This is a genomic window from Amycolatopsis sp. CA-161197 (assembly GCF_050942255.1).
Taxonomy (GTDB): domain Bacteria; phylum Actinomycetota; class Actinomycetes; order Mycobacteriales; family Pseudonocardiaceae; genus Amycolatopsis.
Genome location: NZ_CP192059.1, coordinates 842,359 through 956,135, shown reverse-complemented (window position 1 = coordinate 956,135; position 113,777 = coordinate 842,359). Strand labels below are relative to the sequence as shown.

Below are 113,777 nucleotides of genomic sequence, written 5' to 3'. Positions count from 1 at the left end.
CGGCCGGCCGCCGCGGACTTCGCGCGCAGCTCGCCGAGGTAGGGCAGGAAGGCGGCCATGAAGCGCTCCTTCTCGTCCTGGCGCTCGGTGCCGACGTCGCCGCTCGGCAGGTACAGGCTCGCCACGACGACGCCCGGCAGGTGCATCTCGAGGTAGCGCCCGCTGTCCTCGAACTCCGGCTCGCCGAAGCCGACGCGCACCTCGTCGGGCTCGACGCGGCTGTAGAGCGAGACGCCGTTGCGCCCCTTCGCGGCCGAGGGCGCGTGGGCGGCGAACCAACCCTCGGGTTCGACGACGTGCGCGGGCAGCTGCGCGGCCTCGGCCCGCACCTCCTGGCAGGCGACGACGTCGGCCTTCGTGGTGGCGAGCCACTCGACGAAGCCCTTCTTCACGGCGGCCCGCAGGCCGTTGACATTCACGGTGGAGACGGTCAGCACCCCGCGCACGCTACCCGCCGGGCGTGACAATCCTGTGCCAGACTGCGCGCATGGCGCGACTCACCGTGCTCGGCAGCTGCGGCGCCTGGCCCGAACCCGGCCGCGCGTGCGCGGGATTTCTTCTCTCACAAGGAAATCACCACGTCGTGCTCGATCTCGGGTACGGCGCGGCGAGCCGGCTCTTCACGCACGTCGCCGCGAAAGACCTCGACGCCGCCGTGATCACCCACGAGCACCTCGACCACATGGCGGACCTCACGGCGCTCAGCCGAGCCTGGCACTACACTGTCGACGGCCGGCGCCTGCCGCTGCACTGCACCCCCGGCGTGCTGCACCGCCTCGAAGCCGCCGAGCCGCGCCCGCACCCGGCGACGATCTTCGACGTCCGCCTCTTCGCGCAGCCCGAAACCGTCGGTCCCTGGCAGCTCACCTCCACACCGCTCCCCCACCACGTGCCCAGCCACGGCGTGCGACTGAGCTCGCCGCACGGCACCGTCGCGTACTCCGGCGACACCGGCCCGTCGCGGCTGCTCGTCGAGCTGGCGCGAGACGCCGACCTCCTCATCTGCGAAGCCACCCTCCAAGGCGAGCAGCCGGACGAGCCACGCCACCTGCTCACGGCCGCGGAAGCCGGGCGGACGGCGGCCGAAGCGGGCGTCCGGACCTTGCTGCTGACGCACTTCTGGCCCGGCGCCGACCGTTCCGCGTCCGCCGCGGAAGCCCGCCGTGAGTTCGACGGCGACGTGGTCGTCGCGGACGAAGGCCTGACCATCGAGGTTGACGACCGCTAGCTAACGCCATTAGCTTTTAAGCTATGACAGTTAGCCAGCCCGATGTCCCCTAGAGCCGGCCTCACGCCGGACGCCGTCGTCACCCTCGCGCTCGAGGTGGTGGACGCCGACGGCGCCGATGCGCTCAGCCTCGCCAAGGTCGCCGAGCGCGCGGGTGTCGCCACGCCCTCGCTGTACAAGCACGTCGGCGGGCTCGCCGCCCTGCGCCGGCTGGTCGACCTGCGCGTGGTCGCCGAGATGACCGAAGCGTTGCGCGGTGCCGCGACCGGCCGTTCCGGTGACGACGCGATCGAGGGTCTCGCCGACGCCTACCGTGCGTACCTGCGCAGCCATCCCCACCGCGTCGCCGCGCTGGAAACCGCGCCCGACGAGGGCGACGAGGAGCTCGCGAAAGCCACCCACGGCGTCGCCGAAGTCGCCTTCGCCGTGCTGCGCCCGTACGGCTTCGACCAGGCGAAAACCGTGCACGCGACGCGGTGCCTGCGCGCGGCCGTCCACGGCTTCGCGAGCCTCGAAGCGTCCGGCGGCTTCGGCCGGCCCGAAGACGTCGACGCCAGCTTCACGCTCCTGAAAACGATGCTCGTCCGCGGTATCACCGACTACGCCAGCTGAGGAGAACCATGTCCTTCGTCCTCGCCGTTCTGCTGTTCACCGTCGCGCTCGGGATCCCCGACGCGCGTTTCCCCTGGCACACCAACGCCAAGCCGGCCGAGAGCGAGGCAGCCAGATGATCGCCGGGCACTTCGGCCTCGCCGCTGCCGTGAAAGCCGGCCGGCCCGCCATTCCCGTGTGGACACTGATGCTGGCCACCGCGTGGCTCGACATCGTGTTCACCCCGCTCTACCTGACCGGCATCGAAACCATCGACCAGTCGGGCGGCACGGGCTACGGCGAGGGCGTGATCCACGCCGACTACACCCACTCGCTCGTCGGCGCGCTCGTGCTCTCGGCGCTGTTCGGCCTGGTCGCGGCGCGGTGGCTGGGCCGCAGCGCCGGCGTCACACTCGGCGCGGTGGCGTTTTCGCACTGGCTGCTCGACCTCGTCGTGCACCGCGCCGACCTGCCGATCCTGCCCGGCAACGCGGGCGATCTGCCGACCTTCGGCTTCGGCCTGTGGCGGCTGCCGGCGGTGTCGATGACCGTGGAGGTCCTGCTGCTCGTGGCCGGGATCGGCCTCTACTGGCGGGCCGCGGCGACGCGCGACCGGCGCAAGGCACGCACGCTGGCTCTGATCGCGGCGCTTTCCGGCGTGGTCACGGTGGCGCTGGACTTCGCGGGCGTCTAACCGCGCTGACGTGAACCACTCAGCACTTGGAACCCTCGAGCGGCTTCACGAAGCTGCTCGCCACCCACTTGTCCTTGGCGACCTCGCGGAATCCGTTCTGCTGCACCGGCATCGCGTCGAACTCGGCGCCGTTGAGGTACTTGCCGACGATCTTGCCGTTGCCGTCCGGCGTTTCGCGGGCGTTGAGGACGTCGGCGGTCACCGTGACCTTGCACCCGGTCGGGGAACCCTGGGCGTCGGCCTGGCCCTTCTGGTTCAGGACGTAGATCACGATCACGGCAACGATCACACCGATGATGATCAGGGTCTTCTTCGGTATCAACCCCAGGATCACGGCCGCTCCTCAGTCGTGAAAAAACTCGGTCGCAAGAAATTGGGCTCTACCAGGGTAGACACGGAGTAGGTCCGCCCGACAGGTCCGGCCGGGCAGACCACCCGGAGGCGCCAACAGCGTCACCCTCCGGTGACAACCGGTAGTCACGACGAAGGGGCACCTCGGAAGACTCCTCCGAGGTGCCCCTTCGCGGTGGTGGGAAAGGCAGTTCAGCCGGTGGCTGGTGCGGCCTTCGATCAGCCCTGGGCGATCTTCTTGGCCAGGTTCTCGTCGAGCGTGCCGAGGAACTCCTCGGTGGTCTGCCACGCCTGGTCCTTGCCGACCAGCAGCGCCAGGTCCTTCGTCATCTTGCCGCCTTCGACGGTGTCGATGACCACGCGCTCGAGGGTGTTCGAGAAGCCGATGAGCTCGGCGTTGCCGTCGAGCTTGCCGCGGTGCTCCAGGCCCCGGGTCCACGCGTAGATCGACGCGATCGGGTTCGTGGAGGTCGGCTTGCCCTGCTGGTGCTGGCGGTAGTGGCGCGTGACCGTGCCGTGGGCGGCCTCTGCCTCGACGGTCTTGCCGTCCGGCGTGCGCAGCACCGACGTCATGAGGCCGAGCGAGCCGAAGCCCTGGGCCACGGTGTCGGACTGCACGTCACCGTCGTAGTTCTTGGTGGCCCAGACGTAGCCACCCTCCCACTTGAGCGCCGCGGCGACCATGTCGTCGATGAGGCGGTGCTCGTAGGTGAGGCCCTTGGCGTCGAAGTCGGCCTTGTACTCCGCCTCGAAGATCTCCTGGAACACGTCCTTGAACATGCCGTCGTAGGCCTTGAGGATCGTGTTCTTGGTGGAGAGGTAGACCGGGTAGCCGCGGTCGAGGCCGTACTGCAGCGACGCGCGCGCGAAGTCCTCGATCGACTTGCGGTAGTTGTACATCCCCATGGCGACGCCGCCGCCCTCGGGGAAGTTGGTGACCTCGAACTCCATCGGCTCGGAGCCGTCGGCCGGGGTGTAGGTCATGGTGACCTTGCCGGGGCCGGGGACCTTGAAGTCGGTGGCCTTGTACTGGTCGCCGTGGGCGTGGCGGCCGATGATGATCGGCTTGGTCCAGCCCGGTACCAGGCGCGGCACGTTCTGCATGATGATCGGCTCGCGGAAGACCACGCCGCCGAGGATGTTGCGGATGGTGCCGTTGGGGCTCCGCCACATCTTCTTGAGGCCGAACTCCTCCACGCGCGCCTCGTCGGGCGTGATCGTGGCGCACTTGACGCCGACGCCGTGCTTCTTGATGGCGTTGGCGGAGTCGATGGTGATCTGGTCGTCGGTGCGGTCCCGCTCCTCGATGCCCAGGTCGTAGTAGTCCAGGTTGACGTCCAGGTACGGGTGGATCAGCTTGTCCTTGATGAACTGCCAGATGATGCGGGTCATCTCATCGCCGTCGAGCTCGACGACGGTGCCCTGGACCTTGATCTTGGCCATGAGCAGCGGTGCTCCTTCCGCGGATCTTCGCGTTACTTCTTCGACTCGTCGGTAGCGGTACAAGCGTACTGCTTGCCGGAGCTGGATGGTTCCAGAAGTGGTCGGTATCAAGTCTCCACCTCTTGCTCGCGGCTCCGACGAGCGGGCACACACCACGCGTTCGCCGGTCGCGGAACCGGGTGAGGTCGGCAACCATCCCATCGGGGAACCAGCCACTCGGGAGGTCACGCTATGTCGTACTCCGACCCGTACACCACCTTTCAACCGCCCGCCTACCAGGCACCGCCACCCAGCCGGGCGTTGGCGCGGGTGTTCAGCGGGCTGCTGGGCCTCGTGCTCACGCCTGTGGCCTTGGGCCTGCTCGCGGCCGGGGGCTACCGACAGCAGGTGATCGTGATGGAGGCCTTCGCCGCCCGCCGCGACGCGCTCGGCATCGCCTTGATGGCGGCCGGCGCGATCCTGTTACTGGGCGTCGCGGCGCTGGGCGCGTGGTCGTCCTCGGGACCGCTGCTCGGCGGGGTCGTGTGGGGCGTGCTGCCGGGCGTGATCGCGCTGGCGATGCCGGAATGGGGCCTCGACCTGCTGAACGTCCTCCCGCACGGCGGGCTTTCCTTCGGCCTGACGTCGTGGCTGTTCTCCGGCGCGCTGCTCGCCGCCGGGTTCCTGCTGGTCGGCACGGGTCTGGCGACGACGGTGGCGCGGCGGCGACCTGGGCGGTGAGGGCGTCCGGACCGCAGTGAGAACATCGTCACATGGGTCTGTTCACCGTGGCCGAGGCGCGCGCCGAGCTCTCCCGGCTGCTCCCGGTCCTCGCCGAACTCGTCCGCGTGCGCGCCGACGCGGCCGAGCTCGCCGCGTCGCTGCGCCCGGGCGGCCGCGACACCGACCTCGGCGGCCTGCCGGAGTGGAAGGCCGCACAGGCCCGCCTCGACGAGCTGATGACCACCGTCCAACGCACCGGCGCCGAGCTGAAGGGCTTCGCTCCCCTCCTGGTCGACTTCCCCGCGTCCCTCGACGGCGACGACGTCCTGCTCTGCTGGCTCGAAGGCGACCCCGAGCTGGCCTGGTACCACCGCGCCGACCTCGGCTTCGCGGGGCGCCGGCGGCTGAGCTGAAATTCGCTGGTCAGCGCCACTACGTTGGGCTTCGTGAGCTCTGTTTTCGACGAAATGGCCGCCGAGTACGACGACGATCTCTTCCACCCGCTGGTGGCGGACACTTTGATCTCTTTCTTGCCTCCCCGCCCCGGCCTGCTGCTCGACGTGGCCACCGGGACGGGCGCCGCAGCGTTCGCCGCGCTGCGGCTGTCGCCCGCTTCGGTGCTGGGCGGGGACATCTCCGAAGGCATGCTGGCCCTGGCCCGCGCGAAGGCCCCCTCGTTGGACCCGGCCGGGGTGATCTCCTGGCAAGTGGGGCCCGCCGTGCCGATGCCTTGCGCCGACGGCGCCGCCGATGCCGTCGTGTGCGCTTCTGCCCTGCACTTCCTGGGCGCCACCGCCCTGACCGACTGGGCGCGCGTCCTACGCCCGGGCGGGGTCCTGGCCTTCAGCATCTCCTCGTCGGCCCGCTTCAACCCGTGCGGCTCGATGTCTGAGGTGATGGCTCACGACCTGCGCATCCCCGGCTCGGAGACGGAGGCCGCAGCCCTGGCGACCGACGCGGGCTTCCACTCCGCGACGGCGCAGACGGTGCGAGCCGACATCGGGGGCCGGGATCGGTTGGTTTTCGCGGTACGGGCGGTCCGCTAGCCGGATCGGCGGTGGCTGATCGGCGTCGCTTCGCAATGGGGGCAGGGCCACGAGCGCCGAAGGGCTCGCGCTCTTCCGACGACCTAAGCGACGGCGGAGCGGTGCATCAGCGACCTGCGAACGCCGTGCGGCCCGCTGCGGCGCGGCGTTTGCAGGTCGCCGGGCGCCGGATCGACTGAACACCGCCCGAACCGCCGAGGTCCCGGCCGCCGAGATCGGTGGCCGGGACTGCTCGCGTCAGGCGTCAGTGGTGGAAATGGACCGCACCAGTCGTGGCGGGGCCGGTGGGGCCGGAGCAGTGCAGGGTGAAGATCGTGTCGAGGTCGGTGATGGTGCCGTCGGCGGCGCGGGAGAGCTGGGTGACGGTGAAGTCGGCGGTGGCGTCGTCCGCGGGGTCTGTGCAGGCCTGGGTGCCGTCCGCCTGGGTGCCGCGGAAGGCGGCGAAGCCCGCGGTGTCGAGTTGCGGCGCGGACTGGCCCCGGAACCGCGCGCCGGTGTAGGTGCCTTCCTGCAGTTGCCGACCGGCGGGCGCGCTGAGTTCCAGGCGGGCCCAGTCCCAGCCGCCGTCGGCGTCGACCTTCACGGCTCCGTCGTACTCCGATGCGGTCAACTGGTCCGCGCCCCACGAGTAGCTGCCCACGAACGCGTGCGCACCGGCCTCGGACGTGTAGGTGAAGGCGTCCTGCGGATCCGCCTGAGCCACCGCGACGCCCGCCGTACCGACCACAACCGCCGCAGCCGCAACGATCAGCACCCGGCTCGAAATCACGGAATTCCCCTCCCCTGACATGCTGCACCTGCAGCACCGACGAAGATCCTTCCAACGCCGGAGCCACCGGGGATAGCCGCCGTTGGGCGGACAACCGCTCAGCGGGGCATGGGATCGGCCACGCGGCCGGGTCGGTGCGGCGCTACTTCTTCGCCGCCGCCTTCTGTTCCTTCTTGAACGCGCGGACCTCCGCCAGTGTTTTGGCGTTCACCACGTCCGCGATGGAGCGGCGGGACCCGCGGTCACCGTAGGCACCGGCGGCTTCGCGCCATCCCTTCGGCTGCACGCCGTACTGCTTCCCCAGCAACGCGAGAAAAATCTTGGCCTTCTGCTCCCCGTAACCAGGCAGGGCCTTGAGCCGTTTCAACACCTCAGCGCCATCAGGCTTGGGCCGGCCCTCGGTCCAGATGGCCTCGGCGTTGCCGTCGTAGTGCTCCACGAGGAACTGGCACAGCGCCTGCACCCGACGCGCCATCGAACCGCCATACCGGTGGATGGCAGGCGGCGTCACGCACATCTCGACGAACTCCTCCGTGTCGGCCTCCGCGATGCGCCGCACGTCGAAGCCGCCCATGCGGTCGGCGATCTTGCGCGGGCCGAGGAAGGCGACCTCCATGGAGATCTGCTGGTCGAGGAGCATGCCGACGAGCAGGGCGACCGGGTCCTCGCTCAGCAGCTTGTCGGCCTCGGCGTCGCCGCTCAGGTGCACTTCACGCGTCATGCGGTCCATTTTGGCAGGTCGCAACCCAGACGCGCAGCTCCCCGAGTGGGGTGGCGCCGTAGGCCAGCGCGGAGGCCAGCTCGTCGCCGCGTTCGTAGCCGACGATCGGCAGACCCGGGAACGCGGCGGCGGCGCCGGCGACCGCGCCGGCCCAGTCGTCGCCGGTGAAGTTCCACAGGCCGACCGCGGCCGGCCCGCGGTGGGCGACGGTCGGGCCGCGGAGGTGGACGAACGAAGGGTCCGGTGACGCCGACGAGGGCCATCCCGACGACGATCGCACCGGGAAGTGCAGCCAGGTCGCCGAGAACAGCACCTCGAAGCCCGGCAGGTCGAGGGACGCGAAGCTGTCCTTCACGGAGCAGCCGGCCGAAGCGTCCACGAAGGGCAAGATGTCGGCGGCGATGGCGTCCGGCGACAAGGTCACCGCGTCGGGAAAGAGCTCCGGTGTGCGCGCGGGCGCGGTCCAGGCGTGCGGGCCGAAGGCGCCGGAAACGCCTGAGATGCGGCAGAAAACGTCGCACCAAGCCGCGTTCGCCGAGACGGCCGCGGTCAGCGGCGGGCGAACCACAGCACGTCCGGTTCTCCGCGCGGCACCGGGACCGGCACCACGCGCACGTCGGCGAAGCGCTCCCGCAACCGGTCCGTGAACGCGGGAGAAGCGCCGGCACTCCAGACCGCCAGGACGCCGCCCGGGCGCAGCAGGCGGCCCAGACCGTCCACTCCGGACTCGCCGTACAACGAGGCGTTGCCTTCCGTCACCGTCCACTCGGGACCGTTGTCGATGTCGAGGCAGAGAGCGTCGAAGGTTTCACCCGCGGAACGCAGCCACGACACCAGATCCGCCTCCACCAGCGACACCCGGTGATCCTCCAGCGCCGCACCGTGCACGTCGCGCAGCGGGCCCGTGCGGTTCCACGCGATCACCGCCGGCTCGCGCTCCACCACCACAACCGAGCCGACATGCGGGTGATCCAGCGCCGCCCGCAATGAAAAACCCACGCCCAGGCCGCCGATGAGCACGCGGGCGCCCGGTGCGAGCAGGTCGGCGGCCCCGGTCACGAGAAGCCGTTCCGATTCCCCGTTCCGGGTGTCCATCAGGAACACACCGTTCTCGATCACCTCGAGCGCCGCGCCGTCACGGCGGAGCACGAGCTCACCGCCCAACCCGTGGGCCACGTCCAGAACCTCAGCCACCGGGCCAGCTTTTCACAACTGCCCTGTACGCGGCCGCGAGGCGCTCCTACCCTGAATGGCGGAGGTGAAACCCCATGCACGCGACGGTAGGAGACGAGATCCAGGTCCACGGCCGCACGGTGGGGGCCGCCGAGCAGCGCGCCGAGATCCTCGAGGTGCGCGGCCCGGACGGCTCACCGCCGTACGTCGTGCGGTTCGCCGACGGGCACGAAGCACTGCTGTACCCCGGGCCCGACTGCGAGGTTGTCACCGACTAGCCGACGGCCACTTCTTCCCGGGCCGCCACGCGACGAGTGCGGCGGGTCTCCCAGAAGAACACCATCACCGCGATCGCGACGGCGCTGAGCACCGCGGCGATCTCCGGCAGCACCGTCGGCCCGGCCGACGTCAGCACCGCGCCGCCGACGATGCCGGAGAGCCCGACGCCGAGGTAGATCGCCGACGCGTTGAGCGAGAGGGCCAGACCGGCGTGCCCGGGTGACAGCTCGATGAGCCGGTGCTGCATCGGCGGGTTGATCGCCCACGTGATCGTGCCCCACACGAAGAACGTCACGCCCGCGCCGGCCACGGTCACCGACGTGAACGGCAGCAGCGCCAGCACGACGGTCATCGCGCCCAGCACCAGGAGCACCGGCACGCGTGCGCCCCACCGGTCGGCTGCGCGGCCGCCGAGGTAGTTGCCCAGGGCGCCGCCGATGCCGTAGCAGAACAACAGCACCGTGACGGTGCCACCGGTGACGCCGGCCGTCGCGGCGAGCAGCGGCGACGAGAGCGTGTAGACCATGAACGCGCCGAGGCACGCGAGCACCGTCGTGACGAGCAGCGCGACCACGCGCTTGTCGCGCGCCACCGCGAAACGCTCGGCCAGCCGCACCGCGGGCGGCGGTGCGACCCGCGGCAGCACGACTCGCACCGCGACCGCGCCGGCCAGCGACAGCACACCGACGAGCAGGAACGCGGCCTGGTAGTCCCACTGCTGGGAGACCAGGCTGCCCAGCGGCACCCCGAAGATCAACGCGACCGTGAGCCCGCCGAACACCATCGCGACCGCGCGGCCGCGGCGCTCCGGCGTGGTCAGCTCCGCGGCCACGGCACTGGCAGCCGGGGTGAAGACGGCGGCGCCGACGGCCGTGACAACCCGCGCGAGAAGCAGCGTCGTGTACCCCGGCGCGACGGCGGCGAACAGGTTGCCGAGACCGGTGACGACGAGCGCGGCCACCAGGAGCGTCCGGCGCTCCCAGCGCCCGGTGACGGCGGCGAACAGCGGCGAGCCGATCGCGTACGCGATGGCGAACGACGTGACGAGCTGCGCGGCAGCGGTGGCCGACACGTGCAGCTCCGAGACGAGCGACGGCAGCAGCCCGGCGACGATGTAGCCGCTGGTGCCGACCCCGAAGGCCCCGAACGCCAGCACGGCGTTCCGCGAGCTCCCGGTGGTGGAGACGCTGGACATGGTGGTGCCCCCAAGAGGTGAACGGGATTGGTTCGACGAACGTCGTAGTTCGATGACGACCGTACACCGCGGGCCTGACAATTTCGAGGAACGTCGTACTATGGACGCATGCCCGCCACCGCGCACCTGACTCCGCTCGTCCACCCCGAGCGCGACGAGATGACCGTCGAGGCCGTGCTGCGCGCCCTCGCCGACCCGGTGCGCCTGGCGATCGTGCGCCAGCTGGCCCGGACCGAGGCCGAGGTGTCGTGCGGCGGGCTCGAGGTGCCGGTGACCAAGTCCACACTCACGCACCACCTCGGCATCCTGCGCGCCGCGGGCGTGATCGCCGGCCGGCAGGAAGGCACGACGCGGTTCAACTCCTTGCGCCGCAACGATCTTGACGAGCTGGCCCCGGGCCTTCTCGACGGAGTGCTCGCCGCGCGCCGCTGACGGTCGCGCTACGTGAAGAGCCTCACCCGGATACCGGGATGACAAACCCCCACCCCATCGGTTGAACTGGGTTGCAGACAGCACGACGGCGTCGGGGCCGCACACGGCTGTCTTGTTTTTTGCCCTTCGTCTAAAGCGCTTCAGAACGGGGCCTCCCCGGGCTGAGTAATCGATTTCTCAAGGAAGGAGAGCCGTGCCCGTCGCGTTGCTCGCGCTCGCCATCGGTGCCTTCGGCATCGGGACCACCGAGTTCGTGATGATGGGTGTGCTGCCCCAGGCCGCCGCGGACTTCCACATCGACATCCCCACCGCCGGCTACTTCATCTCCGCCTACGCGCTCGGCGTCGTGATCGGCGCCCCGCTGCTGACCGCGGTGGCCGTGCGGCTGCCGCGCAAGACCATGCTGCTCGCGATGATGGGCCTGTTCACGCTGGGCAACGCCCTGTTCGCGCTGTCGCCGAACCAGGGTTTCGGCATCGCGTTCCGCTTCCTCGCCGGCCTGCCGCACGGCGCGTTCTTCGGCGCCGGCGCGGTGGTCGCCTCGAGCCTGGTGAAGCCGGGTGACCGCGCGAAGGCCGTGTCGATGATGTTCATGGGGCTGACGCTGGCGAACGTCGTCGGCGTGCCGCTCGGGACGTTGCTGGGCCAGCAGGTGGGCTGGCGGACGACGTTCGGGGTGGTCGCGGTGATCGGCCTGTTCGCCGCAGCCGCGATCGCCAAGCTGGTGCCGCACCAGGGGCGGCCGGCCGAAGCTTCGCTACGCGGTGAGCTGGACGCGTTCCGCCGGCCGCAGGTGTGGCTGGCGCTGGCGATCGTGACGTTCGGGCTCGGCGGGGTGTTCGCGTGCATGTCCTACATCGCGCCGATGCTCACCGACGTCGCCGGCTACTCGCCCGCGGACGTGACGCTGCTGCTGTCGCTGGCCGGGGTCGGCATGACCGTCGGCAACTACCTCGGCGGCCGGCTCGCGGACCGCGCGCTGATGCCTTCGCTGTACGCGGCGATGCTGTCGCTGGCCGTGGTGCTGGGGATCTTCACGCTCACGGCCCAGTCGAAGGTCGGCGCGGCCATCACGATCTTCTTCGTCGGGGTCGCGGGCTTCATGATCGGCCCGATGATGCAGACGCGGATCATGCAGAAGGCCGGCGGCACTCCGTCGCTGGTGTCGGCGGCCGTGCAGTCGGCGTTCAACATCGCGAACTCGATCGGCGCGTACCTCGGCGGTCTCGTGATCGCCGGTGGTCTGGGCCTCGTGGCGCCCAACTGGGTCGGCGCGACGCTGGCCGTGCTCGGGCTGTCGATCGCCGCCGTCTCCGGCTCGCTCGACCGGCGCGACGCCCGCGCGGCCGAGCAACGGGAGCTCGCTCTGGCTTCGTGACCCGGACCAGAGCAGAAATGAACAGCGGCCCCGCACCTACCCGGTGCGGGGCCGCTGTCGTACGGAACGTCAGGACGTGGAGTCGAACGGACCGCCGGTGATCGTGAAGGCGATGTACAACACGGCAGCGCACAGCGCCGCGTAGGTGACGATGTCCACGACCTTGCCGCGGATCGCCAGCAAGCCGACGCGGTCCTCCGGCAGCAGCAGCCGCAGCAGCCCGCCCACGAGCAGCGCCGCGCCGACCAGCACCGCGCCCTCGCGCCAGTGGTATTGCAGGATCCGCAGCGCCGCGGCGAGCAGCAGCAGCATGACCAGCCCGAATGGCACGTGGACGGTCCACGACCGTTTCGTGCGGGGCCGGTCGGCGGTCATGGTCACCGGCTCGCGACCGCGCGCTCGGCGGCTTCGACGACGTTCGACACGAGCATCGCGCGGGTCATCGGGCCGACGCCGCCCGGGTTCGGGGACAGCCAGCCCGCGACCTCGGCCACGCCCGGGTCCACGTCGCCGGTGAGCTTGCCGTCGACGTGGGAGACGCCGACGTCCAGCACGGCCGCGCCGGGGGCCACCATGTCGGGCTTGATGATGCCGGGGACACCGGCGGCGGCGATGACGATGTCGGCGCGGCGGACCTCGGCGGCGAGGTCGCGGGTGCCGGTGTGGCAGAGCGTCACGGTGGAGTTCTCGCTGCGGCGCGTGAGCAGCAGGCCCATGGTGCGGCCGACGGTGATGCCGCGGCCGACCACCGTCACGCGCGCGCCGTTGAGCTCGACGCCGTGGCGGCGGAGCAGCTCGACGATCCCGTACGGCGTGCACGGCAGCGGACCGCGCTGGCCGAGGACGAGGCGGCCGAGGCTCGTGGGCGCGAGGCCGTCGGCGTCCTTGTCGGGGTCGATGCGCTCGAGGACGCGGTTGGCGTCGAGGTGCTTGGGCAGGGGCAGCTGCACGATGTAGCCGTGGCAGGTCGGGTCGGCGTTGAGGTCGTCGATGACGGCCTCGAGCTTCTCCTGCGAGATGTCGGCGGGCAGGTCGCGGCGGATCGAGTTGATGCCGATCTTCGCGCTGTCCGCGTGCTTCATCTTCACGTACGAGTGCGAGCCCGGGTCGTCGCCGACCAGCACCGTGCCCAGCCCGGGGACGACGCCCCGCTCAGCGAGGGCGGCCACCCGCGGGCGCAGCTCCGCGAAAATGGCGTCCTTGGTGGCCTTGCCGTCCAGAATCTTCGCCGTCACGGTGACCATTCTCGCAAAGCACCGCCCGCGCCCGGACCTCGCCCGGGGCGCACACGCAGCGTGGTCACCGCACCACCCGATCGGCGCTGCGCGTCGCGAGCGGACGCGCAGCGCCACCGGACGTAGACTCGTGGTCACCCCAACGCCGGAGCCCAGTCCCAGCCCGCACGGGTGTGTGATCTTGAGCATCGTGCGTCGACCGAGGTCAGACCGTCCCTGAGTGGCAAAAGACCTATGCGGGGTGCGTTCGCGCGCGCGAACAGTCAAAATGTTCCCGTGGCACAACCGACGACGCAGCTGAACGCGACCGAGCAGGACACACTGGTCAAGCAGATCGGGCTCGCCCTGCTGCGCGCAGCACCGCGCGACTGGCGAAAGGTCACGGTCGAGTACCGGGCCGTCGGCAGGTACCACGAGCTGACGGGCGAGATCCGCACCGAAGACGGCACCGGGCAGGAGTGGGTCGCCACCCACGACATCGCGACGCTCTTCGGCCGGCTGCGCGCGGGTATGTACCGCGACGGCCGCGGCACGTGGTTCAACGCGCGCTACCAGCTCGACCACCCGTCCAGCTACAACCTCGAGTACAACCGCGAGGAGCCCACCTGGCACCTCGCGCCGCCGCCCCAGGCGTACCAGGACGAGCTGCGCATGTTCCCCCGTACGGAGGAGAACGTGCCGGAGTGGCTGATCCGGCGCCTGTCCGGCCTCGGCCCCGAGCAGCCCGGCCCGCACTTCCGCATCGCGCGGATCTTCGACACGATCGGCCCCGCCGGGCGCCCGGTCATCAACCGGCCCGACCTCGACGTCTCCGAGCAGGACCGCCTGCTCGACTACCTCGACCACGCGCCCGTGGTGGTGCAGGATCGCGGCTACGACATCGACCGACTCGCGCAGACGCCCGAGGCGACCGTGCCCGTGGCCTTCCACAGCGACGGGCAGTGGATCTGGCCCGCGGCCGTGAACTTCTACCTGCGCCAGTACGGCGTCTCGCCCGAGCCCGACCTGGTGGAGCACATCCGGTCCAACGGCTTCCAGCTGCCGCAGGTCGACGAAGGCGCGCTGCAGGGTGCCGCCGCATACCTCACGCGGGGCAGCCAGCAGCAGCGGCCGGGTCCGCCGCCGCAACAGCAGCAGCCGCCACAGCCGCCCATGCCGCCCGCTCCCCCGGTGGCCCAGGCGCCGCCGGCCCCGGCGCCCGAAGCCGCCCCGCCGGCGCCGGTCGACGTGCCGCTGGCCGTGCACACGCCGCCCGCCGAGCCGGAGGCGCCGGCCGAACCGCCGTTCGAGCAGGTCTTCGACGGGTCCGGCCCGCAGCACGACGACGGTCCGGGCTTCGAGAACGAGCAGTACCAGGACGAGCACTACGACGAGTTCGGCGACCGCTTCGCCGGTGAAGACCACTTCGAGGACCAGCAGCACCCGGACTTCGAACCCGCCCACGACCAGGCGTCCAACGGTGCCGGGTCGAACGCGGGCACACCGCCGAACGGGGCCGGGGCCGGGGGCGACAACCCGACGCCGGTGGCCGAGCGGACCGCGATGTACGCGCCGGTGGACCCGAACTCGCCACCGCCCGCGCACGAGGAACAGCAGCGCACGGCGATGTACGCGCCCGTCGACCCCAACGCCGCCCCCCCCGCAGCGCGAGGAGCAGCGGACGGCCCTGTACGCGCCGGTCGATCCGCACTCTGCCCCGCCGGAGGAGGACGCCGAGCAGACCGCGCTGTACGCGCCCGTCGACGCCGCGGGAACCGAGCAGCCGCTCGAGGAAGAGCCGGTGCTGTTCACCCACACCGACGAACCTTCGCGGCACGAACCTTCCCGCCACGAAGAGCCGGCCGAGCAGCACACCGCGCTGTACGCCCCGGCTGACCGCGGCTCCGAGCAGTACGAAAGCGCTGAACAGTACGAGAACGCCGAGCAGTACGAGGACGCCCAGTCGTTCGAGGGTGGCCAGCCGCTCGAGAACACGCAGACGTTCGAGAACGGCCCGCACTTCGAAGACGGCCAGTACGACCAGTCCGGCCAGTACCAGGACGAGCAGTACGAGGACGACGAGCACTACGGCGAGCAGCCGTACGGCGAAGGCCAGTACGGCGACCAGCCCCACGACGGTGGCGCCGCCGCCGGCCGGGAGCCGGACTTCGACTCGGGCCCGCCGACGGCGATGATCACGCCCGACGAGGGTGTACCGGGTGTCCTGCCCGTGCCCGAGCTGCCCGTGTCCCCGCGCGCCGGCGCCCGGCCGGAGCCGGCCGCCGAACCGCAGGCCCCGCAGCGGCAGCCGCAGCAGCCGCCGAGGCGGCCGCGTCGCGAGCTGCCGGCCGAACCCGCGCTGGCGAAGCTGCAGACGCGCCTCGACGAGCTCGACGTGCCGGACGCCGCCTACCAGCTGGGTACGCCGACCGAGCGCGGCTGGACCGTGGAGCAGGTGGACGAGGGCTGGCGCGTCGGCTGGTACGACGGCGAGCTGATCAACCCCGCCGTGTTCGGCGACTCCGACGACGCCGCCGCGTTCATGCTCGGCAAGGTCCTGCTGCACCCCGACGGCCACGAGCCCGCCGAGGAGCAGCCGCCCCCGCCGCCGCCGGAGCCCGTCGCCGAGGCCCCGAAGCCGCCGGTGGTGGCGACGCTTTCGCCGGAGGTCGCGACGGGGTCGTTCCCGGTGCGTCCGCGCGAGGCCGTGCCGCCGCAGGAGCAGACGGCGTTCACGCCGGCCGAGGAGCTGCTGGGTGACGAGCCGGAGGCCGAGGAGCCGCCGCAGCGGCAGGCCCCGCCGCCCCCGCCGGTTCAGCCGCCGACGCAGGTGACCCCGCCGGTCCAGCCGATGCAGCAGCGCCGGGAGCCCCCGATGCCGCCCGCGCCCCCGGTGGGTGGCGGGCTGGGTCTGCCGACCGGGCCCGGTGTGCCGCCGGGTGCTCACGTCGGCGGACCGGGTGGACCCGGTGGGCCCGCTGGTCCTGGTGGGCCTGCTGGTCCTGGTGGACCCGGCGGTCCTGGTGGCCCTGGCGGTCCCGGGCTCGGTGGCCCGGCCGGTCCCGGCGGGCCGGGTGGGCCTGGTGCGCCCGTCGCACCGCCGCGCCGGGAGGAGCCGGCACGGGCCAACGGGTCGTCGCGCGCCGCCGCCGGTGGTGGCGGCAACAACCAGTGGCCGATCGGTCCGCTCTCGGGCGAGCCGCCGCTGACGTTGTTCCGCGGCAAGGAAATGCGGGAGCTGCCCGCGGGCAGCGAGCTCGACCGCTTCGGCGGCCCGAACGGCAACCTGACCTACGCCGCGGGCACGCCGTTCGAGGAGCGTTCGCTGGTGCCGGAGTGGGTGAACCGGCCCTACCACGTGTACCGCGTGCAGCGTCCGCTCGAGACGCTCGCCGGCGTCGCGATCCCGTGGTTCAACCAGCCCGGCGGCGGTTCGGCCTACCTGCTGCCCGCGTCGATCGAGGAACTTCTCGCCGAGGGCGACCTGCTCGAACTCGAGCCGGGCGAACCGCCGATCGACTGAGTCGCTTGTGGACTGAGTTGCTTGCGAAAAGGGGCGGGGCCTTCGGGTCCCGCCCCTTTCACGTGCCGCGGGCGTAGCGGCGCTTGACGCCGACCGGGAAGTACTTCGGGGTCCACCCCGGGACGCCGCTCGCCGGCGAAGAACGCCTGGTAGGCGCTGATCACGTCGTCCGGGGGCATCGGCCCATCACGTCTCGGCGGGCGGTGCCCGGTTTCACTTGACGATGAGGCCGTGGGCGGCGGCGAACCCGATGGCAGTCTCGACGTCGACGTAGGCGCCGCGCAGGTCGGCCTGCACGAGGGCGTTGGCGTCGAGGCGGGTGCCGCGCAGGTCGGCGCCGGGGAGCTTGGCGCCGAGGAGGCGGGCGCCGGTGAGGTCGGAGTCGCGCAGGTCGGTGTCGGTGAGGTCGGCCTCGGTGAGGTTGACCTCGCGCATGCGCAGGCCGGACAGGTGCAGCTTGCGCAGGCGGCCGCGGGCGAGCGAGGCCAGCGACAGGTCGCACTCCGTGAGCGCGATGCCGAGGAACCGGCAGTCCACAAAGGACGATCCGAGCAGCGAGCACGAAGCCCACCGGCTGTCGGCGAGCACTGCGCGGTCGAACGTGCAGCTGCGGAAGGCCGAGGCATCGTGGCGTGAGCCGGCGAGGTCGGCCTTGGTGAAGTCGCAGTTGTCGAACGTGCAGCCGCGCGTGCGCAGGTCACGCAGGTCGGCCTCGGTGAAGTCGCAGCCCGTGAACTGACGCTTTTCCCACCACTGCCCGGAAAGCACGGCGTCGCGGTAGTCCTCACCGGTCTCGATCACCTCGACAGGATGTCACACGGCTTCCGCGGGCCTGGCTCAGCGCCCTGCTCACCGGAAGTCGCGCGACTTCGCCGTGATCCGCAGGGGCAGGGGCTCCAGCTTCTGAGCCCGCACGCTCGCCACGCCGTCCGCCTTCTCGACGACGCCGCGGACCAGCAGGGCGGTGCTGGTGCGCGCGACGCGGTGGAAGCGTTGCCAGAGGCCGAGGGTGCAGACGACGTTGACCATGCCCGTCTCGTCCTCGAGGTTGATGAACGTGACGCCGCCGGCGGTGGCGGGGCGTTGGCGGTGCGTGACGGCACCGCCGACGAGGACGCGGGCACCGTCGGGCTGGTCGAGCAGGCGCGACGCCGGGACGACGCCGAGGGTGTCGAGGTGGTCGCGCACGAACTCCGTCGGGTAGCTGTCCGGCGAGAGGCCCGTGGCCCACACGTCGGCGGCGGCGAGGTCGAGCTCGTCCATGCCGGGCAGCGTCGGCGCGTCGACGCCGGGAGCCGTGCCCGGCAGCTTCTCCGGACGGTCCTGCGCGACGGCTCCCGCGGACCACAGCGCCTGCCGGCGGTCGCCGCCGAAGCAGCTGAACGCGCCGGCCGTGGCGAGGGCCTCCAGCTGCGGCGCGGTGAGCCGCACGCGGCGGGCGAGGTCGGACATGCTCGCGAACTCCCCGCGAGACCGTTCGGCGACGATCTTCTCCGCCAGCTCGTCACCGATCAGCCGCACGGTGCCGAGTCCGCCGCGCACCGCGTGGAGCTTTCCCTCGTCTGGCAACGGTTCCAGCGTCGCGTGCGGCAGGCTGCGGTTGATGTCGGGGCCGAGCACCGTGACGCCGTGGCGCCGCGCGTCGGCCACCAGCGACTGCGGCGAGTAGAACCCCATCGGCTGCGCGCGCAGCAGCCCCGCGCAGAACGCGTCCGGGTGGTAGTACTTGAAGTACGCGCTCGCGAACACCAGGTACGCGAAGCTCAGCGCGTGGCTCTCCGGGAAGCCGAAGTTCGCGAACGCCTTGAGCTTCAGGAAGATCTTCTCCGCGAGCTCCGGTTCCAGGCCGTTGGCGGTGGCGCCGTCGAGGAACCGCCGGCGCAGCAGCTCCATCTTCCGCTCGGACCGCTTCGACCCCATCGCGTGGCGCAGCTGGTCGGCCTCCGCGGCGGTGAAGTTCGCGACGTCGAGCGCGATCTGCATCAGCTGTTCCTGGAACAGCGGCACGCCCTTGGTCTTGTGCAACGCGTTCGCGAGCAGCGGGTGGTCGTAATCCCACTCCTCGCGCCCCTGCTTGCGCCGGATGTACGGGTGCACCGAGCCGCCCTGGATCGGCCCGGGCCGGATGAGCGCGACCTCCACGGCCAGGTCGTAGAACTCCTCCGGCCGCAGCCGCGGCAGCGTGGCCAGCTGCGCGCGGCTCTCCACCTGGAACACGCCGATCGCGTCGGCGCGGCACAGCATTTTGTAGATGTTGGCGTCTTTGAGGTCGAGGTCGGCCAGGTCGATCTTCTCGGCCTTGTAGTCCTGGACGAGGTCGAGCATGTAGTGCAGCGCCGACAACATGCCCAGGCCCAGCAGGTCGAACTTCACCAGCCCGGCCGCCGCGCAGTCTTCCTTCTCCCACTGCACCACGCTGCGGTTCTCCATCCGCGCCCACTCCACGGGCACGACCTGGCTCACCGGCTCCTGGCAGATCACCATGCCGCCGGAGTGGATCCCGAGGTGGCGCGGAAAGTCTTCCAGCGCGAACGCGAGCTGCACGACGTCGTCGGGGATGTCGTGGTCGTGGTCCTTTTCGGTGCTGCGCAACGCTCCCCAGCGGTCGATCTGCTTGCTCCACGCGTCCTGCTGGCCGGGTGAGTAGCCGAGCGCGCGGGCGGCGTCGCGGATCGCGGAGCGGGCGCGGTAGGTGATCACGTTGGCGACCTGCGCGGTGTTGAGGCGGCCGTGTTTGGCGAAGACGTACTGGATGGCCTCTTCACGGCGGTCGGACTCGATGTCGAGGTCGATGTCGGGGTAACCGTCGCGGTCGGGGGCGAGGAAGCGTTCGAAGAGCAGCTTGTACTTCACCGGGTCGACCTTGGTGATGCCCAGTGCGTAGCAGACGGCGGAGTTGGCGGCCGAACCGCGACCTTGGCAGAGGATGGTGTTGTCGTGGCAGAAGCGCACGATGTCCCAGACGATCAGGAAGTAACCGGGGAAGCCGAGGTCTTCGATGATCTTCAGCTCGTGCTCGATCTGGGCGTACCCGGCGGCTTCGTCCTCCTTGCCGAGGTAACGCTCTTCGGCACCCTTCATCGTGAGCTCGCGCAGGTACGTCGTCTCGGTGTGGCCCTCGGGCACGTCGAACGGTGGCAGCTCGGGCGCGAGGAGCTCCAGCTTGAACGAGCATTCGACGCCCAGCAGCGCCGAGCGTTGGACGGCGCCGGGGTATCGCCGGAAGCGCTCGGCCATTTCGGTGCCGGAGCGCAGGAAGGCGGCGCCGTCGCTGGGCAGCCAGCCTTCGAGGTCGTCGATGCTGCGGCGCGCGCGGATCGCGGCGACGGCGTCGGCGAGCCGGCCGCGTTCGGGGCGGGCGTAGTGCGCGGCGGTGGTGGCGACGGCGGGCAGGCCGAAGTCGTTCGCCAGCTCGGCGAGGAGGTCGTTGTGGGTGCTGTCGAGGGGCTGGCCGTGGTCGAAGAGCTCGACGTAGACGTTGTCGCGACCGAAGAGCTCCACGAGTTTTCGCAGCTGCGTGGCCGCGGCGGCCGGTCCTTCGCTCAGCAGCGCCTGCCGGACGGAGCCTTTGCGACAACCGGTGAGGACGGCGCACTGGCCGGTGACTTCCTCGGCGACGGCCCGCAGGTCGTAGATGGGGCGGCCTTTTTCGGCGTGCTCTTGGTCTGAGGTGTCGGTGCTGTCGTAGCCGCGCAGCTGGCCCGCGGTGATGGCGCGGCACAGGCTTCGATAGCCGTCGTCGCCGCGCGCGAGCAGGAGCAGGTGCTCGCCTTCGGGGTCGGCGACGCCGTTCTGCGGCGCGGAGAGGCCGAAGCTCAGCTCGGTGCCGAAGACCGTGGCGACGCCCAGCTCCTTCGCGGCTTCGGCGAAGCGGACGACGCCGTACATGCCGTCGTGGTCGGTGAGCGCGATGGCGTCGAGGCCGAGCCGCGCGGCTTCCTCCACGAGCTCCTCGGGGTGGCTGGCGCCGTCGAGGAAGCTGAAGTTGGAGTGGCAGTGCAGCTCGGCGTACGGCACGCGCGGCCCCGACTCGACCTCGCTGCGCGGCGGCAGCACGTCGGCGGGGCGGCGGTAGACGTCGCGTTTGCGGCCCCACGCCGGGCTGTCGCCGTGGTCGCCGGGCGGCACTTCGCTGTCACCGCTCAGCGCGCGGGCGAGGTCCTGCCAGGGGACGGGCGGGTTGTTCCAGCCCATCTAGTCGTTTTCGGGCGACTTGCGGGGGCTCGGGATGAGCAGGCTGGTGTTCTCTTCCATCAGTCGTAGATTCCTTCCACTGTCCACACAGGATTTTCGGTGCCGGAGCACAGGACGAGCACGGCTTCGTCGGCGTCGTCGCGGCCGGTGGCGGCCAGGAGCAGCTGCAGGCGGGCCTGTTGCGGCGTGGCCGCGCGTCGGCTGGCCGCGACGGGCCACGGCCCGGCCCAGTCGAGGACCGTCCGCGGCGGCCCGCCCGCCACGCTCAGCCGGCACGGCGGCGCCGTGAGCTGCTTGCGGCTGGTGATGCCGACGGGCACACCCTGCTCGTCGACGACCTGCACCGGCACGGGTTGTTCGAGCACCGTCGCGGGTGACGGCGCCGGCAGGCGGCCCGGCCACGTGGCGTCCGGCGGCGAGACGGGCTCGCGCGGGTCGCCCCACGGGATGAGGCGGACGCGGCCGGCGGGGTCGCGACCGCCGTCGAGGATCGGGGTGACGACGCCTTCGGGGCCGAGCAGGCCCTGCACGCGCACGAAGGCGCGGGCGGCGCGTTCGGTGGTGAGCTCGTCGTCCTCGCTGCGGTTGCCGCCGTGCCAGAGGCCGAGCTGCAAGGACTTGCCCTCGACCGTTTCCTCCGGCTCCAGCCGCAGCCGCGCGACGCCCGAGGTGGGCCGGTTGCCCTTCAGCCAGCCCTCGAACTGCCAGCGCACGCGGTCGGCGACCCCTTGGGGCGTCAGGGGTTCCGCGCAGCGCCAGACCCGGCCGAGCTGCTCGCCGTCCTCGGTGGTGGCGTAGATGCCGAGGCGCGTGCACGCCAGGCCGCGGTCGGCGAGGGCCGCGTGGAACCGCGCGCCGAGGTTCTTGGCGAGGAACGCCGCGACGTCGATGCGCTCCAGCACCGGGTCGAACTCCTCGGTGAGCGTGAGGTCGGCCGGCGGTTTGCGGCGCAGCGGCGGGCGCTCCGACAGCCCGCGCGCCAGGCGGTGAGCGAGCACGCCGTCGAGGGCGAAGCGGGACATCACGTCGCGTTCGGTCAGCTCCGCGAACGCCCCGAGCGTCTTGAGGCCCAGGCGCGTGAGCAGGTCGACGAGCTCCTTGCGCTCGACGTCGGGCTGGTCCAGCTCGGCGACACGCAGGGGCGCGAGGAACTGCGCGGTTTCCCCGGGCGGCACGAACTCACCGTGCCGGGCCGCGATCGTGGCCCCGAACAGCCCTTCCGCCACCCCGACCTGGCATTCGACGCCCGCCACCGCGGCCACCTGGTCCAGCAGCTTCTCCGCGAGCGGGTGCTCGCCGCCGAAGTAGCCCGCCGCGCCCGCCACGGGCACCGCGATCAGCCCCGGCCGCACCACCTCCAGCCCGACGACCAGCTCCTCCACGGCCCGCGCGACGTTCTCGAACAGCCGCGCGTCCCGCCCGTCGTCCACGCCGAACACACCCAGCTCGGGACACTTCGACTCCGCCTCCCGCCGCCGCATCCCCCTCCGCACGCCGTTCCTGCGCGCCACCGCCGTACACGCCACGACCCGGTTGGCGAGAAACACCGCCGCCGGCCTGGTGAGCGGCGCACCCACCGCGGCCACCGCCGCGACGGCAGGCCAGTCGGGGCACCACAGGACGAGCATCCGGATGGGGAGGTTGGCGGTTCTGGGTGGTTCCCGGGTGATGGTCATCCGGCCACCTCGATTTGTCCGATGTGGACGGATGTCACGCGAGTTCCCCGGCTCTGCACCTGACCTGCTGCGGCGGACCACGCCTCGAATCCCCGCGCCCCGCCTCCCGCGGTCGCTGCGGCCCCACGGCCGTCGCCCGGCGCACGCCGTCGCCGAGGGGCCGACCCACGTGGCACAACGGCGAAACTCTCGCGGGCGGTCATCTCCGGCTCGACGCCACGGCCGTTGCCGGCTCTCGCGCGCCCATCCCACGCGAAGCCCGGAACGGAACCGGCGCTGCGACCAAGCCGCTGCCCCAGCGATCCGCGTGGCGAAGCACAAGCGGCACTCCCCAGACCGCCGCCGACCTTCGCGCGACCATCCCACGCGAAACCCGGAACGGAACCGGCGCTGCGACCAAGCCGCTGCCCCGGCAATCCACGTGGCGAAGCACAGGCGGCGCTCCCCCGTCCGCCGCCAACCCTCGCACGACCATCCCACGCGAAGCCCGGAGCAAAAACGACACCATGACCAAGCCGCTGCCCCAGCGATCCACGTAGCGCACAAGCGGCACTCCCCAGACCGCCGCCAACCCTCGCACGACCATCCCACGCCAAGCCCGGAGCGAAACCGGCACCGCGGCCAAGTCGCTGTCTCATCCCACCGCCTCCTCGTCGAGGCGCTGCAGCGGGAGCCCCACCGGCGTCGCGAGGGGCTCCATCGGGAGCGCACGGCCGTCGGGGCCGGGTAGAGCGACCGAAACCGACCGGGGCCGGGCGGCGGAACCCCGCCCGCGTGCGTGTACCTCGGCGGGCCGGGAGCGCAGGAAACCCGCCCCGGAGCCGAGGAGGCCGGTCCACTCGCCTGGGGTGCAGTGGAGTTCCACGTCGGCCGCGGGCCAGGGGCCGAGGGTGAGCAGGACGGTGCCGCGGTGGCGGGCGCGGGCGGAGAGGCGCCGGGCGACCGCGGGGGTGACGGAGCGGGGCTCGGTGACCACGAGGTCGACGCCGTCGAGCAGGGCGGCGACCACGGCCGGGTACTCGGCGCCCGGGCGGGGCACGAGGGCGAGACGCGACACCGCGACGCCGTGTTCCGCCGCCGCGGCGATGCCCAGGGAGGGCACGCCGACCACCGCCGCCCACGACCCGGCGGCGGTGGCCTCGGCGAGCAGGGCGAGGAGCAGCGACGGGGAGCGGTGGACCGCCACGGTGCTCCCGCGCCGGAGCCCCGCGTCGGGCAGCAGGCCGGCCAACGCCGGGGACACCGGGAGCACCCTTCCCGTCGTCCTGGCGTGCTCGGCCTGCTCCGCCACCCGGCTCGCCGTGCTCACGCCGGGCAGCGCAGCGAGCCGAGCCACCGGCTCCACCACTGCCGTCACCGCACACCCCTCCCCTCCACGCACACGCCGGCGCCCACCCTCACCGCAGGCCCAGGCCAGGGCCCCACAGGACGAGCACCGACGCACCGCGGGGAAGGCGGCCCTCGACACCCCGCATCGAACACCTGTTCGATGTCTCAAGTACACCGGGATCCGGCAGCCGTGTCAAGCCGGGTCTGATGTCGAATTCCTGCCAGCCCCATCCCCACCACGGCCGCATTCTCGAGGGGAGATCACAACGAAGGAGAACCTGAGTGCTACGCCCGTTCCGCAGCGAAACCACCGAAGAACAGCTCACCGACCTGAAAGATCGCCTGGCCCGAACCCGCTTCGCACCCGCGTTGTCCGGGCGCGACTGGACCCACGGCACACCGCCGGGTTACCTGGCCGAGCTCGTCGACTACTGGCGTACCGAATTCGACTGGCCCGCGGCCGAAAGCCGGCTCAACGCGCTCCCCCAGTTCGTCGCCGACGTCGGCGACACCACGCTGCACTTCGTCCACGCCAAGGGAACCGGGCCCCAGCCGTTCCCCTTGCTGTTCTCGCACGGCTGGCCGGGCTCGTTCTTCGAGGTCACCAAGATCATCGGCCCGCTCACCGACCCCGCGGCGCACGGCGGCGACCCGGCCGACGCGTTCGACGTCGTCGCCCCGAGCCTGCCCGGCTTCGGGTTCTCCCCGCACCCCGGCACGCCCGGGATGAACCCGACGGCCATCGCGAACCTGTTCGACCGGCTCATGACCGACGCCCTCGGCTATTCGCGCTACGCCGCGCAGGGCGGCGACTTCGGCGCGCAGATCACCAGCCGCCTCGGGCGCGACCACGGCGACCACCTGATCGGCATCCACCTCAACCTGATGGGCGCCACGCCGGCGCTCGACGGCACGCCGCTCACCCCCGCCGAGGACGCCTTCCTCGCCCAGGCCGAACACTTCTTCACCGCCGAAGGCGCATACGCCCAGCTCCAGGGCACCAAGCCGGCCACCCTCGCCGCGGGGCTGTCGGACTCCCCCGCCGGGCTGGCCGCGTGGATCGTCGAGAAGTTCCGCGCGTGGAGTGACTGTGGCGGCGACGTCGAATCCGTGTTCAGCAAGGACGAACTCCTCACCGACATCACCCTCTACTGGCTGACCGGCACCATCGCCACTTCCGCGCGCCTCTACTACGAAACCATGCACACCGAAGGCATGCTGGGCCGCAACACGCCCGGTTACGTCGCCACGCCCACCGGCTTCGCCTCCTTCGCCAAGGACAACTTCACCCCGCCCGAGGAGTGGGTGCGGCGCGCGTACAACTTGACCCGATTCACCCGGTTCGACGACGGTGGTCACTTCGCCGCACTGGAGCGACCGGACGAGCTCGTCACCGAGATCCGCGAGTTCTTCCGCCCACTGCGCCCACAACTGTCCTAAGTAGACCCACAGAACCGAAGCGCGACAACCACAACACCCTCGGTGTCCGCGATACACTGCCGGGAATGGGGCCACCGGCCCGCGCCAAGTCCGAGTGAAGCTGGTGGAGAAGCAGCATGAAACACCTCGCCCTGCGGCCGTTCGCCGAGGAAGATCTGCCGGTGCTCGATCGGTTCGCCGTGGAGCCCGAGGTGCTGGGTGCGTTCCAGTGGGCCGGGTTCGGCAGTGCGCAGGCGCGCCGGCGGCGGTTTGCCGAGGACGGGTTCATCGGTGACGAGTCGACGGCCGTCGCGGTGACCGTGGATGGCGTGGTGGCGGGGATGGCCAGCTGGGAGGCCGCCGATCGGGGTGGGCCGGCGGGGGGCTGTTTCGAGGTCGGGGTGACGTTGCTGCCCGACCACCGCGGGGTCGGCCTCGGTACGAAGGCGCACCGGCTGCTGGTCGAGCACCTGTTCCGCTTCACGCGCGCCCATCGGCTGGAGGCGTTCACCGACAGCGAGAACGTCGCCGAGCAGCGCGTGCTGGAGAAGGCGGGCTTCCACCGAGAGGGCCTGATGTGCCAGGTGACTTGGCGAGACGGCGCCTACCGCGACGAAGTCGTGTACGCGCGCCTTCGCGAATAAAAAGGGGCCGGCCCCCAAAGAGAGCCGGCCCCAGAGAAAACCTCAGTGCGCGAAGTGGCGCGTCCCCGTCAGGTACAGCGTCACGCCCGCGTTCTCGGCTGCCGCGATCACCTCGGCGTCGCGGATGGAACCGCCGGGCTGCACGACGGCGCGCACGCCGGCCTCCAGCAGGACCTCGAGCCCGTCCGGGAACGGGAAGAACGCGTCGGACGCGCCGACGGAGCCCTTCGCCCGGTCGCCCGCGCGCGCGACGGCCAGCCGCGACGAGTCGACGCGGTTGACCTGGCCCATGCCGACGCCGACGGTCGCGCCGTCGTGGGCCAGCAGGATCGCGTTGGACTTCACCGCACGCAGCGCGCGCCACGCGAAGGCGAGGTCGGCCAGGGTCGCCGCGTCGGCCGGCGTGCCGGTGGCGAGCTGCCAGTTGGCCGGGTCGTCGCCGGGCGCGTCGATCGCGTCGACGGTCTGCACGAGCACGCCGCCGGAGATCGGCCGCAGCTCGACGGGCGCCGGGTTCTCGATCACGGGCAGCTTCAGCAGCCGCACGTTCTTCTTGCGCTGCAAGATCTCCAGCGCCTCCGGCTCGAAGTCGGGCGCCAGCACGACCTCGGTGAACACCTCCGCGATCTGCTCCGCCGCGTCGACCGTCACCGGGCGGTTGGTGGCGATCACGCCGCCGTAGGCCGAAACCGGGTCGCACGCGTGGGCCTTGCGGTGCGCCTCGGCGATGTCCGCGCCCACCGCGATACCGCACGGGTTGGCGTGCTTGATGATCGCGACGGCGGGGTCGGCGAAGTCGAACGCGGCGCGGCGAGCGGCGTCGGTGTCGACGTAGTTGTTGTACGACATGGCCTTGCCGTGCAGCTGCTCCGCGTGCGCGAGACCCGGCTGCGCGCTGCGGTACAGCGCGGCCTTCTGGTGCGGGTTCTCGCCGTAGCGCAGCACGTCGGCGCGGTCCCAGGTGGCGCCCAGGAAGTCGGGGAAACCGGAGTCGTCCGCCGGTGCGTACACGTTGGCGAACCACGAAGCGACAGCCGAGTCGTACGCCGCCGTGTGCGCGTACGCCTGCGCCGCGAGCCGCTTGCGGTCGACGAGCTCGAAGCCGCCCGCCGCGACCTGCTCCAGCACCCACGCATAGCGCGCCGGGTCCACGACCACCGCGACGCTGCCGTGGTTCTTCGCGGCCGCACGCACCATCGCCGGGCCGCCGATGTCGATGTTCTCCACGCAGTCCTCGGGGCTCGCGCCGGAGGCGACCGTCTGCGTGAACGGGTACAGGTTCACCACGAGCAGGTCGAACGCCGCGATCTCGAGCTTCCGCAGCTGCTCGACGTGGTCGGGGTTGTCCTGGTCGGCCAGCAGCCCCGCGTGCACGCGCGGGTGCAGCGTCTTCACACGGCCGTCGAGCGACTCGGGGAACCCGGTCACCTGCTCGACCGGCGTGACGGGGACCCCGGCGTTCGCGATCACCTTCGCGGTACCGCCGGTCGACACGATCTCCACGCCCGCGGCGTGCAGACCGGTCGCGAGCTCGAGCAGGCCGGCCTTGTCCGAGACGCCGATCAGCGCGCGCCGGACCGGGCGCCGTCCCTCTGCAGTGCTCACGAAAACCTCACCTTTCGTCCGTCCACGGTGCAGCCACCACGGCCGAGTCGCTCGATCGTTTCAACCAGCAGCCTGCGTTCCACGGCCTTGATCCGTTCGTGCAGGACGTCTTCGGTGTCGTCGGCCTCCACGACCACCGCCTCCTGGGCGATGACGGGGCCGGTGTCCACGCCCGCGTCGACGAAGTGCACGGTCGACCCGGTCACCTTCACCCCGGCCGCCAGCGCGTCGGCGACCGCGTGCATCCCCGGGAACGACGGCAGCAGCGCCGGGTGCGTGTTGATCACCCGGTTCGCGAACCGGGACAGGAACTGCGCGCCGAGGATCTTCATGAACCCCGCCGACACGACCAGGTCGGGCGAGTACGCGGCGACGGCCTCGGTGAGCGCCTTGTCCCACGCGTCACGGTCGGGGTGGTCGGCGACGCGGACGGTGAACGACGGCACGCTCGCGCGCTCGGCGCGGGCCAGCGCCTCGATGCCCGTGCGATCGGCCCCCACGGCCACGACCTGCGCCGGGAACGCGGGGCGCGCGACGGCGTCGAGCACCGCCTGCAGCAGCGTGCCCGACCCGGACGCGAGCACGACGATCTTCACCGGGGTCGGCAGGTCCAAGCGGCTGGCCAGAACGGGCTCCTTGCACGGCGGCGGCGCACCTCGGGCGCACCGCGCTTCACCAGGTCACCCCAACCCTAACGGTCGCGCTCGCGGCCCTCGTCCGCACCGGAGCCGTCGGTGGACTCGGTCACAGCTCCGGGCCCGTCCGAGCCGCCGTCCGAGTCGTCGTCCGGGCCGGGTTCCGGCTGATCGAGCGGGACGTCTTCAGGCAGCTCGAGGCCCAGTTCGGCCTCGGCTTCGGCGTCGTACTCGTCGTAGTCGGGCTCGGGCTGCCGGGGCTGGGGAGCGGTTTCGAGCTCCGGTTCGGTGAACTCGGCCTCGAACTCGTCGGTGTCGAGTTCTTCCGGGTCGACGTCTTCGAGGACCTCGTCGGGATCGAGCTCGTCGACGTCTTCGTCGCCCGGTTCGTCCGTGTCCTCTTCGGACTCTTCGGACTCTTCGAGGTCTTCAGCTTCGTCGGCCAGGTCTTCGTCGTCGACGAGCTCTTCCTCGACCTCCAGCGTGTCCGGCGGCGCGGCCGGCGCGTGCGCACCGGCGAAGAACGCCACGAACCCGCCCGGGATCACGATCCAGCAGAACGCCACGATCGACGCCACCCCGACGGGCACGCTGACCGGGTCGAACGGCCCGTCCGCGAGCCGGCCGCCCGCGAGCGTTCCCAGCACCACGCAGCCGAACGCGACCACGGCACCCGCGACGGCGACCATGCGGATCCGGGCGGCCGGATCGTCGTCGGAGTGGCGCAGCGACCAGCCGACCAGCGCGCCGACGGCCGCCGGCAGCACCAGCAGCACGGGCCACCACGCGGCGGTGTGCTCGGGGATGCCGCCGAGCAGCGGCACCGCGGGCACGGAGCCACCGCGGTAGGCGACGAGGCTGACGTCGAGCGACCCGACCGTGAAACCGGGTCCGCTGACGAACGACAGCGCCGCCACCACGGCGTTGGGCAGGTAGGCCACCGAAAGCAGGAACAGCCCGAAGCTGTTGCCGAACGACGGCTCGAACAGATCGTCCACAGTGGACCACGAGAGCACCGTGGCCGCCGCGAACACGATCGCACCCACCGCCAGCAGCGCCGCCAGTCCGAGCGCGCCCGCGCGCAGGCCGCGCAGGGCCAGCGGGTCGAGCCGTTCGGCCACCGCCGCGGGCAGGCCGCAGCGGCGCACCGCACCGCCCGTGGCCGCCAGCACGGCGAACACGCCGGGCACCACGAACGCCAGCAACGGGTTCGCCCGCACCGGCGCGCCGAGCGAGAGCAGCCCGATCAGCAGGCCGAACAACGCGTGGGCGGCGCCGATCACGGAGATCAGGGGGACGGCCTGGCGCAGCGTCGTGCAGCCCAGCCGCAGCGTTGCGCCGGACGCGGTCCGCGCCACGAGCAGCACGGCGCCGACCGTCGGCAGCAGCGGCAGCACGCCCAGTGGGTGGCCGCCGATGCCGAGCTGCACCTGGAACCCCGCGAGCCAGCCGGGGCCGGCCGAGAGCAGCACGCCGCCGGCCGAGAACGCGGTGCGCTCAGCGGTCAGCGCGACGAGCGCGACCAGCGTCGCGACCACGGCGTACTCCGTGATCAACGGGCCGAAGGCTGCGGTGAGCAACACCCGCACCCGGGTGGCGGGCGCGGCCTCGGCGTCGAGTTCGACGGTGTCGCCCACCGGCTCGCCGCCCGGCGGGCGTGGAGACCTGGTGAGCTGCTGCATGCTTCGCACCTTGACACCCGGCCTGGGCCGTCCGGGTGAGGCACGCCGCCCGCCCCGGGCTTGGCGAAGTTAACCCACCCGGTCGGGGGCACCCGAACACGAAAAACACCCGCTGTGACACGGAGAGTCACAGCGGGTGTTTTCACGAGGTGACAAGCACCCCAACGCGGCGTTGGTTGCGCTCAACGCACCGAATGCGGCGTTGGTTGCGTCCAGCGCACCGAACGCCACATTGGGGCGCGTCGGGCAGTCGGGCCGGGCCCGGTGGGTCAGCCCTGCTGGCCGAAGCCGCCCGGCGGGGTGCCCGGGGGCTTGCCCTGCTCGCCCTGCGGCTGCTGGAAGAACTGGCCCTGCTGAGGCGCGTACGTGGTCGCCTGCTGGCCCGGGGGCGTCGCGCTCGGCTGTTGCGGGTACTGGCCCGGCTGCTGCTGCGGCTGGTAGGGGCCGGCCTGGCCGTACTGCTGCTGGTAGTGCGGCACGGCGGCCTTCGGCGCCGGCGGCTTGAGGATGCCGTACTCCATCAGCAGCGCGGCCACCGCGACGAGCATCTGCACGATGCCGAGGATCAGCACCACCGTGACGATGCCCGGCGTGCTCGGCTCGGCCACCACCGTGTCGAGCGCTCCGAGCGCGCCGACCACGCTGAACAGCGCGGCGAACGGCAGCACGCGCGGCGCCTTCGGCAGGGCGTGCATCGCCGCGAGCAGGCCACCGGTGAGCAGGAAGATCGTTTCCTGGCCGACGTCACCCGCTTCGTCGGAGAAGCCGATGAAGTACTGGACGATGCCCAGCACGGTCACCACGAGCGCGAGCACGAGCGGGAGGTTCTGCGGCAGCACCGGCCCGGCCGAGGGCGGCGGTCCCTGCTGCGGCTGCTGTTGCGGGAACCCGCCGGACGGGGGCGGTCCCTGTTGGGGCTGCTGCTGGCCACCGCCCTGCTGGGGGTAGCCAGGCCCGCCGCTGGGGAAGGTCATCGGAAGCTCTCCTGTCGTTCGCCGGCAACTCCGGGGGAAGGTGGCACCCGGACGAAACACGTGACGGCCGCGTCGCCGAACGCTAGCGCATCCGAGGGTCCCCCGTCCGGGCCGTTGGACGCACGGGATGCCCGTTCGGTTGCGGCCGGAAACGCCGCGGGCCGGGCACCGATCCCGGTGCCCGGCCCGCGTTGACCGCGTTGGTGCAGGTCAGAGGTTGTTGTACAGCTCACGCGCGAGGACGGCGGTCTCGCTCGGGGTCTTGCCGACCTTCACGCCGGCAGCCTCGAGGGCCTCCTTCTTCGCGGCCGCCGTGCCGGAGGAACCGGACACGATGGCACCCGCGTGGCCCATGGTCTTGCCCTCGGGGGCGGTGAAGCCCGCGACGTAGCCGACGACCGGCTTGGTCACGTTCTCCTTGATGAAGGCCGCGGCCCGCTCTTCGGCGTCGCCACCGATCTCACCGATCATCACGATGACCTTGGTGTCGGGGTCCTTCTCGAACTCCGCCAGGGCGTCGATGTGGGTGGTGCCGATGATGGGGTCACCGCCGATGCCGACGGCGGTGGAGAAGCCGATGTCACGCAGCTCGTACATCATCTGGTAGGTCAGCGTGCCGGACTTCGAGACGAGGCCGATGTGGCCCGGGCCCGAGATGTCGGCGGGGATGATGCCGGCGTTGGACTTGCCGGGGCTGATCACGCCCGGGCAGTTCGGGCCGATGATGCGGGTCTTGTTGCCCTTGGCGACGGCGTGGGCCCAGAAGTAGGCCGAGTCGTGCACCGGGATGCCCTCGGTGATCACCACGGCGAGCGGGATCTCGGCGTCGACGGCCTCGAGCACCGCGTCCTTGGCGAACTTCGGCGGCACGAAGATGACCGACACGTCGGCGCCGGTCTCCTTGATCGCCTCTTCGACGGTGCCGAAGACCTTGAGGTCCTTGCCCTCGATGGTCACGGTCTGGCCGGCCTTGCGGGCGTTGACGCCACCCACGATGTTCGTGCCGGACTTCAGCATCTTGGTCGCGTGCTTCATGCCCTCGGAGCCGGTGAGCCCCTGCACGATGACCTTGCTGTTCTCGTTCAGGAAGATCGACATCTCACGCACCTGCCGCGGCGAGCTCGGCAGCCTTGTCGGCCGCGTTGTCCATTGTGTCCACCACGGTGACGAGCGGGTGGTTCGCGTCGGCCAGGATCTGGCGACCCTCGACGACGTTGTTGCCGTCCAGGCGGACGACCAGCGGCTTGGTGGCTTCGGCGCCGAGGATCTTCAGCGCCTCGACGATGCCGCGCGCGACCTCGTCGCAAGCGGTGATGCCGCCGAAGACGTTCACGAAGACGCTCTTGACGTCGGTGTCGTTGAGGATGACGTCCAGACCGGCCGCCATGACCGCGGCCGACGCGCCGCCGCCGATGTCGAGGAAGTTCGCCGGCTTCACGCCGCCGTGCTTCTCACCCGCGTACGCCACGACGTCCAAAGTGGACATGACGAGCCCGGCGCCGTTGCCGATGATGCCGACCTGGCCCTCGAGCTTGACGTAGTTGAGGTTCTTGGCCTTGGCCTTCGCCTCGAGGGGGTTCTCCGCGTCCTTGTCCACCAGGGCCTCGTGACCCGGGTGACGGAAGGAAGCGTTCTCGTCCAGGGTGACCTTGCCGTCGAGGGCGATGATCTTGTCCTGGGGGTCGCGCACCAGCGGGTTGACCTCGACGAGGGTGGCGTCCTCGGAGACGAAGGTCTCCCAGAGCTTCACGACCACGTCGGCGGCCTCGTCGATGATCTCGGCCGGGAAATTGCCGGCCTTCAGGATCTCGAGCGCCTTCGCCTTGTCGACGCCGGCGATCGCGTCGACCGGGATCTTCGCGAGCGCGTCGGGGCGCTCCACCGCGAGCTGCTCGATCTCCATGCCGCCTTCGGACGAAGCCATCGCCAGGAAGGTGCGGTTCGACCGGTCCAGCAGGAAGGAGAAGTAGTACTCGGACGCGATGTCCGACGCTTCCGCCACGAGCACGCGGCGCGTGATGTGGCCCTTGATGTCGAGACCCAGGATGGCTTCCGCCTTCTCCTTGGCCTCGTCCGGCGTCTGGGCCAGCTTGACGCCGCCGGCCTTGCCGCGGCCGCCGACCTTCACCTGCGCCTTGACGACGACCTGGGTGCCGATCTGCTCCGCGGCGGCCTTGGCTTCTTCGGGGGTGTTTGCCACCGAGCCCGGCAGAACCGGTACTCCGTGGGCGGCGAAGAGATCCCTCGCCTGGTACTCGTAGAGGTCCACTACTCCAGTCTCCTGACGACACGCCACTGTGGTGGTCCGTTACCGAACCGCGCTGTCGGACCAGTCGAGGTTAGCGACCAGCGCAGAAGCAGGGGACTCCGCACCTGGTGAAGTCGGTCACCGTACGCGGTCAGGGGGTGTGAGTCCGCCCACCGGGGCTGTTTTTTCGCCCCCGGCGGCGGCCGTCGCGGCGGCTGTTGCCGTGACGACGATCGCGGCGAGGCCGAACCAGAACCCGAGCGCGGGCGTCCGTCCGGCGATCCCTACGAGCGGCAGCTGTGCCACGTGGACGGCCAGCACGAGCACCGCACCGGTGAGCGCGGCCGCGGCGGCGCCGGGCCGGGAGCGGACGCTCAGGGCGAGCACGCCGAGGACGACGAGCAGCGCGGTGAGCAGTCCCCACGACGGAGTGTCGAAATCGGACCAAAGCCCGGGCGACGAGTAGCCGGGCGCGGTGAACACCGGCAAGCCGAGGGCGAGGACGGACAGGATCGCCGCCGCGACGACCGGCAGCAGCACCCGGGGGCGCGGGCCTTCGGTGCCTTCGTCGTCGCGCTCGACGACGCCGGTGACGACGGCCGCGAGCGCCGTCAGACCGGCGAGGCCGAGCGCGATCGCGGTGAAGACGGCGCCGGCGCCGAGGTGGTAGCTGAGGGTGCCGCCGAGACTGTCCAGTCCCGTCAGCCCGGTCGCCTGTGACGCGGTGATGGCGGTGCTGAGCACGGCCGTGCCGGCGAGGACGACGCCGGCCCAGACGACGGCGAGGATGCCGCGGGCCGATTTGTACGCGAACAGGAACGGCGCGGGCAGGGCGACGAGGATCGCGGCCGTGAGCAGGAGCCAGCGCGCGGGGCTCTGGGTCGCGGTGGCCGTGTCGAGCTGTGGGGCGAGCGCGCCCACGACTCCGACCACTGCCGTCAGCAAGGCGAGCAGGGCCGTGGCGGTGCGCCACAACGTGAGGCTCGGGACGCGGGCTTCGCCGGCGAGGTCGGTGCGTTCGACCTGCGCGATTTGGGGCGTCGCGAGGGGCGCGAGAACAAGGACGAGGACCATCGCCACCACGGCGACGACCGGTCCCCACGCGAGGTGCAGCCCGCCCACCGCCAGCCCGCCGACCAGCGGCGGCAGCGCCACGGCGAACGTCGCCGCGGCCGCGCCGCCGAGCGTCCCGCGCGCGACGCCGTCGGACGCCGCCCCGAACCCGAGCACGACGGCGAGCAGCAGCGCGCCCGCCATGACCAGGTAGCCAGTCAGCGCCAGGCCGGGGCCTTCGAACGCCGAGTGCGCCGGGAAGAACGGGTTGTCCGAGACGACGGGCGCCATCAACAGCCCGACGCCGGCCGCGATCGTGAGCAGCGGCACGACCAGCCGCCAGCGCCGCCGTCCGCCGTCGTCCCCCGCGACCTCGTTGAGCTGCCGCGCCACCTGCGCCGCCGCGATCCCCGCGGCGATCGTGAGGACGTGGCCCGCGACGAGCAGCCAGAACCCCGCGCCGACCGCACTGCGGTCCAGCAGCCGGTCGGGCAGGTACAGCTCCGGGCGGACGGTTTTGGAGCCGTTGGCGAAGAACTGCAGGTCGAGCAGCAGGCGGCCGGGGGCCAGGGCGGCCAGGCCGATCGTGAGGCCGGCGGCCAGGCCGTGCCTGCCGCTGTACGCCGCCGCCGCGACGATCCCGGCCGGGACGAGGGCGAGGAGGGCCAGAAGGGGCCAGGCGAGGTAACCCGGGCTCGCGTCGGGCGAGACGGGGAGGATCGCGCCGGCCGTCAGGGCGAGGGCACCGATGCCGAGGAGTGTGACGGCGGTTTTGAGCGGTGGGGAGGGGGTGCGGTCGGTGTATTCGAGGTCGAAGTGGGGGCTGGGGGCCGGGTCCGCTTCGGTGGTCGTGGAGCTGGTTCCGGCTCCGGTGGGCTTGGTGCCGGTGACGCCACCGCTGCCCGCTGCGCTCTGGCCAGACCTCTCGACTTCCGCCTTGTCACGGCCGCTGCCATTCGCGATGCGCCGCCCGCCATCGCTTACAGCCTCGGCGCCGCCAGTGCTCCGCACATCACCGCTCTCGCCCGCTGCTCCGCGCGCACTGTTCTCTCCTCGGCGACTCGCACCATGGGCGTGATCGGCCGAGGTGTTCGAGGAGGCGCGCTCGGCGTCGGGACCGCCGCTCCCACCGCGGCTCTCGCCCCTGCCGCTGCCGACCCCGCGGTGTGCGGTCGACGTGCCATTCGCGGGGACGTTGCCATTCGCACGGGACGAGACGCCGCCGGTGGCATCGGCGGGGGCGCCGGACCCGTCGGCGGACTTGCGGCTACTCCCCCGGCGCTCACGGCGGGTCTCGGCGCGGGCGCGCTCCCGGGCGGCCGCCTTGCGCTCGGCGAGGCTGGGCCGTCGGGGGCCGGCGGGCGGCCTGGGGCTGTCCGGGTCGGAATCGGAACGGGCCGGGGAGGAGTCCCCGTCGTGGGGTCCTTCGGACGAAGTCATCGGACGCGACGCTAGCAAGTCGGACACCGCGCGGCCCCCGCAGTGGGAGGGAGGAAGCCGGAGGCGCGAAGGGCAGCCGTCGACAACGGGGCCCGGCGCCGCAAGGACTGCAACCGGTGGCGGTGAGGCGTCGGTGCACGTCGGTGGGTTGATCGGGCGATCGGGTGATCACCCAGGGAGGCGAGTGACCGGCGCCACACGAGCGGGCGTGAATTCCCTTCAACACAGGGGCGCAAACGTTTATTTCAACGGTGGGGCCGTTCGGCGGGGTGCGAGGGGGCCGTTCGGGGGCGCGGATGCCCGAAAGTCCTGTAATGGAGATCACACTGATCGGAGTAGTTTCGGATTAACTTTGGGTAATCCCTACAGCTAGCAGCGTGATGCGGGCCGCCCGTTCGGCCGAAACAGCGGGGGCACCTTGCTCAAAACGGTGCCCCTTCGTTACTGTCCCCCGGTCCCCATTACAGTCAGGTCACGAAGCGCAACGCCGAGCCAACCACCCCCGAGATTGGCTCAACGGGATCCCCCGCCCGTAGTCGCGCGACGATCCGGCTCCCCGACGATGGAAGGCCCTGTCTTGGCTTCACACCGCTCCCCCGGCGGCCAAGCCCCTTCCCCGGCGCTGAAGGACGCACTGGACGGTGCGGTCATCCGCGTGCGGGGTTCGCACCGCATCGCCCCGCCGTCCTCCGCCCTGCGTGGGCGGGTCGTGGTCGCAGCTGTCGCGGCCGGCGCGTTCGCCGCTGCCGCCGCGGGCCAGACCCTCAAGACCGTGACGACCGACTCCGACACCGCCGTCACCCCGCTCGCCAACGCCCAGGACGCGAGCGCCTCGTTCACCCTCGGCAGCGCGGGTTCAGGGGGAGCCCCCGAGCTGCTGCCCGCCGGCCACTCGATGGACGCCTCCGCCGAGGCCGCCCGCATGGCCGACAGCCTGAAGGTCACCGAAGCCCGCGAGAAGGCCGAAGCCGCGGCCGCGCAGAAGGCCAAGGAAGAAGCCGAGCGCCCCAAGACCTGCCTGCCGGCCCACGGCACGTTCACCTCGGGCTTCGGCGCCCGCTGGGGCAGCAGCCACCTCGGCATCGACATCGCGAACTCGATCGGCACCCCGATCTACGCCGCCTCCGACGGCACCGTCATCCAGGCCGGCCCCGCCAGCGGCTTCGGCCTCTGGGTCCGCATCCAGCTCGACGACGGCACCATCCAGGTCTACGGCCACATGAACAGCTTCTCCGTCCACGAAGGCCAGAAGGTCAAGTGCGGCGAGCAGATCGCCGAGATCGGCAACCGCGGCGAGAGCACCGGCCCGCACCTGCACTTCGAGGTCTGGCAGAACGGCACGAAGAAGATCGACCCGCGCCCGTGGCTCGCTGCCCGCGGCATCGTGGTCTGATTCTCGACTGGCTCTCCTTACTGTTCTTCGGTTTCACCGCTTTTCCACCCGGCCACGGTCCGCGCCCCCCGCGCTCTCCGTGGCCGTTGTGCTTTCCCGCTGCAGCAACGAGAAGCCCTCGCCGCAGCGCACGGTGCGGCGGCACCGCCACCGAATCGGCTTGGGCGCCGCGAGCCGTCCGAGACCCGCGCTCGGCCCGCCCGCTTCGATCTCCTCGCCGCGTCCCCGCGGCTGCTTGCCCGACGCCCTCAGCACCACGGAGATCGCGCGGCTACGGCGCCCGAGCGTCCTCTCGGCCGCAGCAGACAGCTCTAACGCTCCCCGGTGGGCGCGCGGCGGATGAAGTACGCGACAGCGACCTGCCAGACCGTGCAGAGGCCGGCCGAGCGCCGACGGACAGGCCACCGGCCCAGGCGGCCCGCGCCGCAGGTTTGGCAGTGGCCGTCAGGCCCGAGGTCGTGATGACGGAGCAGGGCGCGCCACGCGGCGGCCAAGCGGTGCGCTTCCCCCGACGCACACCCGAAACCGGGCCCCGAAGCGCCGACAGCGCCGGCTGAACCGAACCCCGACGAGCCGCACCCCGTATCGGCAGAACCGCCGGAAACCCCCGCAGGTCCCGAAGTCCCCAGAACTCCCCGTAGGTAGTCCTGTACCCCTGCGGCCAGGACCCCAAACAAGATCGCGTCCACACCCTCGTGCTCCCTCCCGAGGCGGCCGGTGAACGAGCACCAGCCTACCTCATTCGTTCGAACTTGTGTTCGACTGGAGGGAGCCTAACCGAGGGGTCCGACAAAAATCAGAGCTTCACCATCGGCACGCTGCCGATCAGCATGAGGCGGACCTTGCCGGACGCACCGAAGTCGATGGTGGCCGTGGCTCGGGGACCGACGCCGTCGCAGGAGATGACGGTGCCGAGGCCGTACTTGTCGTGGCTGACACGGTCGCCGACGTCGAGCTTGAGGGCCACCGTGTCCTTCCAGCCCTTGCCGAACGGCGACGACGACGTAGTGGAGGACGACGACGGCGACCGCCGGCCCCACGTCGTAGCCGCACGCGGGCCCGAGGACGACGAGCCCGAAGACGACCCGAAGTTGCCGAAGCCCGGCGAAGACGGCTCCAGCCGCCGCCAGTCGACGAGGTCCGGGGGCAGCTCGTCGAGGAAGCGCGAAGCCGGGTTCATCTGCGGCTGGCCCCACGCCGAGCGCACCAGCGCGCGCGAGACGTACAGCCGTTGCCGCGCGCGCGTGATGGCCACATAGGCCAGCCGACGCTCCTCCGCGAGCTCCGTCGGGTCGCCCAGAGCGCGCATGTGCGGGAAGACGCCGTCCTCCCAGCCCGTGCAGAACACCACCGGGTACTCGAGGCCCTTCGCCGTGTGCACCGTCATCAGCGTGACGACCCCGGCGCCGCCGTCGCCCTCGTCGCCGCCGTCGGGCGACGGGATCGAGTCGGCGTCGGCGACCAGGGACACGCGCTCCAGGAACGCGGCGAGCGAACCGGGCGCGGGCACGCCGTCGTCGAGCACCAGCTCGGCGTTCTCGTCCTGCTGGACCTCGGCGGTGAACTCGGCGAACTCGCGCGCCACCGTGACGAGCTCCGTGAGGTTCTCGACGCGGGAGGCGTCTTGCGGGTCGTCCGACTCCTCGAGCTCCGCGCGGTAGCCCGTGCGCTCCAGCACGGCCTCCAGCAGGTCGTGCACCTCCGAGCCCGACGCCGCCAGTTCGCCCAGATCGTCGAGCAGCGACACGAACCCCGTGATCGCCTTGGCGGAGCGCGGGTTCAGCAGCGCCACCTTGCCCTCGACGGCATCGCGCAACGCCGCCGCGAAAGTGATGCGCTCGCGCTCCGCGTGCGTGGCGACCACCGCTTCGGCGCGGTCGCCGATGCCGCGCTTGGGCACGTTGAGGATGCGGCGCAAGGAAACCGTGTCGTCCGGGTTCGACAGCACGCGCAGGTACGCGAGCATGTCGCGCACCTCGCGCCGCTCGTAGAACCGCACGCCGCCGACGACCTTGTACGGCAGGCCGAGGCGAATGAAGATTTCCTCGAACACGCGCGACTGGTTGTTGGTGCGGTAGAAGACGGCGACGTCGGAGTAGTCCGCCTCGCCCTTCTCCGCCAACGCGTCGATCTCGCCCGCGACGAACGCGGCCTCGTCGTGGTCGTTGTCCGAGACGTAGCCGACGATCCTCTCGCCGTCGCCCGAGTCGGTCCACAGCCGCTTCGCGCGCCGGTTGGGGTTGCGCTCGATCACGGCGTTGGCCGCCGACAGGATCGTCTGCGTGGAGCGGTAGTTCTGCTCCAGGAGAATGGTGTGCGCGTTGGGGAAGTCGCGCTCGAACTCCTCGATGTTGCGGATCGTCGCGCCACGGAAGGCGTAGATCGACTGGTCCGCGTCACCCACCACGACCAGCTCCGCCGGGTCGATGCCGGTGTCGGTGGCCTCGGTGCCCGCGAGCACGCGCACCAACGTGTACTGCGCGTGGTTCGTGTCCTGGTACTCGTCGACCAGGATGTGGCGGAACCGGCGGCGGTAGTACTCCGCGACGTCCGGGAACGCCTGCAGCAGCGACACCGTGCGCATGATCAGGTCGTCGAAGTCGAACGCGTTGGCCGCTTCGAGCCGGCGCTGGTACTCGACGTAGACCTCGGCGACGCGGCGCTCCAGGTCGTTCGCGGCGTTCGCCACGGCCGCGTCGGGGTCCGTCAGCTCGTTCTTGAGGTTCGAGATGTGCACCGCGAGCGTGCGCGCGGCGTACTTCTTCGGGTCGATGTCGAGGTCGCGCGCGACGAGCGTGATGAGGCGCTTCGTGTCGTCCGAGTCGTAGATGGAGAAGCTCGACGACATGTCCAGCGTCTTCGCCTCGCGGCGCAGGATCCGCACGCACATCGAGTGGAACGTGGACACCCACATCGCGTTGGCGCGGCGGCCGACGAGCGACGCGACGCGTTCGCGCATCTCGGCCGCGGCCTTGTTGGTGAACGTGATCGCCATGATCTCGCCGGGGTGCACCCCCCGCTCCGCCAACAGGTACGCGATGCGGCGCGTGAGCACACGGGTCTTGCCCGACCCCGCGCCGGCGACGACGAGCAGCGGCCCGCCGGCGTGCATGACCGCTTCGCGCTGCGCGGGATTGAGGTCCTCGAGCAGCTCGGCGGTGGCCTTCCGGGCAGGCGCGGGCTTTTCTGCGGGGAGATCGAAGAGGGTGTCCATCGCCTGTCCACGCTACCCCTGGGGTACGACACGTTCTTCACAGGCAACTGCGCCTGTCGACGTACACGACGGTGTCGCCTCCCGTCCGACGCGCGGAGGCGTCCGCGGGCGGAGCATCGAACGGTATGGAAGACAAGATCCCCGCCCGGTTGAGGGCATCCGACAGCGACCGAGAACGCGTCGCCGCGATCATCCAGTCCGCCGGTTCCGAAGGCCGGCTCACGCTCGAAGAGGTGGAGGAGCGGCTCGGCACCGTCTACGCGACGCGCTACGTCGACGAGCTCGGCGCGCTCACCACCGACCTGCCGCGCCCCGAAGTCGCGCGACGGCCGGGATCCGGCTGGCCGCTCACCCGCGCCGCGTTGCGCGAGCACCCGGCGCTGCGGATCCACGCCGTGATCGTGGTGGCGCTGGCAGTGCTGCTGATCGTGCGGTGGGCCGTGCTGGGCGTCGGGTTCTTCTGGCCGGCGATGCCGTTGTTCTGGCTGTTCGTCACCCTCGTGGTGCACGCGCGGGTGCGGAGTTTCCGGCGGCGCGGTGAAACTCCTGTGCCATACTGACCGCGTGCGGCACAGCAGTGAGCGATTTTTCTACGGGACCCGGACTCCGGCTCCCGTGATCGCGTAGTGCCCCACCCGCCATCACCCGCAGCCCCGGAGTCCACGGACCCGGGGCTTTCGCCGTCCCAGGGGCCACTGGGAGTCCGGACTTCAGAGAGGTCCCGATGAACGCGCAGACTCAGAACGCCGACGGACAGCCCGCCGAGAACACCGCCGCCGGCGAGGACATCTCCTCGCTGCGCAAGGAGATCGACTGGCTCGACGCCGAAATCCTGCGGCTGGTGAAACGCCGCGTGGAGGTGTCGCAGACGATCGGCGCGGCCCGCATGGCCGCCGGCGGCACGAGGATCGTCTACAACCGCGAGATGGACGTGCTCGCGCGCTACCGCGAGCTGGGTCCGGAAGGCCGCCAGCTCGCGATGGCGCTGCTCAACCTGGGCCGCGGCCGCCTCGGCCGGTGAACTTACGGCCACATCAGGGACTTCCCCGATCCGCCGGTCCGCGAAAACGGGCAGACTGGACCCATGATTAACGTCATCGCCGTCATCATCGCGATCGCGAGCGTGCTGGCGGCACTGGGCCATGTCGGTTACCTGGCGCTGCTCAACAACGCGGCGGGTAAGCGGGCCGGCGGTGCGCCCGTCGCGCAGTACGTGCGCAGCCGCTGGGCGGTCGCCGGTGGTACCACGGCGGCATCACTGTTCGCGTGGCTGCTCACTTTAGGGGGAGGCGCAGCCGACATCATCGCCATTCTGATTGCTGTCGGTAGCGGTGCTGTGGCGACGAAGGCTCTCCAGACGACCCGGGAGAAGTACCGCAGCGGAGGGTGAGCAGCTCTACCTGCGGCGATTGCACTGCGTAGCGTGACCTCACGCCTGTTCGGTCGCCCCCGACAGAGTGAAACCTGTGCAAGTTGCAGGTTGCCCCGAGACTTTCGCCTGGCGGTTTTCTAGTCTTGGGTTCGTGAGGACCCATGCGTCTGGGTCGGGCGACGCCCGGAGGACGCGCGGGAGCTGCGGCTCCGCGCGCCTACTGCCGCGTGCGCGTGCAGATGCGCGGGAGTTCGCAAGTGTGGACGCAAGTGACTCCGTTCGCGCCTCTGCTCCGATCGGGTTGATCGGAGTGCCGGCGCCGTCACGCCCACACCGGGGAGGGGTCGGACGGGCATGACGGGAAACGCGATGGGTGGGTCGAGAAGCTCGAGCCACCCGGACACGGTGACGGCCGCAGAGGTCACGGTGCCGGGCAGGCACCGCGCTCGCAGTCTTCAGGACACGGACACGTGGACGCCCGTGGTCCCGCCACACGGCGGAGGTCACCACCGCCACCGGCCCGGCGCCGAGCCGGTCGACGCGCCGCCGTTGTCCCCACCTCGCCGACGGGCGGCCTCGACGTTCGCGCCCACGAACGGCACTCTGCCCGTGCCCGGACCCGGCGTGCTCCTGCCGCAGCCCCAGCAGGCCCGGCAACCGCACCCGCGCCGCCCCATCCCGCTCCCGCAGCCGACGCGCCGGCCCGACGAGCCGCGTGAGCAGCACCGTCTCCACGAGGACTACCACGCCTACGGCGCGCTTCCCGAGCACGCGCTGAACGGCCGCGGCCCGTACGCCCCGCCGCCCACGCCAAGCCGCACCGAGTTGCCCCAGCCCGGCCAGGGCGACCGGGGTTTCACCGCCGGGCGCCTCGACGAGGCCGGCCTGATCGGTGGCCCGACGATGCCTGAGCCGGAGTCGCTCTGGAGTGGGGCGCACTCCGGTGACCTCGCGGAAGTGGCCGGGCCGGAGTTCTCACCGGCCGAACGACGGGGGTCCGCCGGGCAACCGCAGTCGCGCGATCTCGCCGACACGGCCGGCCCCGACTTCGCGGACGACGAGCGGCGCGTGTCCACCGGGCAGGCTGTGCTGCCACAGCCCGGTGCCGTCGCCGCCGGGCCGGCGTTCGCGCACGACGAATGGCGCGGATCCACCGCGCAGGCCAAGCAGCCGCACCTCCACGACCTCGCCGACACGGCCGGCCCCGACTTCGCGGACGACGAGCGGCGCGTGCCCACTGGGCAGGCCGTGGTGCCGGATCCGCAGCCCGTGAGCGAGATCGATCGCGCGTGGGCCGCGCCGGGGACCACGCGGTCACTCGCCGACGTGCCGGGGCGCGACGGGCTCGGGCGGCCGCAGGTGCGGCGCAGCCGGCGTGAGCGGGTCGCGGCGACGGCGGCCACGCTGGCCCAGCCGCAGGCCCCGGGGCACGACGAGCACGGTGAATCCGGCGAACCCGGCGAGCACGACGAGGACCAGGTCACCCGGCTGAGCGCGGCGCCGGAGCCCGCCGCCGAGGAGCCGGTGAAGCCTGAGCCGCCGCGGCGTCAGCGCGTCACGCTGCGGGCGCCGGCCAAGCCGCGGGTGCGCGGGCCGTTCGACGAGGCCTCGCTCGACGAAGACGACGAAGTGCGGGTGTACGCCGCTCCCCTGCTCGACGGGCTCGGGAAGTTCGACCTGGGCTCCGTGCCCGCGTCGGTCACCCCGCCCAAGACGTGGCGGAAGGCCGCCTGGTTCGCGACCGGCGCGTCGGGCGCGGTGGTGGTCGGGCTGCTGTTCGCCGGGACCTTCCTCGTCGGCGGACCCACCACGACCACCGACGCGCTCGGCGGCGGCTGGCCGGGCCGGCAGAACGGCGGCAACCCGCTGATCCTCCCGGACCCGTCGCTCGGCCAGCAGGGCGGCACGGGCGGCGACTCGCCCGACAGCAGCCGCGCCGGTGGCGGCCGCTCCGGCACGCGGGAAGACGACGACCCGAACACACACCCGCAGAACGCCGTGGGCTCCGAGACCAGCGAAGACCAGTCGCCGACGGACTCGTCGTCGAGCGCCGGCTCGTCGGACCCCGTCACGACCGGGCCGACGTCGACGCCGGAGCAGCCGCCCGCGAAGCCGCCGGTCACCCCGGCGTCGCGCGAGACCGCGCCGACCACCGTCTGGTACGACACCGGCAAGGACCCCCAGGCAATGGGGGACAACACCGAGAAGTTCTTCAACAACGTCACCACCGACCCGAACGCGGCCGCGGCCGTCACCACCGGGGACCTCAAGCAGGAGGGCGCGCAGGGCCTGCGCCAGCGCTACTCGAACGTCGCCTACTTCGAGGTGAAGAAGGTCGAGATCGACCCGGACAACAACACCACGGTCAACACGCTCGAGGTGACCCACACCGACGGCACCAAGACCATCGAGCAGCGCACGCTCACCTTCGGCGACGACGAGAAGATCGCCGACGACGGCGCCTGACCAGGCCTGATCGTCCGGCCCGGGCCGAACGTTTCGTGCAGGTGCAGACTGCCCGTTCCGATGCACGTGCGGTGCGGTAAGCGGTTGAACTTGCTCCGGGTGGGTGACATAAGCTGCCGCTCGTCGTATGACGACGGCATTCCGGCGACTGAGCCTGGCGGGTGCCCGCCGCCACAGGGTTACCTGGCGACAGCGGGTCCGGGAACCGACCACGAATCGGCCGTCCGGACCAGCGGCGGTACGACCGAACGGCCGTACCGCCGTCCCCCGAACCCCAGAGCGAGGACTTTCGTGCTTGATCGGCAGCGCACACGGCGTGAGGCCCGCGAGGTCACTGCCGTCCGCGTCGAGGATGTGATCCCTCCCGAGCTGCTCGACGGCGTCGGTGACGCGGACCGCGACTACCTCGAGCAGGTCTTCCGCGAGCCGCAGAAGTACCTGCCGCCGCGGTCGCACCGCGCGGAGGCCGCCAGATCCGCCGAGCCGGCCGAAGAGCCCGAGAGCCGCTTCGCCCGCCGCGCCAAGCAGGCGGGCCTCGTCGGCGCCGGCGCGCTCGTCGCGGGCGCCGTGGTCACCGCCGCCCTGCTCAGCGGCGGTCCCCGGCCGACCACGCCGGTCGCCGAGGACACCATCCCCGCCGGTTTCAGCGGCGCCGCCGCGCTCGGCGGCCAGGCCGTGCCCGGCCCGCAAGAACACGGCGCCGGCGGCACGACGTCCGGTCACCGCCAGGGCACGCAGGCCGCGTCCGGCACCACGCAGCCGACGCAGGACACGGGCTCGACGACGCAGCAGACCGGCGCGCCCAGCACGGCCGCGCCGAGCACCACGCCGCCGTCGGAACACGCCGAGTCCGAGGGCGCGGACGCCACGTCCGACGCCGACAAGCTGCAGGCCGTGAAGGCCTTCTACTCCTCGATCGACAAGAACCCCGACAGCGCGCTGGCGCTGCTCGCCCCCGGCCTCGCCCAGGGCGAAGCCGGCAGCCTGGTCCGCGCGTGGAGCGCGGCCCGCTCGATCGACGTCCAGGAGACCCGCGTGCAGGGCGACGGTTCGGTGGTCGCGGTCGCGGTGCTGCACCAGGCCGACGGAACACTGCTCCGCGTCACGCAGATGTTCGACGTCGTGGAGCACGACGTCATCTCCGAAGCGCGACTGCTCTCCGCCGTCGCATTCTCGTGACCTGCGACGATCCAGTTCCGGGTAGACGATCAGACCGTGCCGAGTGTGTGTGCACAGAGTGAACGCCTAGCCTTGTCACGGGCCGGTCTCGGGAAAACCGGCACACGGCCCACGACAGGTGCCTACGCTGCGGTGCTGCGGCCGGTTCGAGGTCGCGTCTTCGGGGTGGGCACGTCCCGCTCCGGGCAGTCGGAGCCCCAAAGGGAGGTCGCGTGAGCGACGAGGGTCGTCTGGTCGCCGGCCGGTACCGCATCATCGGCCGGATCGGCACGGGCGCGATGGGTGCCGTCTGGCAGGCACACGACGAGGTGCTGGGCCGCACGGTGGCCGTCAAGCAGCTGCTGATGCAGCCGGGCCTCGAGGAGCACGACGCCGAAGACGCCCGGCAGCGCACCATGCGCGAGGGCCGCATCGCCGCGCGCCTGCACCACCCCAACGCGATCTCGGTGTTCGACGTCGTCACCGACGACAACGGTCAGCCGTGCCTGATCATGGAGTACCTCAACTCCACGAGCCTGGCCCAGGTCCTGCAGGAGCGCGGCACGCTGCCGCCGCTGGAGGTCGCGCGGATCGGCGCGCAGGTGGCCGCTGCGCTGCGCGAGGCGCACGCCGTCGGCATCGTCCACCGCGACATCAAGCCCGGCAACATCCTGCTGGCCGGCAACGGCACCGTGAAGATCACCGACTTCGGCATCTCGCGCGCCAAGGACGACGTCACGGTCACCAAGACCGGGATGATCGCCGGCACGCCCGCCTACCTCGCGCCCGAGGTCGCGATCGGCGGCGACCCCGGCCCCGAGTCCGACGTGTTCTCGCTCGGCTCCACGCTGTACGCCGCGTGTGAAGGCCAGCCGCCGTTCGGCCTGTCGGAGAACACGCTGAGCCTCCTGCACGCCGTCGCCGCGGGGCAGATCAACCCGCCGCGGCAGTCGGGTCCGCTCGCGAGCGTGCTCGCCGTGCTGCTGCACCCCGACATCCACCACCGGCCCACCGCCGAGGAGTGCGAAGAGCTGCTGGCCTCCGTCGCACGGGGCGAAACGCCGCTGGGCGGACCGGCCGGCGAGACCGTGATGGTGGCCTCGGCCGGCACGCTCGGCGCTGCCGCCGTGGCCGGCGCTGCCGCCACGCACCTGTTCCCCGAAGAGGACATGGACGACGCCGCGCACTCGGGCACGCTGCTCGACGCGCCCGGCCCGGCGCAGCAGTACTACGACGACGAGGCCGACTACCCCGCGGCCGCCGCGTACCCCCAGAACGACTACGACGGCTACGACCAGCAGTACCAGGGCGAGCCCCCGCTGTACGGCGACCCGGGCCGCAACGGCCTGGCCGCCACCCGGTCCGTGCCGACACACGACGTCTACGCCGACGACCAGTACGACGACGGGTATGACGACGGCTACGACGAGCCGCCGCCCCCGGCGCGCGGCCAGACCAGCCCCACCGACGACGAGGACGAGAAGCCGGGCGCGTGGAAGAAGCCGGCGATCATCGGCGCGATCGTGGTGGTCGGCCTGGTGGCGCTCGGCGTGTGGCTGCTGAGCTCGAACAACCCGCCGGACGCGTCGCAGCAGCCCGCTCCCCCGTCGACCTCGGCAAATGTGGTGCCGACCACAGGTTCGGTGCCTTCGACCGAGGAAGCAACCACGAGCGAGGAAGAGACGTCCTCTTCTGAGGAGTCCTCTACACGCGAGACGACGTCGTCTCGCCGGACAACCCAGCGGAACACTCCTTCGCGGGAGACTTCGTCCGAACAAGAGACCCCGTCCACTACTTCGAGTTCGAAGACAGTCTCGCCTCCGACCTCGACGGACACGTCCACGGGCAGTCCGCCGTCGTCGAACAGTTGATCCAGGATCAGATTTGAGTTCAGAAGGCACCATCGTCGGCGGCCGGTACCGGCTCGACCAGCCGATCGGCCGCGGCCGCGCGGGCATCGTGTGGCAGGCGTTCGACACGCGGCTGTTCCGCACGGTCGCGATGAAGCGCATGTACCTGCCCGTCGGCCTGCCGCCGGACCGCGCCGAGCAGGCGCGCGCCGCGGTGATGCAGGAGGGCAAGGACGCGGCGCGCGTGGACCACGCAAGCGCGATCACCGTGTACGACGTGCTGCCCGACGGACCTGACGTCTGGCTGGTGATGGAGTACATCCCGTCGCGCGGGATGGCGTCGTTCCTCGCCGAGCACGGGCGGCTCACGCCCGAGCAGGCGGCGTCGCTCGGGATCATGCTGGGCGACGCGATGGCGGCGATCCACGCGGCCGGCATCGTGCACCGCACGCTCGAACCCGGCACGGTGCTGCTGGCCGACGACGGCGGCGTGAAGCTCACCGACATCGGCATCACCGGCGGCGGGGCGCACCCGGCCTACCGCGCGCCCGAGGTCACCCGCGGTGCCCCGGCCTCGCCGGCCGCCGACGTGTTCTCGCTCGGCGCCACGCTGTACACGGCCGTGGAGGGCGTGCCGCCGTTCGGCGAGGACGGCGAGGCGTCCGAGCGGCCGCCGCAGAACGCCGGGGTGCTCGCCGGCGCGTTGCGCAAAATGCTGCGGATGGACCCGACGGCTCGTCCGACGATGGCGGACACGGTGGCCGCGCTCAGCGCCATCACCGAGGGCCGCGAGCAGACCGCATTCATCCCGCCGACTGCGCCCGCGATGCCGACCATGCCCGCGTCGCGGCCGATGCCTCCGCCGCAGCAGGGCCAGCCGGGACCGTTGATGCAGATGCCGGTGCAGCAGGTGCCCTACGCGCCGGCCGCGCCGCAGCCCATGCAGCCGCCGATGGTCGCCCAGCCCACGCAGCAGATCCCGCCCCAGCAGCAGCCGGTGCAGCAGCCGTCCGCGCGGTTCGTGCCGTCGGCGGCTCAGCAGGCGGCGGCAGCCGCCGAGGTGCGGCAGAAGGCGGCCGCGCGCCGGAAGCTGATCCTCACCGTGGCCGCGATCCTGTGCGCGGTGCTGATCGGGATCGGCGTTTCCGAGCTGTTCTTCGTCTGAGTCGTCTGGGTCGTAAGCGCCGTCAGGCGACCTTCGCCGTCGCCTCACGCATCGCGTCGATCAGCGTCCGGACAGCCGGGTTCCCCACGGCCCGCGCGGCGATGGCGGCCTGGATGATCCGGCACGGCTCGGGGTTGCGGATCCGCCGCACGACCACACCCGGGTGCGGTGTGCCGACACCGAGCTCCGGCACCAGCCCCACGCCGAGCCCGGCCGCGATGAAGCCCTGCGCCGTGAGGTAGTCCTCCGACTCGACCACGATGTTGGGCGCGAACCCGGCCGACGCGCAGGCGCCGTCGAGGATCGCGCGGCACATCCCGGGCATCGGGTCCACGCCCACCCACGGCTCGTCGGCGAGGTCGGTCAGGTCGAGCACGCGCTTGCGCGCCAACGGGTGCGCGCGCGGCAGCACCGCGCGGTACGGGTCGTCGAGCAGGTGCACGAGCTCGATCCCCTTCGCCGGCGGCGCGGGCCGCGGGAAGACGACGATCGCGACGTCGGCGCGGCCCTCCTCCACCTCGGGCATCGGGTCGTCCGGATCGACGAGCTTGAGGTCGAGCCACACGCCGGGGTGCTCGCGGCGGACGGCGGCCACGGCGTGCGGGATCACCGACGCGCCGGCCGTGGCGAAGTAGCGGATGGCCAGCTTGCCGGTGCGGCCCTCCTTGAGCTCGGTCAACGCGGCTTCGGCGCGCGCCAGCTCCGCACTCAGCGTCTCCGCGTGCTCCGACAGCAGCACGCCTGCGGGCGTGGCGCGGATGCCGCGGCCGACGCGTTCGAGCAGCTCGGTGCCGGCCTCACGTTCGAGGACCGAGAGCTGCTGGCTGATCGCCGACGGCGTGTACCCGAGGTTCCGCGCCGCGGCGGTGATCGACCCGCTGGTGATCACCGCGCGCAGCACCTGCATTCGCCGCACATCGAGCATGCGCTGAATTCTACAGCTGAGCTTAAGCGTTCCTGCAGTTATTTTCGCTTGTCCTTACGTCTGGGCCGGGTCAGGCTGGACTTCGGCCGAGAAGGAGGAACTGGGGTGGGCGAGACGAAGACCCTGCTCAGGATTGCCGCGCTGGCACTGATGTGGGGTTCGAGCTTCTTCTGGATCAAGCTGGGGCTCGCGGCGTTCTCGCCGGTGCAGCTGGTGCTGGCGCGCCTGGTGCTCGGCGCCGTGGTTCTCGTGGCGCTGTGCCGGCTCGGGCGCCGGCGGCTGCCGACGGACAAGCGCACGTGGCGTCACCTCACCGTGGCCGCGTTCTTCCACAACGCATTGCCGTTCCTGCTTTTCGCGATCGGTGAGACCACTGTGGACTCCGGCATCACGGGCGTGCTGAACTCGACGACGCCGCTGTGGGTGCTCGTGGTGGCGCCGTTCCTCGGCGTCCGGCACCGGATGACGGCGATGCGCGCGACCGGGCTCGTGGTCGGCCTGGCCGGGATCCTGCTGATCTTCGCGCCCTGGGAAGCGTCGGGTCTGCTGAGCTGGGGCGCGCTGGCCTGCCTCGCGGCGGCGGCGAGCTACGGCTTCGCGTTCGTCTACGAGGGCCGCTACCTCTCGGACACCGGCGACTCGCCCTACGCGCTGTCGGGCGGGCAGATGATGATCGCCGCCGGGTTCCTCGTGCTGGTGGTGCCGTTCGGGGGGCTGTCGCCGATCCACCTGACACCGCTGGCCGCGTTCGCCGTGGTGATCCTCGGCATCGGCGGCACCGGGATCGCGTTCGCCCTCAACTACCAGCTGCTGGCCAGCGAAGGCGCCGTCGCGGCTTCGGTGGTCGGCTACCTGCTGCCGATCGTGTCGGTGGCGCTGGGCGCGATCTTCTTGCACGAGCAGCTGAGCTTCCGCGTGATCGCGGGCATGGTCGTGGTGCTGGGCGGCGTCGCGCTCACGCGGGTGCAGCGGAGGAAGAAGACCGAGGCCCCGGCGCCGCTGGTGGCGGCGGAGCCCGCCGCCTAGACGAGCCGGCGGTCCGACGCCCAGCGGGAGAGCTCGTAGCGGTTCGACAGCTGGGTCTTGCGCAGGACGCTCGACACGTGCGTCTCCACCGTCTTGACCGAGATGAACAGCTCCGACGCGATCTCCTTGTACGCGTAGCCGCGCGCGAGCAGGCGCAGGACGTCGCGCTCGCGAGGGGTGAGCAGGTCGAGCTCGGGGTCGTTGATGGGGGCCGAGCCGGGCCGGTCGGCGAACGCGTCGAGCACGAAGCCGGCCAGGCGCGGGGAGAACACGGCGTCGCCGTCGGCCACGCGGACGATGGCGCGCACGAGTTCCTTCGACGAGATGGTCTTGGTGACGTAGCCGCGCGCGCCGCCGCGGATCACGGCGATCACGTCCTCGGCGGCGTCGGAAACCGACAGCGCGAGGAAAACGACGTCGGGCAGCTCCGGGCGCACGCGGCGCAGCACCTCGGCGCCACCGCCGTCGGGCATGTGCACGTCGAGGAGCACGACCTGCGGCTTGGTGCGCGCGATGCCGGCGACGGCGTCGGCCACCGAACCGGCCTCGCCGACCACCTGGACCTCGTCGGTGATCGAGTCGAGCTCCGTGCGGACCCCGGCGCGGAAGAGCGCGTGGTCGTCCACGAGGAACACCTTGACCGGCTCGCGCTGGGTCTCCGTCACCGTGCTGCTCCCTCGCTCGTTGTCGCCCAGCCTGAGCATAGCGACGTCACGCCGCGCCCTTGGCCGCTTTGAGCGGCATGGCCAGCTGGACTTCGGTGCCCTCGCCCGGCGCGGTGCGCAGCTTGCACGTGCCGCCGTGGCGTTCCATGCGGCCGCGGATCGAGTCGGCGAGGCCGTGGCGGTCGGCTGGGACCACGTCGGGGTCGAAGCCCTTGCCGCGGTCGCGGATGAAGACGGTGACCTCGGTGGGCTCCACCTCGGCGTACACGCTGACCTCGTCGACGCCGGCGTGTTTGGCCGCGTTGACCAGCGCCTCGCGGGCCGCCTGGACGAGGGCGGTGAGGGGTTCGTTGAGTTCGACGTCGCCGACCACGACCTGGCTGACGGAGATCGCGAAGGTGTCCTCGACCTCGCCGCACGCGGCGCCGAGTGCCTCGGAGAGCGGGACGGCGCCCTCTTCCTGTTCCTTCGACTTCTTGTCGCTCGGCTTGCCGTAGCCGCCGGGGCCGTAGAGCCAGCCGCGCAGCTCGCGCTCCTGGCCCCGCGCCAGCCGCGCGACATCGTGCGGCTGGTCGGACTGGCGCTGGATCAACGCGAGCGTCTGCAGCACGGAGTCGTGCAGGTGCGCGGCGATCTCGGCGCGCTCGTCGGTGCGGATGCGGGCACGGCGCTCGTCGCCGAGGTCGCGGACCAGGCGCAGCCAGAACGGGATCGTCAGCACGGCCACGCCCACCAGCGTCGCGAGCACGGCGATGAGGGCGAACTTGACCTGGTCGAAGCTGCCGCTGCGGAAGACCACGACCCCGATGCCGGTGGCCACCAACGCGACGCCGGCGAGGATCCGGATGATCGCCGCGCTGCGGCCGCCGCCACCCACGAACGCACCCGTGACGCCGTCGCGCGCCCCCGTGCGCCAGCGCCGGCGTTGCGATTCGTCGGCCTCCCGCCAGACCACGGCCGCGCCGAGCATGGCGATGGCCAGCGGCACCGCGACCCAGCCGCGGATGGTGCCGCTGAGCGTGCCGCTCGCGATCGCGAGGCCGATGCCCAGCGCGATGAGCCCGAACGCCTGCTGACGTTCCTTCGTCAGCTTCTTGCTGTCGACCTCGGCGGTGTCCTCGGCCTGCTGCGGCACGAACACCCAGAGCAGCCCGTACGCGAGCAAGCCGGCGCCGTTGAGGGCCGCGAGCAGCGCGAACGCCGTGCGCACCCACACCACGGGCACCCCGAGGTGGTCCGCGAGCCCGCCCGCGACACCGGCCACGGCCCGCCCGCTGCGGCGCCGGTACATCTTCGGCCGCCCGGCCCGCTCGCCGACCTCGGAATTCCCGGATGTCGCCGGGGTCGGCGAAGCCGCGGTGGCCGTCATGACGGCAGGCGGCACCGGCCCCCGGGCCGGGTCGCTCACCTGCCCGGCGGCGCCGAGGTCGAGGAAGTCCTGCACGTCGTCCATCGTCACACGCCGCGAGCGGTTCTGACATCGGGGAAGCCCCTGATCACGACCCGGACACCGGCGGCACTCAGGGGAAACCTCAGGGAACGTCCCCGATGTGGCGCCGCCGCGGGCCGCGCATGCTTTGGCCTATGAGTGGTGCGAACGAGGCGCCGAGCCCGAAGTCGAATCCTTTCAACGGCTTCGAGGAGACGGTGAAGGATTTCTGGGTGAGCCGGCCACGCCGGCCGCACGCGGGACGCAAGGTCGCGGGTGTCGCGGCGGGGCTGGGGAACCGGTACGGCATCGACCCGGTCGTGATCCGGGTGGCGCTGGTCGCGGCGATGGTGTTCGGCGGCTTCGGGCTGGTGTTCTACCTGCTCGGCTGGCTGCTGTTCCCGAGCGAGGGCGACGAGACCTCGGGCTTCGAGGCGATGATCGGCCGCGGGCGCTCGACGATGTCTAAGGCGTTCGCCGTGGTCCTGACGCTGGCGTTGATCCCGGCGGTGGGGTGGACCTTCGGCAACGGCTGGTTCGACGGCGGTGGCCTCATCGGGTTCGCGCTGCTCTCGGCAAGCCTCTACCTCCTGCACCGCAGCCGCGGACAGGACAACCGCCCGGCGCCGGTCGTCGCGTACCCCGCGCATGAGACGGCCCAGGCCGTGCCCGGAACCGGAGCCTTCACGATGACGGACACCACGACGGAGCCCATGGGCGCCGCCGCTCCCGGCTGGGACCCGCTGGCCGCCGATCCGGCAGGCTGGGACCTGCCGGACCCGGCGGGCCCGACGCCGCCGGAGAACCCCTACCACTACGAGTCGAACGACCCCACCCCGCAGCCGCGGCAGCCGCGGTCGAAGATCGGTTCGGTGACGATGGCGGCGGCCGTGGTCGTGGCCGGCGTGGGCGCGGCCCTGAACCTCAACGGCGTCGACTGGTTCTCGGTGCACCACATCATCGGCCTGGTGCTCGGCGTGCTCGGTATCGGCATGGTGGCCGGCGCGTTCGTCCGCGGCTCCCGCGGGCTCATCGCACTGGCGCTGCCGCTCGCGATCGTCGGCATGATCATGACGACCAGCGCGTTCAACAGCATCGACCTGCGCGGCGGTGTCGGCGACCTCAACGCGACCCCGCACTCGGTGTCCGAGCTGCAGCCGGTGTACCAGCACGCGGCGGGCGACATCGACCTCGACCTGACGCAGCTGCCGGCCGGCGACCCGATCGCCACCTCGGTCAGCAACGGCGCCGGCGACACCCGGATCACCGTGCCGTCGACGGCCGACGTCACCTACACCTGCAAGAACTCCGCCGGCGACGTCGACTGCCTCGACCGCTCCACGAGCGGCGTGGGCCGGCCCGCGCTCACCGGCACCGACTTCGGCGACGACGGTGTGGGCGGGCAGAAGATCACCCTGAACGTGACCAACGGTGCCGGCAGCGTGGAGGTGCTCCGTGGCTGACAACTCGAACATCCCGACCCGCCGCCGTGGCGTGGACGTGATCACCCTGATCGTCGGCCTCGCGACCCTGCTGGTCTCGGGTTACGTGCTCTCCGACGGCGCCAGCTGGCTGCCCACCTTCGACTTCCGCTGGGTCGTCGCGGGCGGCGCGGTGTTCATCGGAGTGCTGCTGCTGGCGGCTTCCTTGCGGCGCAAGCGGTACTGACACCCGGCACCACTCAACGCGAAGGGCCCCGTCGAATCCCGACGGGCCCTTCGCGTTCAGGTCATTCCCACTCGATGGTGCCCGGCGGCTTGCTCGTCACGTCGAGGACGACGCGGTTGACCTCCGGCACCTCGTTGGTGATGCGCGTGGAGATGCGTTCCAGCACCTCGTACGGCAGCCGCGTCCAGTCGGCGGTCATGGCGTCCTCGGACGACACCGGGCGCAGCACGATGGGGTGGCCGTAGGTGCGGCCGTCGCCCTGCACGCCGACGCTGCGGACGTCGGCCAGCAGCACCACCGGGCACTGCCAGATCTCCTGGTCCAGGCCCGCGGACGTGAGCTCCTCGCGCGCGATGGCGTCGGCCGCCCGCAGCGTCTCGAGCCGGTCGGCCGTGACCTCGCCGATGATGCGGATGCCCAGGCCCGGGCCGGGGAACGGCTGGCGCTGCACGATCGTCTCCGGCAGCCCCAGCTCGAGGCCCACGCGGCGCACCTCGTCCTTGAACAGCAGGCGCAGCGGCTCGACGAGCTCGAACTGCAGGTCGTCGGGCAGGCCGCCGACGTTGTGGTGGCTCTTGATGTTCGCGGTGCCCTCGCCGCCGCCGGACTCGACGACGTCGGGGTAGAGCGTGCCCTGCACGAGGAACTTGTAGTCGCCCTGCGCCTTCAGGTCGCGCTCGGCCTGCTCGAACACGCGGATGAACTCGCGGCCGATGATCTTGCGCTTCTCCTCCGGGTCGGTCACGCCGGCGAGCGCACCGAGGAACCGTTCGCGCGCGTCGATCGTCACGAGCTTCACGCCCGTGGCCGCCACGAAGTCCTGCTCCACCTGCGTGCGCTCGCCCGCGCGCAGCAGTCCGTGGTCCACGAACACGCACGTGAGCCGCTCGCCGATCGCGCGCTGCACCAGCGCCGCCGCGACGGCCGAGTCGACGCCGCCGGACAGGCCGCAGATCGCCCGCCCGTCACCGATCTGCTCGGCGATGCGCGTGACCTGTTCGTCCACAATGGACGACGTGGTCCACTGCGCCTTGATGCCCGCGATCTCGGTCAGGAACCGGCGCAGCACCTCCTGCCCGTGGGGCGAGTGCGCCACCTCCAGGTGGTACTGCACGCCGGCGAAGCCGCGGTCGACGTCCTCGAAGCCGGCCACGGCCGCGCCGTCGGAGCTGGCGGTGACGACGGAGCCCTCGGGCGCCTTGGTGACGCTGTCGTTGTGGCTCATCCACGCCGTCTGGTGGCCGGGCAGCCCGGCGTGCAGCCGGCCGCCTTCGCCGACCACGCGCACGTCGGTGCGGCCGAACTCGCGCACGCCGGTCGGCTCGACGACACCGCCGAGCGCGCGGGCGAGCAGCTGGTGGCCGTAGCAGATGCCGAGGATCGGCACGCCGGCCTCGACCAGCTTCGGGTCCATGCCGGGAGCGCCCTCGGCGTAGACGCTCGACGGGCCACCCGACAGGATGATCGCCGACGGGTTCTTGGCCAGCAGGTCCTCGGCGGTCGAGCTCGACGGCACGACCTCGGAGTACACCTGTGCCTCGCGCACGCGGCGGGCGATCAGCTGCGCGTACTGCGCCCCGAAGTCGACGACGAGTACCGGACCGGTGGGATTGGCCACCTACGACCTCCAGGCGAATGAGCGCTTTTGCCTCCATCGTCCCAGGTGGGCTGGGTCACGCCGCCCGCACCCCGCAACTCGCCCCGTCACCCGGCCCCGAATGAGGACCGCACCTGTCCGCGAAGCGTCTTACGGTTCCCCCATGACTGTCGCATGGACCACTGAACTGCACGACCAGCTCGACTGGCACTGGCAGCACCACGTGCGCTCGCGCCTGGAAGGGCTCACGGACGACGAGTACTTCTGGCAGCCCGTGCCGAACTGCTGGACCGTGCGCCCGCGTGCGGAGAAGCCGGACGGGCCCGGAGCCGGGGACTTCACCGTCGACTTCGCCTACCCGGAGCCGGTGCCGCCGCCCGTCACGACGATCTCGTGGCGCCTGTCGCACATCATCGTCGGGGTGCTCGGCATGCGCGCCGCGTCGCACTTCGGCGGGCCGGCGATGAGCTACGAGACCTTCCCCTACGCCGGCACCGCGGCCGAGGCGCTCGACCAGCTCGACTCCGCGTACGACAACTGGATCAAGGGCGTGCGGGGGCTCGACGCCGAAGCGCTCGCGCGTCCGGTGGGCAAGGCCGAGGGTCCGTTCGCCGAGTACCCGATGGCCGCGCTCGTGCTGCACATCAACCGCGAGACCATCCACCACTGCGCGGAAGTGCTGCTGCTGCGGGATCTCTACCGCAACCGCTGACACGACGACGGCCCGGTCCCCCGACCGGGCCGTCGTACCCCCAGCACCCCCGGGCTAGGCGCGCACCTTCGGCAGGAGCGCGAACCCCAGCACCATGCCGAGCAACGCGGGCAGGCAGTGGTTGTCGTGCACGAGCGTGTCGACGATCGCGAGCGGTGCCACGAGGATCGGCACCACGAGCACCTGCGTCGGCAGCTGCACGCCGTGGCGCGCCGGCGCCCGCAGCAGCGCCACGGCCAGCGCGCCGATGAGCCCCGCGACGCACATCGAGTTGCCCGCGCCCACGGGCTGCAGCCAGACGTAGCTCATGAACTGGCCGAACAGCCCACACCCGAAGTACAGGACGAACGTGCGCACGCGGCCGAAGTAGCTTTCCGCCAGCGTGCCGAAGATCGCCAGGACCACCAGGTTGAAGACGCCGCCGACGAGTCCGCCGTCCTGGAAGAACATGCCGGTGAGCAAGCGCCACCACTGCCCGGCGTCGATCGCCGCGCCGTCGCGCCGGACGTGCTCGAGCAGCCCCGCCGCCGCGAGCTGAGCGACGAGCGCCGCCGCCGTGACGAGGAACACCGCGCCCGTGAGGACGGGTGCCCGGCGCGGGCCGATCCGGTCGAAGACGGCCACGAACGGGTTGCTGTGCCAGCGTTCCGAGGTCCGGTTGGTCATGCTCTGAACGTAGGGAGAGCCCCGTGCGAGCACCCCGGACATTTGTCACGACCGGGCCGGGGCATGCGTCATGAGGAATGAATCCCGGCCCGGATGACTCGGAACAGGTGAGACGCGAAAACCCGGAAAGGATCTTTATGCGAGCGACACTCATCTACGGCGCCGGCGACGTCCGAGTGGAGACGGTGGCCGACCCGAAGGTGGCCCAGGCGACGGACGCCGTGGTCCGCGTCTTGCGCTCCTGCATCTGCGGCAGCGACCTGTGGCCGTACGGCGGCATGGCCGCGCAGGAGAACGGCCGCCCGATCGGCCACGAGTTCCTCGGCATCGTGGAGGAGACCGGTGCCGACGTGACGAGCGTGCGCAAGGGCGACCTGGTCGTGGCGCCGTTCGTGTGGTCGGACAACACCTGCGAGTTCTGCCGCGAAGGGCTGCAGACGTCGTGCCTGCACGGCGGCGGGTGGGGCGCCGACGGCGTCGACGGAGGCCAGGGCGAGGCCGTGCGCGTGCCGCAGGCCGACGGCACTCTCGTCAAGCTCCCGCACACCGAGGACGAGGACCTGCTCGCCTCGATGCTCACGCTGTCGGACGTGTTCTCCACCGGGCACCACGCGGCCGTGACCGCGGGCGTCACGGCGGGCAAGACGGTGACCGTGATCGGCGACGGCGCGGTGGGCCTGTCCGCCGTGCTGGCCGCGAAGCGCCTCGGTGCCGAGCACATCGTGCTCATGGGCCGCCACGAGGACCGCACGAACCTCGGCCGTGAGTTCGGTGCGACCGACGTGGTGGCCGAGCGCGGCGAGGAGGGCATCGCGCGGGTGCGCGAGCTGACCGGTGGCCACGGCACGCACACCGTGCTGGAGTGCGTGGGCACGAAGCCGGCGTTCGAGATGGGCCTGGGCGTGGTGCGCGCGGGCGGCGCGCTGAGCCGGGTCGGCGTGCCGCAGTACCCGGAGGGCCCGATCGGGCGCTCGGTGTTCATGCGCAACGTCACCATCACCGGCGGCGTCGCCCCGGCGCGGCACTACATCCCGGAGCTGCTGCCCGACGTGCTCGAGGGCCGCTACCAGCCGGGCCGGGTCTTCGACCGCACGATCGGCCTGTCCGACGTGCCGGCGGGGTACCAGGCGATGGCCGACCGCGAGGCGCTGAAGGTGCTCATCAAGCCGTGAGCGACGCGCCGCGTGAGCCCCGTAAGGGTGGGGGTTCACGCGGCGCGCACCGCGCCCCCATACCTTGGTACGCATGGACATGATCACCCCGGAGCCGCGGCCCGCGTGGGTCGCCGGACGGGCGGAGCAGTGCGCCGAGACCCTCGTCGTGCGGCACCCGGTCGACGGCAGCGAAGTGGCGACCGTGGCGGTGCCCGGCGCGGAGCAGGTGGAGCGCGCCGTGGCGGCCGCCGCGGGGGTCGCGCGGGAGTTCCGCCGCTCCCCCGCGCACGAGCGCGCGGCGGCACTGGAGCACGTCTCGCGCGGGTTGCGGATGCGGGCCGAGGAGATCGCCGAGGTGATCACCGCGGAGAACGGCAAGCCGCTCAAGTGGGCGGAAGCCGAGGTCAATCGCGCGGTTTCGGTGTTCCGCATCGCGTCCGAGGAGGCCCGCCGATTCAGCGGTGACGTGCAGCGGCTCGACGCCGACCCGTCGGGCGACGCGCGCCTGGCGCTCACGCGGCGGGTGCCGCGCGGGCCGGTGCTGGGGATCTCGCCGTTCAACTTCCCGCTGAACCTGGTGGCGCACAAGGTCGCGCCGGCGTTGGCGGTCGGCGCGCCGATCATCGTGAAGCCGGCGCCGCGCACGCCGTTGTCAGCGCTCATCCTCGGCGAGATCCTGGCTGAGACGGATCTGCCGGCCGGCGCGTTTTCCGTGCTGCCGTTGGGAAACGAGGCGACGCAGGCGCTGGTGGCCGACCCGCGGCTGCCCGTGGTGTCGTTCACCGGCTCCGGCCCCGTCGGCTGGTCGATCGCCGACGCGGCGCCGCGCAAGCACGTGGTGCTGGAGCTCGGCGGCAACGCAGCGGCCGTGGTCCTGCGCGATTGGCCCGACCCCGAGGGCGCGGCGCAGCGCATCGCGACGTTCGGCAACTACCAGGCCGGGCAGTCGTGCATCTCGGTGCAGCGCGTGATCGTCGACGCGGCGGTGGCCGAGGAGTTCGTGCCCGCGCTGGTGGAGGCCGTGGAGGCCCAGCAGACGGGTGACCCGTACGACCGCAACACCGACGTCGGCCCGGTCGTCGACGAGGCCGCGGCCGAGCGGATCATCGCGTGGGTCGAGGAGGCCGTGGCGGCCGGCGCGAAGGTGCTCACGGGCGGCACGCGCGAGGGCACGCAGGTCGCGCCGACGCTGCTCACGGACGTGCCGCCGGACGCGCGCGTGTGGTCGGAGGAGGTCTTCGGGCCGGTGCTGGCGGTGTCCGTTGTGGACGGTGTCGACGAGGCCTTCGCTGCCGTCAACGACTCCGCCTACGGGCTGCAGACCGGCGTGTTCACCTCCGACGTGCAGCTGGCGTTCCACGCGTCGGCCGAACTGGAGGTGGGCGGCGTGATCATCGGCGACGTGCCGTCGTACCGCGCGGACCAGATGCCGTACGGCGGCGTGAAGGGTTCGGGCGTCGGACGTGAGGGTGTGCTGGCGGCGATGAACGACCTCACCGAGGAGCAGGTGACGGTGTTCACCGGGGTGGATCTGTAGGGCTCAAGCGGACTGCGCGAACTTGAGGACGCCGTCCGGGTCGTAGGTCTTCGCGACCTGGTCGAGCCGGGCGGCGTTGTCGCCGTAGTACGCGGTTTTCCAGTCGGGCATGGCGGGGTCGACGTAGTTGACGTAGCCGCCGCCCGCGCCCGCGTCGGCGAGACCGCTGACCACAGTGGACACCGACTTGGCGACGCTCGTGTGATTGCCCGTGGTGGCCGGCGCGTAGACCTGGATGCTGGCCAGCGCCTTGCGGTGCGGGAACGCGGTGTCGGCCGGGGCGACGTCGGCGACCGCGCCGCCGAGGCCGTCGATGAGCAGATCCATGCCCTTGTGGCCGGCGGCGAGGTCGCTCACCTTCGCGCCCGCCACCGGGTCGGTGATGATCCGCGACGAGGCCACGAACGTCTGGCGCGCGGAGCTGCCGGAGAAGTAGTTCATGGCGCCGCCGTAGCTGAGGCTCTTCATCGTGCGGCTGGACGGTGCCGCGTTGAGCTTACCCAGCAGGGAGTTGAGCTCGGCGGTGCCGCCGACGAACGCGCCCCCGACCCGGCACGCCACCGGCGAGCCGCCGGACACGACGAGGTTCGACCAGAGCTCGGGCGGGGTCGTCGGGAGCCACTGCTGCCACGCGTCGAGCACGTCGCCGGCCGAGCCGCCCGGGAAGTGCAGCGAGAACACCGTGATCCCGGGTGCGGGATCGGTGCGGAAGGTGAACGACGTGACGATGCCGAAGTTGCCACCCCCGCCGCCGCGCAGCGCCCAGAACAGGTCGGGCTCGGAGTCCGCGCTGGCGGTGCGCAGCTTGCCGTCGGGGGTCACGACCTGGGCGGAGACGAGGTGGTCGCAGGTGAGGCCGTACTTGCGCGCCACGACGCCGATGCCGCCGCCGAGCGTGAGCCCGGCGATGCCGACCGTCGGGCACGAGCCGGCGGGCAGGCAGCGGCCGGCCTTGGCGAGCGCCGCGTAGACGTCGCCCAGCCTTGCCCCGGCGCCGATCACGACCTGGTCGCCCTGGACCTGGACGCTCGACATGCCGCCGACGTCGACGATCAGGCCGCCGTCGGGCACCGAGTAACCGGCGTAGCTGTGTCCCCCGCTGCGGGCGGCGATCGGCAGCCGTTGCGCGGCGGCTTCGAAGCAGGCCTGCACGTCTTCCGGCTTGCGCACCTTCGCCACGGCGGCCGGGGTGTGGCCGTCGAAGAGCGGGTTGAAGCCCCGCTTGGCCGTGGCGAACCCGCTGTCGGTGGGCAGCAGGAGGTCGCCGCTGAGCTTGCTCCTCAACGCGTTCCAGTCCGGCGGTCCGGACGGCTTCGTCGATGTCGGCGGCACCGGTGTCGTCTTGGTCGGCGTGGCCGTCGCCGGTGGCTGCCCGGTCGGCGCCGAGCCCGGCGCACACGCGGCGGCCACCGCACCGAGGGTGGCGAGCCCGGCGGCCCGCAGCAACGTCCTTCTCCCGACAGTCATGTTTGATCAGACGTTCCGGACAGCGGGGTGGTTCATCGGATCGCCCGAGCGAGTGTCGGTCAGCTCAGCAAGCAGGTCCCGGCTTGAGCCATGAACCGCTTGGTGGCCGGGTCCTTCGCGAGGGTAGCCCTGGCGGTTTGCAGTGCCGCTTCGACCTCGGTGCTGATCGCCTCGACGGCGTCGCCGAAGGTGCTGCTGTCGGTGGTCGGCAGCTGGTCCGCGTGCCGTTGGGCCTGGGTGAGTGCGGCTTCGAGCTTGCCGTAGGTCGCGGACAGCCGGTCGCGCGCGGGGCTCGCCGGGGCGGCGGCGACCTTCGCCTCGTTGTCGTGCACGATCTGGACCATGGCCGCCGTGAGCCGCGCGGCGGTCTGCTGGTCCTGCTGACGTTGAGCGGGATCACCGTGGGTGTTGACCGCTTGGGCGCCGAGGTTCCGCAGCGCCGTCCGCGAATCCCGGAGCCCGTTGCAGAAGGCGCCCACCCAGTGCCAGGCCAGCTCTTCGGCCGGGGACAGGGTCGGAGCCGCCGGCTTCGACGGGGCGGGAGCGGGCGGCGGGGCGGCCGCGCAGCCCGAGACCGTCAACGCGACCGACACAACGAGGAGTGAGAACCGCCGCACGAGCCGAGCCTTTCTAGGAGCAGACCGCGTAGTCGCGCAGGAAGCGGCCCGTCGCGGGTTCCGCGGCGAACACCTGGCGCGCGGCTTCGAAGGAGGTGTGGACCTGGCCGGCGTCGGTCTGGAGCTGGGGGCCGAACGTGGCGGCGGCGGAGGGCGACAGCTGGGCGACGCGCTGCTGGATCCGGGTGAGATCGTCCCGCAGCTGGGCGTACACGCCGGTCAGGCGGTCGCGGGCAGAGCTCGGCGGGGCGCTCGCGACGTGGGCCGCGTTGGTCTTCACCACCTGCGCCAGGGTGGTCAGGTTCTGGAGCGCGTCCTGCTGGGCCTGCTGCCGCTCGGCGGTGGTGGCGTCGACCATCGCCGCGTACGGGATGTCGTTGAAGCCGGTGTTCTTCAGCGACAGCAGAGCTGCCGACGGGCCGCTGCAGAACTCGCCCACCCAGTGGTAGGCGGTGTTGTCCACCGGCGAGGACGACGCCGGCGAAGGAGCGGGAGCAGGCGGGGTCGCCGAGCAGCCCGAAACCACCACCGCGGCCAGCACAGCCGCAACCGAAGACCAGCGCACGAAAGCCGTCCCTTCCCCAGTACCCGGCAAAGCCAAGCACAACGGGAAAAACCGCCTCACACCAGGGACTTGAACTCCGGCACGGGGCCGTCCAGCGCGGCGCCGGGGCCGCGGCCCGACAGCCACGCCAGGAGGTCGCCGGGGGTGCCCGTGACGAGGCCGGCGGAGCCGTCGGCCATGGTCCACGTGTGGGTGCCGTCGGTGAGGCGGATCGGGGGCAGGTCGCCGAGGTACATGTTGATCATGTTGGTCACGACGTCGTCGACGTAGTCGCCCAGCAGGGAGCACGCGCTGGTGAAGTCGTGGCCGGCGTCGAGGTCGACGAGGTGGATGGTGGTCTCCGCGAGGCGCAGTGTGAGGGCATCGGCGCCGGTGATGGCCTGGCCGCCGCGGCCGCGGACGGGCGCGGTCCACGCGTGGTCCGGCAGCGAAGCGGCCAGGTCCACGAGCCGCTCCCCCGACGTGACGACGTCGGCGAGGATCTCGGTGGCACCGCGGGTGGCGCCGGCGTTGATGTCGTCGTCGCGGGCGGTGCCGGGGCCGTACATGGGGTGCTCGACACCGGTGGCCGCCCAGGTCAGGAGGTTGCCGACGGCGTCGGCGTTGCGGGCCAGGTGCGAGAGCAGGTGCGCGCGCGTCCAGCCGGGCAACGCGCTCGGCGCGCGCACCGCGGTCTCGTCGAGGGAGCCGATGACCACGGCCCACTCGTCCTGCAGTTCCTTCACGCGGGTCAACGCCGTTGTCGTCACCCGGCGATCGTAGGAGCTATCGGCCGTGGGAGCTATCGGCGCAGCGCGGCCGGGGCGTCGGAGGGAACCGCCGGGTTCTTCGGCGCCACCGCGTCCAACCGTGCGTACGCCGCGTCCTGCGCCGGTCGCTGGTCAACCTCACCCTTGTTGGGCCAGAACGAGAACGCCCGCTCGGCCTGCGCCGTGATCGTCAGCGACGGGTTCACGCCGAGGTTGGCCGTGATCGCCGAACCGTCCACAACGGACAGTCCCGGGTAGCCGTAGACCCGGTGGTACGGATCGATCACGCCGGACTCCGCGCTGTCGCCGATCGGCACGCCGCCGATGAAGTGGGCCGTGAGCGGGATGTCGAAGATCTCGCCCCACGTGCCGCCCGGCATCCCGCCGATGCGCTCGGCCGTGCGGACGTTGGCCTCGTGCCCGGCCGGGATGAAGCTCGGGTTGGGCTCGCCGTGACCCTGCTTCGACGTGTACTTGCGCCGCCCGAAGAGCCCGGGCCGCGTGTACGTGGTGATGGAGTTGTCGAGGCTCTGCATCACCAGCAGGATCACGGTGCGTTCGCTCCAGCGGTAGCCGTTGAGCAGCTTCGCGGACTGCAGCGGGTGCTTGACCAGGAACGTCAGCGCCTGGCGCCAGCGCGGCACCGGCGAAGCGCCGTCGGTGGCGACGGTCTGCAGCAGGCTCATCGCGTTGCTGCCCTTGCCGTAGCGCACGGGCTCGATGTGGGTGTTCTCGTCGGGGTGGATCGACGACGTGATCGCCACACCGCGGCTGAAGTCGCGCGCGGAGTCGACCGCGGTGCGCGCGGCGCCGATGATCGCCTCGGAGTTCGTGCGCGTCAGCTCGCCGAGCCGACGCGACAACCGCGGCAACGCACCCGTGTCCTTCATGCGGTGCAACAGGTTCTGCGTGCCCCACGTGCCCGCGGCGAACACGACCTGGCCCGCCGTCACGGTGGTGCTGAAGCGCTTCGAGCGCGTGCCGGTCTTCTGCAACGTCACGCGGTAGCCATCGCCCACCGGCTCGACCGAGGAGACGGTCGTCAGCGGGATGACCTTGGCCCCGTCCTGCTCGGCGAGGTAGAGGTAGTTCTTGACCAGCGTGTTCTTCGCGCCGACGCGGCAGCCCGTCATGCAGGCGCCGCACTCGGTGCAGCCGACGCGGTCGGGCCCGGCGCCGCCGAAAAACGGGTCGCGCACGGTCTCGCCGGGCTTGCCGAAGTACACGCCCACCGGCGTCGGGTGGAACGACTCGCCCACACCCATGTCCTTGGCGACGTCACGCATCACCACGTCGGACGGCGTCAGCGTCGGGTTCGTGACCACCCCGAGCATCCGGCTCGCCTGGTCGTAGTGCGGCGCGAGCTCCGCCTCCCAGTCGGTGATGTGCGCCCACTGGCGGTCGGCGTAGAACGGCTTCAGCGGGCGGTACAACGTGTTCGCGTACACCAGCGACCCACCACCGACGCCCGCGCCGGCCAGCACCATCACGTCGTTGAGCATGTGGATGCGCTGGATGCCGAAACACCCGAGCTGCGGCGCCCACAGGTACCGCTTGAGGTCCCACGACGTCTTCGCGAACTCGTCGTCCGCGAACCGCCGCCCCGCCTCCACCACGGCGACGCGGTAGCCCTTCTCGGTGAGCCGCAGCGCCGCCACGCTGCCCCCGAACCCGGACCCGACCACGACGACGTCGTAGTCGGGCCCGCCCTGCGCTGTGGTGGTGTTACTGGCAGTCACAGGTCCGAGCGTAACCCGGGGATGTCCTTCTGACCAGAGGTAAGTTACTCGCCGGTTACATGGCCGAACCGCGGAAGCCGGACTCGGCCAACCGATACGATGCCCGCCGATGACGGTGAATTCGGTCCGAGCCCGGCGACGGGCCGGCGAGGCGAGCCAGACCGGCTTGAAGGTGCGCCTGCGCGAGATCCGCCCCGCCGACCACCGCGTGCTCGCCGGATTCGACCGCGACGCGGCGCGTGGCCACGACCTGCGCCTCGGCGGCTACCGGCACTGGGCCGCGCACCGCGGCCGGGTCGCCGACTCCGGCGACGACTTCCACTTCGCCATCGAGGCGCGGCACAGCCGGGCCGTGGTCGGGTCCATGTGGATCCAGGCCGATCCGGCGACGCGCCGCTTCAGCTACGGCATCGGGATCGGCCCGCAGCACCGCCGTTGCGGGTACGCCGCCGACGCCGTCACCGTGCTGCTCACGGTCATGTTCGAGCAGCGCGGCTACCGCGAGTGCGTGGTGAGCGTGAACGGCGCCAACTTCGCTTCCCTTGCGCTGCACGGAGAACTCGGCTTCCGCGAGGAGGGCCGGCCACGCGACACCGAGCTGCGCCTCGGGGAGGTGCGATATCCCGTCCTGATGGGACTCACCGCGGCCCGGTTCGCTGCGCACCAGCGGCGCGGTCCCCTGCGTCCCGAGCGCGGACGGCATTGGCGCACCCCGAGGCGCGGCCGGCACTGGGCGTCCCGCACAGCGTCCTGAAAGCCTGAAGTCCTGAAAGCCTGAAGTCGTGAAAGAGGCCCCCACGTCCAGGACGCGGGGGCCTCGGCAAGCGAACGATCAGCGGCGGACCGTCAGCCCGACCCGCTGGAACTCCTTCAGGTCCGAGTACCCCGTCTTCGCCATCGCGCGGCGCAGGGCGCCGAAGAGGTTCACCACGCCCTCGGCGTCGGACGACGGGCCGAAGAGCAGCGTCTTCAGGTCCACCGCGTAGTCGGAGTCCGGGCCGGCCACGACGCGCGAGCGGGGCAGCGACGGGTGGGCCGCGGCGGCGGTCCAATAGAGGCCCTGGCCGGGGGCGTCGGAGGCGGTCGCCAGGGGCGCGCCGAGCATCACGGCGTCGGCGCCGCAGGCGATGGCCTTGGCGATGTCGCCCGAGGTGGTCATGCCGCCGTCGGCGAGGACGTGGACGTAGCGGCCGCCGGTCTCGTCGAGGTAGTCGCGGCGGGCGGCCGCGGCGTCGACGATGGCGGTGGCCATGGGGACACCGATGCCGAGCACGCGGTCGGTGCTGGTGACGCCCGGGGTGTAGCCGTGGCCGACGATCACGCCCGCCGCGCCGGTGCGCATGAGGTGCATGGCCGTGCGGTAGTCGCTCACGCCGCCGGCGATCACGGGCACGTCGAGGCGGCCGATGAACTCCTTGAGGTTGAGCGGTTCCGCGTCGCGCTCCACGTGTTCGGCGGAGATGATCGTGCCCTGCACCACGAGGATCTCGACGCCGGCGGCCAGCAGGTCGGGGGTGAGCTCGGCGGCGTGCTGCGGGCTCACGCGCGCGGCCACCGTGACGCCCGACTCGCGGACGGTCTTGATCGCCTCGCTCAGCAGGTCGAGCCGGACCGGCGCGGCGTGCAGCTCCTGCAGCTCACGGACGACGGCCGTGGGGTCCTCGGTGTCCTCCGCGGCGCGGACCAGCCGGAAGATGGCGTCCTCGACGTTGGCGTGGCGCGCCCACAGGCCCTCGGCGTTGAGCACGCCCAGGCCGCCCAGCTCACCGATCGCGACGGCCGTGCCCGGCGACACGATGGCGTCGGTCGGGTGCGTGACCAGCGGCAGGTCGAAGCGGTACGCGTCGATCTGCCACGAGGTCGACACCACCGACGACGACCGCGTGCGCCGCGAGGGCACGATCTCCACGTCATCGAGGTCATACGCCCGCCGAGCGGTGCGACCCATCCCGATCTCGACCAGATCCCGCACGTGATGTCCCTTCTCGCACCGACGACAACGTCGTCCATTGTCGCTAGTCCGCGTGGGTGACCAACGCACGGGGCCTCTTTCGAGGGCGAACAACCGCAGGTTGTGCACCACGTCACGAGGTTGTTTGCCACCGCCGTTTCGCGCGCTGTTGGATGCGTCGGACGACAACAGGGGGACGAGAGTGGCGCTGGGGCAGGACTTCCGGAGGTTGTGGCTCGCATACGCCACGAGCACCGCGGGCACGTGGCTCGCGCTCGACGCGTTCCCGTTCATCGCCGTGACGGTGCTCCACAGCAGCACCACCGAGGTCTCGGTGCTCGCCGCGGCGGGCCTGGCCGTCGGCGCGCTGATCGCCGTGCCGCTCGGGCCGTGGGTGGAGTTCCGGCGCAAACGACCGGTGCTGGTCGCGATGGACCTCCTGCGGTTCGTCGCGTTGCTCACCCTGCCGCTCGGGTACGCGCTCGGCGGGCTCACGTTCGGGCAGCTCGTGGCCGTGTCGGTGGTCGTGGCGGCCGCGGACATCGTGTTCACCGCGGCCAGCGGCGCCTACCTCAAGGGCCTGGCCACCGGTGAGGACCTGCTCGTGGCCAACGGCCGGTTCGAATCGACGCAGTGGACCGCCACCGCCGTCGGGCCGCCGTCGGGCGGGGCGTTGATCGGCGTGTTCGGACCACTCACGACGGTGGTGCTCGACAGCGTGAGCTACCTGCTGTCCGCGCTCGCGATCGGCGCCATCCGCACGCCCGAGCCGCCGCCCACCGCGCGTCCGGCGACAGTCCGGACCAGGGACGTGCTCGACGGCTGGCACTACATCCTCGGTCACCCGCGGCTGCGCGCGTTGTTCCTCAACACCACGCTGGTGAACGGCCTGATCATGGCGACCTCGCCCCTGCTCGCGGTCCTGCTCCTGCGCGAGCTCGGGTTCGCGGCGTGGCAGTACGGGCTGGCGTTCGGCGTGCCGTGCCTGGGCGGGCTGCTCGGCTCACGGCTGTCGCGCCGCATCACCGCGCGCTTCGGCCCGGACCGCGTGCTGCTGGTCACCGGGACGCTGCGCGTGATCTGGCCGGTGGCGCTCGGGTTCACCCCGCGTGGGCTCGCCGGGCTGGGGTTCGTGATGCTCGTGGAGTTCGGGCTGATCCTCACCATCGGCATCTTCAACCCGGTGTCCGCCACCTACCGGTTGCAGGAGACGGAAACCTCGCGCGCCGCCCGCGTGCTGTCGGCGTGGAGCATCACCGGCGGCGCGACGCGGGCCGCGCTGACGCTGGTGTGGGGCGCGCTCGGCGCGTGGCTCGGCACGCGCGAAGCGATCGGCCTGGCTGGGCTGCTGATGCTGGCCACGCCCGTGCTGCTGTGGCGGGTCAGAACAACGTCGCGCCCGCCACGGCCCCCGCGATCGCGGAAAGCAGGCCCACCGCGAGCGACACCGGCAGCGCCCGTTTCCCGCCCCGCACCATGAGGAACACCGCGTAGGCCAGCACGATCACCCCGACCAGGCCACCCCACACCGGCCCGATCAACGACGACGTGCGCACCCCGACCACCTCGTCGCCGCGGCGCACCTCGCGCACCGCGCCGGACCGGTTCGAGCGCGTGAGCTCCACCGCGGTGCCGACGCGGGTGTCGAGCGCCGGATCCACGCTCAGCATGTCGACGTTCTCGCCGCCCTCCGTGAGGAACCGCAGGACGTAGCGCGTGGGCGGGTTGTCGGGGTCGCGCACCTCGTCGCAGCTCACGACGTGGGCCGCCTCGACGTGCGACGGCCCGGCGACCTGAACCACGACGCCGGCCCCGACGGCCGCCGGCATGGCGAAGCCGACGACGACCACGAACAACTCGGCGAGACGATCCGCTTTCACCGCACCACTCAGCCGCACCGCGGCCGTCGCCGTGAGGGGACAAATGCCGCTCAGCGTTCGGGGCCCCGGAATCCGCGTCAGAAGGAGACGCGCTCCACGGAATCCGTTCGCAGCACCGACTCCTGCTGGAACAGCTTCTTGTAGTCCGTGCGGATCTGCTCGAGGTCGGTGTCGGCGTCACGATCGTCGAACGGGTACAGGATCACGAGGACGATCGAGTGCTCGCGCGTGATCTCACCCGACGCGATCCGGTACTGGCCCGTGCCTTCGAGCTGGGTGAAGCCGTCGGGGAAGCGCGGGGTGACGTCCTTCGCGGTGAAGTCGGCGAAGTCCGCTTCGCTGACCACGCCGCCGTCCGGCTTGCCCGTGCCGAAGTAGAGCTCGGTGCGTTTCCAGACGTCGCCGCGATCAGCGGTCGCGGGCGCGGGGGTATTGACCGGCGCGGCCACCGCCGCTCCCCCGCCGGCGCCCAGCAGTGCCGCCGCCGTGACCATCAGCACAACCCGTCGTGAAATGGACATCCCGCCCGCCCCCTCCGAGAAAGATCAACGTCTCGAAGTGTGCCGGGACGGGCGGGATGTCCGGAAGATCCGAACGAGTTACCGCGCGGAGTAGTTCGGGGCCTCGACGGTCATCGTGATGTCGTGCGGGTGGCTCTCCTTCAGCCCGGCCGCGGTGATGCGGACGAGCTGCGCCTCCTGCAGCTGCGGGATCGTCTCGGCGCCCGCGTAGCCCATGCCCGCGCGCAGGCCGCCGACGAGCTGGTGCACGACGTTGGCGAGCGGCCCGCGGAATGGGATGCGGCCTTCGATGCCCTCCGGGACGAGCTTGTCCTCGTTGAGCACGTCGTCCTGCGCGTAGCGGTCCTTGGAGTACGACTTGCCCTGGCCGCGCGACTGCATCGCACCGAGCGAGCCCATGCCGCGGTAGACCTTGAACTGCTTGCCGCCGACGAGGATCAGGTCGCCGGGCGACTCGGCGGTGCCGGCGAGCAGGCTGCCCAGCATCACCGTGGACGCACCGGCCGCGATGGCCTTGGCGATGTCGCCGGAGTACTGGATGCCGCCGTCGCCGATCACCGGGATGCCGGCCGGGCGGCAGGCCTGGTCGGCCTCGTAGATCGCGGAGATCTGCGGCACGCCGACACCGGCGACGATGCGCGTGGTGCAGATCGAGCCCGGGCCGACGCCGACCTTCACGCCGTCCACGCCCGCGTCGACGAGCGCCTGCGCGCCCGCGCGCGTGGCGACGTTGCCGCCGACGATGTCGACGGTGTCGCCCAGCTCCTTCTTCAGCAGCTTCACGGTCTCGACGACGGCGCGGGAGTGGCCGTGGGCGGTGTCGACCATCAGCACGTCGACGCCGGCCTCGGCCAGCGTCATCGCGCGCTTGTGCCCGTCGGCGCCGACGCCCACGGCCGCGCCGACGATCAGGCGGCCGTCGGTGTCCTTGGTGGCGTTGGGGTACTGCTCGGTCTTCACGAAGTCCTTGACCGTGATCAGGCCGCGGAGCTTGCCCGCGCCGTCGACGATCGGCAGCTTCTCGATCTTGTGCCGGCGCAGGAGGCCGAGGGCCGCGTCGGCCGTGACGCCGACCTGCGCGGTGATCAGCGGCGCCTTCGTCATGACGTCGCTGACCAGACGCGTGTAGTCCACCTCGAACCGCATGTCGCGGTTGGTGATGATGCCCACGAGCGAGCCGGACGCGTCGGTCACGGGGACGCCCGAGATGCGGAAGCGGGCGCAGAGGGCGTCGACCTCGGCCAGCGTGTCGTCGGGCGAGCAGGTGACCGGGTCGGTGACCATGCCGGCTTCGGACCGCTTCACCACCTCGACGGCGGCGGCCTGCTCGTCGATCGGCAGGTTGCGCTGCAGCACGCCGATGCCACCCTGGCGCGCCATGGCGATCGCCATGCGGGCCTCGGTGACGGTGTCCATGGCGGCGGAGACCAGGGGAACGTTGAGGGTGATGTTGCGCGTGAGGCGGGTGCTGGTGTCGACCCCGCTGGGCACCACGTCGGATTCGGCCGGCAGAAGCAGCACGTCGTCGAAGGTCAGGCCCAGCATCGCGAACTTGCTGGGCACGGGGGCGGTGATGCTTTCGCTGGTCATAGCGGGCGAAGGGCCTTCCTGGCGGGGGTGAGCGATCTGGCCGAGGGGCTGGCTGAGCCTTCCCCTCATGATATCCGGGCTCCGCCCCTGACCCGGGTGGGTGGGGACGGGCGCCACACGGCGGGTACCGTGCAGGCCGTGCCGCACGACGTGTTGCCCCCCGACCCCTTCGCGGACGACCCGGACGACCCGGCCCGGGCGTTCCTCGACCCCGAAGACCAGCTGGACGAGCCCATCAGCCCGGACGAACGCACCGAGCTGCTGGCCGACCTCTCCGACCTGGCGGTGTACCAAGCCCTCCTGGAGCCTCGCGGCGTCCGCGGCATCGTCGTGGACTGCGGCGAATGCGACGAACCCCACTACCACGACTGGCACCTCCTGCGCGCCAGCCTCGAACAGCTCCTCGCGGACGGCCGCATGCGCCCCCACGAACCGGCCTTCGACCCGAACCCCGGCGACTACGTGAGCTGGGACTACTGCCGCGGCTTCGCCGACGGCGTGACGGCGAACGAGAGCGCGTACTGAGCTTTGCGGTTGCGCTGAACGGCCCTGGTGAGACTGCTCACCAGGGCCGTTCTCGTCTCGGTGGCCCGCGCTCGAACGACCCTGGTGACCTTCGTGTCACCGGGGCGGTTCGGCTGTTGTCGGGTTTGCCGCTGCGGGTGGGAGCCCGGGGCTTCTGACCAGACGCGGCAGCAAGGACGCAGCCCGCCCTCCCAGGGGGCCATCCCCAGCCCAGTCTATCGGCCACCCCCGACAAAACCGCTGTTCAAGCCGCCGAAGCGCGAAGCTGTCCACAACTTGGCAACTCTGTGGACAACCGGTCGCCCACCCCTGCCGGCAACACCCGCTCACGAAAAACGCCCCGGCCTGAGCCAGGGCGTTTTTCGATGCTGAGCCTTACGGGTTCTCCGACGTGTTGCTCTGGCCGCCGACGCTGTTCTGGCCGCCGACGGTCCCGCTTTCCGAGGACTCGTTGCGGGGGCTGCCACTGCCGCTGCCGGGGTCGTTGCCCGTGACGTCGGTGGGCGTCGTGGACGGCGGCGGCGTGACGGTGGTGGTGTCCGGGGGCGGCGGAGGCGGAGGCGGCGGTACGACGCTGGTCGTGTCCGGCTGGCTGGTGGAGCCGGTGCCGGGCAGGGACGTCGGCTGGCCGCTCGGCTGCTGCGACGCCGTGCTGGCCGGGTTGTTGGCCGGCGGCGGCGTGGCCGGGTTGTTCGGCGGGTTCTGGCCCCCCGTGGTGGGCGCGATCGGGTCACCGAGCTGGGCGGCGAGCTGGCGGTGCTGCTCCAGCAGCTGGTCGCGGTTCTCGTCGTCGGTGACCTGGTTCAGGGCGGCCTGCGCGTCGTCGAGGGCCTTGCGGGCATCGGCGAGGCGGTTGTCGGCCAGGGCGAGGTTGGCCTTCTCGAGGTCGAGCTTCGCCGCGGCGGCGGCTTCGACCGAGTGGGCGTGGTCGGTGTAGAGGACCTTGGTCAGGCCCCACAGCGTGTCGCCCGGCTGGGCGTCGCGGGCGGCGAGGCCGGTGCCGGCGAACGCGATGGCCACCGCGGCGCACGCGGCGGCGACCGGCACCAGGATGCGGCGCCGGCGGCTGCGGTCGGCGCGTTTGCGTGCGAGCGAAGCGGTCTTCACCGTGGTGACGGCCGTGTCGACGTCGACCAGCTCGGCCAGCGGCTCGCTGTCGATGTCGCGGCGCCACGCGAGCAGCAGCGCGTTGAGCTCCTGGTCACCGAGCCCGTCGGCGATGGCCGGGTCCGTGCCTCCGAGCGCGTCGAGCAGCGCGTCGTCGGCCTGGATGGCCGTGAGGTCACCGTCGGCTTCCGGGTCGTAGGCCGTCATGCCGCTCGTGAACGCGGACGGCGACAGGTCACGATCGTCGTCGTGATCAGTCACTCAGATCACCTCCTCGGCGGCGAGCACCTTACGCAGGCGGGCAAGCGCTCGGTGCTGGGCCACTCGAACGGCACCCGGCGTCGACCCGACGGCCTCCGCGGTCTCTTCCGCCGACAAGCCCACCACGACACGCAGCACGACGATCTCGCGCTGTTTGTCGGGGAGCACCTGCAGCAGCTGTGCCATCCGCTCGTTCAGCTCGCCCTGCAACGCGCGCTGCTCCGGACCGACGCCGACCTCGACCTCGTCGGGGACCTCGGCCACCGGCTCAGCCCGGTTACGGGCCGCCGCGCGATGCGCGTCGGCCACCTTGTGCTGGGCGATCCCGTAGACGAAAGCCAGGAACGGGCGGCCTTGTTCACGGTACGAAGGCAATGCCGTGAGCACCGCGAGACACACCTCCTGCGCAACATCGTCTGCCGAAGCGAACGAACGCTCCTGCCTGCCAACCCGAGCACGGCAATACCGCACTACCAGGGGGCGGATGGCCGCCAGTAGCCGGTCCACCGCCTGAGGATCTCCCTCTACGGCAGCGGCGACCGGCTCATCCAGTCCATCCCCCACATTGGCCATCGCAGACAACAGTCCCAGTGTTACGTGTAGGCGTGCAAAGAATCCGGCGCGTGGTCATCGTGCCCCGCCCGCCGGTGACAGTTACCGTACCGTCGGCGACCTCTCCGACAACCGCCAGAGGTGGTCACCGGCGTGCCGCGTCGTGGACCCGGCCGCACCGCACACGTCCATCAGAGGACCAACGAGCGGCTGACCTGCGGGGTACGGCTTGCTGCCCGGGAGAGTGGCGCCGGCTGGGAGCCTGCCCGAGCGGTGGGGACGAAGGCGACGAACGTGACAGGTGACACATCCGTCACCGATGACACAGGTCAAGACCCGAGGACACAGGTACGGGCCAGGGCGGCAACCCTGGCCCGTCGTCACCGTGGCATCAGAACGGACAACCTGTCACGCAGAGCGTGGTCTAGCAGTTACTTGGCTTCAGGACACGAGGCCACGGCGGAAACCGTGGGCCACGGCCTGGGCGCGGTCGCGGACGCCGAGCTTGCGGAACAGCCGCCGCGCGTGCGTCTTCACCGTGTCCTCGGACAGGTACAGCTCACGGCCGATCTGGCCGTTGCTCTTGCCCTGGCTCATGCCGCGCAGCACCTGCAGCTCGCGCTCGGTGAGCTGCACGCCGGGGTCCGACGGCTGGCGCGGCGCCGGCACCGAGGTGCTGGCGAGCGTGTGGGCCAGTGCGGCGACCAGCTCGGGGCGCGAGGCGTCCCAGCGGAGGTAGCCGCGGGCACCGCCGGCGATGGCGGCGGCGATGCTGCCGGCGTCGTCGGGGGCACCGAAGACGATGACGTTCGCCTGGGGGTTCGCGGAGACGAGCCGCCGAGTGGCTTCGACGCCCGTCGGGACCGCGCGCTGCGTCCCGACCAGCACGACGTCGACCGGCTGACGGGTGTACCGGGCCAGCAGCTCGTCACCGTGCGCTACGCAGTCGATGCGACTGACCCCTGGGACCGCGGACATCACACGGGTGAGCCCTTCGCGGACACTGCGTCGGTCGTCGCAGATCAAGACCGTCGTCACGGGGTTTCCTTCCTGCAGCCGGGTGACATTCCACTTCCCCTATCGGACGCTTTAGCCCGAACCTTGACACGATCCGGTGGCTTTTTTTGAAGTTTCTTAGCCCGGATGCCGGAACGGCGTTTCCAGAGGGCTCAACCCGGCCTGTCGGGCACCCACGGTGAATCCTCTGCGATCCGCATCACGCAAGGATCTGCGTGCCGTAACACTGCGTGCAACACCTCGCGGCTTCTGAATCGATACTTCTCGGCGTGTCCGGGGTCCAGATCGGCCGCCACGCGTGTCGCCACCCAAATAAGTGAATAGAGTTCGTATTTCTCGGCGGTCATGGCGGCATTTGTGACGACGTCGAGTGCAGTAGCGCGTTGCTCCGGTTCCCCGGCCGTCGCGAGTGCGACTCCGAACACGATGTCGGATTTGACGATGTGCCGGTGCGAGCCGCGCACCCGCGCCGTTTCCGCAGCTCGCCGCGCAGGCTCGAGCGCCTCCCCCGGACGGCCGGCGGCCAGCGCGATCTCGGCGCCGACCCAGCCGCCACGGACGGTGGCGCGCCAGCGATCGTCCGCCTCCGCCGCGCGGGCGGACAGGCGCCGGGCGGCGGTGAGCCGGCCCAGGGCGAGGTTGTCGGCGGCCAGGCCGAGCAGGGCGTCGGCTCGTGCGCCGGCCACGTCGAGGCCGTCCGGGTCCGGCTGCGAGCGGGCGCCGTCCAGCGCTACCAGCGCCTCCCCGTCCAGCGCCCGCGCAGCGACGTGCCCGCCGAGCTGACGGCGGTGCGACGCCAGCGTGGTCGCGGCCAGCGAGGCGATCACGGGGTCGGCGCTCCGGCGCAGGTCGGCCAGCGCCGTGGCCGCGGCGGCGTAGCGGCCCTGGGCGCCGAGCACGACGGCGGCCAGCAGCCGCTGCCGGGGCTCGGCGGAGCGCGGCGCGGTGACGGGCACCGGCGGCGGCACGAGATCGCCGAACGCGAGCTCGGCGAGGAAGGTTCGGAGCACGGGACCTTTCTAGCGCCCCGCCCCGACAAGAACGTGCTCGACGCGGCCCGCGGCGGCCGGCAGGTCGGCGAGCAGCTCGACCTTGTCGGGCAGCGTGGCGACGTCCCAGCCGGGCCCGCACGCGAACAGCCGGCTGCGCTGACGGCCACGGGACACCCGCGCGAACAGCCGCGGGTCCGCCACGTCACGCCGGTGCGCCCAGAGGACCACGGCGGCGGGCGCGCTGCGTCGCACAGCCACCGCCAGGACCTCAGCGGGCAGCGGCACGCCGAACAGCTGGGCGCCGATCCGCCGCCCCGCCAGCGCCGCCGCGAGCGCGTAGACGGGCATGGTGTCGCGTTCCTCGGGCACGCAGGCGAGCAGCACCGGACGCAGGTTGAGGGGCGCGTCGAGCACGGGCGTCGCGCGCACGAGCGCCGCGTAGACGCACTCGGCCAGCAGGTACTCGACCTCGGCGCCGGCGCTGACCCCGCGCCAGCGCGCACCGAGGGCCGTGAGCACTGGTTCGACCACCCCCGACCACGCGGCGAGCACGCCGAGCTCGTCGAGGGCCTCGGCGAGCATGCGCTGCACGGCGCCGACGTCCATGGCCAGCGCGGCCGTGCTCAGGCGGCGGGCCAGGCGCGACGGGACCTCGCCGTCGGCGGGCGCGGGGTGCGCCGGCGTCGCGGGTTCGTCGGCGGGCGGGACGATCTCCGTGCGCGGCATCTGCTGCAGCGCGTAGCGGGCGGCCTCGGCGGTCGAGGCGCCGCGCAGCAGGGCGCGCTGCATGAGCTCGAGGCGGTCGATGTCGGAGCTGCCGTAGCGGCGGTGCCTGCCGTCGGTGTGGCGGCTGGGGCCCAGCCCGTAGCGGCGGTCCCAGGTACGGAGGGTCGACGGGGCGACCCCGAGCCGGCGAGCGACCGAGGCCACCGGCAGGGTGGGTTCTCCTTCACGAGCTCCGGATCCCACCCGGCCAATATCCAGGCCCGCGAGAGTCACGGCAACCGGAGCCAAAACCCCTGCTCACCATTCCGGGGGATGCCTAACGGCTGAATCATCCCGAAGCTCTTGAACAACTATTGGCGCGCTTCTAACGTTACCGCCGTTGCACCGAATGGAGTATCGGCACCACAGCAGAGCAGCTAATGGCATCGACCGGATGACGGAGGCGGTCAGGATGGCAGACACGCGCAGGCTCCCCGGTCCCAACGCAGATATGTGGGACTGGCAGCTGGAGGGGTCGTGTCGGGGGATGGACAGCGCGGCGTTCTTTCACCCGGACGGCGAGCGGGGGCCGGCTAGGGCACGCCGTGAGGCCAGGGCGAAGGCGGTCTGCCTGGCCTGCCCGGTGCTCGACATGTGCCGGCGGCACGCACTGGCCGTGCACGAGCCCTACGGCATCTGGGGCGGACTGTCGGAGTCCGAGCGGGAGAACCTGATCAAGCAGGACAAACGAGCGCTGAGCATGTCCGGCGGCTGAGCGCGCTCACGAACTCACGGCAGGGGCGGTGTCCACTTCGGACGCCGCCCCTGTCGCGTTCTCCGTGGCACCAGGCCAGCACAGCATCGCCGCGTCGATGATCGCGGTGAGCCCGGGCAGGTCCACGCCGTCACGGGCCTGCATCGACAGGCCGAACAAGACCGTGGCGTAGTACGCGCCGAGCGCCTCCACGTCGACGGTTTCGGCGAGCTCACCGGCCTCGATCCCGCGGCGCAGGCGGGCCCGGACCAGGTCCCGGACCTCCTCGCGCTGCGCCTTGAGATACGCGCACACGCCCTGGTTCGAGGGTGAGCAGTTCGTGGCGGCGAGCACGACCATGCAGCCTGTGGGGTGCTCGGGATCCACGTACGTGCGGGCGTTGTCGCGAAGCATCGCTTCGATGGCCTCGCGTGCCGTTGGCTCTTCACGCAGCGCGCGGGGCGTGTAGCTGCCGTACGTCTCGCCGTAGCGCTCGACCGCTTCGCGGAACAGCGCCTCCTTGCCACCGAAGGCCGCGTACAGGCTCGGCGGGTTGATGCCCATGGCGCCGGTCAGATCGGCCAGCGACGTGCCCTCGTAGCCGCGCTCCCAGAACACGAACATCGCCTGGGTCAGGGCGTGCTCCCGGTCGAACGCGCGTGGCCGGCCTCGCGGTGACATGGACCACCTTCTTTAGCGAGCGATACAGAAAAACTTGACGGCCCCATGGTACGGCGTCTTTTATGTAGTCATCGATACAGAAAGGTGACACATGGGTTCGCTCAACGGCAAGGTCGCACTGGTCACCGGCGGTAGCCGGGGCATCGGCGCGGCGATCGCGAAACGGCTGGCCGAGGACGGCGCCGACGTCGCGATCACGTACGAACGCTCGGCGGACAAGGCGGCCAAGGTGGTCGCCGGGGTCGAGGAGCTGGGCCGGCGCGGCCTCGCCCTGCAGGCCGACTCCGCGGACGCCGCCGCGGTGACGGCGGCCGTCGACCGGGTCGCCGAGGAGCTCGGCGGACTCGACATCCTGGTCAACAACGCCGGCGTCTCCATCGCGGCACCGCTCGACGAGCTCTCCCTCGCCGACATCGACCAGACGCTCTCGGTGAACGTGCGCGCCGTGCTGGTCGCCACGCAGGCGGCCCTGAAGCACCTCCCCCGCGGCGGCCGCGTGGTCTCGATCGGCAGCGACCTGGCCGAGCGCGTGCCGTTCCCGGGGATGAGCGTGTACTCGGCGAGCAAGGCGGCGCTGATCGGCTTCACGCGTGGCCTGGCGCGCGACCTCGGGCCGCGGGGCATCACCGCCACCGTGGTCCACCCGGGCTCGACGAACACCGACATGAACCCGGTCGACGGTCCCTCCGCCGCGGCCCAGGTGCCGCACATCGCGCTGGGCCACTACGCGGACGCGGCGGACGTCGCCGCGACCGTGTCCCACCTCGCCGGCCCCGACGGCCGCTACCTCACGGGCACGGCGATCACGGTCGACGGCGGGTTCACGGCCTGATCGGCCGCCGTCACCGGCCCCGGGCGCGCCGCCAGCCCGGTCCAGAACCGCAACGCGGCGCGGTCCAGTTCGAGGGCCAGCTGCGTGGCGTGGTCGGACACGGCGGCGGTGCCGTGGCGAGCGATGCGGCTGCGGTGCTGCGCGACCTGCTCGGCCGCGAGCTGCGAGAGACTCTCGGGGTCGGCGAGGTCGCTGAAGGCGAGCTTGAGCCAGGCCACGCTGCGGATCTCGGCCGGTTCGGCGTCGGGGCGGCTCAGCCACTCGCGCAGCGCGCGGTGGCCGGCTTCGGTGACGTAGTAGGTCTTGCGGCGGCGGCCGGAGGTCTCCTGGTCGCCTTCGAGCAGGCCTTGTTCCTGCAGCTGGCCGGCAATCGCGTACAGCTGCGCGTGCGGGATGGGCCAGTACTGGCCGATCGAGCGGCGCAACGCCTGCTTCACCGCGTACGGCGTGGTCACCCCGAGCTGGGCGACCATGCCGAGCACCACGTAGGCCGTGGCGGACAGCTCTCGCGTTCCCGAAGTCATCGACGCCTCCAGTAGTCACACTGAGACTACTCGACGGCGTCGGGAAAACCCGCGGCCAAGATCTTCGTCACGCGATCGGCCAGTCCGCGCCGCCGGCTGACCGGTCGGTGCCCGCGGGCTCGAAACCCAGGTGCGCCAAGCGATCCCGGCAGAGCTCGACGTTGGTGCTCACCTCGTAGGTCGCGCGGTCGCCGTCGAAGACAGCGAGGTGGCGAGGTTCACGGCAGCTCCCTCAGCGCAAACGAAACCGGGGCGGCACCCCCTCGCAAGGGAGTGCCGCCCCGGTTCGGCGTGCTGGTGGAACTAGTGCGAGTGACCGTGGCCGTGGCCGGCGTCGGGTTCCTCGTCGACCGGCTTCTCGACCACGGAGCTCTCCGTGGTGAGCACGAGCCGGGCGATGGACGCGGCGTTGGCGACCGCGGAGCGGGTCACCTTGACCGGGTCGACGATGCCCGCCGCGATCAGGTCGGTGAGCTCGCCGGTGGCGGCGTTGAAGCCGTGGCCCCAGCTCTGCTCCTGGACCTTGTTCACGATGACCGCGCCCTCGTGGCCCGCGTTGCTGGCGATCCAGAACAGCGGGGCGGTGAGCGCGTCGCGGACGATGCGGACGCCCGTGGCCTCGTCACCGGTCAGGCCGAGGTCGCCCTCGAGCTCCTTGACCGCGTGGACCAGCGCCGAGCCACCACCGGGGAGGATGCCCTCCTCGACGGCCGCCTTCGTCGACGCCACGGCGTCTTCGATGCGGTGCTTGCGCTCGTTGAGCTCGGTCTCGGTGGCCGCGCCGACCTTGATCACGGCCACGCCGCCGCCGAGCTTCGCGAGCCGCTCCTGCAGCTTTTCGCGGTCCCAGTCGGAGTCGGTGGTCTCGATCTCCTTGCGGATCTGCGCGATCCGGCCGGCGATGGCGTCCTTGGAGCCCGCGCCGTCGACGATCGTGGTGTCGTCCTTGGTGACGACGATCCGGCGAGCGCGACCCAGCGAGCTGAGGTCGATCTCGGACAGCTTCACGCCGATCTCGGCGGAGACGACCTCGCCGCCGGTGACGAACGCGAGGTCGTCCAGGAACGCCTTGCGGCGGTCACCGAAGAACGGCGCCTTGACCGCGACGGCGGTGATCGTCTTGCGCAGCGAGTTCACCACGAGGGTCGACAGCGCCTCGCCGTCGACGTCCTCGGCGATGATCAGCAGCGGCTTCTTGGCCTCGACGACCTTCTCCAGCACCGGGAGCAGGTCGGCCAGCGCCGAGATCTTCTCGCGGGACAGCAGGATGTAGGCGTCCTCGAGGATCGCCTTCTGGTCCTCGGGGTTGGTCGCGAAGTGCGCCGACAGGAAGCCCTTGTCGAACTGCACGCCCTCGGTGATCACGAGCTCGGTCGCCAGGGTCGACGACTCCTCGATGGTGATCACGCCGTCCTCGCCCACGCGCTCGACGGCCTCGCCGAGCAGCTGGCCGATCGTGGCGTCGCGGGAGGTGACGGTGCCGACCTGCGCGATGTTCTCGCGGCCCTTGACCGGGGTGGCCTTGGACTTGAGGATCTCGACGACCTTCTCGGCCGCGGCCTCGATGCCCTTGCCGACCGAGGTCGGGTTGGCACCGGCGGCGACGTTGCGAAGACCGTGCTTGACCAGCGACTGGGCCAGCACCGTGGCGGTGGTCGTGCCGTCACCGGCGACGTCGTTGGTCTTCGTGGCCACGTTCTTGGCCAGCTGCGCGCCGAGGTTCTCGAACGGGTCGTCGAGCTCGATCTCACGCGCGACGGTCACGCCGTCGAGGGTGATGGTCGGGCCGCCGAACTTCTTGTCCAGAACGACGTGGCGACCACGCGGGCCGAGGGTCACCTTGACGGCGTCGGCGAGCTTGTTCACCCCGCGCTCGAGCGCGCGACGAGCGTCCTCGTCGAAACTGATCTGCTTGGGCATAGCGTGTTCCGCTTACCTTTCAGGGGTTTTTGAACGCAAGAACGCCCCGTCCCCCGGCTTGTGCGGGGCCCGGGGCGTCATGCGCTGCGAGCGGACGTCAGTTGATGACGGCCAGCACGTCGCGGGCGGAGAGGATGAGGTAGTCCTCACCGTTGTACTTGACCTCGGTACCGCCGTACTTGGAGTAGATCACGACGTCGCCCACGGCCACGTCGAGCGGCACGCGGTTGCCCTTGTCGTCGATCCGGCCCGGGCCCACGGCCAGAACCTTGCCCTCCTGGGGCTTTTCCTTGGCGGTGTCGGGGATGACGAGGCCGGAAGCGGTCGTCTCCTCGGCCTCGCTCGTCTGGACAACGATCTTGTCCTCGAGCGGCTTGATGTTCACGCTCACCGGGTTGACCTCCACGGTCGTCGAAAGCGTCGGCAGGATGACTTACGGCTCCTACCACCCCCGCCGTCGCGGGTGCCGGGCGTGTTCGGGCCGTTCGATTAGCACTCTAGCCACGGGAGTGCCAGCATTGCAAGGAGGGTCCATCTGACGTGGGGGAATCCTCGCCGAGGCGGGCTGACCAGCGACTTCATTTCGCACTGGTTCCGCCGGCCGTCGCTAGGCGCCGTCGATCAGGATGAGCAGGCCGAGGGCGATCAGCACGGCGGGCAGGACGATGTGGCCCCAACGCGCGAGGGTCCGGGCGACGGCGGGACGCGTGGCGAGGTGGTGGCCGGCGGCGAGCCAGGCGGCGACCAGCACGAGGAACACCACCGCGTAGACCGTCGTGCCGGCCGGGCCGGTGGTGGCGAAGACGGGGACGTAGACGCCGATGTTGTCGCCGCCGTTGGCGAGGGTGACGGCGGCGACTTCGAGGGTCCGTGGGCCGCCGGGGCGGGCGGGTTCGGCGTCGTCGCCGCGGTGGCGCCAGGCCTGCACCGCGGCGCGGATCCCCAGGGCGATCGGCAGCAGGCCGAGGTACGGGATGAAGCCGGCCGGCAGGAACGTCACCCCGAACGCGGCCGCCACGGCGACGACGAGGATCGCCGCGAACCCGAGGTACTGGCCGGTCACGACGGCCCGGGTCGCGCCGGGCAAACCCGCGCCGCGGGCGAAGAAGAGGGCCAGCACGAGGAGGTCGTCGACGTTGGTCACGGCGAACAGGCCCACGGCCTGGCCGACGACGTTCAGGGGCACCCGCCCGACGATGCCAGGTCAGACGGGTTTGGCGGCGCGGACGATCGCGGAGTGCATGCCGTCGGCGACGAGGTGGGTCGGGGTGAGCTGGATGTCGGTGAAGCCCGCGGCTTCCAGGCCCGCGCGGTACTCGGCGAAGGACAGGGCGCCGGCGATGCAACCCACGTAGTCGCCGCGTTCGGCGCGCTGGGCGGGGCTGAGGGTGTCTTCCGCGACCACGTCGGACACCCCGATCCGTCCGCCGGGCTTGAGGACGCGGAAGGTTTCCGCGAAGACGGCGGGTTTGTCGGTGGACAGGTTGATCACGCAGTTGGAGATCACGACGTCGATGGAGTCCGCGGGCAGCGGGATGGATTCGATGGCGCCCTTCAGGAACTCGACGTTGGTGGCGCCGGCCTTGGCGGCGTTGGCGGTGGCCAGCGCCAGCATCTCGTCGGTCATGTCGAGCCCGTAGGCCTTGCCGGCAGGGCCGACGCGGCGGGCGGACAGCAGGACGTCGATGCCGCCGCCGGAGCCGAGGTCCAGCACGTGCTCACCGGGGTGCAGGTCGGCGACCGCGGTGGGGTTGCCGCAGCCCAGGGAGGCGGCGACGGCGTCGACGGGCAGCTCGGCGCGTTCGTCGGCGGCGTAGAGGCCGGAGCCGAAGTCGACGTCGGCCGGTGCCGGGCCGCAGCACCCGGTCCCGCCTGAGGTGACTTCGAGGGCGGCCGCGGCGTAGCGCCGGCGCACGGTTTCACGCAGGTCGGTCATCGTGCTTCTCCTTGCTGGATCAGCTTGTATCGACGTTTGTGGAAACAACCTTGCGCCCTGGATCGGCAAACGTCAATATAGAAGCATGTCGATCCAGGAGTTGCCCGACGAGCGCGAGGGGTGCTGCGCGGGACTGAGCTCGGCGCCCTTGGCCGAAGCCGAGGCCGCCGAGCTGGCCCGCGTGTTCAAGGCGCTGGGCGACCCGGTGCGGCTGCGGCTGCTGTCGATGATCGCCTCCCGCGAGGGCGGCGAGATGTGCGTGTGCGAGCTGACGCCGGCGTTCGACCTCGCGCAGCCGACGATCTCGCACCACCTGAAACTGTTGCGCCAGGCCGGTTTGATCGACTGCGAGCGCCGGGGGACGTGGGTCTACTACTGGGCGCTTCCGTCCACAATGGAGCGTCTCGCCGCTGTGCTGCGCGTACCGCAGGTGGCCCCGGCGTGACCACCTCGCTTCTTCGCCGCGCGGCCGCCGAGGCCGTGGGAACGGCCGCGCTGGTGGCCGTGGTCGTCGGCTCCGGTGCCCAGGCCGCCGAGCTGTCGCGCGACGTCGGCCTGCAGCTGCTGGCGAACTCGCTGGCCACCGTTTTCGGGCTGGGCGTGCTGATCGCGTTGTTCGGGCCGGTGTCCGGCGCGCACTTCAACCCGCTGGTCTCGCTGGCGGCGTGGCTCACCCGTCGTGGGGAGTTCGGGTTGCGCGACGTCGCCGCGTACGTGCCCGCGCAGTTCGCCGGCGGCATCGGCGGCGCGGTCCTGGCGAACGCGATGTTCGCCCGCCCGCTCGTGCAGTGGTCCGGTCATGACCGCACCGCCGGGAACCTGTGGCTCGGCGAGGTGGTGGCGACGGCCGGTCTGCTCATGCTGATCGCAGGGCTCGACCGCACCGGACGCGGGCACCACGCACCGGTGGCGGTGGCGTCGTTCATCGGCGCCGCCTACTGGTTCACGAGCTCCACCTCGTTCGCGAACCCGGCGGTGACCGTCGGACGCGCTTTCACCGACACGTTCGCCGGGATCGCACCCGGCTCGGTCGGTCCCTTCGTCGCCGCCCAGGTCGTCGGCGCCGCCGTCGGCCTCGGGCTCGTCGCGCTGCTGTTCGGCGTTCCCCGCACACTCCAGGAGGCTCGCTCGTGACCCGGTCCGTGTTGTTCGTCTGCGTGAACAACGCGGGCCGGTCGCAGATGGCCGCCGCGTTCCTCTCGCACCTCGGCGGTGACCTCGTCGAGGTCCGCTCGGCCGGCTCCGCACCGGCCGACTCGCTCAACCCCGTCGTCGTCGAAGCCATGGCCGAGGCCGGCATCGATCTCACCGCGGAGACGCCGAAGGTTCTCACCCTCGACGCCGTGGAGGCGTCGGACGTCGTCATCACCATGGGCTGCGGCGACGCCTGCCCCGTGTTCCCCGGCAAGACGTACCTCGATTGGGAACTCGACGACCCGGCCGGCAAATCCCTCGCCGAGGTCCGCGTCATCCGGGACGAGATCCGCAATCGCGTGCGGGCGCTCGTCCCGGAACTTGGGTCAGGCGTCGACCGCGGACGGACGAACACCGCCTGAGCACGGCCGAAGATCGCTAGGCTCGTGGCCGTGAGCAGCAGGATGGCCGACGGCAGCGCGGGCGACGCGGACTACGGCGAGATCGGCAAGGTCTACACCGGCTACCGCAACCCCGACCCCCGCATCGCCGCCGCGGTCGACGAAGCGCTCGGGAACGCGAGGACCGTGCTGAACGTCGGGGCCGGCGCGGGGTCGTACGAGCCGGCCGGCCGGACCGTGACCGCCGTCGAGCCGTCCGCGTCGATGCGGGCGCTGCGGCCGGAGGACCGGCCCGCAGTGGACGCGACGGCGGAGGATCTTCCGTTCGAGGACAACAGTTTCGACGCAGCCATGGCGACGTTCACCGTGCACCAGTGGCCGGATCTCGCGAAGGGCCTGAGCGAGGTTCGGCGCGTCACGAAGGGACCGGTCGCGATCCTCACCTGCGATCCCGACCGGGTACGGGACTTCTGGCTGTACGAGTACGCCCCGGAAGTGCTCGACACGGAAGCACGCCGGTACCCCGCGATCAGCGAGATCGCGAAGTACCTGGGCGACACCGAGGTCGTGCCCGTGCCGGTGCCGCGCGACTGCGTCGACGGGTTCAACGAGGCGTACTACGCGCGGCCGGAGATGCTGCTGGAGCCGGCGGCGCGGCAGGCGTGTTCGGCGTGGAGCTTTGTCGACGAAGCGGCCGTGGCGCGGTTCACGCGCAAGCTGACCAGCGATCTCGCCGACGGGACCTGGGCGGCCGAACACCGAGCGCTCAAGGAACAGCCCACGTTCGACGGCTCGCTCGTGCTCGTGATCGGGCGCTGACGACCGCTGGGCGAAAGCGCCGTCGCGGAGTCTTACCAGCCGCCCCCGTTTCTGGTTAAGTTTCGCCGGAAAAGCACCGACACCTGGGGGTCCCCACCGATGTTCCACTCCGTTACGCGGCGGCTGACCGTCGCGGGCGGGGCGGGGTTGCTGGCGGTCGCATTGGCGACGTCGGCACCCGCCCAAGCCCAACCGGCGAACCAGCAGCGCCAACAAGACTTCACGAGCGCGGCGAAGGAGTTCGGCGTCCCGCTCGACGTGCTGCTCGGCGTCTCGTACCTGGAATCCCGCTGGGACTACAACGCCGGCACGCCCAGCACCGCCGCCGGCTACGGGCCGATGCACCTCACGGACCTGCGTACGGCCGGCGTCGTGACCAGCGAGTTCGACCAGAGCGGCGAAGACCCGCGCGGCGACGACGCCCGGCCCGCGCTGCACCCGAAGCCCACACAGCAGCCCGCCGCGATCCCGCCCGGCCTGCAGACCGTGGACCAGGCTGCGGCCCTGCTGCACACGGACGCGGCGACGCTGCGCACCGACCCGAAGCAGAACATCCGCGGCGGCGCCGCCCTGCTGGCCGAGTACCAGCGCAAGCTCGGCGTGCGCAGCGAAGACGCGAAGGACTGGTACGGCGCCGTCGCCGCGTACAGCGGCTCCGAGGACTTGACTGCGGCCCAGACCTTCGCCGACGAGGTCTACACCACCATCGCCGGCGGTGAGACGCGCACGACCGACGACGGCCAAGCCGTCACGCTCGCCGCGACCCCCGGCGTCACGCCCGACCGGGCGCAGGCCGAGCGGCTGGGCCTGAAAGCCGACGCCCCGCCCGCCACCGAGTGCCCGAAGTCCGTGGCCTGCGAGTCCGTGCCCGCGCCGTACCAGGAGCTGCCCGGCGGCGACTACGGCAACCACGACATCGCGAACCGGCCGCAGAGCCAGAAGATCGACACGATCGTCATCCACGACACCGAGGGCTACTGGGACGACGCGCTCACCCTGGCGCAGGACCCGACCTACCTCGCGTGGCACTACACCGTCCGCTCGCAGGACGGCCTGATCGCGCAGCACGTGCCGACCAAGGACGTCGGCTGGCACGCGGGCAACTGGTACGTCAACGCGAAGTCCATCGGCGTCGAGCACGAGGGCTTCGCCGCGCAGGGCACCTGGTACACCGAGGCGATGTACCGGTCGTCGGCGAAGCTCGTCGGCTACCTGGCGAAGCGCTACGGCGTGCCGCTGGACCGCGCGCACATCATCGGCCACGACAACGTGCCGGGCACCACGCCCGCCACCATCCCCGGCATGCACTGGGACCCGGGCCCCTACTGGGACTGGTCGCACTACTTCGACCTGCTGGGCGCGCCGATCAAGGCCACCGGCCGGGCCGGCTCGTCGATGGTGACGATCGCGCCGAAGTTCGCCGCCAACCAGCCCGTGTTCACCGGCTGCGACAAGATCGGTTCCGGCACGCCGTGCGCCGCGCGCGGCTCGGAGGCCGTGGTGCTGCACACCGCGCCGGACGCCGCGTCTCCCCTGCTGTCCGACGCCGGGCTGCACGGCACCGGGGCGTCCACTATGGACGTTTCCGACGTCGGCAGCCGCGTGGCCACCGGCCAGCAGTACGCCGTGGCCGGACGGCAGGGCGGCTGGACGGCGATCTGGTACCTGGGTCAGAAGGGCTGGCTGCCGAGCAACACCGTGGTCTCGGCGAGCGGCCTCGTCGCCACGCCGAAGCCGGGCAAGCCGACGATCCCCGTCTACGGGCGGGCGTTCCCGGAGGCGTCGGCGTACCCGGCCGGGATCACGCCGCAAGCGCTGGCGCCCATGCCTTACACGTTCGCGGCGGGCCAGACCTACTCCGTCGGCGGCGTCGTTCCGTCGGAGTACTACTCGGCGACGACGTTCGACGTGTCGGACCACGTGGTGGTGCGCGGGAAGACGAAGTACGTGGAAGTCCAGTTCGGACACCGCGTCGAGTACGTGAACCTCGACGACGTGGTGCTGAAGCCGGCTTTCTGAGGTTGTGAAGACGAAGAAGGGCCCCTCCCGGCGGAGGGGCCCTTCTTCGTTGCCTCAGCTGTCCAGCGCCACCTTCACGCCGCTGGTGACCTCGGTGTTGCGCCGCGTCTTGGACCAGCCGTTGCGGCCGCGCACGAGACGGGTCACGGCGCGCCAGGACGTGATGTAGAAGGTGTAGATGTAGGCCGCGTACAGCAGACCCATGCCGAGGCCGCGGAAGATGTTCTTGCTGCCCAGGCATTTCATCTGGTAGATCGGGCCCCACACCACGAACGGCAGCAGGCCGAACGAGCCGTAGATGGCGAAGAGGATCCAGGCGCCGCCGGTGAACCACGTCCAGACCTGCGACGGATCGCCGGCCGTGGTGGCCAGCAGGAGGATGAACGGCACCGGGTAGAGCAGCGAACCGAGCAGCTGCATCCACGGCTGCGCCAGGTAGTACATCATCTCCGCGGCGCCCAAAGTGGACACGTGCGGTGAGTCCCAGATGCGGCGCAGGTACCGCGAGCACTGCATCGTGCCCTGGCCCCAGCGCGTGCGCTGCACGAGGAAACGCCGCAGGCTGTACAGGCCTTCCTGCGCCACGTGCGAATCCGGCGTGAAGCCCGTGCGCCAGCCGGCCGTGAGCAGGTGGACGCCGAGCTCGAAGTCCTCCAGCAGGGAGCCGCGCCAGGGCTGGTGCTCGTCGCCGCCGATGGAGTCGAGCGCGGCCAGGCGCGTGAACTGGCCGTTGCCGCCCATGGAGATCGTGCCGGTGAAGCCGCGGGAGGTCTGGATCGCGGCGATCGCCGTGCGGAACTCCAGGTCCTGCAGCTGCGCCAGCTTCAGCCCGAACGCGCGCGCGAACCAGGTGCGACCCGGCGGGCGGGTGCGGACGTTGCTCATGCGCACGTCGAGCTGCACGGCGCCGATCTTCCGGTCGCCGAAGAGGTGGTCGGCCGCGCAGACCCCGAGGCAGTTGGCGGCCGGGCGGCCGTCCGCGTCGACGACCACCACGACCACGCGGTCGCGGTCGGTGTCGGGTTCGAGCCACTCGTCGAGGGCCCGGTAGGCGGCGTTGAGGGCGTCGCCCTTGCCCGTGCGGGCCTCGGGCCGCTTGCGCGCCACCAGGTGCAGGTTGGGGTCGTAGCCGCCGTTGCGCCGCCACACCGAGCGGACGACGCGGGCGGTGCGGTCGTCGGAGTCGTCGTCGACGACCCACACGTGCGCGCGGCGGAAGGTGGTGCGCAGGTAGCGCACGGTCTCGCGGATCACGGCTTCCTCGTCGCGGCACGGCACGAAGAAGTGCCAGGCGAACGCGTCGGGATCGCCGACCGGGGCGGGTTTGCGGCGCAGGTAGGGCACCACGATCATCGCGACGTAGACGATGAACGCGACGCTCATCGTCAGCGCGAACGCCTGGGTGATCGAGAGCAGGACCTTGAACCCGGTGTCGTTCACGCGGCCGTGCCCTGGTTCTTCTCCGCCTTCGTCTTGCGGGTCGCGAGCCAGACGAACAGCACGAGCGACACCGCGCCGCCGAGCACGCTGACCATCGAGCCGAGCAGCGTGTGGCCCCAGTAGTAGCCCTCGTCGGTGCCCAGCGCGTGGACCAGACCGACGATGGTGAGAATACGCAACTGATTCACGAGAATGACGGCGATCGCGGCAATTCCCAGCGAGAGAAACAGTCGGCGCGCATTCCGCGGACGGAAGTAGAGGAGCACCGCAGTCACGAGCAGAAGTGGCAGCAAGAGGAATACAGAAGAGCATTCCGGGGTCATTCTCAACCCGAACGGAGTAGCGCCGGTCAACCCGAAGTACACGGATTCGCGACTACCGGCCACATAAACACCCGATGAGGTGATGACCCTCAGTATCGCCCCCGCGAGCTGCACTTCCAGCTCGCGGTAGGACCGCTCCACGAGCACGAGGACCACGCCGACCGCGACCACCCCGAGCACCGCCATACGCAGCGGAAACCGGGAGACGGGGGACACAGGTGTGTTCACTACTGCCACGACGACCCTCTCAGCCGGAAACCTTCGGAAGAACGGCGGACCCCGGCGCCAGCGTAAGACACCAGTGCCGGAACTTTCGACGGGTATCCCCCTTCTCAGGGATCTCCCAGCGCCTTTCGGCACGAATGGCGAGAAGCTTGCTAGGCCGTTCGGGTGATGCCTGCACCGACGTGGGAACCGGCCCGGATAAACCACCCGATACGGTGGTCTCCCCGGAATTGTGTGCCATTTCCGGCAACGCCACCGATATTCGATCAGCGTGCCGACTCTTGTTCAGCGGGATTCGTCCGTGCAGCGGCTCGCCCTGACAAAAATCGGAGGACCAGTGAAGAAACACCTCTTGCGACGAGGCGGGATGCTCGCCGCTGTGGTGGCGAGCATCGCCCTCGCCGGAGCAGTTCCGGCTTCGGCGGCGCCCGGTGACGGTTCCGCCTACGGCGTGAACGTCGACGTGAAGCTGCTCGGCGCGTCCGCGGTCAAGCTCGGCCCGCTCGCGGCGGCGAACACCGACGGACCGACGAGCAACAGCACGGTCAGCGCCAACGCCGCCGGGATCCTCACCGCCGGCGTCATCAACACCTCGGCCGTCCGCGACGACAACTCGGGCGCGGTCACGGCGAAGGCGAGCACCGCCAACGTCGGGCTGCCGCTGCTGAAGGCGGCGCTGGGCAACGTCGGGATCAAGGCCGTGGAGGCGGTCTGCACCGCGACCCAGGAAGGCGTCAAGGGCAGCTCCACGCTGGTCGGGGCCGATCTGGGCAGTGTCGGCGACGTCGACTCGAACCCGGCGCCGAACACGCAGATCAAGGTCGGGCTCGGCCCGGTCAACGTGGCGACGCTGATCCTCAACGAGCAGATCAAGAACAAGGACGGCAGCCTCACGGTCAACGCCCTGCACCTGAAGCTGCTCGGTGGCGTCGTCGGCGCCCTCGGCAGCGGCGACGTGATCGTGTCGTCGGCGACCTGCGGCCCGGCCGCTCCGCCGATGCCGCTCGCGTCCGGCGCCGGCCTGTGGGTGGGCCTCGGTGTGCTCGCGGCCGTCGCCGTGCCGGTCGGCCTGCGGTTCACCCGTCGCCGCTCGGTCGCCTGACCGGTCCGGGGTGATCGACTGATGTACAAGATGCCAGGTGCGGGCGTCGGCGTCGCCGGTGGCGGCGTGGGCACCCTCGCCGCCACCGGCGCCGACGTCGGCTGGTGGATCACGGTCGGCGCGCTCCTCGTGGTCCTCGGGACCGTCGCGGTGATCGCCGCCTACCGCCGCAACCGGCGGCTCGCCCGCAGTTAGCAGCACCGTGGGCCACCGGCTTCGGCCGGCGGCCCACGGGCTGTGCCGCGCCGGGCTGCTCACCTCCAGCGAGCAGCCCGGCGCACCGCTTCACCGCCCGACCGCCAACCCGAGGGCGACCGGCCCAAGCGACCACAACCACGCGGGTGGGAGCGGCCGGACGCGGAAACCCGCGCGGCCCTCCCGGGCCCGATGCGTCAGCGGCGAACCGATGACCACAACTACAAGACGACAGCCCGCACCCGCCGAGGTAGACCCGAGCCTGGGGAACCTTCTCGGGCCTACCTCGGCGGCCACCGGCGTAGTCGTCGCAAGCAGCGTGGGCGCAAGCGACTGCCGGGACTCACGCGGCCCCGCTTGGCGTGGACGCGAACCGCGGAGCCGCCAGGCGCGCGGAAGCAAGACACAAACGAACAACACAAGACCCCCGCCGGCCGCAGCCCGCGGTGATTCGCGGCCGGTGAAAGGCCCGGTCGTTCTCTCGAACGTCGATGAGCTGGGGTTTCCGGGACACTCGAAAGTGTGGAACACGTGGACGTGATGTTGCTGGCCGGCACGCGGCCGGAGGCGGTGAAACTGGCGCCGCTCGTCGTGGCGCTCGAGGGGCGTGCCGGGGTACGGCCCGTGTTGGTGCACAGCGGCCAGCACCAGGGGATGGTGGAGCAGGCGCTCGTGCCGTTCGGGCTGGGCGTGGACGCGTGGCTGGACGTGCCGGAGCGGGTGAGCGGGACGCAGGCCGAGCTGGTGAGCGGGCTGCTGCCGGCGTTGGACGCGCAGCTGCGGAGCCTCAGGCCGGCGGCGGTGGTCGTCCAGGGCGACACCACGACGGGGCTGGCGGGGGCGCTGGCGGCGTTCTGGCTGGGGATTCCGGTGGTGCACCTCGAAGCCGGGCTGCGGACGAACGATCTCGCCGCGCCGTTCCCCGAAGAGGGCACGCGGCAGATGGTGGCGCGCATCGCGGCGTTGCACCTGGCGCCGACCGAAGCGGCGGCGAAGGCGTTGCGCGCGGAGGGCGTCGCCGACGAGAAGATCGTGCTGACCGGGAACACGGTCGTCGACGCGGTGCTGGCGATCACGGCGCGCGACCTGCCCGCGCACGATCCGGCGCTGGCGTTGCTGGAGATGGAGATCGCGGAGGCCGGGGAACGGCTGGTGCTCGTGACGTCGCACCGCCGGGAGTCCTGGGGCGAGCCGCTGGATCAGACGCTGAGCGCCGTGCGGCGGATCGTCGAAACCCATCCCGACGTGCAGGTGTTGTTCCCCGTCCACCCCAACCCGGCGGTGCGGGCGCAGGTGACGGCGACGCTCGGCGGCGTCGAGCGCGTGACGATCACCGAGCCGCTCGAGTACCCCGACCTCGTGCGCGCGCTGCGGCTGGCGTCGCTCGTGCTCACGGATTCCGGCGGCATCCAGGAGGAGGCGCCGACGTTCGGGACGCCCGTGCTGGTGCTGCGCGAGGTCACGGAACGCGCCGAGGCCGTCGACGCCGGGTGCGCCTGGCTGGTGGGCACGGATCCGGAGAAGATCACCGGCACCGCGACCCGGCTGCTGGCCGGGAGCCTGTGCCCCGCGCAGACGCCGAACCCCTACGGCGACGGCCACGCCGCCGAGAAGGCCACCACCGCGATCGAGCGCCTGCTGGGCGTGAAAACCGCACTGCAGCAGGCCCACTCCTAGAGCGAGACGATCTCCACCGACAGCCCCGGGGTGGCCGAGAACTCCCACGGTGCCGTCGGCCGCCCGGCCGCGACGACGTGGGCGCCGAGCGCCGCGATCATCGCGCCGTTGTCCGTGCACAGCCGGGGCCGCGGCACGCGCAGCTCGATGCCCGCTGCGGCGCAGCGTTCGGCCGCCAGCTCGGACAGCCGGGAATTCGCGGCGACACCGCCGGAGATCACGATGGTGCCGATCCCCTGCTCTTGAGCCGCCTTCACGGCCTTCGCGGTCAGCACGTCCGCCACGGCCTCCTGGAACGAAGCCGCGACGTCGTTCACCGGCACTTCGCCACCGTCGCGTTCGACGTTCTCCACCCACCGCGCCACGGCGGTCTTCAAGCCGGAGAACGAGAAGTCGAACTTCGCGTCGCGCGGACCCGTCATACCGCGCGGGAACGCGATGGCGGAACCGTTGCCCAGCCGGGCCGCCTTGTCGATCGGCGGCCCACCCGGGTACGGCAGGTCCAGCACCCGGGCGACCTTGTCGTAGGCCTCACCGGCGGCATCGTCCACAGTGGACCCGATCTCGGTGATCTTCGACGCGATGTCGTCCACGCGCAGCAGCTGCGTGTGCCCGCCGGACACCAGCAGCGCGAGCACCGGCGAGGGCAACGGACCGTGCTGCAGCGTGTCCACCGCGATGTGCCCGGCCAGGTGGTTCACGCCGTAGAGCGGCACGTCGAGCGCCGACGCGTAGGCCTTCGCCGCCGACACGCCGACCAGCAACGCGCCGGCGAGCCCGGGCCCGGCCGTCACGGCGATGGCGTCCACATCGGACAGCTTCAGCCCGGCCGTCGCGAACGCCCGCTCGGCCGTGGGCACCATCGCTTCGAGGTGCGCGCGGCTGGCGACCTCGGGCACCACGCCGCCGAAGCGCGCGTGCTGCTCGACGCTGGAGGCGACCTCGTCGGCGAGCAGTTCCACCGCGCCGTCGTCGTGCAGGCGGACGAGGCCGACGCCGGTCTCGTCGCAGGAGCTCTCGATGCCCATGATGACGCGCGACATCAGCCGGCCACCTCGTCTTTTGCCGGGGTCCGCGCCGGGCGGGCCATGGTGAACGCGTCGGCACCGGAGGGCTGGTAGTAGCGCTTCCGGATGCCGAGCTTCTCGAAACCGTGCCGTTCGTAGAGGCCGACGGCCGTGTCGTTGTCGGTGCGCACCTCGAGGAACACGGGCGCCGACACCTCGTCGGCGCGCTCCAGCAACGCCCGCAGCAGGGCCTTGCCGATGCCCTGGCCCTGCGCCTCAGGCACCACGCCGATGGTGTGGATCTCCGCCTCGTACTCACCGCGGCGGCCGACCACGGCGAGGCCGCCGTAGCCGAGCAGCTCGGTTCCGTCGTCGGTGCGCGCGGCCAGGTAGAAGTGACCCTGGTCGAGCTCCGAGTGGAACGCGCGGGCGCTCCACGGGTCGTCGCCGGGGAAGAGCACCTGCTCGATCTCCGCGCAGCGCTTCGCGTCGCTGCGGCGCAGGCGGTCGAGCTTCATGGCGACGTCACCCTCTTGCGAGCGGTGGGCTCGACGGCGTCGGGGCGGCGCAGGTACAGCGGCGTCAGTGGCTCGGGCGTCGCGCCGGACAGCAGCGCTTCGCGCGCGACGCGGACCAGCCCGGACGGCGACGGGAACCGCGGCTCGATGGGCACGACGCCGACCGCGTCCGCGTACTGCAGCGCACCGTCACCGGCGGCGACGCGCGAAGTGGTCTCGACCTCGGCGGGACGCTGCACGTGGGGACCGCTCACGCGCGTGCCGGCCGCGTCGTACTCGGCCCAGTACACCTCGCGACGACGGGCGTCGGTGAGCACGAGGAACGGCTTGTCCGTGCGCACCACCTCCGCGGCGATCGCGTCGAGGCTGCCGACCGGGTAGACGGGGATGCCGAGCGCGTGGCCGTACGCCGCGGCCGTGGCCATGCCGGCGCGCAGGCCCGTGAACGGGCCGGGGCCGACGCCGCACACGATCGCGTCGAGGTCGCGCAGGGTCACGCCCGCTGCCTCGGCCGCCGCGAGGGCGTGGGGCGTGATGAGCTCGCCGTGGGCTCGCGGGTCGACCGTGACGCGGTCGGCCCGGGTGGTCAGTTCCGACTCGTCCACGGCGACGATGCCCGCGGTCACGGCCGGGGTCGAGGTGTCGATCGCCAGTACCAGCACGGTTTCCCAGCTTACGTCCAGTCCGAGAGTGACAGGCTGGCGGGCCGAAGGGGCAACCCCACAACCGTGTGAATCGCGTCGCAGGTGGCCGAGGTCACGGCGCGGTACGGTGCCGGTGAGACGCCCGCCGACGCCGCGCCGCAGGAGGTCCTCACCGTGCCCGATCCGCTGTTCCCCGCGATCACCGACGGTTCTCCCCGGGAGGCGTTGCGGTTCGGTGACCAGGCGCTCACCTACGCCGAGCTGGGCGCGGTCGCCGGTTCCCTGGCGAGCGAGCTGCCCGCCGGCCGGGTCGCGGTGTGGGCGACGCCGACGCTGCACACCAGCGTCGCCGTGGTCGCCGCGCTGCTCGCGGGGGTGCCCGTGGTGCCGCTGAACCCGAAGATCGGGGAACGCGAGCTCGCTCACATCCTGGCCGACAGCACGCCGGCGCTGGTGCTGGCGGAGGCCGGCGTCACGCTTCCCGACGGGCTCGCGGAGCTCGAACGCCGGGACATCCCGCTCACCGGGTCGGGGTCCGTGCCGGCTGCCGAGCCGGACGCCGAGGCGCCCGCGTTCATCGTCTACACCTCCGGCACCACCGGCCCGCCGAAGGGCGTGGTGCTCCCCCGCCGCGCGGTCTCGTCGACGCTGGACGCGCTGGAGGACGCGTGGGAGTGGACCGGCGACGACGTGCTGGTGCACGGGCTGCCGCTGTTCCACGTGCACGGGCTGATCCTCGGGATCCTCGGCCCGCTGCGCCGGGGTGGCTCGGTGCGGCACCTCGGGCGGTTCTCGACCGAGGGCGTCGCGAAGGAACTGACCAGCGGCGCGACGATGATGTTCGGCGTCCCGACGATGTACCACCGGATCGCGGAGACGGTGGCTTCGGACTCCGCGCTGGCCGCGGCATTGCGCGGGGCCCGGCTGCTGGTGTCCGGGTCGGCGGCGCTGCCCGTGCACGACCACCAGCGCATCACGGCGGCGACCGGGCAGCAGGTCGTGGAGCGCTACGGGATGACCGAGACGCTGATGAACACCAGCGTCCGCGCTGACGGCGAGCGCAAGCCGGGCACGGTCGGCGTGCCGCTGGCGGGTGTCGAGCTGCGGCTGGTGGACGAGGCGGGCGTCGAGATCACTGAACTGGAGACCGTCGGCGAGATCCAGGTGCGCGGCCCGAACCTGTTCACCGAGTACCTCAACCGGCCGGACGCGACGGCTGCCGCGCTTGCCGACGGCTGGTTCCGCACCGGCGACATGGCGACGCGCGACGCCGACGGGTACGTGAAGATCGTCGGGCGCAAGGCCACCGACCTCATCAAGAGCGGCGGGTACAAGATCGGCGCCGGGGAGATCGAGAACGCGCTGCTGGAGCACCCGGGCGTCGCCGAGGCGGCCGTGACGGGAGAGCCGGACGACGATCTCGGCGAGCGGATCGTGGCGTGGGTGGTGCCTTCGGGCTCGCCGCCTTCGGCTGCCGAGCTGGCGGATCACGTCTCGAAATTGCTGGCCCCGCACAAGCGGCCGCGGGTCGTGCGTTTCCTGGATGCGTTGCCGCGCAACGACATGGGCAAGATCCTGAAGCGAGCGCTGGGGTGAGGCCCTCGGCCCGCGAGGTCATCGCGCAGGTGTCGACCGGGTTCACTGAACTGTCTGATGTGGACGGTAGTGTCGACGATCCACTCGGCTGGCCCGGCTACCGCGACGCCTACGCGGCGGCCGCGGCACGGACGGGCGAGACGGAGTCGGTGATCGTCGGTGAGGCGCTGGTGGGTGCGACGCCCGCGGTGCTGGTGGTGTGGGAGTTCGGGTTCCTCGGCGGGTCGATCGGGCGCCGGACCGGTGATCGGGTGGAGGCCGCGTTTTCCCTGGCGCGGTCGCGGAAACTGCCCGTGGTGGCGTTGATCGCGACGGGCGGCAGTCGCATGCAGCACGGCATGCGCGCGTTGTCCCAGCTGCAGCGGATCGCGCGCGCTTCGGCGGCGGCGCGGGCGGACGGCGTCGCGCAGATCTCCGTGCTGCGCGACCCCACGACCGGCGGCGGCTGGGCGACGCTGGGCGCGAGCGCCGACGTGGTGCTCGGCTTGCCGCTGGCGCAGGTGGGTTTCGCGGGCTCGCGCGTGCGGCCGGCGACGTCGCCTTCGGAGGCTTACACGGTCGAGGCGAAGTACGAGTGGGGGCAGGTCGACCAGCTGGTTTCGCCTTCTTCGCTCGGGTCGGTGCTGGAGCGTTGGCTGCGGCTGGTGACTTCGCGGTCTTCGTCGCCGGCCCCTCCCCCGGCGGCTCTGCGTGACGTGCCGGTGCCCTCGACCGGCTGGGACGCCGTCCGCGCCGCCCGCTCCTCTCGGCGGCCCCGCGCGGCCTCGTACCTGGACGCCTACTTCGACTGGCACGAGCTCCTGCGCGGCGACCGCACCGGCGCCGTCGACGACGGCGTCCTGTGCGGCTTCGGCTGGCGCGACGGGCGCGCGCTCGCTTTCGCCGCCCAGTGCGGCACCGCGACGCGTCCGGCGGGCTTCCGCACCGCCGCGCGTCTGGTCCACCTGGCCTCGCGGCTCGGCATCCCGGTCCTGACGCTCGTCGACACCCCCGGCGCCGCCAACGACGCCTCCGCCGAAGAGGGCGGCGCCGGGCCGGCCATCGCCTCGCTGTTCGAGGCCATCGCCACCGCGACGGTGCCGGTCACCACCCTGGTCATCGGCGAGGGCGGCTCCGGCGGCGCCCTGGCCTTCGCGGCCCCGGACAACACCTGGATCGCTCCGGACGCATACTTCTCGGTCACCTCGCCGGAAGCCGCGGCCGCGATCTTGAAACGCCCCATGACGGAGATCCCAGCCACCGCCGACCAGCTCCGGCTGCGCCCTCAGGACCTCGTCGAACTCGGCTTGGCGCGGGGGATCGTCAAGGCCTGAACGGTGCGGCCGGCCACCCACCGAGTTGCCGGCCACGATGCACTTGCCACTCACACCGGCAAGCTGCCACCCGACGGCGCGCCTTGCCAAATACCACCGACACTTGCCAAACGTGGCTCGTGGATGCCGCAAAGGTGGACAGCTTGCCAGCCGCAGCCGCCAACCAAGCAGCCGACTTGCCACACGCCTCGGCACGCGGCCAGTCAACGGCGCACCTTGCCAACCCTCAACACGGCTTGCCGCCCCGAGCCCGCGAACGCCACAGAAGCGCGCAGCCTGCCGGAGAGCCGCCGCGCCCAGCCGACTTGCCACACGCCCCGGCACGCGGCCAGTCAATGGCGCGCCTTGCCAAGTATCAACGAGGCTTGCCCCGGGGAGCGTGCGATTGCCATAGGGGCGGGCAGCTTGCCGGGTCTGAGTCGCCAGTCGCGTGGCGGGCCTGCCAGAGGCGGCGGCAAGTTGCCATGCGACGGCGGAGCTTGCCGAACGTCACTGAGGTTTGCGGCAAGGGATCACGGGTTGCCACAGAGATTGGCAGCTTGCCATGGGAAAGGCAGCCGGATGCAGGCCCGCCGCGATGGGATGGGCGAAGGGCGTCGTGCGGGGGCCGGAGCCTAGGCCGTCGGCAGGGCCGACATTCGGGAGGCCCAAGAGCCGTGCGGTTCGAGCGAGATCTCGCGCACGTCGTCGTCGCGGCGGGACATGCGCACGACCAGGTAGTCCGAGGACAGCCGTTCCGCCGAGCCCTCGCCCCACTCCACCACGACGGCGGAGCGTTCCAGGTCCGTGTCGAGGTCCAGGTCGTCGAGCTGGGCGAGGTCGCCGCCCAGGCGGTAGGCGTCGACGTGGATGAGGGGCACGCCGGCAGCGCCCGGGGCGTGGACGCGCGCCAGCACGAACGTCGGGGAGCTGACGCGCCCGCCGACGCCGAGGCCGTCGGCGATGCCGCGCGTGAGCGTGGTCTTGCCGGCGCCCAGCGGGCCCGCCAGGAGGACCAGGTCGCCCGCGCGCAGGGATGCGCCCAGGGAGCGGCCGAAGGCCATCGTGTCGTCGGGGGTCGCGAGAAGGAACGTCACCGTGTCCACCACCAGTTCCGCCGGTTGGGTGCGGCGCTTCCGGAACAGCGCTGCAGAAGATCGATGAGCCGGCCCGTGACGAGGTCGGGCTGTTCGAGCTGCACCATGTGGCCCGCGCCACGCACGCGGACGAGCTCGGCCTCGGGCAGTTCGGCCGCGATGCGCTCGGCGTGCGAGAACGGCGTGAACCGGTCGGAGTCGCCGCCGATCACGAGGACCTGGGTGTGCTTGAGGCCCGCCAGGGCGGCGTAGCGGTTGTGGCTGCCGAGCGTGCCGACGAAGTTCACCAGGCCGCGCACGGGCGTCACGGCGAGCATCGCGATCATGAAGTCCACCAGCCGCGGCGAGACGTCGCGGCTGCCGAACGCCAGGCGCCGCACGGCTTGCCGTTCCAGCTGCCCGCCGGCCGCGCGCACGAACTCCACCAGGCCCGGCTGCCAGCCCGCGAGGTTGCCGACGCCGCGCGTCAACGGGTTGTACTTCGACAGCAGCGAACGCGGCAGCCCGCGCGCGCCCACCTCGCCCGCGGCCGTCGCGATGAACGCGACCCCGCACACGCGATCCTCGAACAGCGAAGGGTTCTCCGCCGCCAGCTCCATGATCACCATGCCGCCCAAGGAATGTCCCATGAGGACGATCGGGCCCTCGGGCACCATCGCGCGCAGCACGCTGTCGAGGTCGTGCGCGAGCTGTTCGATGGTGCTGGTGTCGGCCGTCGCCGCGCCGGAAAGGCCGTGGCTGCGGTGGTCGTAGTACACCTGCCGCACGCGCGGCAGCCGCAGCGCCGCGATGGCGCGGCGCTGGAAGTGCCAGGACTTGCGTGACAACGCAAACCCGTGCACGCCGACCAGCGTCACCTCGGGCTCGCCGCCGTCTTCGGGGTCGATTTCTTCCACCGAAAGCGGCGTGCCGTCCTCGGCCGCGACCGTCGACGTGCGGTCGGGCTTCAGCTCGCCCAGCTGCTCGTCCACGTACTGGTCCTCACTCTGCCTGCGTTGCTGCGCCGCGACGAGGGCCGCGGCGGCCGTACCCGTGGCCACCGCGCCGAGACCGCCGACGATCGCCCACAACCGAGCCGAAGGGCTCACGGCCTCTCCCCCAGGTACCGCCGCTGCACGCGCGGACGGTACATCGACGTGACGATCTCGTAGTCGATCGTGCCCAGCTTGTCGGCCCACTCGCGCGCGGTCGGCTCACCGCTCGCACCGGACGCGAACAGCACCACCTCTTCGCCGACCGCCGGGGCGTCGTCACCGCAGTCGACCACGAGCTGGTCCATGCACACGCGCCCGACGACTTCCCGCCGTCGCCCGCCCAGCCACACGTCCATGCGGCCCGACAACGACCGCGGCACCCCGTCGGCGTATCCGGCCGGTACGAGGGCCACGGTGGTGTCCCGCGAGGCCGTCCACGTGTGTCCATAGGAGACGGACTCGCCTGCGGGCAGGCGTTTCGTGAGCGCCACGGCCGCGCGGAACGTCATCGCCGGGCGCAGGTCTTCGTGCTGCGGCACGGGGTTCAGCCCGTACATCGCGATGCCGGGCCGCACGAGGTCGAAGTGCAGGTCCGGCCGCGTCAGGACGGCCGCGGAGTTGGCCAGGTGCCGCAGCGGGTCGAGCCCGGCAGCACGCGCGACGTCATAGGCATCGGCGAAGCGCTTGGCCTGGATGTCGATCGACGGGTGGCCCGGCTCGTCGGCGCACGCGAGGTGCGACCAGACGGCGACCACGTCCACGTCGGACGAAGCAGCGGCCGCGGCGACCAGCGCGGGCCAGTCGGCGGGCTGACAACCGTTGCGCGACAAGCCCGTGTCGATCTTCAGGTGCACGCGCGCGCGACGACCCACCTGCTTCGCGGCCGAAGCGATGCGCTCAAGCTCGTCGACCGAGCTCACACCCAGGTCGATGTCCGCGAGAATGCCGGGCCCGAAGTCGACCTCCGGCACGTCGAGCCAGCTGAACAGCCGCACCGACAGCCCGGCGTTCCGCAGGTCCAGCGCCTCACCCAGCGAGCACGTGCCCAGCCAGGTGGCGCCCGCCTCCACCGCGGCCCGCGCGACGGGGACCGCGCCGTGGCCGTACGCGTCGGCCTTGACCACGGCCATCACGGCCGAGCCGGCGGCACGGCCGGCCAGCAGGGCGACGTTGTGGCGCACGGCGTCGAGGTCGATCACGACCTCCGCGCGCGGGAAACTGGCAGTCATAGCGACCGCCAGTTTCCCATGCGGGTCCGACAGGGCAGTGCGTCAGGGCAGGCGCAGCCCGGTGGTGCCGGAGAACACGTGCAGCTCGTCGGGACGGATCCGCAGGTGCAGGGTGTCGCCCATCGACGGCGTCTGGCGCGGGTCCACGCGCACGACGACGTTCTTCGACGCGCCCTCGGCGGCCAGGTCACCCGCGCCGCCGGCGAGCTTGCCGTAGACGAACGCGTCGGAGCCCAACTCCTCGACCAGGTCCACCTTGATGGGCAGCGTGCCGTTGGTGTCGGTGGTGGCTTCGAGCGACTCGGGGCGGAAGCCCAGGGTCACGGTGTCACCGTCGGCGGCCGAGCGGATCGACGCCGCCAGCGGCACGCTCGCGCCACCGATCTCGGCGCCGTCGGCCGTGAGCTTCGCCGAGACGAGGTTCATGGCGGGCGAGCCGATGAAGCCGGCGACGAACACGTTGGCCGGGTGGTCGTACAGCGCGCGCGGGGTGTCGCACTGCTGCAGCAGACCGTCGGACAGCACGGCCACGCGGTCGCCCATCGTCATGGCCTCGACCTGGTCGTGCGTCACGTACACGGTGGTGACGCCGAGCCGGCGCTGCAGCGCGGCGATCTGCGTACGCGTGGAGACACGCAGCTTCGCGTCCAGGTTGGACAGCGGCTCGTCCATGAGGAACACCTGCGGCTCACGCACGATCGCGCGGCCCATGGCGACACGCTGGCGCTGACCACCGGAGAGCGCCTTCGGCTTGCGGTCGAGGTACTGCTCGATGTCCAGCAGCTTCGCGGCCTCGAGCACCTTCTGCTTGATCTCCGACGCCGGGCGGCCCGCGATCTTCAGCGCGAAGCCCATGTTCTGCGCGACGGTCATGTGCGGGTACAGCGCGTAGTTCTGGAACACCATCGCGATGTCGCGCGAACGCGGCGGCAGCTGCGTCACGTCGCGGTCGCCGATCCAGATCGAACCCTCGTCGACATCCTCCAGGCCCGCGAGCATGCGCAGCGCGGTCGACTTGCCCGAACCCGACGGGCCGACCAGCACGAGGAACTCGCCGTCGGAGATCTCCAGCTCGAGTGCGTCGACGGCGGGCCGCTCGGTGCCGGGGTAGCGCCGGGTCGCCTTGTCGTAGGTGATGGTGGCCATCGGTCAGTCCTCTCCGAATTTCGCGGGAACCCCGTGCGCGGCTTCCCGCACTTCGAGGTGGCGTCGCTGGATTTCCTTGCCCGCGGCGCGTTGCGCCTCGGCCGGCTCGTCCAGCACGAGCCGGTTTCCAGGTCCTTCGGCCACCCACGCGGGTGGTTCGGCGGTGCCCGCCAGCGCCCAGGCGGCCTGGCGGGCGGCACCGAGGGCGACGTACTCGCCCGTCTCGGGGATCACCACGGGCACGCCGAGCACGATCGGCGCCACGGCCCGCACGGCCGCCGACTGCGCGCCGCCACCGATGAGCAGCACGCGGCGGACGTCCATACCCTGCGCGCGCACGGCGTCGAGGCCTGCGGCCAGGCCGCACAGCATGCCCTCGACGGTGGCGCGGGCCAGGTTCTCGGGCGTCATGTTCGCCCTGGTCAGGCCGTGGAGCGAGCCCGTGGCGTCGGGCAGGTTGGGGGTGCGTTCGCCGTCGAGGTACGGCAGCAGCGTGAGCCCGCCGGCGCCCGCTTCCGCGGCGAGCGCGAGGCGGTCGAACTCGGCGAGGTCGACGCCGAGCATGGTCGCGCCCGCGGTGAGCACGCGGGCGGCGTTCAGGGCGGCGGTGAGCGGCAGGAAGCGGCCGGTGGCGTCGGCGAACCCGGCGACCAGGCCGCTCGCGTCGGCCGAACCGGTCTCGGTCACGCCGAAGACGGTGCCGCTGGTGCCGAGGGAGATCACGGCGTCGCCGGGCGCGAGCTCCAGCGCCAGCGCGGCGGCCATGTTGTCGCCGGTTCCGGCGGAGACGAGCAGGCCGTCTGACGTGTGTCCGGCGACATCGGCGGGGCCGAGCACGGTCGGCAGCTCGGGCGTGCGGCCACCGAACGCGTGGGCCAGGACGTCGACGCGGTAGGCGTTCTCCGTCGGCGAGAAGTAGCCGGTGCCGGACGCGTCGCCGCGGTCGGTCACGGCCTGCTCGGGCTTGCCGAGCAGGCGCCAGGTGAGCCAGTCGTGCGGCAGCAGGACACGAGCGACGCGGTCGGCGTTGGCGGGCTCGTGCTCAGCGAGCCAGCGCAGCTTGGTGACGGTGAAGCTCGCGACCGGCACCGAGCCCACGGACTTGGCCCAGACACCGGCACCGCCCAGTTCCTCGGTGAGGTCCTGGGCGGCCTGCGCGGAGCGCGTGTCGTTCCAGAGCAAAGCGGGGCGAACCACCTCGCCGTCCTCGTCGACCGTGACCATGCCGTGCTGCTGGCCGCCGATGCCGAGGGCTTTCACGCCGTCGAGCAGCCCGTCGGTGGCCTCGCCGAACGCCTGCCACCAGGCCGCGGGGTCGACCTCGGTCCCGTCGGGGTGCGGCGCGCGGCCGGTGCGCACGACGGCGCCCGTACGGGCGTCGCAGACCACGACCTTCGTCGACTGGGTCGACGAGTCGATCCCGGCCACCAGCTCAGCTGTCATAGGGCTGCCCCTCCTCGACGTGCTCGACGGTCTCCACGGCCGTGCCGGCGTTGAGCGCGGCCTCGATCTCCTCGGTCGGGGTGATCTCGCTGGTGATCAGGAGGTCGTAGTCGCCGACGTCGCCGTGCGCGAAGGTCGCGGTGCGGCCGAACTTCGAGTGGTCGAGCACGAGCACATTGCGGTTCGCGGCGCGCAGCACGGCCTTCTTGAGCTCGGCGTAGTCCTGCACGGGGTGGAAGAGCCGGCCGACGGCGACGGCGCTCACGGACACGAACGCGATGTCGGCGCGCGTGCGTTCCAGCAGCGCCAGCACGTCGGGGCCGGAGCAGGAGTCGTATTCCGGGTGGTAGCGGCCACCGGCGACGACGACGGTCACGCCGTCGCCCAGCAGCTTGGCGGCGCGCAGGGAGTTGGTGATCACGGTGAGGCCGTCGAGGTCGGCCAAGCGCTCGACCAGGGGGAACAGCGTGGTGGAGTCGTCGACGAACACCGTCTGGCCGGGTTCGACGTGCTTGATCGCGGCCTCGGCGAGGGCTTCCTTCTCGGCGGAGTGCAGCGTGAAGCGGCTGGCGGTCTCCATCGTCAGCGCCGGGTAGGCCTCGACCTTGCCGCGCAGCTTGCGCAGGAGGCGGCGGTCGGCCAGGTCGTCGAGGTCGCGGTGCATCGTCATGAGACTCACGCCGAAGCGGGCAGTGAGGTCGTCGATGCGCGCCTCGCCGAGCTCGATGACGTGGTCGAGGATATCCTGCCGCCGCTGCTCCACGGCCGCGTCGGACGGGCGAGTCCTAGGCACGGCGCACCTCACCGTCGACCCGGTTGAGGGTCACCTGATCGGGGGCGCCAGTGCTCACACCTCGTTCTTACCAGATTTTATCGCGTTAGTTAACGGGTAACTCGATAACTTCTACGTCGCTGGTGCCCCGGACGAGCTTGAGCGCCCCCGGGATCGCGTCGACCAGACCGGACGCGGAGGTCGGCACGCCGTCCGCGGCCAGCGCCCCGGCGAGCGAGTGCACCTGCGCGCCCGCGGCGGCGGCCAGCCACGGGTCGAGGCCGGCGGCGAGCAGCGACCCGATGACGCCGGTGAGGACATCGCCGGAGCCGGCCGTCGCAAGCCAGGAGCCGCGCGGGGTGTTGACGGCGACGCGGCCGTCCGGCGCGGCGATCACGGTGCAGTGGCCCTTGAGGAGCACGACGGCGTTGTACTTCCTCGCGGCGTCGCGGGCGGCCTGCACGCGGTCGGCGCCGGGGCGCGCGCCCATGAGGCGTTCGTACTCGCCGGCGTGGGGTGTGAGCACGAGCGGGGTGTCGGGGTCGCGGGCGTCCAGAACCTCGGGGTGCTGGGCGATGATCGTGGTGGCGTCCGCGTCGGCGCAGACGGGCACGCCCTGGCCGAGGATGTGGCGCAGCACTTCACGGCCTTCGGAGCCGGTGCCGATGCCCGGGCCGACGACCCAGGCCTGCACGCGGCCGGCGTCGGTGACCGAGCCCGTCGCGACGATCTCTGGCCAGCGCCCGCGGACCACGTCGGCCGCGCGGCCGGCGTAGCGGACCATGCCGGCGGTGGCGTGCACGGCGGAGCCCGAGGCGAGCACGGCCGCGCCGGGGTACGTCGCCGAGCCGGCGGCGATGCCGACGACGCCCTGGCTGTACTTGTCGTCGCCCGCGCCGGGGATGGGCCAGAGGTCGGCGAGGTCGGTGAGCTCCAGGCGGCGCAGGTCGGGTTCGCCGAGCTCGGGGCGCAGGCCGATGTCGACGAGCACGACGTCGCCGCACTGCCGGGGCGCGAGCGCGTGGACGGGTTTGGGGGCGCCGAAGGTGACGGTGAGCGCGGCGGTGACATGCGGGCCGTCGACGGCGCCGGTGTCGGGGTCGACGCCACTGGGGAGGTCCACGGCGACGATGGGGGCGTCGATGTTCTCGATCAGCCGTGCCGCGTCCGGGCGCAGCGGGCCTTTGCCGGAGATTCCGACGATGCCGTCGACCACCACGTCGGCCTTTTTGATCCACCGTGGACTGTCCTCAATGGACACCACGCGGCCGCCGGCTTTCCGTAGGGCCGCCAGTCCCTTCGCGTGCGCCTTCTCCGGCTTCAGCAGCACCGCCGTGACGGCCACGCTGCGGCGACGCAGGAACGCGCCGGCCCACAGGGCGTCGCCGCCGTTGTCGCCGGAGCCGACGAGCAGCACGACTCGTCGGCCGGCGACGCCGCCGGTGCGTTCGGCCAGGAACCCCGCGAGGTGCGTGGCCAGGCCGAACGACGCCCGGCGCATCAGCTCGCCGTCGGGCGTGACGGCGAACAGCTTGCCCTCCGCCTCGCGAATCCGTTCCGTGGTCCAGATTCCCTGCACGGCGGGGGCCTTTCTGCTATTCGACAGTGACCGACTTCGCCAGGTTACGCGGCTTGTCGACGTCGTACCCGCGGGCGCGGGCGATCTCCGCGGCCAGCACCTGAAGCGGCACGGTGGAGACCAGCGGCTGCAGCAGCGTCGGCACGGCGGGGATCTCGATCAGCTCGTCGGCGAACGGCCGCACCGCCTCGTCGCCCTCTTCGGCGATCACGATGGTGCGGGCGCCGCGGGCCTGGATCTCGCTGATGTTGGAGACCAGCTTGGAGTGCAGCACCGCGCGGCCCTTGGGCGAGGGCATGACGACGACGATCGGCAGGCCTTCCTCGACCAGCGCGATCGGGCCGTGCTTGAGCTCGCCGGCGGCGAAGCCCTCGGCGTGCATGTAGGCGAGCTCCTTGAGCTTCAGCGCGCCTTCGAGGGCGACCGGGAACCCGACGTGGCGGCCGAGGAACAGCACCGCCTTGGAGTCGGAGATCCGGCGGCCGAGGTCGCGGACCTGGTCCACAGTGGACAGCACCTTCTGCACGGCGGCCGGCATGGCCTCCAGCTCGGCGAACTCGCGGGCGACCTCGTCGGGGTACTTCGTGCCGCGCGCCTGCGCGAGCGCCAGGCCCACGAGGTAGTTGGCGGCGATCTGCGCGAGGAACGCCTTCGTCGACGCGACGCCGATCTCGGGGCCGGCGTGCGTGTACAGCACGGCGTCGGACTCACGGGGGATCTGCGCGCCGTTGGTGTTGCAGACGGCGAGCACACGGGCCTTCTGTTCGCGGGCGTGCCGCACGGCTTCGAGCGTGTCGGCCGTCTCGCCGGACTGGGACACGGCGACGACGAGCGTGTCGCGGTCGAGCACCGGGTCGCGGTAGCGGAACTCACTGGCGAGCTCGACCTCGACGGGCAGGCGCGTCCAGTGCTCGATGGCGTACTTGGCGACCAGGCCCGAGTGGTAGGCGGAACCGCAGGCGACGACGAAGACCTTGTCGACGTCCCGCAGGTCCTGGTCGGAGATGCGCTGCTCGTCGAGGATGATCCGGCCGGCCTCGAAGTGGCCGCGCAGCGTGTTGGCCAGGGCTTCGGGCTGCTCGTCGATCTCCTTGAGCATGAAGTACTCGTGGCCGCCCTTCTCGGCGGCGGACAGGTCCCAGTCGACGGTGAACGGCTTGGCCTGCGCGGCGTCGCCGTGGAAGTCGGTGACCTCGTAGCCGTCGCGGGTGATGATCACCAGCTGGTCCTGCCCCAGCTCCACGGCCTCGCGCGTGTGCTCGATGAACGCGGCGACGTCGGACGCGACGAAGTGCTCGCCCTCCCCGACCCCGACCACCAGCGGCGAGGAACGGCGGGCGGCCACGATGGTGTCCGGCTGGTCGGCGTGCGTCACGACCAGCGTGAACGCGCCCTCCAGCCGCCGGCACACGGCCGCGACGCTGGCGGCGAAGTCGTTTTTGGTGTCACCGCTGTTGTACGCCCGGGCCACCAGGTGCGCGGCGGTCTCGGTGTCGGTGTCGCTCGCCATCTCGACACCGTCGGCCTCGAGCTCCGCGCGCAGGGCGGCGAAGTTCTCGATGATGCCGTTGTGCACCACGGCCACCTTCCTGGTGGCGTCCTGGTGCGGGTGCGAGTTCCTGTCCACGGGCGCGCCGTGCGTCGCCCAGCGGGTGTGGCCCATGCCGGCGGTGCCGGTGAAGCCATCCCTGCCCACGACGTCGAGCTGAGCCTCCAGGTTGGCGAGCCGACCTGCCTTGCGCTCGACCTTCAGCGCGCCGGCGCCGTCGAGCACCGCCACCCCGGCCGAGTCGTAGCCGCGGTACTCCATCCGCCGCAGGCCACCGAGGACCACATCCAGCGCCGGCCGGTGTCCGACATATCCCACGATTCCACACACGCGAACAAGCCTAACGAGGGATGTCCAGTCCCCTACTCCGGTACCTTCCCGAGGCTTTTCAACCCACCTGACCAGCGGAGATCGAGTGGTGACGGTGCGGAGTGGGCTGGCGGTGGCGGGCCCCTGATCGGTGGGGTTCTGGGGCTTTTCGGCACTGTGTCGAATCGGGGTGTGCCCGCTCGTGTAGAGGGTGAACCGAGAGGAGAAAACATGCGTTCCCTCAGCGTCACCATGAACATCACCCTCGACGGGGTCGTGCAGGGCCTCGGGCGGCCCGACGAGGACAGGCGCGGCGGGTTTCCCCACGGGGGCTGGGGCACGAGGTACCAGGACGAGGTCCTCGGCCGCGAGATGGCCAAGGGGATGAGTCGGCCCGGCGACATGCTGTTCGGGCGCCGGACGTGGGAGGACTTCATCGGCGCGTGGGCGGGGCGCGACGACGGCAACCCGTTCACCGCGCACCTCGACGCCGCCACCAAGTACGTGGCCTCGACCACCCTCGCGAGCGCCGACGCGTGGCAGAACTCGATCCTCCTGCCCGGCGACGCGACGAAGAACGTCGCCGAATTGAAGGCCGAGCCGGGGAACGACCTGGCGATCGTCGGCAGCGCGGCGCTCGTGCGGAGCCTGCACGCGGCCGGGCTGGTCGACCGCTACACGCTGGTGATCCACCCGCTCACCCTCGGCGTCGGCGCGCGGCTGTTCGACGGCCCGGCACCGCTGACCGAGTTCCGGCTCACGCGAAGCATCGCGACCACGAAGGGCGTGCTCATCGCGTACTACGAGCGGGCATGACCTGGCCCGGAGCGGCGGGCGGGCCGGGGCCGGGCGCGGGCAGTAAGGTCACGCGCATGGCCAGCAAGCCCAAGCACCTGCTCGCGGAGCTGTCACACCCGGGGCCCCACGAGGTCCTGCGCGGCAACCTGGCCCTGGTCGGGCTGCCGGGGGTCGTGTTCACGCCCCGCCAAGGGCTGGGGCTGCCGGCCATCGCGTTCGGGCACGGGTGGCTGCAGCCCGCGTCGCGCTACCGGCACCTGCTGCACCACCTCGCGAGCTGGGGCGTGGTCGCCGCCGCGCCCGCGACGCAGGGTGGGCCGCTGCCGTCGTACCGCCTGCTGGCCAGCGACCTGCTGACGACGCTCGACGTGGTCACCACCGTCCGCCTCGGCCCCGACGGCATCAGCGTCGACCCCGCCAAACTCGGCCTCGCCGGCCACTCCACCGGCGGCGGCTCCGCCGTCCTCGCCGCCGCCCAGGCCGCCGCGGCCGACGACTCCGTGCGCCCCCGCATCCGCGCCGTCGCGACGATCACCGCCGCCCAGACCCTCCCCTCCGCCTCGGCCGCCGCCCAGCTCATCACCGCCCCCGGCCTGCACCTCGCGGCGGAGGAGGACCTGGTCGCACCCGCCGTCGCCCACGCGGAAGCCATCGCTGCGGCTTGGGCCGGGCCGGTTCAGCTGCGCACCTTGGGGAAGTCCTCCCACCTCGGCGTGACGGAGGGACGGCACTGGAGCCAGCTGCTTCTCCAGGGCAAGCCGAACCGCCGCACGCAGCAGCTGACGCGGGCCTTGTTCACGGCGTTCTTCCTGACGCACCTGACGGGCACTGAGCGTTACCTGCCCCTCCTGGACGCGGACGTGAAGCGGGCGCCGATCGAGCTGACGGAAGAACCGGCTGCCTGACGGTCGGTGACCGGGGTTGGGGTGAAGGGGACCTTCATCGCTTCGGTTGGTGGGCTGGGGATCTGGCTTTGCCGACGTTGGCTGCGCGCGAGGGGACATCTCGTCGCCACGCCGATGGGCGAACGGACCCGTCTCCTCCGCAGTTACTCCCGGCGCGGATGGCGGTCTGCGCGGTTGGGACTCGCTTGTTGTGCTACTCGGCTGATGTCCGCGAGTCAGGCTGCGTTGCCGCTCCCTGGTCGCGTCGGGACCGTTCACCAACGGGGAGTCGCGCGCGGGTCGGTTCGCCAGCCGCAAGACGCTCGACGGGACCACTCGCGAGCCGCGGCGATCGCGATGGGACCACTCGCGAGCCGCGGCGATCGCGATGGGACCGCTCGTGGGCCGGCGATCGTGCGAACGGACCCATCGTGCCGCCCTCAGGCAGCCGGTCTCGCGTCATCGGCTGGCTTCGGTGGGCAGCGGCGGGAGGCGTCGGGGGACCCTTCGCGCCCTGGCATCGGCGGCGGTCACCTCACGTGGCGATGAGGGCATGAAGGGCCCCTTCACACCTTCATGCGGCGACCGGCTGGGTCAGTCGACCATCCAGGTGTTGTTGGCGAAGTCGTGGTCGTCGAAGCGGCCGGGGCGGATGGGGTGGCCCGGGGTTGGCGGGGTGGGCTCGTCCGGTGGCCGGTCGGCGGGTGGGGTGAGGTCGATGGTGTGCGTGCGGTCGGTCATGGCTTTTTCGGTGAGCCAGCCGCCGGCTTCGCGGTGGCGGCGCTGGAGGTCCTGCGCACGGGTGAGGTAGCGGCCGTGGGTGGCGGCGTCGCGGTGGAGGGATTCGGTGGCGTCGGCCGTGGCCGAGGTGACGTGGCGGTCGCGGAGGGCGCGTTGCTCCTGGTGTTCGCGGGCGGCGGCGTCCTGCGCAGCGCGGGCAGCGGCGAGGCGGTCGGCAGTGGTCACGGTTGGGGTCGCCGTCTCGTGAGCTGGGTAGCGGCGGGCGCGCGTCGTTGCGCCACGGTGTTCGGGCGCCGACATCCGGCGGGCTGAGCGGCGGCGGTCAGGTTGCGTGGGGCGGGCGGGTCATTGGCGGTCAACGCCCGGGCCCGTCTTCGAGGGAGCCGCTGATGCGGCCGGCCGAGCCGTGGGTGTCGAAGACGTCCGAGCCAAGGCGGGTGGCCGGGCGGGTTTGGTCGCCGGGGGCGGTGCCGAGGCCGTTGAGGCCGGGGAGGGACAGGGCGCCGAAGCCGTTCATGCCGTCGGGGAGGGAGTCGGGGGTGGGGCCGAGGGGGTCGAAGGTGACGTCGCCGCCGGGGGCCGTGCCGAGTTCCGCGGAGGGCTGCTGGTCTTGGGGTGGGTCGACGATGTGAGCGCCGAGGTCGGCCAGGGAGGCCGAGGCCGTGGTGCTGTCGTCCGGGAGGTTCAGGTCGCCCGAGGTCGAGCCGGACGACGGGTCGAAGCCGGCCGGAACGACAGGGAGGCCGAGAGCGGGAGTCGGCGAGTCCACGGAGACGCCGAGGACGGAGCCGGGCGAGTCCGCGGGGACGCCGACCGCGGGAGCGGACGAGTCCGCCTGCGTGCCCAGAGCATGAGCCGGTGAGTCAGCGGGCAGGCCAAGCGCTGGACCAGGCGAGTCCGCGGGGACGCCAAGGACTGGACCAGCGGAGCCGGCCGGTAGGCCAAGAGCGGGAGTCTGCGAGTCCGCCGCGCCCAGAGCATGAGCCGGTGAGTCCACGGGGCCCGGAGCGGGAGTCGGTGAGCCGACAGCGATACCCAGAGCGGGAGTCGGCGGGTCCACCGGCGCGCCCGGAGCATGAGTCGGCGAGTCCACGGGACCGCCCGGAGCGCGAGTTGGTGAGTCCACGAGCGAGCCCAGAGCGCGAGTTGGTGAGTTCGCTGGAGCGGTCAGACTCGGAGTGGGCGAGTCTGTCGATGACTCCACTGTGGACGAATCCGAAAAAGCCAGGAATCCCACCAGGGCACGGAAGTGGCCGTCGATGGTGGAGGTGGCCGTGGCGCAGAGGGCCTGGAACGCGGCGTAGCGGCTGGTGAACTCGGTCGCGAAAGGACCGTTCAGCCATTGGCGCGCGGCGCGGACGGCGTAGTCGCTGTCGGCGGGGTCGCAGTCGTGCAGGCGGTTGTGGAGGTCGTTACCGGGGCTGGTGGAGTCGAGCCAATGGGCGAGGTCGAGCAGCTCGGCCTTCGAGACGGTGCCGCCTTGGGCGAGCGCGGCGATCCGTTGCGCCACAGGCAAAGGGGCGCCCGCGATGGAGTCGGTGCGGAGGTGCAGCGCTTCGTCCACTTTGGTCTTCAGGGCGGTGAAGACGTGGGTCATCGTCTCGGGGATGAGCTGGGCGGCGCCGGAGAGGTGGTCGAGTAAGTCATCGGGCGCGAGGCGGTGGTACGCGCTCTGCGCGGCCGTCGCGGCGGGGCTTTGCCAGTCGCGGAAGAGTGCGGTGGTGGCGGTGGTCGCGTCGGTGTGGGTGGAGGCGAGGGTGTCGCCGGTGTGGGACAGCGTGGCGGCGTCGGCGAGGAACTTGCAGAAGTCGAGGCCGGTGCTGTCCCCGAACCGCAGGCGGATGTCGCGCTCGACGTCGATCTTCGTGGCCGCGAAGGTGTTCCAGACCGGGGCCCACTGCGCGAAGAAATCCAGCGCCGGCGCGGCGAGCGCGAGCACCTCGTCGGACGTCGCCACCCCGACGCCGCCGGGCTCGGGGCCGCGCAGCGCGTCGGTCATCGCGCTGCCGTGTTCCGTGCGGTGTCGACGTGCTCGTCCTCGATGGACGCGTACCGCTCGGCCGCCACGTCGAGGCTGCTGCCGAACGACGCGAGCGCCCCGCCGTAAGCCTGGACGGCGTCACTCAGCGCGGCGAACCCGTTGCGGTACGCGGCAAACGCCCCGCCGTGCCCGCGCCCGAAGTCAGCCTCGGCGACCTGCGACGCCACCCCGGGAACCCTTCCGGCCGCAGCCTCGAGTGCGCCCTTCGCGGCGCGCATCGCCGCCGCGTCCGCCCGGTGGCTGCCCTCCGGCATGGCCACCCCCTCACTCCGCCGCCCCGCACCCTCCGACGCACGCCGACGGCGCCCGGTGCCACCGGGAATCTAGCGATTCAGGAGGCTGGAGTCGACAAAAAGCTCAGTCTTCGTCGTCGAGCAACGAGCCGCTGATCCGGCGGCCGCTCGGCGTCGAGTCGAACAGGCCGGACCGGTACGGGTTCGACCCGCGTTCCTGGTCACCGCCGGTGTTGCCGAGCCCACCGCCGCCCATCATTCCGCCGCCCATCATGGCCATGGGCTGTCCTTGCTGGTCGGTGGTGGTCGGGGCCGTGCCGAGGTCGCCGGAGGTCGGAGCGGTGGCGCCACCGCCGCCCTGCCAGTCGGCCGGTTCGGAGGTCTGGCCGAGACCGTTGTCGAACCCCGGGCCGAGGCCGCTGTGGCTGTCGGTGGGATCGGTGAGCGACTGGGCGGTCGTCGAGTCGTCCACGCTCGGCTGATCGACCGATGCGGCCGGCGCATCGACCGGATCGGCCGGCATCCCGACATCCGGCGCGGCGTGGTGGCGGCCAGTCGTCGCCCCGGCGTCCGTCGCGTCGTGGGCGCCGGAGTGCTCGACGGCGCCGGTCTGGTCCGACACACCGTGACCGACCGGGGCGGCGTGGTCGACTGCGCCGATCTGGTCCGACGCACTGTGGCCGACGGGGGTCGCGTGGTCGATCGGGCCGGTCTGGTCCGCCACGCCGGCGTGCTGAGCCGCCGTGGGCTGCGCGAAGTTTCCGGCGGGTTGCCCGTCCGCAGTGGCGGCGGGGTGCAGGTCGCCGTCGTCGCCGAGGGTGTATTTCGTCGGCTGGCCGGAACCGTCGTCGACGGTCACCACCGTGGGACCGTCCGCGCCGTCGGGTCGCTCGGCGGTGATCTTGAGGTTCCCGTCGTCGATGTGGATCTTGCCGTCGGGACCAGGCTGGTAAACGTGGCCCGACGTCGCGGTGCCGGCCGGTGTGGATGCGCCATCGGGCTGCGGAGCCTGGTGACGACCGGCGCCGGGCTGGCCCGGCGTGTCCTGCGCGCCGTCGTGCCCTTGCGGGCCGAGGTCGTCTGGCCGGCCTGACGCGTCTTGCGCGCCGTCGTGCCCCTGCGGGCCGAAGTCGGCGCCCTGGCCTGGCTCGGGATCGTCGCCGAAGTCGAGTTGGTACTTCTTCTCCTGCCCGGTCCCGTCGTCGACGGTGATGCCCATCGTCCCGTGGTCGTCCGGCTCGGACATGGAGATCTTGTTGTCGCCCTGCTCGACGGTCACCGTCTCGGGCTCCGTCGCGTCGGACTTGATCGCCTCGCCGGTCTTCGGGTCGATCGGGTAGGGCTGGCCCGTCGCAGGATCCACCTCGAGGGGCTGGTGCGTGACGGGGTTGACGTTCGGATCCGCGGCCGCCGGCGCCGTCACGGCCGGGGTTGGCATCGGGGTGGCCGGCGGCGGAGTCATGCTGCCGCCACCACCGCCCGAAGATGGTCCGCCCGGGCCGCTGCTGTGCCCACCCGAACTGCTGGTCTTGGTGCCCCCGCCGGTGTCCGGCGACGCACCGAGGTGCAGGGAGCCGAACGGGTCCGTCGGCACGTTCAGGCCATCCGAGAACACCCGCAGCGCGTTGGTCGCGGTGGTGTGCGCGTTGCGGATCGCCTGCCGGAAGGTGTTCATGGCATTGGAGTACTGGGTGCTGTACTCATCCATCTGGCTGCACAGCATGTCGGACCACTTGGAGTCGTAGTCCGTGTCGAGGTCCACCGACATGTGCCGAATGTCCTGCGGCGCGATCGGCCCAGTTCCATGTTCCTGGCTTCTCGCGACCTCTGACCCACTCCGAGGATTACCCCAAAGCGCCGCGATGCTGTCGTCATCCCCTTTGTCACGACCCCATTTGATGGCCTCGTCGAGCCGGTCGATGAACATCGACAAGCCATCACAGTCATCGGGGTTGTGCGCATCCACAAAGGTCTTCGGCGCCTGACCCGCCGCATCCGGCAGCTTCGCCAAGTCGGCGATCGGCGGCCGGACCGTGTGCCACAGGTTCTGCAGCAGCTGGCTGAACCCGT

106 protein-coding genes and 1 pseudogene (2 of these 107 only partly in view) are annotated in these 113,777 nt (G+C 71.6%); 43 read left to right on the top strand and 64 right to left on the bottom strand.

Annotated features, from left to right (window positions below; all coding sequences use genetic code 11):
- Positions 1-446, bottom strand: partial view of an exodeoxyribonuclease III gene (locus ACQPXB_RS04755; RefSeq protein ID WP_432849691.1) — the 5' portion only. Its footprint begins 370 nt before the window's first position; 446 of the gene's 816 nt are visible here — the first part of the coding sequence; its start codon is at positions 444-446; its stop codon lies off the left edge, out of view.
- A gap of 41 nt (positions 447-487) precedes the next feature.
- Here ACQPXB_RS04755 and ACQPXB_RS04750 point away from each other — a divergent pair, with 41 nt between their 5' ends.
- The 3 genes from ACQPXB_RS04750 (at position 488) to ACQPXB_RS04740 (ending at position 2,513) form a co-directional block, all read left to right on the top strand.
- Positions 488-1,228 carry an MBL fold metallo-hydrolase gene (locus ACQPXB_RS04750; RefSeq protein ID WP_432849689.1) on the top strand — a complete coding sequence of 247 codons (741 nt, stop codon included), beginning with the start codon at positions 488-490 and terminating at the stop codon, positions 1,226-1,228.
- Positions 1,229-1,270: 42 nt separating this feature from the next.
- The gene (locus tag ACQPXB_RS04745; protein ID WP_432849687.1) at positions 1,271-1,840 is read left to right on the top strand and encodes a TetR/AcrR family transcriptional regulator; all 570 of its coding nucleotides are present in this window, start codon (positions 1,271-1,273) and stop codon (positions 1,838-1,840) included.
- 115 nt (positions 1,841-1,955) lie between these two features.
- On the top strand, positions 1,956-2,513 hold the full coding sequence (locus tag ACQPXB_RS04740; RefSeq protein WP_366575599.1) for a permease: 558 nt from the start codon (positions 1,956-1,958) through the stop codon (positions 2,511-2,513).
- Positions 2,514-2,532: 19 nt separating this feature from the next.
- On the opposite strand, the gene ACQPXB_RS04735 is transcribed toward ACQPXB_RS04740, so the two are convergent.
- Together ACQPXB_RS04735 and ACQPXB_RS04730 are read right to left on the bottom strand one after the other, a co-directional pair.
- The gene (locus ACQPXB_RS04735) at positions 2,533-2,847 is read right to left on the bottom strand and encodes an SH3 domain-containing protein (protein WP_366575601.1); all 315 of its coding nucleotides are present in this window, start codon (positions 2,845-2,847) and stop codon (positions 2,533-2,535) included.
- 236 nt (positions 2,848-3,083) lie between these two features.
- Complete coding sequence (locus ACQPXB_RS04730; RefSeq protein WP_366575603.1) at positions 3,084-4,307, bottom strand: NADP-dependent isocitrate dehydrogenase; 1,224 nt, start codon at positions 4,305-4,307, stop codon at positions 3,084-3,086.
- A gap of 231 nt (positions 4,308-4,538) precedes the next feature.
- Here ACQPXB_RS04730 and ACQPXB_RS04725 point away from each other — a divergent pair, with 231 nt between their 5' ends.
- From ACQPXB_RS04725 to ACQPXB_RS04715, 3 genes are read left to right on the top strand one after another with little or no spacing between them, the layout of a single operon-like run.
- Positions 4,539-5,027 (top strand): hypothetical protein, encoded by a 489-nt coding sequence (locus tag ACQPXB_RS04725; protein ID WP_432849684.1) that lies wholly within the window; start codon positions 4,539-4,541, stop codon positions 5,025-5,027.
- 32 nt (positions 5,028-5,059) lie between these two features.
- Entirely contained in the window at positions 5,060-5,422 is a 363-nt protein-coding gene (locus ACQPXB_RS04720; RefSeq protein WP_366575607.1) for a DUF2203 domain-containing protein, read from the top strand.
- A 33-nt stretch (positions 5,423-5,455) separates the two neighbouring features.
- Positions 5,456-6,055, top strand: a complete 600-nt coding sequence (locus ACQPXB_RS04715) for a class I SAM-dependent methyltransferase (protein WP_432849681.1) — start codon at positions 5,456-5,458, stop codon at positions 6,053-6,055.
- A gap of 244 nt (positions 6,056-6,299) precedes the next feature.
- On the opposite strand, the gene ACQPXB_RS04710 is transcribed toward ACQPXB_RS04715, so the two are convergent.
- The 4 genes from ACQPXB_RS04710 to ACQPXB_RS04695 all read right to left on the bottom strand — a co-directional run bounded on the left by ACQPXB_RS04710 (position 6,300) and on the right by ACQPXB_RS04695 (position 8,739).
- The gene (locus tag ACQPXB_RS04710; protein WP_432849679.1) at positions 6,300-6,824 is read right to left on the bottom strand and encodes a hypothetical protein; all 525 of its coding nucleotides are present in this window, start codon (positions 6,822-6,824) and stop codon (positions 6,300-6,302) included.
- A gap of 142 nt (positions 6,825-6,966) precedes the next feature.
- Positions 6,967-7,545 carry an HhH-GPD-type base excision DNA repair protein gene (locus ACQPXB_RS04705; protein WP_432849677.1) on the bottom strand — a complete coding sequence of 193 codons (579 nt, stop codon included), beginning with the start codon at positions 7,543-7,545 and terminating at the stop codon, positions 6,967-6,969.
- On the bottom strand, positions 7,535-8,113 hold the full coding sequence (locus tag ACQPXB_RS04700) for a hypothetical protein (RefSeq protein WP_432849675.1): 579 nt from the start codon (positions 8,111-8,113) through the stop codon (positions 7,535-7,537). The genes ACQPXB_RS04705 and ACQPXB_RS04700 overlap by 11 nt, the downstream gene beginning before the upstream one ends.
- On the bottom strand, positions 8,095-8,739 hold the full coding sequence (locus tag ACQPXB_RS04695) for a spermidine synthase (protein WP_432849673.1): 645 nt from the start codon (positions 8,737-8,739) through the stop codon (positions 8,095-8,097). The genes ACQPXB_RS04700 and ACQPXB_RS04695 overlap by 19 nt, the downstream gene beginning before the upstream one ends.
- Before the next feature lie 74 nt (positions 8,740-8,813).
- On the opposite strand from ACQPXB_RS04695, the gene ACQPXB_RS04690 reads away from it, so the two are divergent.
- On the top strand, positions 8,814-8,996 hold the full coding sequence (locus tag ACQPXB_RS04690) for a DUF1918 domain-containing protein (RefSeq protein WP_432849671.1): 183 nt from the start codon (positions 8,814-8,816) through the stop codon (positions 8,994-8,996).
- Here the strand turns inward: ACQPXB_RS04690 and ACQPXB_RS04685 are convergent.
- Positions 8,993-10,192, bottom strand: coding sequence for an MFS transporter (locus ACQPXB_RS04685; RefSeq protein WP_432849669.1), 1,200 nt, complete (start codon positions 10,190-10,192; stop codon positions 8,993-8,995). The two genes, ACQPXB_RS04690 and ACQPXB_RS04685, sit on opposite strands and share 4 nt — an antisense overlap.
- A gap of 108 nt (positions 10,193-10,300) precedes the next feature.
- Here ACQPXB_RS04685 and ACQPXB_RS04680 point away from each other — a divergent pair, with 108 nt between their 5' ends.
- A complete protein-coding gene (locus ACQPXB_RS04680; RefSeq protein WP_366575619.1) occupies positions 10,301-10,624 on the top strand; it encodes an ArsR/SmtB family transcription factor in 324 nt (107 codons plus the stop codon).
- A gap of 193 nt (positions 10,625-10,817) precedes the next feature.
- Positions 10,818-12,002: an MFS transporter gene (locus ACQPXB_RS04675; protein WP_432849666.1), complete on the top strand. Its 1,185-nt coding sequence runs from the start codon at positions 10,818-10,820 to the stop codon at positions 12,000-12,002.
- Between the two features lie 69 nt (positions 12,003-12,071).
- On the opposite strand, the gene ACQPXB_RS04670 is transcribed toward ACQPXB_RS04675, so the two are convergent.
- Positions 12,072-12,377: a DUF3017 domain-containing protein gene (locus ACQPXB_RS04670; protein WP_366575623.1), complete on the bottom strand. Its 306-nt coding sequence runs from the start codon at positions 12,375-12,377 to the stop codon at positions 12,072-12,074.
- Positions 12,378-12,379: 2 nt separating this feature from the next.
- Positions 12,380-13,237 (bottom strand): bifunctional methylenetetrahydrofolate dehydrogenase/methenyltetrahydrofolate cyclohydrolase, encoded by an 858-nt coding sequence (locus tag ACQPXB_RS04665; RefSeq protein WP_386946476.1) that lies wholly within the window; start codon positions 13,235-13,237, stop codon positions 12,380-12,382.
- 234 nt (positions 13,238-13,471) lie between these two features.
- Here ACQPXB_RS04665 and ACQPXB_RS04660 point away from each other — a divergent pair.
- A pseudogene (locus tag ACQPXB_RS04660) lies at positions 13,472-16,739 on the top strand (glycohydrolase toxin TNT-related protein); the annotation flags it as partial.
- Between the two features lie 213 nt (positions 16,740-16,952).
- On the opposite strand, the gene ACQPXB_RS04655 reads toward ACQPXB_RS04660, so the two are convergent.
- The 4 genes from ACQPXB_RS04655 to ACQPXB_RS04640 form a co-directional block, all read right to left on the bottom strand.
- Positions 16,953-17,540, bottom strand: coding sequence for a pentapeptide repeat-containing protein (locus tag ACQPXB_RS04655; protein ID WP_366575628.1), 588 nt, complete (start codon positions 17,538-17,540; stop codon positions 16,953-16,955).
- Between the two features lie 48 nt (positions 17,541-17,588).
- A complete protein-coding gene (locus ACQPXB_RS04650; RefSeq protein ID WP_432849662.1) occupies positions 17,589-20,933 on the bottom strand; it encodes an error-prone DNA polymerase in 3,345 nt (1,114 codons plus the stop codon).
- A gap of 59 nt (positions 20,934-20,992) precedes the next feature.
- On the bottom strand, positions 20,993-22,561 hold the full coding sequence (locus tag ACQPXB_RS04645; RefSeq protein WP_386946877.1) for a DNA polymerase Y family protein: 1,569 nt from the start codon (positions 22,559-22,561) through the stop codon (positions 20,993-20,995).
- 682 nt (positions 22,562-23,243) lie between these two features.
- Positions 23,244-23,966, bottom strand: a complete 723-nt coding sequence (locus ACQPXB_RS04640; RefSeq protein WP_432849660.1) for a hypothetical protein — start codon at positions 23,964-23,966, stop codon at positions 23,244-23,246.
- A 254-nt stretch (positions 23,967-24,220) separates the two neighbouring features.
- Here ACQPXB_RS04640 and ACQPXB_RS04635 point away from each other — a divergent pair, with 254 nt between their 5' ends.
- Entirely contained in the window at positions 24,221-25,378 is a 1,158-nt protein-coding gene (locus ACQPXB_RS04635) for an epoxide hydrolase family protein (RefSeq protein ID WP_432849657.1), read from the top strand.
- Positions 25,379-25,494: 116 nt separating this feature from the next.
- Positions 25,495-26,001 carry a GNAT family N-acetyltransferase gene (locus ACQPXB_RS04630; protein ID WP_366575636.1) on the top strand — a complete coding sequence of 169 codons (507 nt, stop codon included), beginning with the start codon at positions 25,495-25,497 and terminating at the stop codon, positions 25,999-26,001.
- Positions 26,002-26,043: 42 nt separating this feature from the next.
- Here the strand turns inward: ACQPXB_RS04630 and purH are convergent, their stop codons facing one another.
- The 7 genes from purH to ACQPXB_RS04595 all read right to left on the bottom strand — a co-directional run bounded on the left by purH (position 26,044) and on the right by ACQPXB_RS04595 (position 35,209).
- The gene (gene purH / locus ACQPXB_RS04625; RefSeq protein ID WP_366575638.1) at positions 26,044-27,606 is read right to left on the bottom strand and encodes a bifunctional phosphoribosylaminoimidazolecarboxamide formyltransferase/IMP cyclohydrolase; all 1,563 of its coding nucleotides are present in this window, start codon (positions 27,604-27,606) and stop codon (positions 26,044-26,046) included.
- Complete coding sequence (gene purN, locus ACQPXB_RS04620; protein ID WP_364053676.1) at positions 27,603-28,220, bottom strand: phosphoribosylglycinamide formyltransferase; 618 nt, start codon at positions 28,218-28,220, stop codon at positions 27,603-27,605. The genes purH and purN overlap by 4 nt, the downstream gene beginning before the upstream one ends.
- A 77-nt stretch (positions 28,221-28,297) precedes the next feature.
- Positions 28,298-29,923: a cell division protein PerM gene (locus tag ACQPXB_RS04615; RefSeq protein WP_432849654.1), complete on the bottom strand. Its 1,626-nt coding sequence runs from the start codon at positions 29,921-29,923 to the stop codon at positions 28,298-28,300.
- A gap of 269 nt (positions 29,924-30,192) precedes the next feature.
- Complete coding sequence (locus tag ACQPXB_RS04610) at positions 30,193-30,897, bottom strand: DUF5336 domain-containing protein (RefSeq protein ID WP_366575641.1); 705 nt, start codon at positions 30,895-30,897, stop codon at positions 30,193-30,195.
- 210 nt (positions 30,898-31,107) lie between these two features.
- Positions 31,108-31,995, bottom strand: coding sequence for a succinate--CoA ligase subunit alpha (sucD, locus tag ACQPXB_RS04605; protein WP_366575642.1), 888 nt, complete (start codon positions 31,993-31,995; stop codon positions 31,108-31,110).
- A gap of 1 nt (position 31,996) precedes the next feature.
- Positions 31,997-33,166 carry an ADP-forming succinate--CoA ligase subunit beta gene (gene sucC / locus ACQPXB_RS04600; protein ID WP_432849651.1) on the bottom strand — a complete coding sequence of 390 codons (1,170 nt, stop codon included), beginning with the start codon at positions 33,164-33,166 and terminating at the stop codon, positions 31,997-31,999.
- Positions 33,167-33,283: 117 nt separating this feature from the next.
- Entirely contained in the window at positions 33,284-35,209 is a 1,926-nt protein-coding gene (locus tag ACQPXB_RS04595) for a hypothetical protein (RefSeq protein ID WP_432849649.1), read from the bottom strand.
- A 1,138-nt stretch (positions 35,210-36,347) separates the two neighbouring features.
- Between ACQPXB_RS04595 and ACQPXB_RS04590 the strand changes: the two genes are divergently transcribed.
- Positions 36,348-37,031, top strand: coding sequence for a M23 family metallopeptidase (locus ACQPXB_RS04590; protein WP_366575959.1), 684 nt, complete (start codon positions 36,348-36,350; stop codon positions 37,029-37,031).
- 796 nt (positions 37,032-37,827) lie between these two features.
- On the opposite strand, the gene pcrA is transcribed toward ACQPXB_RS04590, so the two are convergent.
- Positions 37,828-40,245: a DNA helicase PcrA gene (pcrA, locus tag ACQPXB_RS04585; RefSeq protein ID WP_366575647.1), complete on the bottom strand. Its 2,418-nt coding sequence runs from the start codon at positions 40,243-40,245 to the stop codon at positions 37,828-37,830.
- 125 nt (positions 40,246-40,370) lie between these two features.
- Between pcrA and ACQPXB_RS04580 the strand changes: the two genes are divergently transcribed.
- From ACQPXB_RS04580 to ACQPXB_RS04550, 7 genes are all read left to right on the top strand, one after another.
- On the top strand, positions 40,371-40,805 hold the full coding sequence (locus ACQPXB_RS04580) for a DUF1707 SHOCT-like domain-containing protein (protein WP_386946466.1): 435 nt from the start codon (positions 40,371-40,373) through the stop codon (positions 40,803-40,805).
- A gap of 164 nt (positions 40,806-40,969) precedes the next feature.
- Positions 40,970-41,266: a chorismate mutase gene (locus ACQPXB_RS04575; RefSeq protein ID WP_220246175.1), complete on the top strand. Its 297-nt coding sequence runs from the start codon at positions 40,970-40,972 to the stop codon at positions 41,264-41,266.
- A gap of 63 nt (positions 41,267-41,329) precedes the next feature.
- Positions 41,330-41,635 (top strand): hypothetical protein, encoded by a 306-nt coding sequence (locus ACQPXB_RS04570; protein ID WP_366575652.1) that lies wholly within the window; start codon positions 41,330-41,332, stop codon positions 41,633-41,635.
- Positions 41,636-42,226: 591 nt separating this feature from the next.
- A complete protein-coding gene (locus tag ACQPXB_RS04565; protein WP_432849645.1) occupies positions 42,227-44,083 on the top strand; it encodes a hypothetical protein in 1,857 nt (618 codons plus the stop codon).
- A 291-nt stretch (positions 44,084-44,374) separates the two neighbouring features.
- Positions 44,375-45,262, top strand: a complete 888-nt coding sequence (locus ACQPXB_RS04560) for a hypothetical protein (RefSeq protein ID WP_366575655.1) — start codon at positions 44,375-44,377, stop codon at positions 45,260-45,262.
- A gap of 212 nt (positions 45,263-45,474) precedes the next feature.
- Positions 45,475-47,112 (top strand): serine/threonine-protein kinase, encoded by a 1,638-nt coding sequence (locus ACQPXB_RS04555; protein ID WP_432849643.1) that lies wholly within the window; start codon positions 45,475-45,477, stop codon positions 47,110-47,112.
- A 13-nt stretch (positions 47,113-47,125) separates the two neighbouring features.
- Positions 47,126-48,256: a serine/threonine-protein kinase gene (locus ACQPXB_RS04550; protein WP_366575658.1), complete on the top strand. Its 1,131-nt coding sequence runs from the start codon at positions 47,126-47,128 to the stop codon at positions 48,254-48,256.
- A 22-nt stretch (positions 48,257-48,278) separates the two neighbouring features.
- Here ACQPXB_RS04550 and ACQPXB_RS04545 read toward each other — a convergent pair whose 3' ends face one another.
- A complete protein-coding gene (locus ACQPXB_RS04545) occupies positions 48,279-49,181 on the bottom strand; it encodes a LysR family transcriptional regulator (RefSeq protein WP_366575660.1) in 903 nt (300 codons plus the stop codon).
- A gap of 105 nt (positions 49,182-49,286) precedes the next feature.
- Between ACQPXB_RS04545 and ACQPXB_RS04540 the strand changes: the two genes are divergently transcribed.
- Positions 49,287-50,207 (top strand): DMT family transporter, encoded by a 921-nt coding sequence (locus ACQPXB_RS04540; protein WP_432849640.1) that lies wholly within the window; start codon positions 49,287-49,289, stop codon positions 50,205-50,207.
- Here the strand turns inward: ACQPXB_RS04540 and ACQPXB_RS04535 are convergent.
- Both ACQPXB_RS04535 and ACQPXB_RS04530 read right to left on the bottom strand, forming a co-directional pair.
- On the bottom strand, positions 50,204-50,911 hold the full coding sequence (locus ACQPXB_RS04535) for a response regulator (RefSeq protein ID WP_255638645.1): 708 nt from the start codon (positions 50,909-50,911) through the stop codon (positions 50,204-50,206). The genes ACQPXB_RS04540 and ACQPXB_RS04535 overlap by 4 nt on opposite strands.
- A gap of 7 nt (positions 50,912-50,918) precedes the next feature.
- Positions 50,919-52,331 carry a PspC domain-containing protein gene (locus ACQPXB_RS04530; RefSeq protein ID WP_432849637.1) on the bottom strand — a complete coding sequence of 471 codons (1,413 nt, stop codon included), beginning with the start codon at positions 52,329-52,331 and terminating at the stop codon, positions 50,919-50,921.
- 125 nt (positions 52,332-52,456) lie between these two features.
- Here ACQPXB_RS04530 and ACQPXB_RS04525 point away from each other — a divergent pair, with 125 nt between their 5' ends.
- Both ACQPXB_RS04525 and ACQPXB_RS04520 read left to right on the top strand, forming a co-directional pair.
- Positions 52,457-53,764 carry a PspC domain-containing protein gene (locus ACQPXB_RS04525; protein ID WP_432849635.1) on the top strand — a complete coding sequence of 436 codons (1,308 nt, stop codon included), beginning with the start codon at positions 52,457-52,459 and terminating at the stop codon, positions 53,762-53,764.
- Complete coding sequence (locus tag ACQPXB_RS04520; RefSeq protein WP_364181835.1) at positions 53,757-53,969, top strand: hypothetical protein; 213 nt, start codon at positions 53,757-53,759, stop codon at positions 53,967-53,969. The genes ACQPXB_RS04525 and ACQPXB_RS04520 overlap by 8 nt, the downstream gene beginning before the upstream one ends.
- A 61-nt stretch (positions 53,970-54,030) precedes the next feature.
- Here the strand turns inward: ACQPXB_RS04520 and guaA are convergent, their stop codons facing one another.
- Entirely contained in the window at positions 54,031-55,587 is a 1,557-nt protein-coding gene (guaA, locus tag ACQPXB_RS04515; protein ID WP_432849632.1) for a glutamine-hydrolyzing GMP synthase, read from the bottom strand.
- Positions 55,588-55,729: 142 nt separating this feature from the next.
- Here guaA and ACQPXB_RS04510 point away from each other — a divergent pair, with 142 nt between their 5' ends.
- Positions 55,730-56,278 carry a DinB family protein gene (locus ACQPXB_RS04510; protein ID WP_366575670.1) on the top strand — a complete coding sequence of 183 codons (549 nt, stop codon included), beginning with the start codon at positions 55,730-55,732 and terminating at the stop codon, positions 56,276-56,278.
- 54 nt (positions 56,279-56,332) lie between these two features.
- On the opposite strand, the gene ACQPXB_RS04505 is transcribed toward ACQPXB_RS04510, so the two are convergent.
- The gene (locus ACQPXB_RS04505) at positions 56,333-56,944 is read right to left on the bottom strand and encodes a rhomboid family intramembrane serine protease (protein WP_432849629.1); all 612 of its coding nucleotides are present in this window, start codon (positions 56,942-56,944) and stop codon (positions 56,333-56,335) included.
- 137 nt (positions 56,945-57,081) lie between these two features.
- On the opposite strand from ACQPXB_RS04505, the gene ACQPXB_RS04500 reads away from it, so the two are divergent.
- Together ACQPXB_RS04500 and ACQPXB_RS04495 are read left to right on the top strand one after the other, a co-directional pair.
- A complete protein-coding gene (locus ACQPXB_RS04500; protein WP_366575674.1) occupies positions 57,082-58,116 on the top strand; it encodes a zinc-dependent alcohol dehydrogenase family protein in 1,035 nt (344 codons plus the stop codon).
- A 73-nt stretch (positions 58,117-58,189) separates the two neighbouring features.
- Positions 58,190-59,635: an aldehyde dehydrogenase family protein gene (locus ACQPXB_RS04495; protein WP_432849627.1), complete on the top strand. Its 1,446-nt coding sequence runs from the start codon at positions 58,190-58,192 to the stop codon at positions 59,633-59,635.
- A 3-nt stretch (positions 59,636-59,638) separates the two neighbouring features.
- Here ACQPXB_RS04495 and ACQPXB_RS04490 read toward each other — a convergent pair whose 3' ends face one another.
- The 5 genes from ACQPXB_RS04490 to ACQPXB_RS04470 are packed head-to-tail and all read right to left on the bottom strand — an operon-like array spanning position 59,639 to position 64,772.
- The gene (locus ACQPXB_RS04490; RefSeq protein ID WP_366575677.1) at positions 59,639-61,102 is read right to left on the bottom strand and encodes an FAD-dependent oxidoreductase; all 1,464 of its coding nucleotides are present in this window, start codon (positions 61,100-61,102) and stop codon (positions 59,639-59,641) included.
- A 59-nt stretch (positions 61,103-61,161) separates the two neighbouring features.
- The gene (locus ACQPXB_RS04485; RefSeq protein ID WP_432849624.1) at positions 61,162-61,695 is read right to left on the bottom strand and encodes a hypothetical protein; all 534 of its coding nucleotides are present in this window, start codon (positions 61,693-61,695) and stop codon (positions 61,162-61,164) included.
- Positions 61,696-61,732: 37 nt separating this feature from the next.
- Positions 61,733-62,284: a hypothetical protein gene (locus ACQPXB_RS04480; protein ID WP_366575681.1), complete on the bottom strand. Its 552-nt coding sequence runs from the start codon at positions 62,282-62,284 to the stop codon at positions 61,733-61,735.
- Positions 62,285-62,340: 56 nt separating this feature from the next.
- Positions 62,341-63,033: a maleylpyruvate isomerase family mycothiol-dependent enzyme gene (locus tag ACQPXB_RS04475; RefSeq protein ID WP_432849621.1), complete on the bottom strand. Its 693-nt coding sequence runs from the start codon at positions 63,031-63,033 to the stop codon at positions 62,341-62,343.
- 32 nt (positions 63,034-63,065) lie between these two features.
- Entirely contained in the window at positions 63,066-64,772 is a 1,707-nt protein-coding gene (locus tag ACQPXB_RS04470; protein WP_366575685.1) for a GMC family oxidoreductase, read from the bottom strand.
- A gap of 172 nt (positions 64,773-64,944) precedes the next feature.
- Between ACQPXB_RS04470 and ACQPXB_RS04465 the strand changes: the two genes are divergently transcribed.
- Complete coding sequence (locus tag ACQPXB_RS04465; protein WP_432857296.1) at positions 64,945-65,526, top strand: GNAT family N-acetyltransferase; 582 nt, start codon at positions 64,945-64,947, stop codon at positions 65,524-65,526.
- A 78-nt stretch (positions 65,527-65,604) separates the two neighbouring features.
- Here the strand turns inward: ACQPXB_RS04465 and ACQPXB_RS04460 are convergent, their stop codons facing one another.
- Positions 65,605-66,744, bottom strand: a complete 1,140-nt coding sequence (locus ACQPXB_RS04460; protein ID WP_366575687.1) for a GuaB3 family IMP dehydrogenase-related protein — start codon at positions 66,742-66,744, stop codon at positions 65,605-65,607.
- A 181-nt stretch (positions 66,745-66,925) separates the two neighbouring features.
- Between ACQPXB_RS04460 and ACQPXB_RS04455 the strand changes: the two genes are divergently transcribed.
- Positions 66,926-68,203, top strand: a complete 1,278-nt coding sequence (locus tag ACQPXB_RS04455; protein WP_432849618.1) for an MFS transporter — start codon at positions 66,926-66,928, stop codon at positions 68,201-68,203.
- Here ACQPXB_RS04455 and ACQPXB_RS04450 read toward each other — a convergent pair.
- The 3 genes from ACQPXB_RS04450 to guaB form a co-directional block, all read right to left on the bottom strand.
- Positions 68,106-68,603 (bottom strand): hypothetical protein, encoded by a 498-nt coding sequence (locus ACQPXB_RS04450; protein WP_432849616.1) that lies wholly within the window; start codon positions 68,601-68,603, stop codon positions 68,106-68,108. The genes ACQPXB_RS04455 and ACQPXB_RS04450 overlap by 98 nt on opposite strands.
- A 77-nt stretch (positions 68,604-68,680) precedes the next feature.
- Positions 68,681-69,124: a DUF3574 domain-containing protein gene (locus ACQPXB_RS04445; protein ID WP_432849614.1), complete on the bottom strand. Its 444-nt coding sequence runs from the start codon at positions 69,122-69,124 to the stop codon at positions 68,681-68,683.
- A gap of 78 nt (positions 69,125-69,202) precedes the next feature.
- Positions 69,203-70,714, bottom strand: coding sequence for an IMP dehydrogenase (gene guaB / locus ACQPXB_RS04440; protein ID WP_360597460.1), 1,512 nt, complete (start codon positions 70,712-70,714; stop codon positions 69,203-69,205).
- Between the two features lie 129 nt (positions 70,715-70,843).
- Here guaB and ACQPXB_RS04435 point away from each other — a divergent pair, with 129 nt between their 5' ends.
- Positions 70,844-71,239, top strand: coding sequence for a DUF5319 domain-containing protein (locus tag ACQPXB_RS04435; protein ID WP_220247349.1), 396 nt, complete (start codon positions 70,844-70,846; stop codon positions 71,237-71,239).
- 375 nt (positions 71,240-71,614) lie between these two features.
- Here the strand turns inward: ACQPXB_RS04435 and ACQPXB_RS04430 are convergent, their stop codons facing one another.
- The 5 genes from ACQPXB_RS04430 to ACQPXB_RS04410 all read right to left on the bottom strand — a co-directional run bounded on the left by ACQPXB_RS04430 (position 71,615) and on the right by ACQPXB_RS04410 (position 76,104).
- Complete coding sequence (locus ACQPXB_RS04430) at positions 71,615-72,607, bottom strand: anti-sigma-D factor RsdA (RefSeq protein WP_386946441.1); 993 nt, start codon at positions 72,605-72,607, stop codon at positions 71,615-71,617.
- Positions 72,608-73,180, bottom strand: a complete 573-nt coding sequence (locus ACQPXB_RS04425) for a sigma-70 family RNA polymerase sigma factor (RefSeq protein WP_220247347.1) — start codon at positions 73,178-73,180, stop codon at positions 72,608-72,610.
- A gap of 420 nt (positions 73,181-73,600) precedes the next feature.
- Positions 73,601-74,197 carry a response regulator transcription factor gene (locus ACQPXB_RS04420; RefSeq protein WP_020662719.1) on the bottom strand — a complete coding sequence of 199 codons (597 nt, stop codon included), beginning with the start codon at positions 74,195-74,197 and terminating at the stop codon, positions 73,601-73,603.
- 131 nt (positions 74,198-74,328) lie between these two features.
- Positions 74,329-75,186 (bottom strand): hypothetical protein, encoded by an 858-nt coding sequence (locus ACQPXB_RS04415; RefSeq protein WP_432849610.1) that lies wholly within the window; start codon positions 75,184-75,186, stop codon positions 74,329-74,331.
- A gap of 9 nt (positions 75,187-75,195) precedes the next feature.
- Positions 75,196-76,104 (bottom strand): MerR family transcriptional regulator, encoded by a 909-nt coding sequence (locus tag ACQPXB_RS04410; protein WP_386946874.1) that lies wholly within the window; start codon positions 76,102-76,104, stop codon positions 75,196-75,198.
- Positions 76,105-76,327: 223 nt separating this feature from the next.
- On the opposite strand from ACQPXB_RS04410, the gene ACQPXB_RS04405 reads away from it, so the two are divergent.
- Positions 76,328-76,648 (top strand): WhiB family transcriptional regulator, encoded by a 321-nt coding sequence (locus ACQPXB_RS04405; RefSeq protein ID WP_220246148.1) that lies wholly within the window; start codon positions 76,328-76,330, stop codon positions 76,646-76,648.
- A 6-nt stretch (positions 76,649-76,654) separates the two neighbouring features.
- On the opposite strand, the gene ACQPXB_RS04400 is transcribed toward ACQPXB_RS04405, so the two are convergent.
- Positions 76,655-77,308 carry a TetR/AcrR family transcriptional regulator gene (locus ACQPXB_RS04400; protein WP_432849608.1) on the bottom strand — a complete coding sequence of 218 codons (654 nt, stop codon included), beginning with the start codon at positions 77,306-77,308 and terminating at the stop codon, positions 76,655-76,657.
- Positions 77,309-77,399: 91 nt separating this feature from the next.
- On the opposite strand from ACQPXB_RS04400, the gene ACQPXB_RS04395 reads away from it, so the two are divergent.
- Positions 77,400-78,140 (top strand): SDR family NAD(P)-dependent oxidoreductase, encoded by a 741-nt coding sequence (locus ACQPXB_RS04395; RefSeq protein ID WP_366575699.1) that lies wholly within the window; start codon positions 77,400-77,402, stop codon positions 78,138-78,140.
- On the opposite strand, the gene ACQPXB_RS04390 is transcribed toward ACQPXB_RS04395, so the two are convergent.
- From ACQPXB_RS04390 to arsM, 5 genes are all read right to left on the bottom strand, one after another.
- Positions 78,092-78,664 carry a PadR family transcriptional regulator gene (locus tag ACQPXB_RS04390; RefSeq protein WP_432849605.1) on the bottom strand — a complete coding sequence of 191 codons (573 nt, stop codon included), beginning with the start codon at positions 78,662-78,664 and terminating at the stop codon, positions 78,092-78,094. The two genes, ACQPXB_RS04395 and ACQPXB_RS04390, sit on opposite strands and share 49 nt — an antisense overlap.
- A gap of 303 nt (positions 78,665-78,967) precedes the next feature.
- Positions 78,968-80,584 (bottom strand): chaperonin GroEL, encoded by a 1,617-nt coding sequence (groL, locus tag ACQPXB_RS04385; protein ID WP_366575702.1) that lies wholly within the window; start codon positions 80,582-80,584, stop codon positions 78,968-78,970.
- Between the two features lie 97 nt (positions 80,585-80,681).
- On the bottom strand, positions 80,682-80,975 hold the full coding sequence (gene groES, locus ACQPXB_RS04380) for a co-chaperone GroES (RefSeq protein ID WP_009072407.1): 294 nt from the start codon (positions 80,973-80,975) through the stop codon (positions 80,682-80,684).
- A gap of 216 nt (positions 80,976-81,191) precedes the next feature.
- Complete coding sequence (locus ACQPXB_RS04375; RefSeq protein ID WP_432849602.1) at positions 81,192-81,770, bottom strand: cadmium resistance transporter; 579 nt, start codon at positions 81,768-81,770, stop codon at positions 81,192-81,194.
- Between the two features lie 18 nt (positions 81,771-81,788).
- Positions 81,789-82,520 carry an arsenite methyltransferase gene (gene arsM / locus ACQPXB_RS04370; protein ID WP_432849600.1) on the bottom strand — a complete coding sequence of 244 codons (732 nt, stop codon included), beginning with the start codon at positions 82,518-82,520 and terminating at the stop codon, positions 81,789-81,791.
- Between the two features lie 85 nt (positions 82,521-82,605).
- Between arsM and ACQPXB_RS04365 the strand changes: the two genes are divergently transcribed.
- The 5 genes from ACQPXB_RS04365 to ACQPXB_RS04345 all read left to right on the top strand — a co-directional run bounded on the left by ACQPXB_RS04365 (position 82,606) and on the right by ACQPXB_RS04345 (position 86,893).
- A complete protein-coding gene (locus tag ACQPXB_RS04365) occupies positions 82,606-82,965 on the top strand; it encodes an ArsR/SmtB family transcription factor (protein ID WP_366575709.1) in 360 nt (119 codons plus the stop codon).
- Entirely contained in the window at positions 82,962-83,654 is a 693-nt protein-coding gene (locus tag ACQPXB_RS04360; protein WP_432849597.1) for an aquaporin, read from the top strand. The genes ACQPXB_RS04365 and ACQPXB_RS04360 overlap by 4 nt, the downstream gene beginning before the upstream one ends.
- Entirely contained in the window at positions 83,651-84,076 is a 426-nt protein-coding gene (locus ACQPXB_RS04355; RefSeq protein WP_432849595.1) for an arsenate reductase ArsC, read from the top strand. The genes ACQPXB_RS04360 and ACQPXB_RS04355 overlap by 4 nt, the downstream gene beginning before the upstream one ends.
- A 30-nt stretch (positions 84,077-84,106) precedes the next feature.
- Entirely contained in the window at positions 84,107-84,874 is a 768-nt protein-coding gene (locus ACQPXB_RS04350) for a class I SAM-dependent methyltransferase (RefSeq protein WP_366575715.1), read from the top strand.
- Positions 84,875-84,973: 99 nt separating this feature from the next.
- Positions 84,974-86,893: an N-acetylmuramoyl-L-alanine amidase gene (locus tag ACQPXB_RS04345; protein ID WP_432849592.1), complete on the top strand. Its 1,920-nt coding sequence runs from the start codon at positions 84,974-84,976 to the stop codon at positions 86,891-86,893.
- A gap of 54 nt (positions 86,894-86,947) precedes the next feature.
- Here ACQPXB_RS04345 and ACQPXB_RS04340 read toward each other — a convergent pair whose 3' ends face one another.
- Both ACQPXB_RS04340 and xrtP read right to left on the bottom strand, forming a co-directional pair.
- A complete protein-coding gene (locus tag ACQPXB_RS04340) occupies positions 86,948-88,276 on the bottom strand; it encodes a glycosyltransferase (protein WP_432857291.1) in 1,329 nt (442 codons plus the stop codon).
- A 53-nt stretch (positions 88,277-88,329) separates the two neighbouring features.
- Positions 88,330-88,872: an exosortase P gene (gene xrtP, locus ACQPXB_RS04335; RefSeq protein ID WP_432857288.1), complete on the bottom strand. Its 543-nt coding sequence runs from the start codon at positions 88,870-88,872 to the stop codon at positions 88,330-88,332.
- A gap of 346 nt (positions 88,873-89,218) precedes the next feature.
- On the opposite strand from xrtP, the gene ACQPXB_RS04330 reads away from it, so the two are divergent.
- The 3 genes from ACQPXB_RS04330 (at position 89,219) to wecB (ending at position 91,855) form a co-directional block, all read left to right on the top strand.
- Positions 89,219-89,983, top strand: a complete 765-nt coding sequence (locus ACQPXB_RS04330; protein ID WP_364183273.1) for a choice-of-anchor P family protein — start codon at positions 89,219-89,221, stop codon at positions 89,981-89,983.
- Positions 89,984-90,004: 21 nt separating this feature from the next.
- Entirely contained in the window at positions 90,005-90,178 is a 174-nt protein-coding gene (locus ACQPXB_RS04325; protein ID WP_432849589.1) for an LPXTG cell wall anchor domain-containing protein, read from the top strand.
- 531 nt (positions 90,179-90,709) lie between these two features.
- Positions 90,710-91,855 carry a non-hydrolyzing UDP-N-acetylglucosamine 2-epimerase gene (wecB, locus tag ACQPXB_RS04320; protein ID WP_432857285.1) on the top strand — a complete coding sequence of 382 codons (1,146 nt, stop codon included), beginning with the start codon at positions 90,710-90,712 and terminating at the stop codon, positions 91,853-91,855.
- Here wecB and tsaD read toward each other — a convergent pair.
- Genes tsaD through tsaB form a run of 3 tightly spaced genes read right to left on the bottom strand, consistent with a single transcriptional unit; the run spans position 91,852 to position 94,042 of the window.
- The gene (tsaD, locus tag ACQPXB_RS04315; RefSeq protein ID WP_360597482.1) at positions 91,852-92,898 is read right to left on the bottom strand and encodes a tRNA (adenosine(37)-N6)-threonylcarbamoyltransferase complex transferase subunit TsaD; all 1,047 of its coding nucleotides are present in this window, start codon (positions 92,896-92,898) and stop codon (positions 91,852-91,854) included. The genes wecB and tsaD overlap by 4 nt on opposite strands.
- On the bottom strand, positions 92,898-93,380 hold the full coding sequence (gene rimI, locus ACQPXB_RS04310) for a ribosomal protein S18-alanine N-acetyltransferase (RefSeq protein WP_366575724.1): 483 nt from the start codon (positions 93,378-93,380) through the stop codon (positions 92,898-92,900). The genes tsaD and rimI overlap by 1 nt, the downstream gene beginning before the upstream one ends.
- A complete protein-coding gene (gene tsaB, locus ACQPXB_RS04305) occupies positions 93,377-94,042 on the bottom strand; it encodes a tRNA (adenosine(37)-N6)-threonylcarbamoyltransferase complex dimerization subunit type 1 TsaB (protein ID WP_366575725.1) in 666 nt (221 codons plus the stop codon). Before tsaB ends, rimI begins: the two co-directional genes overlap by 4 nt.
- Before the next feature lie 156 nt (positions 94,043-94,198).
- Between tsaB and ACQPXB_RS04300 the strand changes: the two genes are divergently transcribed.
- A complete protein-coding gene (locus ACQPXB_RS04300; protein WP_432857282.1) occupies positions 94,199-95,620 on the top strand; it encodes an acyl-CoA synthetase in 1,422 nt (473 codons plus the stop codon).
- Positions 95,617-96,933, top strand: a complete 1,317-nt coding sequence (locus tag ACQPXB_RS04295) for a carboxyl transferase domain-containing protein (RefSeq protein ID WP_366575727.1) — start codon at positions 95,617-95,619, stop codon at positions 96,931-96,933. Before ACQPXB_RS04300 ends, ACQPXB_RS04295 begins: the two co-directional genes overlap by 4 nt.
- 614 nt (positions 96,934-97,547) lie before the next feature.
- On the opposite strand, the gene tsaE is transcribed toward ACQPXB_RS04295, so the two are convergent.
- The 8 genes from tsaE to glmS form a co-directional block, all read right to left on the bottom strand.
- Entirely contained in the window at positions 97,548-98,009 is a 462-nt protein-coding gene (gene tsaE, locus ACQPXB_RS04290) for a tRNA (adenosine(37)-N6)-threonylcarbamoyltransferase complex ATPase subunit type 1 TsaE (protein ID WP_432849586.1), read from the bottom strand.
- The gene (locus ACQPXB_RS04285) at positions 98,006-99,097 is read right to left on the bottom strand and encodes an alpha/beta fold hydrolase (RefSeq protein WP_432849584.1); all 1,092 of its coding nucleotides are present in this window, start codon (positions 99,095-99,097) and stop codon (positions 98,006-98,008) included. Before ACQPXB_RS04285 ends, tsaE begins: the two co-directional genes overlap by 4 nt.
- Positions 99,094-100,212: an alanine racemase gene (gene alr / locus ACQPXB_RS04280; protein ID WP_366575732.1), complete on the bottom strand. Its 1,119-nt coding sequence runs from the start codon at positions 100,210-100,212 to the stop codon at positions 99,094-99,096. Before alr ends, ACQPXB_RS04285 begins: the two co-directional genes overlap by 4 nt.
- 42 nt (positions 100,213-100,254) lie before the next feature.
- Complete coding sequence (locus ACQPXB_RS04275; RefSeq protein WP_386946415.1) at positions 100,255-101,358, bottom strand: ABC transporter ATP-binding protein; 1,104 nt, start codon at positions 101,356-101,358, stop codon at positions 100,255-100,257.
- Positions 101,359-101,361: 3 nt separating this feature from the next.
- Positions 101,362-102,801 (bottom strand): xylulokinase, encoded by a 1,440-nt coding sequence (gene xylB / locus ACQPXB_RS04270; RefSeq protein ID WP_366575736.1) that lies wholly within the window; start codon positions 102,799-102,801, stop codon positions 101,362-101,364.
- Positions 102,791-103,594 (bottom strand): DeoR/GlpR family DNA-binding transcription regulator, encoded by an 804-nt coding sequence (locus ACQPXB_RS04265; RefSeq protein ID WP_366575738.1) that lies wholly within the window; start codon positions 103,592-103,594, stop codon positions 102,791-102,793. The genes xylB and ACQPXB_RS04265 overlap by 11 nt, the downstream gene beginning before the upstream one ends.
- A gap of 85 nt (positions 103,595-103,679) precedes the next feature.
- Positions 103,680-105,152, bottom strand: a complete 1,473-nt coding sequence (locus tag ACQPXB_RS04260; protein WP_432849580.1) for an NAD(P)H-hydrate dehydratase — start codon at positions 105,150-105,152, stop codon at positions 103,680-103,682.
- A gap of 16 nt (positions 105,153-105,168) precedes the next feature.
- On the bottom strand, positions 105,169-107,031 hold the full coding sequence (gene glmS / locus ACQPXB_RS04255) for a glutamine--fructose-6-phosphate transaminase (isomerizing) (protein ID WP_432849578.1): 1,863 nt from the start codon (positions 107,029-107,031) through the stop codon (positions 105,169-105,171).
- 210 nt (positions 107,032-107,241) lie between these two features.
- On the opposite strand from glmS, the gene ACQPXB_RS04250 reads away from it, so the two are divergent.
- Together ACQPXB_RS04250 and ACQPXB_RS04245 are read left to right on the top strand one after the other, a co-directional pair.
- Positions 107,242-107,826, top strand: a complete 585-nt coding sequence (locus ACQPXB_RS04250; protein ID WP_366575742.1) for a dihydrofolate reductase family protein — start codon at positions 107,242-107,244, stop codon at positions 107,824-107,826.
- Positions 107,827-107,882: 56 nt separating this feature from the next.
- Positions 107,883-108,713, top strand: a complete 831-nt coding sequence (locus ACQPXB_RS04245; RefSeq protein WP_366575743.1) for a dienelactone hydrolase family protein — start codon at positions 107,883-107,885, stop codon at positions 108,711-108,713.
- A 573-nt stretch (positions 108,714-109,286) separates the two neighbouring features.
- Here ACQPXB_RS04245 and ACQPXB_RS04240 read toward each other — a convergent pair.
- The 4 genes from ACQPXB_RS04240 to ACQPXB_RS04225 form a co-directional block, all read right to left on the bottom strand.
- A complete protein-coding gene (locus ACQPXB_RS04240; protein ID WP_432849575.1) occupies positions 109,287-109,658 on the bottom strand; it encodes a hypothetical protein in 372 nt (123 codons plus the stop codon).
- A 130-nt stretch (positions 109,659-109,788) separates the two neighbouring features.
- The gene (locus ACQPXB_RS04235) at positions 109,789-111,432 is read right to left on the bottom strand and encodes a hypothetical protein (RefSeq protein WP_432849573.1); all 1,644 of its coding nucleotides are present in this window, start codon (positions 111,430-111,432) and stop codon (positions 109,789-109,791) included.
- Positions 111,429-111,728, bottom strand: a complete 300-nt coding sequence (locus ACQPXB_RS04230) for a hypothetical protein (RefSeq protein ID WP_366575748.1) — start codon at positions 111,726-111,728, stop codon at positions 111,429-111,431. Before ACQPXB_RS04230 ends, ACQPXB_RS04235 begins: the two co-directional genes overlap by 4 nt.
- A gap of 103 nt (positions 111,729-111,831) precedes the next feature.
- A protein-coding gene (locus tag ACQPXB_RS04225) for a hypothetical protein (protein ID WP_432849571.1) crosses the window boundary here: on the bottom strand, positions 111,832-113,777 show its 3' portion. 451 nt of this gene lie beyond the right edge of the window; 1,946 of the gene's 2,397 nt are visible here — the last part of the coding sequence; the start codon falls outside the window, past its right edge — the gene reads right to left on this strand; the stop codon is at positions 111,832-111,834.

What these genes read in the sequence shown, in the direction of transcription:
- ACQPXB_RS04425 (WP_220247347.1), bottom strand. Translation starts at nt 73,180, where the DNA reads ATGGCCAATGTGGGGGATGGACTGGATGAGCCGGTCGCCGCTGCCGTA.
- ACQPXB_RS04345 (WP_432849592.1), top strand. Translation starts at nt 84,974, where the DNA reads ATGTTCCACTCCGTTACGCGGCGGCTGACCGTCGCGGGCGGGGCGGGG.
- ACQPXB_RS04685 (WP_432849669.1), bottom strand. Translation starts at nt 10,192, where the DNA reads ATGTCCAGCGTCTCCACCACCGGGAGCTCGCGGAACGCCGTGCTGGCG.
- rimI (WP_366575724.1), bottom strand. Translation starts at nt 93,380, where the DNA reads ATGAAGCTCGACCGCCTGCGCCGCAGCGACGCGAAGCGCTGCGCGGAG.
- ACQPXB_RS04340 (WP_432857291.1), bottom strand. Translation starts at nt 88,276, where the DNA reads ATGAGCGTCGCGTTCATCGTCTACGTCGCGATGATCGTGGTGCCCTAC.
- ACQPXB_RS04725 (WP_432849684.1), top strand. Translation starts at nt 4,539, where the DNA reads ATGTCGTACTCCGACCCGTACACCACCTTTCAACCGCCCGCCTACCAG.
- ACQPXB_RS04275 (WP_386946415.1), bottom strand. Translation starts at nt 101,358, where the DNA reads ATGGCCACCATCACCTACGACAAGGCGACCCGGCGCTACCCCGGCACC.
- ACQPXB_RS04750 (WP_432849689.1), top strand. Translation starts at nt 488, where the DNA reads ATGGCGCGACTCACCGTGCTCGGCAGCTGCGGCGCCTGGCCCGAACCC.
- guaB (WP_360597460.1), bottom strand. Translation starts at nt 70,714, where the DNA reads ATGACCAGCGAAAGCATCACCGCCCCCGTGCCCAGCAAGTTCGCGATG.
- ACQPXB_RS04570 (WP_366575652.1), top strand. Translation starts at nt 41,330, where the DNA reads ATGATTAACGTCATCGCCGTCATCATCGCGATCGCGAGCGTGCTGGCG.
- ACQPXB_RS04535 (WP_255638645.1), bottom strand. Translation starts at nt 50,911, where the DNA reads ATGCTCAGGCTGGGCGACAACGAGCGAGGGAGCAGCACGGTGACGGAG.
- ACQPXB_RS04580 (WP_386946466.1), top strand. Translation starts at nt 40,371, where the DNA reads ATGGAAGACAAGATCCCCGCCCGGTTGAGGGCATCCGACAGCGACCGA.
- ACQPXB_RS04490 (WP_366575677.1), bottom strand. Translation starts at nt 61,102, where the DNA reads ATGACTGTCGGGAGAAGGACGTTGCTGCGGGCCGCCGGGCTCGCCACC.
- ACQPXB_RS04250 (WP_366575742.1), top strand. Translation starts at nt 107,242, where the DNA reads ATGCGTTCCCTCAGCGTCACCATGAACATCACCCTCGACGGGGTCGTG.
- ACQPXB_RS04495 (WP_432849627.1), top strand. Translation starts at nt 58,190, where the DNA reads ATGGACATGATCACCCCGGAGCCGCGGCCCGCGTGGGTCGCCGGACGG.
- pcrA (WP_366575647.1), bottom strand. Translation starts at nt 40,245, where the DNA reads ATGGACACCCTCTTCGATCTCCCCGCAGAAAAGCCCGCGCCTGCCCGG.
- arsM (WP_432849600.1), bottom strand. Translation starts at nt 82,520, where the DNA reads ATGACCGACCTGCGTGAAACCGTGCGCCGGCGCTACGCCGCGGCCGCC.
- ACQPXB_RS04400 (WP_432849608.1), bottom strand. Translation starts at nt 77,308, where the DNA reads ATGTCACCGCGAGGCCGGCCACGCGCGTTCGACCGGGAGCACGCCCTG.
- ACQPXB_RS04505 (WP_432849629.1), bottom strand. Translation starts at nt 56,944, where the DNA reads ATGACCAACCGGACCTCGGAACGCTGGCACAGCAACCCGTTCGTGGCC.
- ACQPXB_RS04500 (WP_366575674.1), top strand. Translation starts at nt 57,082, where the DNA reads ATGCGAGCGACACTCATCTACGGCGCCGGCGACGTCCGAGTGGAGACG.
- ACQPXB_RS04690 (WP_432849671.1), top strand. Translation starts at nt 8,814, where the DNA reads ATGCACGCGACGGTAGGAGACGAGATCCAGGTCCACGGCCGCACGGTG.
- groL (WP_366575702.1), bottom strand. Translation starts at nt 80,584, where the DNA reads ATGCCCAAGCAGATCAGTTTCGACGAGGACGCTCGTCGCGCGCTCGAG.
- ACQPXB_RS04720 (WP_366575607.1), top strand. Translation starts at nt 5,060, where the DNA reads ATGGGTCTGTTCACCGTGGCCGAGGCGCGCGCCGAGCTCTCCCGGCTG.
- ACQPXB_RS04630 (WP_366575636.1), top strand. Translation starts at nt 25,495, where the DNA reads ATGAAACACCTCGCCCTGCGGCCGTTCGCCGAGGAAGATCTGCCGGTG.
- ACQPXB_RS04545 (WP_366575660.1), bottom strand. Translation starts at nt 49,181, where the DNA reads ATGCTCGATGTGCGGCGAATGCAGGTGCTGCGCGCGGTGATCACCAGC.
- ACQPXB_RS04705 (WP_432849677.1), bottom strand. Translation starts at nt 7,545, where the DNA reads ATGACGCGTGAAGTGCACCTGAGCGGCGACGCCGAGGCCGACAAGCTG.
- ACQPXB_RS04615 (WP_432849654.1), bottom strand. Translation starts at nt 29,923, where the DNA reads ATGCAGCAGCTCACCAGGTCTCCACGCCCGCCGGGCGGCGAGCCGGTG.
- ACQPXB_RS04525 (WP_432849635.1), top strand. Translation starts at nt 52,457, where the DNA reads ATGAGTGGTGCGAACGAGGCGCCGAGCCCGAAGTCGAATCCTTTCAAC.
- ACQPXB_RS04230 (WP_366575748.1), bottom strand. Translation starts at nt 111,728, where the DNA reads ATGCCGGAGGGCAGCCACCGGGCGGACGCGGCGGCGATGCGCGCCGCG.
- ACQPXB_RS04680 (WP_366575619.1), top strand. Translation starts at nt 10,301, where the DNA reads ATGCCCGCCACCGCGCACCTGACTCCGCTCGTCCACCCCGAGCGCGAC.
- ACQPXB_RS04645 (WP_386946877.1), bottom strand. Translation starts at nt 22,561, where the DNA reads ATGCTCGTCCTGTGGTGCCCCGACTGGCCTGCCGTCGCGGCGGTGGCC.
- ACQPXB_RS04610 (WP_366575641.1), bottom strand. Translation starts at nt 30,897, where the DNA reads ATGACCTTCCCCAGCGGCGGGCCTGGCTACCCCCAGCAGGGCGGTGGC.
- ACQPXB_RS04395 (WP_366575699.1), top strand. Translation starts at nt 77,400, where the DNA reads ATGGGTTCGCTCAACGGCAAGGTCGCACTGGTCACCGGCGGTAGCCGG.
- ACQPXB_RS04235 (WP_432849573.1), bottom strand. Translation starts at nt 111,432, where the DNA reads ATGACCGACGCGCTGCGCGGCCCCGAGCCCGGCGGCGTCGGGGTGGCG.
- ACQPXB_RS04365 (WP_366575709.1), top strand. Translation starts at nt 82,606, where the DNA reads ATGTCGATCCAGGAGTTGCCCGACGAGCGCGAGGGGTGCTGCGCGGGA.
- ACQPXB_RS04650 (WP_432849662.1), bottom strand. Translation starts at nt 20,933, where the DNA reads ATGGGCTGGAACAACCCGCCCGTCCCCTGGCAGGACCTCGCCCGCGCG.
- ACQPXB_RS04445 (WP_432849614.1), bottom strand. Translation starts at nt 69,124, where the DNA reads ATGTCCATTTCACGACGGGTTGTGCTGATGGTCACGGCGGCGGCACTG.
- ACQPXB_RS04745 (WP_432849687.1), top strand. Translation starts at nt 1,271, where the DNA reads ATGTCCCCTAGAGCCGGCCTCACGCCGGACGCCGTCGTCACCCTCGCG.
- ACQPXB_RS04510 (WP_366575670.1), top strand. Translation starts at nt 55,730, where the DNA reads ATGACTGTCGCATGGACCACTGAACTGCACGACCAGCTCGACTGGCAC.
- ACQPXB_RS04575 (WP_220246175.1), top strand. Translation starts at nt 40,970, where the DNA reads ATGAACGCGCAGACTCAGAACGCCGACGGACAGCCCGCCGAGAACACC.
- ACQPXB_RS04245 (WP_366575743.1), top strand. Translation starts at nt 107,883, where the DNA reads ATGGCCAGCAAGCCCAAGCACCTGCTCGCGGAGCTGTCACACCCGGGG.
- ACQPXB_RS04325 (WP_432849589.1), top strand. Translation starts at nt 90,005, where the DNA reads ATGTACAAGATGCCAGGTGCGGGCGTCGGCGTCGCCGGTGGCGGCGTG.
- sucD (WP_366575642.1), bottom strand. Translation starts at nt 31,995, where the DNA reads ATGTCGATCTTCCTGAACGAGAACAGCAAGGTCATCGTGCAGGGGCTC.
- ACQPXB_RS04670 (WP_366575623.1), bottom strand. Translation starts at nt 12,377, where the DNA reads ATGACCGCCGACCGGCCCCGCACGAAACGGTCGTGGACCGTCCACGTG.
- alr (WP_366575732.1), bottom strand. Translation starts at nt 100,212, where the DNA reads ATGACTGCCAGTTTCCCGCGCGCGGAGGTCGTGATCGACCTCGACGCC.
- tsaD (WP_360597482.1), bottom strand. Translation starts at nt 92,898, where the DNA reads ATGTCGCGCGTCATCATGGGCATCGAGAGCTCCTGCGACGAGACCGGC.
- xylB (WP_366575736.1), bottom strand. Translation starts at nt 102,801, where the DNA reads ATGACAGCTGAGCTGGTGGCCGGGATCGACTCGTCGACCCAGTCGACG.
- ACQPXB_RS04730 (WP_366575603.1), bottom strand. Translation starts at nt 4,307, where the DNA reads ATGGCCAAGATCAAGGTCCAGGGCACCGTCGTCGAGCTCGACGGCGAT.
- ACQPXB_RS04740 (WP_366575599.1), top strand. Translation starts at nt 1,956, where the DNA reads ATGATCGCCGGGCACTTCGGCCTCGCCGCTGCCGTGAAAGCCGGCCGG.
- ACQPXB_RS04405 (WP_220246148.1), top strand. Translation starts at nt 76,328, where the DNA reads ATGACGGAGGCGGTCAGGATGGCAGACACGCGCAGGCTCCCCGGTCCC.
- ACQPXB_RS04390 (WP_432849605.1), bottom strand. Translation starts at nt 78,664, where the DNA reads ATGACTTCGGGAACGCGAGAGCTGTCCGCCACGGCCTACGTGGTGCTC.